At 69.3% G+C, this 113,623-nt stretch carries 106 protein-coding genes and 6 pseudogenes (2 of these 112 cut by a window edge); 71 read left to right on the forward strand and 41 right to left on the reverse strand.

Annotated features, from left to right (window positions below; translation table 11 throughout):
- The 8 genes from ATK36_RS24565 to ATK36_RS31655 form a co-directional block, all read left to right on the forward strand.
- Positions 1-901: the 3' portion of an EfeM/EfeO family lipoprotein gene (locus ATK36_RS24565; protein ID WP_245915079.1), read on the forward strand. The gene continues 275 nt to the left of window position 1, outside the view; the window shows 901 of its 1,176 coding nt (coding positions 276-1,176); the start codon falls outside the window, past its left edge; it ends in the stop codon at positions 899-901.
- On the forward strand, positions 898-2,103 hold the full coding sequence (locus ATK36_RS24570; RefSeq protein ID WP_098513651.1) for a Dyp-type peroxidase: 1,206 nt from the start codon (positions 898-900) through the stop codon (positions 2,101-2,103). The genes ATK36_RS24565 and ATK36_RS24570 overlap by 4 nt, the downstream gene beginning before the upstream one ends.
- Before the next feature lie 53 nt (positions 2,104-2,156).
- Positions 2,157-3,788: a phospholipase C gene (locus ATK36_RS24575; protein WP_211291940.1), complete on the forward strand. Its 1,632-nt coding sequence runs from the start codon at positions 2,157-2,159 to the stop codon at positions 3,786-3,788.
- A 446-nt stretch (positions 3,789-4,234) separates the two neighbouring features.
- Positions 4,235-4,639, forward strand: coding sequence for a histone-like nucleoid-structuring protein Lsr2 (locus ATK36_RS24580; RefSeq protein WP_098513652.1), 405 nt, complete (start codon positions 4,235-4,237; stop codon positions 4,637-4,639).
- Positions 4,640-5,355: 716 nt separating this feature from the next.
- Positions 5,356-5,853, forward strand: coding sequence for a methyltransferase family protein (locus tag ATK36_RS32980; RefSeq protein WP_211291941.1), 498 nt, complete (start codon positions 5,356-5,358; stop codon positions 5,851-5,853).
- The gene (locus ATK36_RS32985) at positions 5,850-6,287 is read left to right on the forward strand and encodes a methyltransferase (RefSeq protein ID WP_211291942.1); all 438 of its coding nucleotides are present in this window, start codon (positions 5,850-5,852) and stop codon (positions 6,285-6,287) included. The genes ATK36_RS32980 and ATK36_RS32985 overlap by 4 nt, the downstream gene beginning before the upstream one ends.
- A gap of 30 nt (positions 6,288-6,317) precedes the next feature.
- Positions 6,318-6,545, forward strand: a complete 228-nt coding sequence (locus ATK36_RS31650) for a hypothetical protein (protein WP_141544520.1) — start codon at positions 6,318-6,320, stop codon at positions 6,543-6,545.
- A gap of 114 nt (positions 6,546-6,659) precedes the next feature.
- On the forward strand, positions 6,660-7,364 hold the full coding sequence (locus ATK36_RS31655; protein ID WP_141544521.1) for a UbiA prenyltransferase family protein: 705 nt from the start codon (positions 6,660-6,662) through the stop codon (positions 7,362-7,364).
- 128 nt (positions 7,365-7,492) lie between these two features.
- Here ATK36_RS31655 and ATK36_RS24595 read toward each other — a convergent pair whose 3' ends face one another.
- Entirely contained in the window at positions 7,493-8,428 is a 936-nt protein-coding gene (locus ATK36_RS24595) for an MBL fold metallo-hydrolase (protein ID WP_098513654.1), read from the reverse strand.
- A 553-nt stretch (positions 8,429-8,981) separates the two neighbouring features.
- Here ATK36_RS24595 and ATK36_RS24600 point away from each other — a divergent pair.
- The 4 genes from ATK36_RS24600 to ATK36_RS24610 all read left to right on the forward strand — a co-directional run bounded on the left by ATK36_RS24600 (position 8,982) and on the right by ATK36_RS24610 (position 11,979).
- Complete coding sequence (locus ATK36_RS24600) at positions 8,982-9,431, forward strand: SRPBCC family protein (protein WP_245915081.1); 450 nt, start codon at positions 8,982-8,984, stop codon at positions 9,429-9,431.
- Positions 9,432-9,892: 461 nt separating this feature from the next.
- On the forward strand, positions 9,893-10,969 hold the full coding sequence (gene rho / locus ATK36_RS24605; protein WP_098515154.1) for a transcription termination factor Rho: 1,077 nt from the start codon (positions 9,893-9,895) through the stop codon (positions 10,967-10,969).
- Between the two features lie 288 nt (positions 10,970-11,257).
- On the forward strand, positions 11,258-11,707 hold the full coding sequence (locus ATK36_RS34830) for a GNAT family N-acetyltransferase (protein ID WP_387001492.1): 450 nt from the start codon (positions 11,258-11,260) through the stop codon (positions 11,705-11,707).
- Entirely contained in the window at positions 11,620-11,979 is a 360-nt protein-coding gene (locus tag ATK36_RS24610) for a hypothetical protein (RefSeq protein ID WP_387001485.1), read from the forward strand. The genes ATK36_RS34830 and ATK36_RS24610 overlap by 88 nt, the downstream gene beginning before the upstream one ends.
- Before the next feature lie 354 nt (positions 11,980-12,333).
- Here ATK36_RS24610 and ATK36_RS24615 read toward each other — a convergent pair whose 3' ends face one another.
- On the reverse strand, positions 12,334-13,026 hold the full coding sequence (locus ATK36_RS24615; protein ID WP_141544382.1) for a transposase family protein: 693 nt from the start codon (positions 13,024-13,026) through the stop codon (positions 12,334-12,336).
- 195 nt (positions 13,027-13,221) lie between these two features.
- Between ATK36_RS24615 and ATK36_RS24620 the strand changes: the two genes are divergently transcribed.
- The gene (locus ATK36_RS24620; RefSeq protein WP_098513656.1) at positions 13,222-14,556 is read left to right on the forward strand and encodes an ISL3 family transposase; all 1,335 of its coding nucleotides are present in this window, start codon (positions 13,222-13,224) and stop codon (positions 14,554-14,556) included.
- 1,006 nt (positions 14,557-15,562) lie between these two features.
- Here the strand turns inward: ATK36_RS24620 and ATK36_RS24625 are convergent.
- A complete protein-coding gene (locus ATK36_RS24625; RefSeq protein ID WP_245915083.1) occupies positions 15,563-17,023 on the reverse strand; it encodes an alpha/beta hydrolase in 1,461 nt (486 codons plus the stop codon).
- Positions 17,024-17,360: 337 nt separating this feature from the next.
- On the opposite strand from ATK36_RS24625, the gene ATK36_RS24630 reads away from it, so the two are divergent.
- The 4 genes from ATK36_RS24630 (at position 17,361) to ATK36_RS33810 (ending at position 20,544) form a co-directional block, all read left to right on the forward strand.
- Positions 17,361-17,843: a MarR family winged helix-turn-helix transcriptional regulator gene (locus ATK36_RS24630; protein ID WP_098513658.1), complete on the forward strand. Its 483-nt coding sequence runs from the start codon at positions 17,361-17,363 to the stop codon at positions 17,841-17,843.
- Positions 17,844-17,951: 108 nt separating this feature from the next.
- Complete coding sequence (locus tag ATK36_RS24635; protein WP_098513659.1) at positions 17,952-19,151, forward strand: FAD-dependent monooxygenase; 1,200 nt, start codon at positions 17,952-17,954, stop codon at positions 19,149-19,151.
- Positions 19,152-20,015: 864 nt separating this feature from the next.
- Positions 20,016-20,270: a hypothetical protein gene (locus tag ATK36_RS33805; protein ID WP_245915085.1), complete on the forward strand. Its 255-nt coding sequence runs from the start codon at positions 20,016-20,018 to the stop codon at positions 20,268-20,270.
- 37 nt (positions 20,271-20,307) lie between these two features.
- Positions 20,308-20,544: a hypothetical protein gene (locus tag ATK36_RS33810; RefSeq protein ID WP_245915087.1), complete on the forward strand. Its 237-nt coding sequence runs from the start codon at positions 20,308-20,310 to the stop codon at positions 20,542-20,544.
- Here ATK36_RS33810 and ATK36_RS24645 read toward each other — a convergent pair.
- Complete coding sequence (locus tag ATK36_RS24645) at positions 20,541-21,164, reverse strand: Rv1733c family protein (RefSeq protein ID WP_245915089.1); 624 nt, start codon at positions 21,162-21,164, stop codon at positions 20,541-20,543. The two genes, ATK36_RS33810 and ATK36_RS24645, sit on opposite strands and share 4 nt — an antisense overlap.
- A gap of 127 nt (positions 21,165-21,291) precedes the next feature.
- Positions 21,292-21,711, reverse strand: coding sequence for a hypothetical protein (locus ATK36_RS24650; RefSeq protein ID WP_098513661.1), 420 nt, complete (start codon positions 21,709-21,711; stop codon positions 21,292-21,294).
- Positions 21,712-22,060: 349 nt separating this feature from the next.
- Here ATK36_RS24650 and ATK36_RS33815 point away from each other — a divergent pair, with 349 nt between their 5' ends.
- Positions 22,061-22,678 (forward strand): GNAT family N-acetyltransferase, encoded by a 618-nt coding sequence (locus tag ATK36_RS33815; RefSeq protein ID WP_245915091.1) that lies wholly within the window; start codon positions 22,061-22,063, stop codon positions 22,676-22,678.
- Complete coding sequence (locus ATK36_RS24660; RefSeq protein ID WP_245915093.1) at positions 22,611-23,126, forward strand: LmrA/YxaF family transcription factor; 516 nt, start codon at positions 22,611-22,613, stop codon at positions 23,124-23,126. The genes ATK36_RS33815 and ATK36_RS24660 overlap by 68 nt, the downstream gene beginning before the upstream one ends.
- A gap of 30 nt (positions 23,127-23,156) precedes the next feature.
- Here ATK36_RS24660 and ATK36_RS24665 read toward each other — a convergent pair whose 3' ends face one another.
- Positions 23,157-24,353, reverse strand: coding sequence for a cysteine desulfurase-like protein (locus ATK36_RS24665; protein WP_098513664.1), 1,197 nt, complete (start codon positions 24,351-24,353; stop codon positions 23,157-23,159).
- 79 nt (positions 24,354-24,432) lie between these two features.
- On the opposite strand from ATK36_RS24665, the gene ATK36_RS24670 reads away from it, so the two are divergent.
- On the forward strand, positions 24,433-25,065 hold the full coding sequence (locus ATK36_RS24670; RefSeq protein WP_098513665.1) for a peptide deformylase: 633 nt from the start codon (positions 24,433-24,435) through the stop codon (positions 25,063-25,065).
- 188 nt (positions 25,066-25,253) lie between these two features.
- Here the strand turns inward: ATK36_RS24670 and ATK36_RS24675 are convergent, their stop codons facing one another.
- Genes ATK36_RS24675 through ATK36_RS24685 form a run of 3 tightly spaced genes read right to left on the reverse strand, consistent with a single transcriptional unit; the run spans position 25,254 to position 28,326 of the window.
- Positions 25,254-25,721 (reverse strand): methylated-DNA--[protein]-cysteine S-methyltransferase, encoded by a 468-nt coding sequence (locus ATK36_RS24675; RefSeq protein ID WP_098513666.1) that lies wholly within the window; start codon positions 25,719-25,721, stop codon positions 25,254-25,256.
- Positions 25,718-27,202: an AlkA N-terminal domain-containing protein gene (locus tag ATK36_RS24680; protein WP_098515155.1), complete on the reverse strand. Its 1,485-nt coding sequence runs from the start codon at positions 27,200-27,202 to the stop codon at positions 25,718-25,720. Before ATK36_RS24680 ends, ATK36_RS24675 begins: the two co-directional genes overlap by 4 nt.
- 50 nt (positions 27,203-27,252) lie before the next feature.
- The gene (locus tag ATK36_RS24685; RefSeq protein ID WP_098513667.1) at positions 27,253-28,326 is read right to left on the reverse strand and encodes a VanZ family protein; all 1,074 of its coding nucleotides are present in this window, start codon (positions 28,324-28,326) and stop codon (positions 27,253-27,255) included.
- A gap of 262 nt (positions 28,327-28,588) precedes the next feature.
- Here ATK36_RS24685 and ATK36_RS32465 point away from each other — a divergent pair, with 262 nt between their 5' ends.
- The 4 genes from ATK36_RS32465 to ATK36_RS24700 all read left to right on the forward strand — a co-directional run bounded on the left by ATK36_RS32465 (position 28,589) and on the right by ATK36_RS24700 (position 31,347).
- Complete coding sequence (locus ATK36_RS32465; protein WP_170069887.1) at positions 28,589-28,831, forward strand: hypothetical protein; 243 nt, start codon at positions 28,589-28,591, stop codon at positions 28,829-28,831.
- 40 nt (positions 28,832-28,871) lie between these two features.
- The gene (locus ATK36_RS24690; protein ID WP_170069888.1) at positions 28,872-30,038 is read left to right on the forward strand and encodes a S1C family serine protease; all 1,167 of its coding nucleotides are present in this window, start codon (positions 28,872-28,874) and stop codon (positions 30,036-30,038) included.
- Between the two features lie 80 nt (positions 30,039-30,118).
- On the forward strand, positions 30,119-30,670 hold the full coding sequence (locus ATK36_RS24695) for a sigma-70 family RNA polymerase sigma factor (RefSeq protein ID WP_098513669.1): 552 nt from the start codon (positions 30,119-30,121) through the stop codon (positions 30,668-30,670).
- Positions 30,667-31,347, forward strand: a complete 681-nt coding sequence (locus tag ATK36_RS24700; protein WP_098513670.1) for an anti-sigma factor family protein — start codon at positions 30,667-30,669, stop codon at positions 31,345-31,347. Before ATK36_RS24695 ends, ATK36_RS24700 begins: the two co-directional genes overlap by 4 nt.
- 1 nt (position 31,348) lies before the next feature.
- Here ATK36_RS24700 and ATK36_RS24705 read toward each other — a convergent pair whose 3' ends face one another.
- Positions 31,349-32,023, reverse strand: coding sequence for an alpha/beta hydrolase family protein (locus tag ATK36_RS24705; RefSeq protein WP_098513671.1), 675 nt, complete (start codon positions 32,021-32,023; stop codon positions 31,349-31,351).
- A gap of 436 nt (positions 32,024-32,459) precedes the next feature.
- On the opposite strand from ATK36_RS24705, the gene ATK36_RS24710 reads away from it, so the two are divergent.
- Positions 32,460-33,275 (forward strand): class I SAM-dependent methyltransferase, encoded by an 816-nt coding sequence (locus tag ATK36_RS24710; protein ID WP_098513672.1) that lies wholly within the window; start codon positions 32,460-32,462, stop codon positions 33,273-33,275.
- An 18-nt stretch (positions 33,276-33,293) separates the two neighbouring features.
- On the opposite strand, the gene ATK36_RS24715 is transcribed toward ATK36_RS24710, so the two are convergent.
- The 3 genes from ATK36_RS24715 to pdxR are packed head-to-tail and all read right to left on the reverse strand — an operon-like array spanning position 33,294 to position 36,899.
- On the reverse strand, positions 33,294-34,811 hold the full coding sequence (locus ATK36_RS24715; protein WP_098513673.1) for an FAD-dependent monooxygenase: 1,518 nt from the start codon (positions 34,809-34,811) through the stop codon (positions 33,294-33,296).
- Positions 34,812-34,827: 16 nt separating this feature from the next.
- A complete protein-coding gene (locus ATK36_RS24720) occupies positions 34,828-35,445 on the reverse strand; it encodes an acyl-CoA-like ligand-binding transcription factor (protein ID WP_098513674.1) in 618 nt (205 codons plus the stop codon).
- 56 nt (positions 35,446-35,501) lie between these two features.
- Positions 35,502-36,899: a MocR-like pyridoxine biosynthesis transcription factor PdxR gene (pdxR, locus tag ATK36_RS24725; protein ID WP_098513675.1), complete on the reverse strand. Its 1,398-nt coding sequence runs from the start codon at positions 36,897-36,899 to the stop codon at positions 35,502-35,504.
- A gap of 46 nt (positions 36,900-36,945) precedes the next feature.
- Between pdxR and ATK36_RS24730 the strand changes: the two genes are divergently transcribed.
- On the forward strand, positions 36,946-37,449 hold the full coding sequence (locus tag ATK36_RS24730; RefSeq protein ID WP_245915095.1) for a carboxymuconolactone decarboxylase family protein: 504 nt from the start codon (positions 36,946-36,948) through the stop codon (positions 37,447-37,449).
- A gap of 3 nt (positions 37,450-37,452) precedes the next feature.
- On the opposite strand, the gene ATK36_RS24735 is transcribed toward ATK36_RS24730, so the two are convergent.
- Genes ATK36_RS24735 through pdhA form a run of 3 tightly spaced genes read right to left on the reverse strand, consistent with a single transcriptional unit; the run spans position 37,453 to position 40,822 of the window.
- Complete coding sequence (locus tag ATK36_RS24735) at positions 37,453-38,709, reverse strand: dihydrolipoamide acetyltransferase family protein (protein ID WP_098513677.1); 1,257 nt, start codon at positions 38,707-38,709, stop codon at positions 37,453-37,455.
- On the reverse strand, positions 38,709-39,728 hold the full coding sequence (locus ATK36_RS24740) for an alpha-ketoacid dehydrogenase subunit beta (RefSeq protein ID WP_098513678.1): 1,020 nt from the start codon (positions 39,726-39,728) through the stop codon (positions 38,709-38,711). Before ATK36_RS24740 ends, ATK36_RS24735 begins: the two co-directional genes overlap by 1 nt.
- Positions 39,728-40,822, reverse strand: coding sequence for a pyruvate dehydrogenase (acetyl-transferring) E1 component subunit alpha (gene pdhA, locus ATK36_RS24745; protein WP_098515156.1), 1,095 nt, complete (start codon positions 40,820-40,822; stop codon positions 39,728-39,730). Before pdhA ends, ATK36_RS24740 begins: the two co-directional genes overlap by 1 nt.
- A 146-nt stretch (positions 40,823-40,968) precedes the next feature.
- On the opposite strand from pdhA, the gene ATK36_RS24750 reads away from it, so the two are divergent.
- A complete protein-coding gene (locus tag ATK36_RS24750) occupies positions 40,969-41,421 on the forward strand; it encodes an Lrp/AsnC family transcriptional regulator (RefSeq protein WP_245915103.1) in 453 nt (150 codons plus the stop codon).
- Here the strand turns inward: ATK36_RS24750 and ATK36_RS24755 are convergent, their stop codons facing one another.
- The 3 genes and pseudogenes from ATK36_RS24755 to ATK36_RS24765 form a co-directional block, all read right to left on the reverse strand.
- Positions 41,422-41,925 (reverse strand): GNAT family N-acetyltransferase, encoded by a 504-nt coding sequence (locus tag ATK36_RS24755; RefSeq protein ID WP_245915106.1) that lies wholly within the window; start codon positions 41,923-41,925, stop codon positions 41,422-41,424.
- Between the two features lie 260 nt (positions 41,926-42,185).
- Positions 42,186-42,405, reverse strand: a pseudogene (locus tag ATK36_RS24760) (ribonuclease J); the annotation flags it as partial.
- Between the two features lie 185 nt (positions 42,406-42,590).
- Positions 42,591-43,304 carry a VOC family protein gene (locus ATK36_RS24765; RefSeq protein WP_098513680.1) on the reverse strand — a complete coding sequence of 238 codons (714 nt, stop codon included), beginning with the start codon at positions 43,302-43,304 and terminating at the stop codon, positions 42,591-42,593.
- Positions 43,305-43,475: 171 nt separating this feature from the next.
- Here ATK36_RS24765 and ATK36_RS24770 point away from each other — a divergent pair, with 171 nt between their 5' ends.
- On the forward strand, positions 43,476-44,189 hold the full coding sequence (locus ATK36_RS24770; protein ID WP_098513681.1) for a GNAT family N-acetyltransferase: 714 nt from the start codon (positions 43,476-43,478) through the stop codon (positions 44,187-44,189).
- A 1,836-nt stretch (positions 44,190-46,025) separates the two neighbouring features.
- Here ATK36_RS24770 and ATK36_RS32470 read toward each other — a convergent pair.
- Complete coding sequence (locus ATK36_RS32470; RefSeq protein ID WP_170069889.1) at positions 46,026-46,187, reverse strand: hypothetical protein; 162 nt, start codon at positions 46,185-46,187, stop codon at positions 46,026-46,028.
- Between ATK36_RS32470 and ATK36_RS24775 the strand changes: the two genes are divergently transcribed.
- From ATK36_RS24775 to ATK36_RS33820, 7 genes are all read left to right on the forward strand, one after another.
- Positions 46,188-46,469, forward strand: a complete 282-nt coding sequence (locus tag ATK36_RS24775) for a hypothetical protein (RefSeq protein ID WP_098513682.1) — start codon at positions 46,188-46,190, stop codon at positions 46,467-46,469.
- 103 nt (positions 46,470-46,572) lie between these two features.
- Positions 46,573-47,481, forward strand: a complete 909-nt coding sequence (locus ATK36_RS24780; protein ID WP_098513683.1) for a ribonuclease Z — start codon at positions 46,573-46,575, stop codon at positions 47,479-47,481.
- Positions 47,482-47,541: 60 nt separating this feature from the next.
- Positions 47,542-50,892 carry a TM0106 family RecB-like putative nuclease gene (locus ATK36_RS24785; RefSeq protein ID WP_098513684.1) on the forward strand — a complete coding sequence of 1,117 codons (3,351 nt, stop codon included), beginning with the start codon at positions 47,542-47,544 and terminating at the stop codon, positions 50,890-50,892.
- A gap of 999 nt (positions 50,893-51,891) precedes the next feature.
- On the forward strand, positions 51,892-52,116 hold the full coding sequence (locus ATK36_RS24790; RefSeq protein WP_098513685.1) for a hypothetical protein: 225 nt from the start codon (positions 51,892-51,894) through the stop codon (positions 52,114-52,116).
- A 154-nt stretch (positions 52,117-52,270) separates the two neighbouring features.
- Positions 52,271-54,097 (forward strand): S9 family peptidase, encoded by a 1,827-nt coding sequence (locus ATK36_RS24795; protein ID WP_170069890.1) that lies wholly within the window; start codon positions 52,271-52,273, stop codon positions 54,095-54,097.
- A 15-nt stretch (positions 54,098-54,112) separates the two neighbouring features.
- Positions 54,113-56,044, forward strand: a complete 1,932-nt coding sequence (locus ATK36_RS24800) for a S9 family peptidase (RefSeq protein ID WP_098513687.1) — start codon at positions 54,113-54,115, stop codon at positions 56,042-56,044.
- A 269-nt stretch (positions 56,045-56,313) separates the two neighbouring features.
- On the forward strand, positions 56,314-56,544 hold the full coding sequence (locus ATK36_RS33820; RefSeq protein WP_245915108.1) for an alpha/beta hydrolase: 231 nt from the start codon (positions 56,314-56,316) through the stop codon (positions 56,542-56,544).
- A gap of 55 nt (positions 56,545-56,599) precedes the next feature.
- Here ATK36_RS33820 and ATK36_RS24810 read toward each other — a convergent pair whose 3' ends face one another.
- Entirely contained in the window at positions 56,600-58,096 is a 1,497-nt protein-coding gene (locus tag ATK36_RS24810) for a S10 family peptidase (protein ID WP_098513688.1), read from the reverse strand.
- A gap of 146 nt (positions 58,097-58,242) precedes the next feature.
- Here ATK36_RS24810 and ATK36_RS24815 point away from each other — a divergent pair, with 146 nt between their 5' ends.
- Positions 58,243-58,470, forward strand: coding sequence for a hypothetical protein (locus tag ATK36_RS24815; protein WP_098513689.1), 228 nt, complete (start codon positions 58,243-58,245; stop codon positions 58,468-58,470).
- A gap of 818 nt (positions 58,471-59,288) precedes the next feature.
- On the opposite strand, the gene ATK36_RS24820 is transcribed toward ATK36_RS24815, so the two are convergent.
- The 4 genes and pseudogenes from ATK36_RS24820 to ATK36_RS24835 all read right to left on the reverse strand — a co-directional run bounded on the left by ATK36_RS24820 (position 59,289) and on the right by ATK36_RS24835 (position 62,366).
- A complete protein-coding gene (locus ATK36_RS24820; RefSeq protein WP_098513690.1) occupies positions 59,289-60,128 on the reverse strand; it encodes an LLM class F420-dependent oxidoreductase in 840 nt (279 codons plus the stop codon).
- 190 nt (positions 60,129-60,318) lie between these two features.
- Positions 60,319-61,200, reverse strand: coding sequence for an alpha/beta fold hydrolase (locus tag ATK36_RS24825; protein ID WP_098513691.1), 882 nt, complete (start codon positions 61,198-61,200; stop codon positions 60,319-60,321).
- 88 nt (positions 61,201-61,288) lie between these two features.
- A pseudogene (locus ATK36_RS34835) lies at positions 61,289-61,765 on the reverse strand (TetR-like C-terminal domain-containing protein); the annotation flags it as partial.
- A 58-nt stretch (positions 61,766-61,823) separates the two neighbouring features.
- The gene (locus tag ATK36_RS24835; protein WP_098513693.1) at positions 61,824-62,366 is read right to left on the reverse strand and encodes a GNAT family N-acetyltransferase; all 543 of its coding nucleotides are present in this window, start codon (positions 62,364-62,366) and stop codon (positions 61,824-61,826) included.
- 183 nt (positions 62,367-62,549) lie between these two features.
- On the opposite strand from ATK36_RS24835, the gene ATK36_RS24840 reads away from it, so the two are divergent.
- The 11 genes and pseudogenes from ATK36_RS24840 (at position 62,550) to ATK36_RS32475 (ending at position 73,422) form a co-directional block, all read left to right on the forward strand.
- Positions 62,550-63,752: an ROK family transcriptional regulator gene (locus tag ATK36_RS24840; protein ID WP_098513694.1), complete on the forward strand. Its 1,203-nt coding sequence runs from the start codon at positions 62,550-62,552 to the stop codon at positions 63,750-63,752.
- A gap of 512 nt (positions 63,753-64,264) precedes the next feature.
- Entirely contained in the window at positions 64,265-65,488 is a 1,224-nt protein-coding gene (locus ATK36_RS24845) for an ROK family transcriptional regulator (protein ID WP_098513695.1), read from the forward strand.
- A gap of 287 nt (positions 65,489-65,775) precedes the next feature.
- Positions 65,776-65,958, forward strand: a pseudogene (locus ATK36_RS34840) (sugar ABC transporter ATP-binding protein); the annotation flags it as partial.
- A pseudogene (locus tag ATK36_RS24850) lies at positions 65,919-66,342 on the forward strand (type 1 periplasmic-binding domain-containing protein); the annotation flags it as partial. The pseudogenes ATK36_RS34840 and ATK36_RS24850, both read left to right, overlap by 40 nt.
- A 176-nt stretch (positions 66,343-66,518) precedes the next feature.
- Complete coding sequence (locus tag ATK36_RS24855) at positions 66,519-67,676, forward strand: inositol-3-phosphate synthase (RefSeq protein WP_098513696.1); 1,158 nt, start codon at positions 66,519-66,521, stop codon at positions 67,674-67,676.
- Positions 67,673-68,521, forward strand: coding sequence for an SCO3242 family prenyltransferase (locus tag ATK36_RS24860; RefSeq protein WP_098513697.1), 849 nt, complete (start codon positions 67,673-67,675; stop codon positions 68,519-68,521). The genes ATK36_RS24855 and ATK36_RS24860 overlap by 4 nt, the downstream gene beginning before the upstream one ends.
- On the forward strand, positions 68,518-69,930 hold the full coding sequence (locus tag ATK36_RS24865; RefSeq protein ID WP_098513698.1) for an EboA domain-containing protein: 1,413 nt from the start codon (positions 68,518-68,520) through the stop codon (positions 69,928-69,930). The genes ATK36_RS24860 and ATK36_RS24865 overlap by 4 nt, the downstream gene beginning before the upstream one ends.
- A gap of 2 nt (positions 69,931-69,932) precedes the next feature.
- A complete protein-coding gene (locus ATK36_RS24870; RefSeq protein WP_098513699.1) occupies positions 69,933-70,796 on the forward strand; it encodes a TatD family hydrolase in 864 nt (287 codons plus the stop codon).
- The gene (gene eboE / locus ATK36_RS24875; RefSeq protein WP_098513700.1) at positions 70,793-71,869 is read left to right on the forward strand and encodes a metabolite traffic protein EboE; all 1,077 of its coding nucleotides are present in this window, start codon (positions 70,793-70,795) and stop codon (positions 71,867-71,869) included. Before ATK36_RS24870 ends, eboE begins: the two co-directional genes overlap by 4 nt.
- Positions 71,866-73,239: an alkaline phosphatase family protein gene (locus ATK36_RS24880; RefSeq protein WP_098513701.1), complete on the forward strand. Its 1,374-nt coding sequence runs from the start codon at positions 71,866-71,868 to the stop codon at positions 73,237-73,239. Before eboE ends, ATK36_RS24880 begins: the two co-directional genes overlap by 4 nt.
- A gap of 12 nt (positions 73,240-73,251) precedes the next feature.
- The gene (locus tag ATK36_RS32475; protein ID WP_170069636.1) at positions 73,252-73,422 is read left to right on the forward strand and encodes a hypothetical protein; all 171 of its coding nucleotides are present in this window, start codon (positions 73,252-73,254) and stop codon (positions 73,420-73,422) included.
- Between the two features lie 168 nt (positions 73,423-73,590).
- Here the strand turns inward: ATK36_RS32475 and ATK36_RS24890 are convergent, their stop codons facing one another.
- Positions 73,591-74,568: a M64 family metallopeptidase gene (locus tag ATK36_RS24890; RefSeq protein ID WP_098513703.1), complete on the reverse strand. Its 978-nt coding sequence runs from the start codon at positions 74,566-74,568 to the stop codon at positions 73,591-73,593.
- 92 nt (positions 74,569-74,660) lie between these two features.
- Between ATK36_RS24890 and ATK36_RS24895 the strand changes: the two genes are divergently transcribed.
- On the forward strand, positions 74,661-75,620 hold the full coding sequence (locus ATK36_RS24895) for a LysR family transcriptional regulator (protein ID WP_098513704.1): 960 nt from the start codon (positions 74,661-74,663) through the stop codon (positions 75,618-75,620).
- Between the two features lie 90 nt (positions 75,621-75,710).
- Here ATK36_RS24895 and ATK36_RS24900 read toward each other — a convergent pair whose 3' ends face one another.
- Positions 75,711-76,214, reverse strand: a complete 504-nt coding sequence (locus ATK36_RS24900) for a winged helix-turn-helix transcriptional regulator (RefSeq protein ID WP_245915110.1) — start codon at positions 76,212-76,214, stop codon at positions 75,711-75,713.
- 110 nt (positions 76,215-76,324) lie between these two features.
- Between ATK36_RS24900 and ATK36_RS24905 the strand changes: the two genes are divergently transcribed.
- Positions 76,325-76,657 carry a VOC family protein gene (locus tag ATK36_RS24905; protein ID WP_098513706.1) on the forward strand — a complete coding sequence of 111 codons (333 nt, stop codon included), beginning with the start codon at positions 76,325-76,327 and terminating at the stop codon, positions 76,655-76,657.
- A 245-nt stretch (positions 76,658-76,902) separates the two neighbouring features.
- Here ATK36_RS24905 and ATK36_RS24910 read toward each other — a convergent pair.
- From ATK36_RS24910 to ATK36_RS24920, 3 genes and pseudogenes are all read right to left on the reverse strand, one after another.
- A pseudogene (locus ATK36_RS24910) lies at positions 76,903-77,561 on the reverse strand (fasciclin domain-containing protein).
- A 207-nt stretch (positions 77,562-77,768) separates the two neighbouring features.
- Positions 77,769-78,203 (reverse strand): VOC family protein, encoded by a 435-nt coding sequence (locus tag ATK36_RS24915; protein ID WP_098513707.1) that lies wholly within the window; start codon positions 78,201-78,203, stop codon positions 77,769-77,771.
- A 170-nt stretch (positions 78,204-78,373) separates the two neighbouring features.
- On the reverse strand, positions 78,374-78,889 hold the full coding sequence (locus tag ATK36_RS24920) for a TetR/AcrR family transcriptional regulator (RefSeq protein WP_098515158.1): 516 nt from the start codon (positions 78,887-78,889) through the stop codon (positions 78,374-78,376).
- Between ATK36_RS24920 and ATK36_RS33825 the strand changes: the two are divergent.
- Positions 78,837-78,962: pseudogene (locus ATK36_RS33825) on the forward strand (ketopantoate reductase family protein); the annotation flags it as partial. The gene ATK36_RS24920 and the pseudogene ATK36_RS33825 overlap by 53 nt on opposite strands.
- Positions 78,963-79,192: 230 nt before the next feature.
- Here the strand turns inward: ATK36_RS33825 and ATK36_RS24930 are convergent.
- The gene (locus ATK36_RS24930) at positions 79,193-81,496 is read right to left on the reverse strand and encodes a hydantoinase B/oxoprolinase family protein (protein ID WP_098513708.1); all 2,304 of its coding nucleotides are present in this window, start codon (positions 81,494-81,496) and stop codon (positions 79,193-79,195) included.
- Positions 81,493-83,592, reverse strand: a complete 2,100-nt coding sequence (locus ATK36_RS24935) for a hydantoinase/oxoprolinase family protein (RefSeq protein ID WP_098513709.1) — start codon at positions 83,590-83,592, stop codon at positions 81,493-81,495. The genes ATK36_RS24930 and ATK36_RS24935 overlap by 4 nt, the downstream gene beginning before the upstream one ends.
- 144 nt (positions 83,593-83,736) lie before the next feature.
- Between ATK36_RS24935 and ATK36_RS24940 the strand changes: the two genes are divergently transcribed.
- The 8 genes from ATK36_RS24940 to ATK36_RS24975 all read left to right on the forward strand — a co-directional run bounded on the left by ATK36_RS24940 (position 83,737) and on the right by ATK36_RS24975 (position 92,002).
- The gene (locus ATK36_RS24940) at positions 83,737-85,251 is read left to right on the forward strand and encodes an FAD-dependent monooxygenase (RefSeq protein ID WP_098513710.1); all 1,515 of its coding nucleotides are present in this window, start codon (positions 83,737-83,739) and stop codon (positions 85,249-85,251) included.
- A complete protein-coding gene (locus ATK36_RS24945) occupies positions 85,248-86,879 on the forward strand; it encodes a (2,3-dihydroxybenzoyl)adenylate synthase (RefSeq protein WP_098513711.1) in 1,632 nt (543 codons plus the stop codon). The genes ATK36_RS24940 and ATK36_RS24945 overlap by 4 nt, the downstream gene beginning before the upstream one ends.
- On the forward strand, positions 86,876-87,598 hold the full coding sequence (locus ATK36_RS24950) for a maleate cis-trans isomerase family protein (RefSeq protein ID WP_098513712.1): 723 nt from the start codon (positions 86,876-86,878) through the stop codon (positions 87,596-87,598). The genes ATK36_RS24945 and ATK36_RS24950 overlap by 4 nt, the downstream gene beginning before the upstream one ends.
- Positions 87,599-87,620: 22 nt before the next feature.
- On the forward strand, positions 87,621-88,328 hold the full coding sequence (locus tag ATK36_RS24955) for a TetR/AcrR family transcriptional regulator (protein WP_098513713.1): 708 nt from the start codon (positions 87,621-87,623) through the stop codon (positions 88,326-88,328).
- 396 nt (positions 88,329-88,724) lie between these two features.
- The gene (locus tag ATK36_RS24960) at positions 88,725-89,366 is read left to right on the forward strand and encodes a VOC family protein (protein ID WP_098513714.1); all 642 of its coding nucleotides are present in this window, start codon (positions 88,725-88,727) and stop codon (positions 89,364-89,366) included.
- On the forward strand, positions 89,363-89,611 hold the full coding sequence (locus ATK36_RS24965) for a hypothetical protein (RefSeq protein WP_098515159.1): 249 nt from the start codon (positions 89,363-89,365) through the stop codon (positions 89,609-89,611). Before ATK36_RS24960 ends, ATK36_RS24965 begins: the two co-directional genes overlap by 4 nt.
- Positions 89,608-90,858 (forward strand): alpha/beta fold hydrolase, encoded by a 1,251-nt coding sequence (locus ATK36_RS24970; RefSeq protein WP_098513715.1) that lies wholly within the window; start codon positions 89,608-89,610, stop codon positions 90,856-90,858. The genes ATK36_RS24965 and ATK36_RS24970 overlap by 4 nt, the downstream gene beginning before the upstream one ends.
- A 40-nt stretch (positions 90,859-90,898) precedes the next feature.
- Positions 90,899-92,002: a pentapeptide repeat-containing protein gene (locus ATK36_RS24975; protein WP_098513716.1), complete on the forward strand. Its 1,104-nt coding sequence runs from the start codon at positions 90,899-90,901 to the stop codon at positions 92,000-92,002.
- A 4-nt stretch (positions 92,003-92,006) separates the two neighbouring features.
- On the opposite strand, the gene ATK36_RS24980 is transcribed toward ATK36_RS24975, so the two are convergent.
- The 3 genes from ATK36_RS24980 to ATK36_RS24990 all read right to left on the reverse strand — a co-directional run bounded on the left by ATK36_RS24980 (position 92,007) and on the right by ATK36_RS24990 (position 94,437).
- Complete coding sequence (locus ATK36_RS24980) at positions 92,007-92,255, reverse strand: hypothetical protein (protein WP_098513717.1); 249 nt, start codon at positions 92,253-92,255, stop codon at positions 92,007-92,009.
- A gap of 527 nt (positions 92,256-92,782) precedes the next feature.
- Positions 92,783-93,454, reverse strand: a complete 672-nt coding sequence (locus tag ATK36_RS24985; RefSeq protein WP_098513718.1) for a GntR family transcriptional regulator — start codon at positions 93,452-93,454, stop codon at positions 92,783-92,785.
- Between the two features lie 71 nt (positions 93,455-93,525).
- Positions 93,526-94,437: a carbon-nitrogen hydrolase family protein gene (locus ATK36_RS24990; protein WP_245915112.1), complete on the reverse strand. Its 912-nt coding sequence runs from the start codon at positions 94,435-94,437 to the stop codon at positions 93,526-93,528.
- Positions 94,438-94,582: 145 nt separating this feature from the next.
- Between ATK36_RS24990 and ATK36_RS24995 the strand changes: the two genes are divergently transcribed.
- From ATK36_RS24995 to ATK36_RS25030, 8 genes are all read left to right on the forward strand, one after another.
- Positions 94,583-95,902 carry an MFS transporter gene (locus tag ATK36_RS24995; RefSeq protein ID WP_098513720.1) on the forward strand — a complete coding sequence of 440 codons (1,320 nt, stop codon included), beginning with the start codon at positions 94,583-94,585 and terminating at the stop codon, positions 95,900-95,902.
- Positions 95,903-95,954: 52 nt separating this feature from the next.
- The gene (locus ATK36_RS25000; protein ID WP_098513721.1) at positions 95,955-96,863 is read left to right on the forward strand and encodes a LysR family transcriptional regulator; all 909 of its coding nucleotides are present in this window, start codon (positions 95,955-95,957) and stop codon (positions 96,861-96,863) included.
- 158 nt (positions 96,864-97,021) lie between these two features.
- Positions 97,022-97,957, forward strand: coding sequence for a 5-dehydro-4-deoxyglucarate dehydratase (kdgD, locus tag ATK36_RS25005; protein WP_098513722.1), 936 nt, complete (start codon positions 97,022-97,024; stop codon positions 97,955-97,957).
- Between the two features lie 732 nt (positions 97,958-98,689).
- Positions 98,690-99,526 carry an ABC transporter permease gene (locus ATK36_RS25010; protein ID WP_245915113.1) on the forward strand — a complete coding sequence of 279 codons (837 nt, stop codon included), beginning with the start codon at positions 98,690-98,692 and terminating at the stop codon, positions 99,524-99,526.
- 14 nt (positions 99,527-99,540) lie between these two features.
- Positions 99,541-100,584: an ABC transporter substrate-binding protein gene (locus ATK36_RS25015; RefSeq protein WP_245915114.1), complete on the forward strand. Its 1,044-nt coding sequence runs from the start codon at positions 99,541-99,543 to the stop codon at positions 100,582-100,584.
- Between the two features lie 20 nt (positions 100,585-100,604).
- A complete protein-coding gene (locus ATK36_RS25020) occupies positions 100,605-101,384 on the forward strand; it encodes an ABC transporter ATP-binding protein (RefSeq protein ID WP_098515161.1) in 780 nt (259 codons plus the stop codon).
- A gap of 55 nt (positions 101,385-101,439) precedes the next feature.
- Positions 101,440-103,089 carry a M24 family metallopeptidase gene (locus tag ATK36_RS25025; RefSeq protein ID WP_098513724.1) on the forward strand — a complete coding sequence of 550 codons (1,650 nt, stop codon included), beginning with the start codon at positions 101,440-101,442 and terminating at the stop codon, positions 103,087-103,089.
- Positions 103,086-103,547: a RidA family protein gene (locus tag ATK36_RS25030; protein WP_098513725.1), complete on the forward strand. Its 462-nt coding sequence runs from the start codon at positions 103,086-103,088 to the stop codon at positions 103,545-103,547. The genes ATK36_RS25025 and ATK36_RS25030 overlap by 4 nt, the downstream gene beginning before the upstream one ends.
- Positions 103,548-103,552: 5 nt before the next feature.
- Here the strand turns inward: ATK36_RS25030 and ATK36_RS25035 are convergent, their stop codons facing one another.
- From ATK36_RS25035 to ATK36_RS25055, 4 genes are all read right to left on the reverse strand, one after another.
- Positions 103,553-104,140 carry a PEP-utilizing enzyme gene (locus tag ATK36_RS25035; protein WP_098513726.1) on the reverse strand — a complete coding sequence of 196 codons (588 nt, stop codon included), beginning with the start codon at positions 104,138-104,140 and terminating at the stop codon, positions 103,553-103,555.
- A gap of 21 nt (positions 104,141-104,161) precedes the next feature.
- Positions 104,162-104,914, reverse strand: a complete 753-nt coding sequence (locus ATK36_RS25040) for a transposase family protein (RefSeq protein ID WP_245914325.1) — start codon at positions 104,912-104,914, stop codon at positions 104,162-104,164.
- 48 nt (positions 104,915-104,962) lie between these two features.
- Positions 104,963-107,047, reverse strand: coding sequence for a rifamycin-inactivating phosphotransferase (gene rph, locus ATK36_RS25045; RefSeq protein WP_245915117.1), 2,085 nt, complete (start codon positions 107,045-107,047; stop codon positions 104,963-104,965).
- A gap of 458 nt (positions 107,048-107,505) precedes the next feature.
- Positions 107,506-108,996: an MFS transporter gene (locus ATK36_RS25055; protein ID WP_211291945.1), complete on the reverse strand. Its 1,491-nt coding sequence runs from the start codon at positions 108,994-108,996 to the stop codon at positions 107,506-107,508.
- 407 nt (positions 108,997-109,403) lie between these two features.
- On the opposite strand from ATK36_RS25055, the gene ATK36_RS25060 reads away from it, so the two are divergent.
- Positions 109,404-109,961 carry a hypothetical protein gene (locus ATK36_RS25060; RefSeq protein ID WP_211291946.1) on the forward strand — a complete coding sequence of 186 codons (558 nt, stop codon included), beginning with the start codon at positions 109,404-109,406 and terminating at the stop codon, positions 109,959-109,961.
- Between the two features lie 4 nt (positions 109,962-109,965).
- Positions 109,966-110,562 (forward strand): DUF3558 domain-containing protein, encoded by a 597-nt coding sequence (locus tag ATK36_RS25065; RefSeq protein ID WP_245915120.1) that lies wholly within the window; start codon positions 109,966-109,968, stop codon positions 110,560-110,562.
- On the opposite strand, the gene ATK36_RS33830 is transcribed toward ATK36_RS25065, so the two are convergent.
- On the reverse strand, positions 110,490-111,002 hold the full coding sequence (locus ATK36_RS33830; RefSeq protein WP_245915122.1) for a hypothetical protein: 513 nt from the start codon (positions 111,000-111,002) through the stop codon (positions 110,490-110,492). The two genes, ATK36_RS25065 and ATK36_RS33830, sit on opposite strands and share 73 nt — an antisense overlap.
- A 580-nt stretch (positions 111,003-111,582) precedes the next feature.
- Here ATK36_RS33830 and ATK36_RS33835 point away from each other — a divergent pair.
- From ATK36_RS33835 to ATK36_RS25075, 3 genes are read left to right on the forward strand one after another with little or no spacing between them, the layout of a single operon-like run.
- Positions 111,583-111,720: a hypothetical protein gene (locus tag ATK36_RS33835; protein WP_245915125.1), complete on the forward strand. Its 138-nt coding sequence runs from the start codon at positions 111,583-111,585 to the stop codon at positions 111,718-111,720.
- The gene (locus ATK36_RS33840; RefSeq protein ID WP_245915127.1) at positions 111,717-111,935 is read left to right on the forward strand and encodes a hypothetical protein; all 219 of its coding nucleotides are present in this window, start codon (positions 111,717-111,719) and stop codon (positions 111,933-111,935) included. The genes ATK36_RS33835 and ATK36_RS33840 overlap by 4 nt, the downstream gene beginning before the upstream one ends.
- Positions 111,936-111,940: 5 nt before the next feature.
- Positions 111,941-112,678 carry an ESX secretion-associated protein EspG gene (locus ATK36_RS25075; protein ID WP_098513729.1) on the forward strand — a complete coding sequence of 246 codons (738 nt, stop codon included), beginning with the start codon at positions 111,941-111,943 and terminating at the stop codon, positions 112,676-112,678.
- A gap of 13 nt (positions 112,679-112,691) precedes the next feature.
- Here ATK36_RS25075 and ATK36_RS25080 read toward each other — a convergent pair whose 3' ends face one another.
- Positions 112,692-113,623, reverse strand: the 3' portion of a protein-coding gene (locus ATK36_RS25080; protein WP_170069893.1) for a choline/carnitine O-acyltransferase. 835 nt of this gene lie beyond the right edge of the window; the window shows 932 of its 1,767 coding nt (coding positions 836-1,767); its start codon lies beyond the right edge, outside the window; its stop codon occupies positions 112,692-112,694.

The raw sequence follows: 113,623 nt of genomic DNA on the forward strand, positions 1-113,623 counted from the left end.
GACCGGCACCACCCGGCCGCTGCCGGTGACGCTCGGCAACGGCGGCTACGCGTTTCGCTGCCTGCCTGAGGACTCGGCCGCGATCGTCGGCCCGACGGTGACCGTGAGTGGCGGCGCGGACCGTGGCCCGGGCGTCGCGCCGGTCACCCAGAACGATCTTCTCGCACCGCTCAAGAACTATCAGGCGCACGTGACCGCCGGGCTGGACCAGCTCGTCGCCGACGTGACGAAGCTGAAGGACGCGGTGCACGGCGGCGACCGGGCGGCGAGCGAGTCCACCTGGCTGACCGCGCACCTGACCTACGAACGCCTCGGCGCCGCCTACAACGCCTTCGGCGATTCGGACGGCGCGATCAACGGCACCGCCGTCGGCCTGCCCGGCGGCGTGGCCGACCCGGGCTTCACCGGGTTCCACCGCCTCGAATACGGCCTGTGGCACAACCAGGACCTGGCCGCACTCGGCGCGGTCGCGGACCGGCTGGACAGTGCCGTGCAGAGCCTTCGGAAGTCCTTTCCGGACAGCCAGGTCGACCCCAACGACCTCGGGCTGCGCGCACACGAGATCGTGGAGAACGCCCTGCAGCTCGAACTCACCGCCCGTACCGATTACGGCAGCGGCACCAACCTCGCCACCGCGCGGGCCAATGTGGACGGCGTCCAGGCCGTGCTCGACGTGCTGCGCCCGCTACTCGCCCCGCGCTACCCCCGGCTGTCCACGGTGGACACCTGGATGAAGCGCACCGGGAAGACCCTCGACGACGCGCGCCGCGCGGACGGTTCGTGGACGCCGGTCGGCGGGCTCACCGCGCCACAGCGCCAGAAGATCAACGGCGACGTGAGCGAGCTGACCGAACAGCTCGCGCCGATCGCCGCCATCGCCGAGCCGAGGAGGATCTCGTGACCATTGAGTCCTCCCGGCGCAGCTTCCTGCGCCGCACGGTGGTCGGCGCCGGGCTGAACGCGGCCGCCGGAGTGGGGGTGGCGGCGAGCGGGGCCGCGTCCGCCGGGGAATCCGGCGCGGTGCCGTTCCACGGTCCGCGGCAGGCGGCGATCCTGCGCCGGCCACCCGCACAGTCCATTGTGGCCTCGTTCGACGTCATCGCCGAGAACCGCGCGGAGTTGACCGAACTGCTGCGCGAGATCACCGAACGTGCCCGATTCCTCACTGCGGGTGGTGCGCCGGCCGTGCTCGGGATCACCGCGCCGCCGGCGGACTCCGGGGTGCTCGGGCCGGTCGTGCCCCCCAGCGATCTCGGCGTGGTGGTCGGTGTCGGTGCCTCGCTGTTCGACGATCGCTACGGTCTTGCCGGGCGCAAGCCGAAGAAGCTCAAGCCGATGACCATGTTCCCCAACGACGCGCTCGACTCCGCGCAGTGCCACGGGGATCTCTCGCTGACCTTGTCCGCCGGCACGACCGACACGGTGCTGCACGCGCTGCGCGACCTCACCCGCGCGACCCGCGGCGGGATGCAGCTGCGCTGGAAGATCAACGGGTTCGCCTCCCCGTCGCGCCCGTCCGGCACCCCGCGCAACCTGATGGGATTCAAGGACGGCATCGCCAACCCCGCCGATGACGAACTGGATCGGCTGGTCTGGGTGTCCGGCGGCGGCGAGCCCGGCTGGACCACCGGCGGCAGTTACCAGGTGATCCGGCTGATCCGGATGCTCGTCGAGTTCTGGGACCGGGTCTCGCTGACCGAGCAGGAGAACATGTTCGGCCGCCGCCGGGACACCGGCGCCCCGCTGGACGGGACGTCCGAACAGGACACTCCGCGCTACGCCGACGATCCGATCGGCACCGTCATCCCGCTCACCAGCCACATCCGCAAGGCCAATCCCCGCACCCCGGCTACCGACGCCGGCCGGATCCTGCGGCGTTCGGTGAACTACGACCGCGGGGTGGACACCAACGGCAACCTGGACATGGGCCTGGTCTTCGCCTGCTACCAGCAGGACCTCGAGCGCCAGTTCGAGGCGACCCAGCAGCGGCTGGTGGACGAGCCGCTGGCCGATTACATCTCCCCGTTCGGCGGCGGCTATTTCTTCGCGCTGCCAGGGGTCACCGACGGCCGAGACCACTTCGGCCGGGCGCTGCTGCAGTGAGCGCGCCCACCGCGAGTTCCCACCACGAGGTAACCAACCCAGGAGGATCCCCAGTGGACACAGCAATCGGCAGACGGCGCCGCCGGACGCGGCGGCTGTTCGGGGCCGGCGCGCTGGCCTCGGCGGCGATGCTGGCCATCGCGACCGGCTCGGCCGCCACGTCGGCGGACGCCCAGCCGAGCCACCCGCTGCCCGCGTCGTGGCTGCCCACTCTCACCCCGATCAAGCACGTGGTGGTGATCTTCGGCGAGAACGTCTCCTTCGATCACTACTTCGGCACCTACCCGAACGCGACCAACGAGAACGGCACCCCGTTCCAGGCCGCGAAGCACACCCCGAAGGTCAACGGCTTGGACAAGTTGCTGCTGACCGGGAACCCGAACGCCTACGACCCGAAGCGGCTCGGCCCGGACCAGGCGCTGACCTGCGACCAGAACCACAATTACGGCGCGGAACAGGCCGCCTTCAACGGCGGCAAGATGGACAAGTTCGTGGAGAAGACCGAGACCGGCAAGTGCACCGGGCAGCCGGTGCTGTTCGGTGCACCGGGTCTGGTCATGGACTACTACGACGGCAACACCGTGACCGGAATGTGGAACTACGCGCAGCACTACGCGCTGAGCGACAATTCCTTCAACACCACCTTCGGTCCCTCCACTCCGGGTGCGATCAACCTGATCTCCGGGCAGACGCACGGGATACAGGCCGTCGATTCGGTCTCGCACGAGCCGGCCTCGGATTCGTACGTGACCCAGTCGCCCGATGTCAACGGTGTCGGCACGGTGATCAACGACCCGGACCCGGCGTGGGACGACTGCTCGGACAAGAACCACACCGCGACCGAGAACCTCGGGGCGATGCACGGGCGCAACGTCGGTGACCTGCTCAACCAGCGGCGGGTCACCTGGGGCTGGTTCCAGGGCGGCTTCCGCCCGACCGGCACCGCCAACGGCTACGCGGTCTGCGGCCAGAAGCACGCCAACGTGGGCAATCAGTCCTCGGTGGACTACAGCCCGCACCACGAGCCGTTCCAGTACTACCGGTCCACGGCGAACCCGCATCACCTGCCGCCGTCCTCGGTGCAGGCGATCGGCCAGTCCGACCAGGCCAATCACCAGTACGACATGAGCGACTTCGACGACTCGCTGCAGGCCGGTTCGATGCCCGCGGTCAGCTTCCTCAAGGCGCCGGAGTACCAGGACGCGCACGCCGGCTATTCCGATCCGCTGGACGAGCAGCAGTTCGTGGTCGGGGAGATCAACAAGATCCAGCAGTCCCCGGAATGGCGCTCCACCGCGATCGTGCTCGCCTACGACGATTCCGACGGCTGGTACGACCACCAGAGCCCGGCCGTCATCAACGGTTCCCAGGACGCGGCGCAGGACCAGGCCGTGTGCACCGGAAAGCCGGCGAGCCTGGGCGGTTACGCCGACCGCTGCGGGTACGGCCCGCGGCTGCCGCTGATCATCATCTCCCCCTACAGCAAGGTGAACTACGTCGACCACACCCGGACCGACCAGACCTCGGTGCTGCGGTTCATCGAGGACAACTGGTTCGCCGGGCGGATCGGCGATTCCTCGTTCGACAACCGGGCCGGCGGGTTGTGGAATATGTTCGGGTTCTGGCGGCCGCAGGCGGACAAGCTGCCGATGGACCCGAAGACGGGTGCGCTCGTGAACCACTGAGCGGAAACCCGGGCCCGGGATGACTCCGGGTCAACAGATCGTCACCCACCGAAGGCCGCCGGGCTCGCCCCGGCGGCCTTCGCCATTCCCGCCGCCGGTGCGCGAAACGAGCCCGCGGGCGCCGGTGTGCCGAAACGGCGTGTTGCGTCCGATCTGGACTGACCCGCCGCGCCGCACGCCGTGACGGGCGAATGTCATACGTCGGCGACTGCCTTCGGCACCGGACAGGAAATCGGTTACCGGCAGCTCCACGCGTCGCGGGGAAGGGGGACTGGAGCGTGTCCCGCCTTCCCTCCGGCGGCCGGAAAATCGGCCGAAGAGGTGTGGGAGAGCGACACGGACTGCGTACTGTCCGGACCGGAATGGGAGTCGGAGAGCGCGAGTCCTCTGTCGACACGATAGGCTTATCGAAGGCACATCCTGTAGAAGGTGAAGGAACGCGAACCATGGCGCAGAAGGTTCATGTCGAGATGGTGGACGACATCGACGGCAGCATTGCCGAACAGACGGTCCCGTTCAGTCTCGACGGCGTGAACTACGAGATCGACCTGTCCGAGGACAATGCCGCCGCATTGCGCGACGAGCTGGCCCGTTATGTTGCCGTCTCCCGCCGGATCGGCGGCCGCAAGGTCCGCATCGTCGCCGGTGCCGCACCGCGGCCGGCGTCCACAGCGGCCGACCGCGAACGCAACCGCACTATGCGGGAATGGGCTGAGGCCAACGGTTACCAGGTCTCCGACCGTGGGCGCCTGCCCGCGGAGATCGTGCGTGCTTACGAGGAGCGCGAGGAGACGGTGGAGGAACCGCCCGCCAAGCCGGCGCGCAAGCGGGGCGCTCGCAAGAAGTCCTGAAATCCCGTCCGGACCGGATGGCGCCCAGGGGTGGGGGCGCCATCCGGTCCGTTCGTGTCCCGGCTCGGTCCACTTGCGATCGACACCGGGCAGTGTGCGAAGTGGACCGCCGAAGGTCCATTCCGGACCTTGGCGGTGTCCACTGCGGACCGTCGGGTGGCCGGAGTGTTTCGCTTGTCCCCGCCGGGCCGGTGAGCCGGCGGAAGGCTGCTTCTTCCATCTCCGAAGCGTGCGCTTGATGGACCGCAGCGGACTCGGTCGAGAAGCAGGCGGCGCCGGTACTGCGGGTTCGGCAGCCGGGCTCGTTGCGTGGTGGCCGGCCGCTTCAGTGTGGTCGAGTAGTGCACCTGGCTTTCGGTGGAGCGTGCGCAGTGAATCGCCGCGCCGCGGGCGTTCGATGGTCGGGCCGGTCACTCAGCAGCCGGCTGACGTCGCCAACGGCCTCGCCCAGGCCGGGCAGACCTCGCACCGACCATTCGGTCTCTCCATCCCGGCCCAAGGGAACCGTGTTGCGGGCGGTGTGAGCAGGCCTTATTCCGCCGGAAATTCCGGTCGGCCGAAATAGCACCGGGATGCTGCCAAGCACTTTGCCGCGCTCGGGGGACATCATCGACCGCATGAGATGAACGGGATCGTGGCTCGGATAGCTGGGCCTCGCGGCTGATCTTCGCAGTGGTCAATCATCGGCACTCGGCCTCTGCGGGAAAGGAGCCATGATGACGATCAAGACTACGGATTCCGGCCCTTTGATGCCGATTTCCAGTGCGTTTTGGGCGTTCAAGACGTTCGCTGCCGCAGTGGAGATCGATCTGTTCACCCGGCTGCGAGACGGGCGGCGGGTCACCGTTTCGGAGATCGCCACCGAGCTGGGTATGCACGAGCGGCCCTCGGATGCGCTCCTGGCTGCATGCGCATCGCTGGGCCTGCTGGACAAGAACTGTGCCGATTACGGGAATTCCGCCTTGGCGGAGGAATTCCTGGTGTCCGGGCGGCCCCGGTATTTCGGGGGTTACGTACGTTTCCTGGATCACCGGGAATATCCCGCTTGGCACGGCCTGGTCCACGCGTTACGGGATAATCGTCCGCTGACCTGGGACCCCGGCGAGCAGGAGTCGATCTTCTCGGCCGAGGACCCGGTGATGATGGGAGCTGTTCTGGGTGGCGATGCGCTCACTCTCCAGCTCGACCGCCCAGGTCCCGGCCGGCGCGTATGACTGTCGACCTGCCGCACGTCTGTCCCCTCGCTGCGGGCAAAGTCGCCGAAGCCGGCCTCGACGAGGTGATCGACATCGTGCAAGGCGATTTCCTGGCCGATGAGAAATTGCCGAACGGGCATGATGTCGTGTTGCTCAGCATGATTCTGCACGACTGGGATGAGGTCACCGGACGGGCCTTTGCTCAGGAAATGCTGGGAGGCGCTGGAACCGGGCGGCGTCATTCTCATCCTCGAATGGCTGCTCAATGCGCAACGCACGGGGCCGGTCGCGGCGGCCCTGATGGGCATGAACATGATCGTCGAAACCGTGGGTGGCCGAACTATTCAGAATTGGAATACGTGACCTGGTTGCGAGAAGTCGGCCTCCAGAGTGCACGCGTGCTTCGACGCAATCGGCGCCAATGGTGTGCCGTGGTGGCCCGTAAGCAATAAGCCTCGGGTATAGAACTTCCCGTCAGGCTGATGATCGTCTCCGGGCCGGATTTGTTGTGCAATCTCACTGGAGGGGGCCACACGGTCCTGGCAAAGTTTGGTCGAGGACTCGTGATCAGCAGAGGGAGCCGTGGCTGCCGCGTCATCATCGACGGCGCCTGCCCGCTCGATCGATTGCGCCCGGCCGCGGGCGATGCGGAGGTGTTCGAGATGCGCGATCACCTCGCGCTGTGCGCCGGACCTGTCTCGGGTCTGTGAAGGGCCCCTTCACAGACCTCCGCGGGCTGCGCATGGGCGCCTCACACCGACATTGCGGACACCCTGGGGGTCTTCCTGCTGTAGAGCACCAGGGTCTGCCTGAGCGTTGTCTTCGTGCTGCAATTGTTGCGCTGCTTGATCATGAACCTGCCGGACATCCCCGGTGACCGGCGGGTCGGCAAGATCACGCCGGCCGGTGTGCTCGGCCCCGCCAGGGTGGCTCTCGTCTACGCCGGGGGACACGCCATCGTGTACGCGGCTCTGCTCGTCGGTGTCGTGACCGGCGTGCTTCCCGTGGTTCCCAGCGTGGCCCTGCTCGCGACGTTCCCGATCCCGCTGTGGGTCGCACTTCGTTTGCTCCGCGGGGACATCGACGAGCACCGGACCGCGGAGTCGGTCACGTTCTGGTCCTCGATGGCCTTGCCGACCAGTTCCTGCGCGGTGCTCATCGGTACGACCATCCCGGCTCTCGCGCAAGGGCATGTCCCGTCGTCCTGGCTGGTGGTGGCCACAGCCACGTTCGCGCTGTTTGGTCTCCATCAAACCTGGTACGGAACACTCTGCACGCTCAACCCCAGTACGGACAAGGAATGTCGGTCGTCATCAACCAGGCACTCGCCCTGCGGCAGGCATTCACCACGGATCAACCGACGTCGCACACATACTCGCGCATCCGCCGCGATCTCGCCCGCACCGTCACATCGGCCTGGACACTGTCCAGCACCGAGGACTGGCGCTTTCCCCACACTCGTGGCCGGCGTGGCTGGACAACTCGTCTCGCGCACCGAACCTTCGACCGTTTGCTCTCGGTCGCCATGACCGACCCGGTCCTGGCGCACCACGTGTCCGAGGTCTTCGCCCTCACCCGGCCACCCGGATCCCTGGCCACGCGACGCACCAACAGCGCTCATCCGAGCGGGCCCCGAACCCGCTTAGCCGGGAATGCTTCAGCGGCCGAGCCGCTCGTCGAGATTGATCTTGCCGCCCGCTTCGTCGCTGATCGCGTGCATCGCGTCATTCGGGGACAGGGGGTGGCCGTGCTGGTCGGCGTGCGCGCGCAGCAGATTGCCGAGGTGGCGTTCGGGCAGGCTCCAGGTGGGCCAGCGGCGGCGGGCGATGATGGCCAGCCTGGCGAAATCCGGTGTGCTGTTCGATGCGGTCGCGTCGAGCAGCCAGTGCAGATAAGTGCGCTGCACGGCGATCGGGAAGCTGCCCGGATGCCGTAGCTCACCGTGCCCGGGAACGAACGTGCGGACATCCGGGAACACCTTGTCCAGCCAGTCCAGCGCGGTCAGCCAGCCGGGGATCGAACCGCACGTCGCCAGCGGGGTGGCGCCGACCGACAGCAGCCCGCCGGCGAACAGCGTGCCGGTGCGTGGCTCGAACGCGACCAGATCACCGTCGGTGTGCGCGATCCCGGGGAAGGGGACGACCTCCACGACCACGCCGCCGAGATCCACCTCGACCGGCTCGATCACCGTGTGCACCACCTCCGCGGGCGGGGCTTCCAGCGCACCCCAGCGCGTGAACTGGAAGTGCACGTCGTCGACCTGCGGCCCGGTTCGCACTCGCGGAACGGCCGCGGCCGCGGCCAGCACCCGCCCGCCGTTGCGCAGCGCGACGCCGGTGCCGTTGTAGTGCGAACCGTGGGCGTGCGTGAGCACCACGGTGAGCGGCATCTCCGCCGCCGAGTACTTGCGCACGTCCGTGACCAGGTCGAGCGTGTCCTGCTCGGTCCCGCAGGTGTCCACCACCAGCACGGCTTCGCGGCCGCGGATCCAGCCGCAGTTCGACACCAGCCAGTCGCTGGGCGTGCGCACGTAGGCGACCACGCTCGGGTCGGTGTACCTGAGCGGGACGATGTTCCGCCTGATGGCGCTCATGCGTTCCCCCCTCGTGGGCTGTCGCTGCGGCGGGCCGACCGGACCAGTGCATGGTAGTGGAGTTGAATGGTATAGACCAAGAGGGTCGCGGTCAGTGGTGATGAGATCACATTTCCGGCCGGCTGTGCGGGAGACCACTGATCCGGCTGATCGGCGGGCGGGTTCGGCTGCGGCCGGCCGGGAAGCCGAACTGGGGACCGCGGATGCTTGGCGGAAAGATCATTTCACCTCGGCGGGTCCTTGCCTCTGTTGCGGGGCAGCGGTGGTATCGACCATGTGACGAGGTCCGAAGTGGACACTTCGATCCACTGGTCATATGTCCATTGTGGATTGAAGACTGGTGGTGGCGTGGGGCCACGGTCTCGCTCACTGTGGGTGGAAGATCGATTCCGGACCGTGTGGGCGATGTTGCTTGCCGCGCGGGGGCGACCCGGTCATGTCCGCTTGAGGAGGCGTTGACCAGCAACTTTTCCAGTCGATGAGCGGCGACGGGTTGACATGCAGCTATTTACCTGCGTTACGCTGTGTGGGTAACCGTCGAGCAGGGGAAGTCATGAGCCAGAAACCGAGTTTCGTCTACGTCACCTACATCGACAGCACGCCGGAGCGGGTGTGGGAGGCACTGACCGATCCGGAGATCACCGCGCAGTACTGGGCGCACCGCAACGAGTCCGACTGGCAGCCGGGCTCCCGCTGGGCGCATGTGCGGTCCGATGGATCCGGGATCACCGACGTGACGGGCGAGGTCGTGGAGGCGGAGCCGCCGCGCCGGCTCGTCACGACCTGGTACGACCCGAACGGGCCGGAAAATCAGGAGCCCTCCCGCGCCGCCTTCGACATCCAGCCGTACGAGGGGATCGTCCGGCTGACCGTGACCCACACCGATCTCGCCGACGAGCGTGCGCACCGCGACGTCTCCGGTGGCTGGGCCGCGGTGCTGTCGAACCTGAAGTCGCTGCTGGAGACGGGCAAGCCGTTGCCGATGGACCTGCGGCCGAAGTGATCGTCCCCCGGCAGGGAACAAAATGGTGACTGCGATCGTTCTGCCGGACAGGAGACGTGATAGCCGGGACGGAATCGCGCCGGACCGCCGCGGATTCGCGCAGCACCGCCGCGGATTCGGCTCGCCGAGGGCGCGCTGAATCCGCGGCAAGCGCTGAATGGTTGTGCCTGCGAGTGCCGATGCGCTACGCTACGGCTCGTATCCCGTGGAAGTCGGCCCAGCCGCCCACGAAATCTCGGCACTCTCCGCCAGTTTCGCGGTATCCGGGATACGTCGTTTCCAGGACGTGGTCCGCCTCCGGTTAGCCCGGTGCGCGGCGGAGCCGTCCCGGCCGTACCCGAGCGATCCGCGATCCGCGTCGATCGCCGCACCATTCAGGAGTATCACTCATGACAGAGACACCAACGCAGACACCAACGCAGACACAGACCACGACACGGACAAAGGCGCAGGCACAGACGCTGGCACGGCAAGGAATTCTCGATCTGCGCGGCGGCTCCGCCACCCTCGGCTACGGTCCGGGCGGCCTGGCGGTGCCTGCCGGGCTGGTCCGTGCGCACGGATTGCGCCGGGGCGACGAGCTGGTCCTCGAAGACGGCGTACTCGTCTCGGTCAACGGCGCACCACCCCCGCGGCCACAGCAGCAGCGGCCCGAGTTCGAGCGGCTCACCCCGATTCATCCGGACCAGCGGCTGGTCCTCGAAACCGGCCGGCACCAGCTGACCACCCGCGTGCTCGACCTCGTCGCGCCGCTGGGCAAAGGGCAGCGCGCCTTGATCGTCGCCCCGCCACGCACCGGGAAAACCTCGGTGCTGCAAGCGATCGCGCAGGCGATCTCGGTCAACCACCCGGAGGCGCACCTGATGGTGCTGCTCGCCGACGAGCGGCCCGAGGAGGTCACCGAGATGCGCCGCACCGTGCGCGGCGAGGTGATCGCGTCCACCTTCGATCGCAAACCCGCCGAGCACACCGCACTCGCCGAACTCGCGCTGGAACGCGCCAAACGCCTGGTGGAGACCGGCCGCGACGTCGTGCTGCTGCTCGATTCGCTGACCCGGCTCGGCCGCGCTTACAACCTCGCTGCCCGCACGTCGGGGCGAGTGCTCTCCGGCGGCGTCGACGCGAGCGCTTTGCATCCGATGAAGAAAATCCTCGGCGCCGCCCGCAACATCGAGGACGGCGGCTCCCTCACCATTGTCGCCTCCGCACTTGTCGGCACGGGGTCATTGGCCGACACGGTGTTCTTCGAAGAGCTGAAGAGCACCGGCAACTCCGAACTCCGGCTGGACCGCACACTCGCCGACCACCGCGTGTTCCCGGCCGTGGACCTCTTCGGCTCCGGCACCCGCCGCGACGAGCTGTTGGTGCCGGCAGCCGAGCTGACCGTGCTCGCCGAGGTCCGCCGTGCGCTGGCCGGGCAGGATCCGAAACGGGCCGCGGAACAGTTCCTCGATCAGGTTCGCACCACCAAATCCAATGCCGAATTCGTGGCCAGGGTGCAGGCCTCCTTGGCGATACCGGATCAGCGGGCCGCCTGAATAACCGAACAATTCCGAGACCACGACGATGCACTGAACGGTAGCCTCACCCGATGGACACCGAACGCCTGTCGCTCACGGCGATCGGCCCGGAGTCGGCCGACGAGATGTACCGCCTGCACACCGACCCCGGGATCGCGCGCTGGTTCGGCGACTGGACCCGGGCGGACGCGGCGCCGCTGGGGATCAGCCGTGACCGGTCTGTCGACAAGGTCGGCAGATTGCTTGCCCACCACCGGGAATCCGGCGAGCTGATCGGCCGGGGTGGACTGTCCTATCAGGATGTCGATGGTGCCCGCCCGCTGGATCTGGGCTGTCCGGGAAGCGCACGGGGCAAAGGGCGGCGCCATCGAGATCGGCCGCGCCGGCCTCGTGTACGCGTTCACCCGGCTCGGCGTGACCAAGGTCCTGTCCTTCGCCGAAGTGCACAACGTTCGTTCCCGCGCGGTGATGGCGCGCCTCGGGTTCACCTGTCAGCGCGAAATCCGCTATCAGGATGCCCCATGTGCGCTGTATGGGCTGATCGATTTCACCCGTCTGGACCCGGCTTGTTTCACTACGCTGATCCTGGCCGTGCGAAAGAACCGACGAGGAGGATGTGCGTGGCAGAGTGGGCCGATCTGGTCGGATTCATCAGGCAGCAGTACCGGGTGGTCCGGGACGATCCGGACGAAATCCGCATCCGCATCGTGTTCGGTGCCGACGCGTACACCGAGGGCCGGGCGCAGGTCATGGTGATCGCGCGGGAGGTGTTCGATCACCGCGAGGACTGGGTGCAGATCGCCACCCCGTTCGCCCGGGTGGAGGAGGTCAACCTCTACCACGTGCTCCGCGAGGCCGGCGCCTCGCTGGTGGTGGGTGGTGTGGTCGTGATGGGGGAGCATCTGGTGCTGCGGCACGCACTACCGCTGGTCAACCTCGACCTCAACGAGTTCGTCGATCCCCTGGAACTGGTCGCCGGTTCGGCCGAGTTGCTGGAACAGCAGTTCACCGGCCGCGACGACTACTGATCCCGCAGCGAGGCGATCCTGCGGCGACCGATCCCGCAGCGAGCGACCCCGCGCGACTGCAGACTCGCTACTGATCCCGCGGCGACTGCCGATCCGAGACGGACGGCTGATCCGCAGCGCCCGGCTCCCGCCAAGGGGAGCCGGGCGCGGGAACCCCAGAACCCCGGTGCCCGCAGGAACCTGGGTGCCGACAGAATCCAGGTGCTCGCAGAATCCAAGTGCCAGGTGCCCGCAGAATCCGAGTGTCGACCGGATCCAGGTGCCCTCAGGAACCGGGGTGCGGACAGAGCGCAGGTGCTCGCAGAATCCAAATGTTGACAGAAGCTGGGTGTGCACAGAATCCGGGAGGGTTATTCAGGCAGCCGCATAGAAGTGCAGAGCGATTACCGTTGAGATGGTTTCCGCGAAGGTCTCAATGGGCCGTCGGTAGTCGGCGTGCAGGATCCTCCAGGTTTTGACGTTGGCGATGGTCTGCTCGATGACGTAGCGAATCTTGTTGATCTGGGTGTTGAATTCCTTCTCCCAGTCCAAGAGCTTGCGGTGCTTCGGCTTCTTGATCGGGGTGAGCATATAATTTCCCACGTATCCTTTGTCGCCCATCCAGTTATCCGGATTCAGAGTCAGAAGCGCCCCGGATTCCTTCAGGCAGTACGTGTCGTGCCGGCGTCCTTCGATGGGATCGGAGATCCACGCGAGTCGTCCGTCAAGGGTGCAAGCGATCTGTACGTTCATGCCGGTCGTCTTGTGCTTGCCGGAGTACAGCTCCGGGCGATCGGCCCATGACCAGCACGGCAGCAGGGTTCCGTCCACGATGTACTGCGTCTGGTCGTCCAATTCGTCCGCCGTCGGCACGAACTTCCTGAGAACACGTTCTATCAGAGGCGTCATTCCGGTGATCGCACGACTGATTGTCGGTTGAGATACCTCGTACGCTTCCGCCAGTTCGGCCTGAACCCGATTGCATCGCATGTATGTCAGCGCGATCACCGCCGAGTTGAACAGGCCCAGAATCGGTGGCCACCTACGCTGCTCAGCTGTGGTATCCATGTCGACCAACCCGCACAGGTCGGTGATCTGCTCGATGGTAAGTGGGTCTTCGAGCTTGATCGGGGAGAGGTGTCGGCCTGCTTGATGGACTGTCGCCGTGTGTGATCGTTGTGGTGGTGGTCTGCCCTGGGTGGAGAAGACCCGCGGTCCTTGTGGATCATGTCAAGGCAATCTGATCCTCAAGAACACGCGGGCATGCTCAACGATACAGACGCGACAGTGTTGTTCGATCTCGACGGGGTGGCGGTAGCACGTGTCTACCGGGACAGCGACGGCATCCGGGTGGTGCAGGTGGTCACCGCTGATCAGGCTGCCCGTGTCTGTCCTGGCTGTGGGACAAGGGCCACTCGGGTCAAGGGGCTGGTCACGACCCGCCCGCGCGATCTGGAGCACGGTGGTGGACCGGTTCGCCTCCAGTGGCGCAAACGCCGGTGGGTCTGCGGCGCGACCAGCTGTCACCGAGGCTCATTCACCGAGCAGATCCCGCAGCTCGCTGCCGGAATGCGCACCACAGGCCGGTTGCGGCGGGCGGCGGGCGTCGCGGTGGTCGATGGCGGGCGCACCCTCACCCAGGCCGGCCGCGATCTTGGGCTGTCCTGGCCGACCGTGCACCGGGAGTTCACCGCCTACGCCCGCCAGGTGCTGCCCGGCACACCAGCGCCCACCGACGTGCTCGGGGTGGACGAGGTCCGTCGTGGCAAGCCCGTGTGGGAGCAGGATGAACAGACCGGAAAGTGGCGTCTGGCAACGGATCGCTGGCATGTCGGCTTCGTGGATGTCACTGGCAGGCAAGGGTTGTTCGGACAGGTTGAGGGGCGGGCCACGACCGTCGTCGTGGACTGGATCACCGCTCACGACAGCGACTGGCAGGCATCTATCCGGTACGTGGCCATCGATATGTGTGCGGTCTTTCGGGCCGCCGTACGCCGCGCACTGCCGCACGCCCAGGTGGTGGTGGGTTTCCACGTCGTCCAGTTGGCCAACCGCAGGCTGGCCGAGCTGCGGCGTCGCTGCACCTGGGCGCAACGACGGCGGCGTGGCCGGCGCGGCGACCCGGAGTGGGCGGTACGCGGCCTATTACGCCGCAACGCCGAAGACCTCACCGCAGAACAACGAGACACCCTGACCCGCACGCTTACCGAGATAGGCACCTACGGACGCTGGATCCTGACAGGCTGGCACGCCAAGGAAAAACTCCGAACCCTGCTACGACTGACCGCTAAACACGCCCACACCGGCCCGGACCGCCACGCGATCTCCAACGCCCGATACCAGTTCATGACCCACTGCCTGGACTCCCGCCAGCCCGAACTGATCAGCCTCGCCCAGACCATCGACGACTGGTGGGACGGCATCGAGGCCTACATCCTCACCGGCATCACCAACGCCGCCAGCGAAGGCAACAACCGGTTGATCAAGCTGGAAGCCCGTAACGCGTTCGGTTTCCGCAACCCAGCCAACCAACGCCTGCGCTCACGCTGCGCAACCACCCGACAAGCCCGACGAGACAGACTCCCCGATCAACTTTGAAGACCCCGGTAAGTCCAGTGGTATGATACATGTTAGGCGGTCCGTTTTTGTGAGTACTGAGTGTGGAAACCCAATTCTCTCAATAAACGGGCCGCCGTTCATGTTGACACGCCGGAAACGGCAATCTCAGGTGCCGTGAATAAGCCTCCGGGTACCGACATGGCCCAGATGCCGACGGTGCCCCATGTACCAACAGAATCCGGAGGCCCGCAGAATCCAGGTACCGACAGAATCCGGGTAACGACGGGACCCGGGTAACGACGGGACCCGGGTGCCGACCGGGCTCATGTGCCGACAGAATCGGGATGCCCGCGGAATCCCGGTGCGGATAGGCCCCAGATGCCGGCCGGGCCTCGGTGCCCTCCGGATGCCAGCGCCCTCAGAACCTCAGCCCTCAGCCCTCAGAACCTCAGCGCATTCAGAGCCTCAGTGCATTCAGGATGCCTAGCGCGCTCAGGATGCCCAGAGCCCTCACGGCACCGGAGTACCCAGAACCCCTGGCGTCCATGGAACCCCGGCGCCTCAGCGCCCCCGACGCGCGGAATCCCCGGCGCTCTCAGAACCCGGTGCCTTCGGGACACTGGCGCCCCGCCCGCACGTAGAACCCCGCGCTTAAAGAACCCCGGCGTTGTCAGGACACCAAACGTCCCAGGACCCATCGCCTACGGAAACCGATGTCCTGAGGAAACCAGCGCGCACGAAAGCCTCGGCGCCCACCGAACTCCGGCGCCTACGAAACTCCGGTGCCCACCGAACCCCGGTGTCCACCGGACGTCAGCGTCCTCAGGGCACCCCCGGCGTTTGCAGGACACCAGAGCCCCGAGGACACCGGAGCGCCAAGCACCTCGGTGCCCCCGGAACCCGGCGGCCTTGGAACCCGACGGCCCTCAGGACCGGTCAGCCCGGAGAACCACATCAGCCCTCAGGACTAGCCGGCCCCGAGAACTGCCGACCCTCAGGGCTGGCTGGTTCTCAGAACCCGACGACCCTCAGAAGCCGACGACCCTCAGAAGCCGACGATTCGCGGCGGCCGTGGACCATCCGTATCCGCCCTGGACTGTTCGGACGGCGGTATCGCGGCGCAATGCAGGCTCTGCTCGGGCCGGACGCCGGTCAGCAAGAAGGTGTCGGCGGTGTCGGTGACGCACTTGCTGTTCTTGAAGTAGGCGGCATGCCCCCAGCCGTCGTAGCTGACCAGTGGTGCGCCCGCCTGCTGCGCGGCGCGGACGGCCCAGGCGTAGGGCGTGACCGGGTCGTACCGGCTGTTCAGCATCAGCATCGGCACCCCGGGGCGGATCGACAGCGGGTGCTGCGGGTTGCGCACCGGGCCTGGCCAGCCCGCGCAGCCGGTCACCGAGGTCCAGCCGAGCTGGGACAGGCGCACGTCCGGCGAGACCACCGACAACGCCCGCTGGTAGGACTGCAGTTGCGGGAAGCTGGTGACCGGCAGCCGCCAGTCCGAGCAGAACACGCTGCCGAACACGCTGGGCACGCTGACCTCCGTGGTCCCGAACCCGGCGGCGGGCGGCTTCCCGTCCCGTAGCGAGACCAGGTCCTTGGCCAGCTTGTCCCAGGTCGGCCCGTAGAAGTTCCGGGAGACCATACCGGCCAGCGCGAGCGGATCGAGCCGGTCGTCCGGGGTGCCGAGGGTGCCCTGCTCGGCCCGGGAGTAGAGCTGCGTCATCAGCGCGGACAGGTCCTTGCCGTGCAGCGCGCACGAGGTGTTCCGGTCGCACCATTGGCGGAACTGGTCGAACAGCTCCTGCACGGCCCTGGTCTCGCTGTGCAGGAACTCCCAGGTGGTCCCGACGGAGTGGTCCATATTGCTGTCCAGCACGAGCGCCCGCACCCGGTCCGGGTAGGCCTCCGCGTACTGCTGGCCCATCAGGCTCCCGTAGGAAACGCCGTAGTAGGTCAGCTTCGGGTCGCCGAGCGCGGCGCGGATGGCGTCGATGTCGCGGACCACGCTCTTGGTGTCCACGTGCCCGGTCAGCGGCCCGCTGACCCGGGTGCAGCTGGTGCCGAGCGCCCGGTTGTAGGCGAGCAGTTGCCGGTACTGCGCGGCGTCCTTGGGCAGCTGGGGGTTGTCCGCGGTGATCTCGTTGAGCCCGCAGCGGACCGGGGTGCTCTGCCCGATCCCGCGCGGGTCGAACCCGACGGTGTCGAACCGCGCGGTGACCTTCGGCGAGAGCCCCCAGCCATCCTGCACTTCGCCCGCGCCCGCACCGCCGGGGCCGCCCGGGTCCATCAGGACCGAGCCGATCCGGTGTGCCGGGTCGGTCGCCTTGCGGCGGGCCAGCGCGAGCTGGATGGTGCCGTCGCCGGGGCGGTCCCAGTCGAGCGGCACGGTCACCGTCCCGCACTCGACTCCGCTCGCGGTCGGGCAGGGCTTCCAGCCGACCCCGCTCGCCGCGGCCGGTCCTGCGGCGGCCATGCCCGCAAGCGCCGTGAGCGCCGTCGTCAGCACGGCGATTTTCCTGCCCAAACCCATGTACAGCCCGCCAATCGGAAAGAACGGTGATTTCCGTGGCGTGGATCCTGCCAGAGTCCCGTCGCCGCGCCCAGCCCGGGGTTTCCGTCCATTATGGACTCATTGCGCCGTTCGAGCCGGGCGGGACCGCTTGCCACGAGGGCCAACCTGGCCACGGTTGCCCGAATGGCCTATCGCGAACACCGTCCGGGTTACCGGGCACACCAACGCGAATGGGTGATCGAAACGCTCCGTTCGCGCGGGAAATGCACGGAACGGATTCATTCTTCCGATTTCGCCCTGCCCGGCGGCGCCGGAACGTAGAATTCCCCGGATGGCGGATGGACCGTGGCTCGGTGCGGGGGAAGCCCACGTGTGGCGTTCCTATCAGCGTGTCCAGCGCGCGCTCGCCGGGGCGCTGGACCATCAGCTGGAGCGGCACGCCGGATTGTCCGGGGCCGATTTCGCCTTGCTCGGCCCGCTGGCCGAGGCCGTGGACGGGGTACTGCGGATGCGCGATCTCGCCGCGACGGTCGAATGGGACCGGAGCAGGCTTTCGCACCACATCAGCCGGATGGAGAAACGGGGGCTGGTCGTCCGGGAGCACTGCGCGGAGGACGCGCGCGGGGCGAACGTGCGGCTCACCCTGTCCGGCCGGCTGGCGGTCGAAGCGGCCCGGCGACCGCACCGCGAGACCGTGCGACGGTACTTCTTCGACCAGCTCGGGGCCGACGAGCTGGTCGTGCTGGCCGGCGCGTTCGACCGGATGCTCGCGCGGCTGATCGAGGACGATCACGAGCCGCCCTGCGCTCGCTGACCCGCGTCTGACCCCCGCCGACCGGCACCGTCAGTGCTTCGTGCGGGCGCGGTAAGCGGCCCGACGCACTCTGGGCGCATCGCACCCGAACGACCCAGAGGAGTACCGATGGCAGGCAAGACCGTCCTCGTTTCCGGCGCCAGCGTCGCCGGCCCGTCCGCCGCTTACTGGCTGCACCGCTACGGCTATTCGGTCACCGTGGTGGAGGCCGCGCTCGCGCTGCGGCCGGGTGGACAGGCCGTGGACTTCCGCGGCGAGCAGATGAAACTGCTGCGTGCCATGGGCATGCTGGAGGAACTCCGCGAGCACGAGACCGGAATGGGTGACCAGTTGCTGCTCGACCCGGCGGGCAAGCCGGTGGTGACCATCCCGAGCCGGTTCATCAGCGGTGAACTCGAACTGCTGCGCGGCGACCTCGCCCGCGTGCTGTACGACCGCACCAAGGACTACACCGAATACGTCTTCGGCGACCGGGTCACCAAGCTGACCGAGACCGCCGACGGGGTCGAGGTGACCTTCCGCCACGGTGCGCCGCGCCGGTTCGACCTCGTGGTCGGTGCGGACGGGGTGCACTCCGGCGTGCGCACCGCGGCGTTCGGCCCGGAGGCGCGGTTCCGCATCGACCTCGGTTATCACGTCGCGGGCTTCACCGCGAAGAACCATCTTGGTCTCGACCACCGCGGCCTGATCCACAACGAGCCGGGCCGCGGCATCATGATCGCCGGCCACCGTGATCCGGAGACGGTGCACGTCGGCCTCTTCTTCCGCGGTGACCCGCAGGGCTACGGACGGCCGGAGCCGGCGCGGCAGAAGGAGATCGTCACCGAGGTCTACGCCGGAGCAGGCTGGGAGGTACCGCGGTTTCTCGGTGGCCTGGCCGGGGCGGACGACCTGTATTTCGACCGGATCGGCCAGATCGAACTCGACGCGTGGTCCCACGGCCGGGTGGTGCTGCTCGGCGACGCCGCGTGGTGCGCCGGACCGGGCGGTTCCGGCACCGGGCTGGCGATGATGGGGGCACAGGTGCTCGCCGGGGAACTCGCCGCCGCGGGCGGGGACCACCGGACCGCGTTCGCCCGCTACGAGCGGCGGCTGCGCAAACCGGCCCGGGTCGGGCACCGCAACGGCGCGGGCTCGGGTGGCTTCCTGGTCCCGCCGACCGCGGAGAAGGTCCGCTCCCGCAACCGCACCTACCGGATGCTGGCCGGGCCGATCGGCGGCCGCGTCTTCGACCACCTCGGCACCCGGGCGGCGAACGCGGTGAAGTTCCGCGAGTATCCGGGCTGCGGGCGGTCGGCTGGGATGTGAGTGGGCATGCCGTGGCCTGAGGGGTCGGGCAGCCTGGGTGTGTGCGGGCTTGCCCGTGGACTCGGTGTGGGCGGGGGAGCCATCGGGGTGTCGGGCTGGCTTGGTCCTTGCTTGGGGCTTGCCGTCTCCCGCGGGGCCGTTCGGCGTCGTACCGAGGCCTCGGGACGTGCGGCACGGCGGTCGGCAGACCAGCGTACTCGTTTCTGTTTCCGGAAAATTAGCGTACGTGTACGGAAAAAACCCAAAACACAATACCTTCGTTCGGTCGTCGCGCCGATGCCTGGCAGCCGCACCGAGACGGTTGACGAGGCCGACGTCCACGGCGGTACACCGATGGTCTTGGCTTCGATGGCTGTGAAATCCGTCCTGTGGCCAAAGTGTCACAACGGATTCGTTGTCACCACAGCGATTTCGGGGTTCGACCGGGGTTACGCCGACGCTCGTCCGGTCATGGATTGGTTGCCCTGCGGTCACTTCTGCCCGGCTGCGTGCACGGGACGGGTGAGCCGACCGGGCGGGTGGTCAACACCGGGCGTGCACCGGGGACCGGTCCGGGATGCCGGATTATGGCACTGCCCAAGCCATCGAAGCCTGCTAACCAGCGCAGCCGTCGAACCCACCCAAGCCGGCTGACCCACCCAAGTCTTTCCGCAACGGCTTTCCTGATGTCGACGCCCGCACGAAGGCCAGGCTGCTCGCGAAACGCGACGACCCACTGGGCTGAGCCGGTGAGGCAGTCACCGCGCGCGTCGTTGAGCCGATAAAATGCACGACTTCGGGAGGCGGCACCGTGACCGAACTCGTGCGTTCGTACCTGTTCTCCGGCGGGCCATCGGTGTACTCGGGGTCGCGCTGCCGATCCTGGTGATCGCCGGCAAGCAACTCCTCGAAGGCGGCGACCTGCTCGGTTCGCTGAGCAGCTACTACTACGGCGATCTGCGCAACGTCTGTGTGCTGTGCGCGATCGGTGTCTTCCTGATTTCTTACCGCGGTTACGGCTTCATCGACGACATCGCGGGCAACGTCGCGGGGGTTGCGGCATCTGCGTCGCGCTGTTCCCGACGAGTCCGGCTTCGGCGACGCCGGCCGCGCATGCGATCGGCATCGTGCAGGTCGTGAGCGCCACGATCTTCTTTCCACCCTGGCGTTCTTCTGCTTGTTCCGGTTCACCAAGACCGACGCCGCCACACCGACCCGGCGCAAGACCCCGCGCAACGTCGTCTGCCGGGTCTGCGGCATCGTGCTGCTGGCCTGCCTGGTGCTGATCGTGCTCGTCGGGCAGCTCTTCGCCGCTGCCACCTGGCATCCGACGTCATGGCTGGAATCGCCGACCGTGGTCACCTTCGGTGTTGCGTGGCTGGTGAAGGGTGCGGCACAGCCGAAGGGCCGCTAACGCACTGCTTCCGGGCCGGCGAACTGGGCCCAGTCCTCCGCCCAGCGGCTCGCCCGCCGACGGTCGAGTACCCGGCGCGCCGCCCAGAACGCACCCGCCAGTACACCGGCCGTGCACAGCCAGGTGAAGGTGGCCACCAGGATCCCGTTGGTGACCGCGTCGGTGTGGGTGAGCGGGGCGGTGGTCTGCCTGCCGTTGTCGTCGAGCCAGATCCGGGTGGTCGCGCCTTCGGTGGCGGCGCCGGTGGGCACGGTGATCGCGCCGGTACGGGGTGCTCCGCCGGGCACGTGCCAAAGCGCGTTCACCCGTGCTGTGCTGGCGATCGGCGCGCTGTCGCCGATGGTCATCGGCTGCTCCGGCGCCGTCGTCAGTACGGTCGCGGTGGCCTGGTGGCGTGAGCGCAGCTGGGCGTCCGAGGTGGCCGTCTCGGATCGGATGTCCGCGCTGCCCAGCAGGACCGCGAGCGGGATCGCCAGCAGCGCGATCAGAATGGCGACTCCGGCGAGCGCGCCTTCGATCCGGTCGGAGCGGCGCAGCAGCGGGTTCCGGGCGGCGCCGAGGCGCCGCAGCAGTCGTCTACAGGGGTTTGGTGGTCTGCCTGCCCGAGTCCTGTTCCGCATGACCTCCATCGTCCTCCGCCAGGCCCGCGGGCGCTGTTATCCGCACTACGTTCTTTCCGGTTTACCATCGGATTCAGTGTGTTCCTGCGCACGCCAACCACTCGTGTGGGTTAACCGGAGCGTCCGGTCAGTCGACCATGCGCACGGTGGCCGTCCGGCTGTGCATGCGGCGGCGGAAGCCGTACTCGGCGACGATGCCGAGCTGAATGCTGCGGTCCGCGGGTGCCCAGTACCCGGTGCGCACGAAGTACCCGTCCATCGCGCAGAGCCGGTTGGCGGTCTTGCGGGAGCTGATCGGCTCCCAGCCCCACTGCCGCCCGCACTCCTCGACCCCGTTGCGCCGCACGTAAAGCCGCGGGTTGCCGATCTCGCGGCAGTAGACGCCGCCCTCGGCGATGTAGAGCACCCCGTCCACCTTGTAGAACCGCTTGCCGTCCAGCAGGCTCACCTGACCGGACAGGGTGAACCGGACGCGCCCGCCCTCGGCGCCGTTCATCGTCCAGTCGAGGCAGAACTCCTGGGTCGGGACCTCGAGCGACTGGGTCATGACCGTCCCTTCTGCTTGCCTCTCGTGTTTGCCGCCCCCGCGCGGATGTCCACCGGAAAAGATGCGGCAAAACCCCGGTGCGCGGAACCAGGTGAGAACCGTTTTCACCCGAAGAGGCCCGCAGGTCACGCTTGGTGTTCATGGGGGGATTAATCGCGCTCCGTCAGGCTTGTGGGGTATCGCGGATACGCGACGTGAGAGCGCCGGGTCGGTTTCGTCCCGTCACACCCCCGGGTTGGCGCTATCCACCGCGGAAAGTGCGGTGCCGCCGTGTCGCGAGCGTGATCAACAAAGCCTGGCGCGACTCATGACACTTGTCATAGACGGTCCGGCGTGCGACCCTCGCTTTATGACGACTGTCATGGTGCGTGCGGCCACCGCGGAGAGCGTGGCTGGAGTGGTGCGGGCGTGCTCACCCGAGTCGGTGCGGCGGCGGTTCACCGTGGGCCGTGCGCCCGATCCGGACGAGGTGCTGACGCGGTACGGGCGGTTCCTGCTCGCCGGGCTGGCGCTGGTCGCGGAGCGGGACGGGGTTTCGGCGGGCCTGCTGAACGTGGTCCCGGACGGCGAACGGCGGGCGGAACTCGGGCTGCTGGTGGCGGACCCGTGGCAGCGTCAGGGCATCGGGCGCGCGCTCGTCGGGCTGGTCATCGGCGCGTCGCGGTGGCGTGGCTGGACGGTGCACGCGACCGTGCAGTCGGGCAACGAGGCGGCCGAAGGGCTGCTGCGGGCGTGCGGATTCCGGTTGCTGCCGGAGTACGGCTGGTCGGAGCAGGAATTCGAATACGTAGTGGGACGAGCCGGAAAGGAGACCTCGGATGGCGGAGCGCCCGGCCCGGGATCGGATGGTCTACAGCGCTGCGCAACTGCTGCGTACGCAGGGTTTGCGGGGCACCGGGATGCGCGAAGTGGTGGCGCATGCCGAGGCGCCGCGCGGGTCGCTTCAGCACTACTTCCCCGGCGGTAAGGAGCAGCTGTTCGGCGAGGCGATCGGCTGGGCAGGGCGATACGCCGCGCGCCGGGCGGCGCGTGCGTTCGAGTCTCTTCCGGAGCGGACGCCGTCCGCGCTGTTCGCCGCGATGGTCGGTCAATGGCGGGCGGAGCTGATCGAACTCGGCTACTCGGGCGGCTGCCCGCTGGTGGCCACGGTCGCCGACGTCGCCGCGGAAAGCGATGCGCTGCGCGAGCGCGCGAGCGAGGCTTTCGCGGAATGGCGCCGTCGTCTCGTGACCGCGCTGGACGAGCTGGGCGTACCGCGCCCGCGTGCGGAATCGTTGGCAGTGCTGATGATCAGCGCGCTGGAAGGCGCGCTGGTGCTCGCCAGGGCCGACCGCGACCTCACCCCGCTCGACACGGTGGTGGCGGAGCTTGCCCCGGTGCTGGACGCGCCGCTCCGGCGCCGGGCACGGTCTTAGTCCACTGTGGACGCAGGGGGCCGGCCGCCCTCACAGCTCCCCGACCGCCGCCAGCAGCCGGTCCACCTCCGCTGCCGTGGTGTACGGCGCGATGCCCGCCCGGACCGCGCCGGTGTCGCCGAGGCCGAGGTGGCGGGAGCATTCGATCGCGTAGAACGTCGCCGCCGGTGCGTTGATACCGCGAGTGGCGAGGTGCTCGTACACGGCTGTTGGCGTGGTTCCGGTGACGGTGAACAGCACCGTCGGCGTGCGGGCGCGGGTCGGGGAGCCGTAACGGACGACGCGGGGCAGCTCGGCAAGACCCTTGTCCAGGCGGGTCAGCATGGCCGTTTCGTACGCTTCGAGTTCGGTCAGCGACTGCGTCAGTCGCGCGCGGCGGGAGCCGGTTCCGGGGACCAGGCCGGCGAGGAAGTCGACGGCCGCGGTAGCGCCCGCGAGCAGTTCGTACGGGAGCGTGCCCAGCTCGAACCGCTCCGGCACGGCGTCGGTGGAGGGCAACAGCTTGTCCGGGCGCAGGGTTTCCAGCAGCTCTGGCGCGGCGGCCAGCAGGCCGAGGTGCGGGCCGAGGAACTTGTAGGCCGAGCACGCGTAGAAGTCCGCGCCGAGCGCCGCGACATCGACCGGGCTGTGCGGGGTGAGGTGCACGCCGTCGACGTAGCTCAGCGCGCCTGCCTCGCGGGCGGCAGCGGTGATCGCCGGGATGTCCGGACGGGAGCCGAGCAGGTTCGACGCCGCGGTGACGGCCACCAGCCGGGTCCGGTCGCTGAGCAGCGCGCTGATCGCGGACAACGGCAGTTCCCCGGTCTCCAGGTCGAAATCCGCCCAGCGCACGGTCACTCCCCGGGCTTCGGCGGCCTGCAGCCACGGCCGGATATTCGCGTCGTGGTCGAGGCGGGTAACCACGATCTCGTCGCCGGGCTGCCAGTTCTTGGCCAGCGCGCGGGAGAAGTCGTAAGTGAGCTGGGTCATGCTGCGGCCGAACACCACCCCCTCGGGACGCGCGCCGAGCAGGTCGGCGCCCGCCTGCCGGGCTTCGTGCACCACGCCGTCGGCACGGCGTTCGGCGGCGGTGATCGTGCCGCGGTTGGCGATGGCCGCGCAGAGCGTCGCGGCAACGGCTTCGCCGACCTGGCGGGGTACTTGGGATCCGCCAGGTCCGTCGAAGTGGGCGGCGCCGCCGGCGAGGGCGGGGAAGTGCTTGCGGATCGCATTCACGTCGTAGGCCACAGCCGACAGCTTGCCCGACCGGGCGGGCTGAGGGCCAGCCGTGCGATCATCCGGGAAACCGCGTGGAAAGGGGCCACCCGTGCTCGCCGATCAGGTGGACGAACTGCTCGCCCGGCCGCTGCCCTGGCCGATCGTGCAGGCCGGTGACCCGGTGCTGCGTGCTTCGGCCCGGCCGTACGAGGGCGAGCTGACCGAGCTCGCGCTGGCCGCGCTGATCGAGGGCATGCAGGTCACTATGCGCGAAGCGCCTGGGGTGGGGCTGGCCGCGCCGCAGATCGGGCTCGGCGTGCGGATCGCGGTGGTCGAGGACGGCGCGCGTGAGCGGCCGGGCGTGCCCGCGGCCACGCTGGAGACCCGCGGGATCGCGCCGCTGCCGTTCCGGGTGCTGGTGAATCCGGTCTACCAGCGGCTCGGGGACGAGCTCGCGGCGTTCTTCGAGGGCTGCCTCAGCGTGGCCGGCTGGCAGGCGGTGGTCGCCCGGCCGCTGCGGATCCGGCTGACCGGGCAGGACGAGACCGGTGCCGCACTGGACGAGCAGCTGTCCGGCTGGCCCGCGCGCATCGTGCAGCACGAGACCGATCACCTGCACGGCATTCTCTACGTCGACCGCGCCGAGTCGCGTTCGCTGTCCACGCACGAGGCGGTGGCTCGCCGCTGGGCCCAGCCGACTCCGGCCGAGGCCGCCCGGGAGCTGGGCTTCGACCTACCCTGACTCTCGGCAGCGCGACCCCGCCGACGTACAGCGCAACAAGGGCTGTGAAGGGGCCCTTCACGGACTCAGAGTCCGTGAAGGGCCCCTTCACAGCCTTTCGGTGGACGCGGCTGCCGGAAGGCTCGCGCATGAGGTCCGAGGAGGCGCGCTTCCGGGTGGCGCTCGAATTCACCGCCTGAACCCGCCGGTCACCCGGATTCCAGCTCCAGCAAACGACGTTTGCGCGCCACCCCGCCGCCGTACCCGGTGAGATCGCCGTTGCTGCCGATCACCCGGTGACAGGGCACCACGATGCTCACCGGGTTGCGCCCGTTGGCCAGGCCGACCGCCCGGAACGCACCCGGCTTGCCGATCTGCTCGGCCAGCTCGCGGTAGGTGATCGTCTCCCCGTAGGGGATCCGGGTGAGTTCCCGCCAGACGGTCTGCTGGAAGGGGGTGCCCCGCATCGTCAGGGCCAGGTCGAACTCCGCGCGCTCGCCCGCGAAGTACTCCGACAGCTGGCGTCGGACCTCGGTGAACGCCCGGTCGTCGCGCTCGCCGAAGGTGGCCGGGTCGGGCTGGTGCCGGTGGTTTTCCAGATATAGCCCGGCAAGCCCGCCGTCTCGGCCGACCGCGGTGAGCAGGCCGACCGGGCTTTCGAAGGTGGTGTAGGTCATGCCGTTTCCTCTCCGGCGGGAATGCGGTTGATCGGGTGGTCTCCGGTGGCCCACAGATGCTGCACGGCGTACGCGCGCCAGGGCCGCCACGCGTTGGCGCGCTCGCGCAACGCGGACGGCTGGGTGGGTAGGCCGAGGGTTTCCGCGGCGATCTTCACTCCGAGATCGGTGCCGACGAACGCGTCCGGGTCGCCCAGTGCGCGCATCGCGACGCTTTCCACCGTCCACGGACCGAAACCCGGGAGCGCGGCCAGCTGGGCGCGGGCACGGTCCCAGTCGCCGCCGACGGCGAGGTCGACCTCTCCCGAGACGAGCGCGGCGACCAGGCCGAGCAGGGTGGTGCGGCGGGACTTCGGCATCGCCAGCGTTTCCGGGTCGAGTGCGGCGAGGTCGTCCGCGGCCGGGAACAGGTGCGTCAGCTCGCCTTCGCGGTCCTCGATCGGAGTGCCGTGCGCGAGGACGAGCCGGGCCGCGTGCGTGCGGGCGGCCGCGGTGGAGACCTGTTGCCCGAGAACGGCACGGACCGCGAACTCGTCCGGATCGGTTGTGCGCGGCACCCGCCTTCCCGGCGCCGCGGCCACGAGCTGCGCGAGCATCGGGTCCGTGCTCAGCTGCTCGTCGACGGCCACCGGGTCGGCGTCCAGGTCCAGCAGCCACCGGCAGCGGCTGATCGCGGCCGCCAGGTCACGCAGGTCGGTGAGGCTCAGCCGGCACGCGATGTGGTCGGCCTCGGGCCGGAGCGACACCACGCCGTGCCCGTGCGGCAGGCGGAGGGTGCGCCGGTACGCGCCGTCCCGCCATTCCTCGACGCCGGGTACGGCCGTCGCGGCGAGGTGCCCGAAGAGGTTGTCCGGACACAATGGACGGCGGAATGGCAGCCGCAACCCGAGGACGCTCGGCGACTTGTCGCGTCCACCTCCGCGGGCCCGCGACCGCAGCTCGCTCGGCGTGAGGGCGAAAACCGCACGGACGGTCTCGTTGAACGTGCGGATGCTGGAAAAGCCGGCGGCGTGCGTGATGTCGCCCATCGGCATCGCGTTGGTCTCGATCAGCAGCCGTGCGGTCTCCGCGCGCTGTGCGCGGGCCAGCGCGAGTGGTCCGGCTCCCAGCTCCGCACTGACCTGACGTTCCACCTGGCGGACGCTGTAGCCCAGCCGCGTGGCCAGGCCTTGGACGCCTTCGCGGTCGACCACCCCGTCGGCGATCAGCCGCATCGCGCGGGCCACCACGTCGGCCCGTTCGTTCCACTGCGGCGAGCCGGGAGAGGCGTCCGGGCGGCAGCGCTTGCAGGCGCGGAACCCGGCCACCTGTGCGGCGGCGGCGCTCGGGTAGAAGCGCATGTTCGCCACCTTCGGCGGGACCACCGGGCAACTCGGCCGGCAATAGATCCGCGTGGTCACCACCGCGGTGAAGAACCAGCCGTCGAACCGGTCGTCTTTCGCTTGCACCGCACGGATGCAGCGCTCGGTCTCCTCGTGCACGAGGATCAGTGTGCCGCCCCCGCCGCCGGAAACCTCGCGAAAAAACGACATCACCCTTGCGGGACCGGGACCTCCGCGGACTTACGGGCGTCGACCACGGTGAGCCCGGCGAGCCGCGCGGTCAGCCCGCGCGGGCCGGGGGTGACGAGCAGAACGACCAGGTTGGCCCCGAGCCAGAGCAGCGCCCAGCCGGAGTTGAGGCCGCTGAGCACCAAGAAGCCACCGGTCCCGAAGACGAAGCGGACAAGGCAGCGCAGGATCGAAGGTCGCTTCCCGCGGGCGTCCGCCATGGCCAGCAGAACCGCGTGCTGGCCGACGGTGCCGCCGTTGGTCACGGCCGGGAGGACGAGCAGCAGGAGCACCGCAGGCAGGCAGGTGTGGAGCAGGCCCTCCACCGTCGGGTCACCTTCGGTCACGAGCCTCCCGGTCGCGACGTACCGGACGGATACCACGATGAAGTTCACTACCACGCCGACCAGGGTGACCGTGATGAGGTCGAGCATCATGCCGAGCAGCCGCCTGCCGGTACGTACCGGCCGTGGTTCCCCGGCGGGCCGCCGGATCCGGCGGCGCAACCGGAACGCCAGCGCCGCGCCCAGCGCCGCGCCGACCGTGTTGGACAGCAGGTCACCGGTGTCGAACAGCCGGTACGGGCACTTCATCAGGAACCAGACGCCGGTCAGCTGCGTAGTCTCGATCAGCAGCGACATGGCGAATCCGCTGAGGATGGCGAATCCGATGCTGCGCCCGAACAAACGCCGTATGAACACGCCCCACGGCACGAAGAACGCGACGTTGAACAACACCTGCCGCAGCGCCGGGTTGTGCAGCAGGTCGGTGTTGAACTGGTGAATGTCCGACAGGAACTGCAGCGGGTTCAACTCGGGGTGCCGCAGCTTCCGGTGCGCGGCGCAGTACGCCGCGTCGATGCGCGGGATCGGCATCAGGGTGTAGGTGACCAGCGCGAACGCGTACACCAGGAAGGCCGGTGCCGCGATCGCGCGGAACATGCCCAATTCGCCACGCTTGCGGTAGGTCACCGCGACGTAGGGCACCACCAGCAGGATCGCCAGGCCGATGCCGGCGAAGACCGCGACGAGCGTCGGCGCGCTCCACTGTGTCATCGAACCTCACCCTCTGTTGCCTGGGGAGGGTAACGGCGGTTCTCCCCGGGCAACGCGGCGGGCGGCGGTTTCTGTTGGCCCCAGTGTGGTCCGGCCGGTCCGAGCTGTCCGATGTGGTCGCCGGCGCCGGACCGGGCGGGTGGATCGTGCCACAAGATGGCCATCCGGGCGCCCCTGTTTCCCCTCCGCACCCCTGCCCGGCGGGTCCGGCTGTCCCTGCCCGCCCGGGCGGCCCACCATAAGGTGGTGGGAAGGAGCCGCCATGGTGCTCGTCGAAGAGGACATGCGCGCGCTTGACGATGTCCGGCGTGGATTGGTCGTGGTCCGCAACGGGTTCGTCGGAGCAGAGGAGTGCTACCTGTGGTCCGGCGGCGGACGGGTACCGCCCTGGGAGGCGCAGGCGGTGGATCGGCTGCGCCGGCGCGGTCTGGTGGTGCTCACCCGGCGACCGGGTGCCCCGGCCAGCCCGCTGGTGGCGACCGACCCGCAGCCGAGTGCCGTCTGAGCGTGCGGGGACGACCGGGACTGGAGCAGGACAGCCGAGGATGAGCGAGAACCCGAACGCGCCGCTGGGCGCGCCCTGGCCCCGGCCGCAGCAGGTGGCCCCGCCCGCGCCCGCCCCCGAATCGGCACCGCAACCCACCCCGCCGCCCTCGCCGCAGCGCCGGTGGCGGATAGTGGCCCTGGTGGCCGGCCTGGTCGTGTTGCTGGGGCTGACCGGATTCACCATCACGCGTTACGTCCTGCGGCAGCCGCCGCCCCCGAAGCCGCCTTCGCAGCCGTTCGACATCGGCGGGGCGTACGCGCGCGTACGCCCCGGTGTGGCGAACGTCGAAGCGGTGCTGGCCACCGGCCAGGGGGTCGCCTCCGGCACCGGGATCGTGCTCGGCGCGGACGGGCTGGTGCTGACGAACAACCACGTGGTCGAAGGCTCCATCGTCGTCCGGGTCACGCTGGCCGGCGGCCGGGTTCACGACGCGAAGGTGCTCGGCTACGACCGTTCCCACGATCTCGCCGTGCTCAAGCTCGCCGGCGTGAGCGGGCTGCCCACCGCGACGCTCGGCGATTCCGGTCAGGTCAAGCCCGGTGACTACGTGCTCGGCGTCGGCAACGCGGGCGGGCAGGGCGGGGAGCCGGCCTCGGCCGTGGGCCGGGTGACCGCGCTCGGCCGGTCGATCGTCGCCCGCGACGCGGAGACCGGTGCCACCGAGACCCTGCACGATCTGATCCAGACCGACGCGCCCGTGCGGCAAGGGGATTCCGGCGGGCCACTCACCGACACCGCCGGCCGGGTGATCGGCGTGAACGTCGCGGGCAGCGCGGGCTACGCGGTCGAAAAGGGTGAGCACGAGAGCTACACCATCCCGATCACGCCCGCCGCGGAGATCGCCGGGCAGATCGCCGCGGGTAAGGAATCCGGCTCCATCCACATCGGACCGAGCGCGTACCTGGGCATGACCGTGAACGAGACCGCCGATGGCGCCGGGGCGATGATCCAGGCGCTGGTCCAGAAGGGCCCGGCGGACGAGGCTGGGCTCAAGGCCGGCCTGCTGGTGGTCGGCGTCGGCGATCAGCCGGTGCGCTCGGCCGCCGATCTGATCGCGCAGATGGACCGGCACCACCCCGGCGAAACGCTGAAGTTCACCATCACCGGGCAGGGCGGGCAGCAGGCCACGGTGTCCGTGCAGGCGGCCAGCGGGCCGATCGGCTGAGCGTGCCCGGCCCGTTTCCGGCAGTTCCGGCCTAGGCTTGTCCCTGGTGGCCGGGGCGCCCGGCCGGGAGGGTGCTCCGGATGGCCGGATGGCGGACCCGTCGTCGGCGGGAAGTGGCCGACGAGGCGCTCGTGCGCTCCCTGTTCGAGGAGCACGGGCGGGCGATGCTCGGCTACGCCACGCGGCTGCTCGGCGATCGCGCCGCGGCCGAGGACGTGGTGCAGGAGGCGCTCGTGCGGGCCTGGCGGAACCCGGACAGCCTGGTCAACGGCCGGGGTTCGGTACGCGGCTGGCTGCTCACCGTGGTGCGCAACCTCGTGATCGACCGGGTCCGGGCGAGTCATGCGCGGCCGGCCGAGGTCGCCGGGGTGCCCGCCGGCATCCCGGTCGAGCACGACCACGCCGACCGCGTGGTCGACTCGATGGTGGTGCTGGCCGCGCTCGACGGGCTCTCCGCCGAGCACCGCGTCGTGCTGGAGCAGATGTACCTGCACGGCCGGAGCGTGGCCGAAGCCGCCGAACTGCTGGGCATTCCGCCCGGCACCGTGAAGTCCCGTTCGTATTACGGGCTGCGGGCGCTGCGGGAGCAGTTCCGCGACGAGCGAGCAGGAGCGGAGGGGATCGCCGGATGAACCGGGATGAGCACGTGGACCTGGCCGGATACCTCACCGGCCTGTTCGGCACGGACGAGCACCGCGCGGCCGAAGCGCATCTGGAGTGCTGCCCGGCCTGCCGGTCGGAGGCGGCGTCCCTGCGCGAGGTGCGGGGAATTCTCGGCGAGCTGCCACCGGAAGCGCTGCTGGTGGGCGCCCCGGAGGACGGGGACCTGCTGCTGAAGCGCACAGTGCACCGGGTGCGGACGGAATCGCGCCGCCGGACCGGGCGAGGCACGCTCGCCGCGGCCGCCGCAGCGGTGGTCGTCGCCGCGATCGGGCTGGGCATCGGCGTGGCCGTGGGCAGTTCGAACAGTCCCACGGCGGTCTCGCCGCCGACCATCGAAGCCCCGGGCATTCGTACTGTGCACGGCGCCTCGGGCGATGCGTCGCTCACCGCGACCATCGCGCCCGCGGCCGGCTGGGTCCGGGTGAACGCCATGGTGACCGGGCTGCCCAGCGGGGAGAAGTGCTTGCTGGTCGTCGAGGACAAGAACGGTGAACGCCAGATCGCGGGCGGCTGGGTGGTCACCGCGGAGAGCGCTCGCGACGGCGCGAGCCTGTACGGCTCGGCCATCGTCGACCCGGCTCAGGTGGCGGCGATCTCCATCGAGAACACCGCGGGCCATCGGTTCGTCCGTGCGGGACTGCCGTGAGTCACCCGAACCGTGCGGCCAGCCACCGGCGGGCGTGCTGCCACGGCTCGCCGGCGGGGTCGATCAACCGGAAGTGGTCGATGTCCGGCAGCTCGACGTAGTCCACTTCGTCGCCTGCTGCGCGCGCCGCCGTCACGTACTCGCGGCTGTGCGCTACCGGTACGCGTACGTCGGCGTCGCCGTGTACGACCAGATGTGGGCAGCCGACTGGCAGCTGCCGAAGCGGTGAGGCGGCGGGATCGTCATCGCGCAGGAACAGTGAGGCCGCGCCTTCGCCGAGTTCCTCCGCCGCACAGCGGGGTACGTCGGTGATTGGGGCCAATGCGACGACGCCGGACAAGCTCTCGGCCTTCCCTGCCAGCAGCGCCAGCTGCCCGCCCGCGGAGTGGCCGATCGCGACAGACGGGGCGCCCGGGGCCGCGGTACGGATCGCGGTGCGTACATCGTCGAAGGTCAGCGGCCACCCGCCCGTGTCGCCGTCGATGCGCCGGTATTCGATGTTCACCACGCGCCAGCCCGCGTCGGTCAAATCGGCGGCCATCGCGTCGAGCTGGTGGAGATCGTGTTTGGCGCGCCACCAGCCGCCGTGCAGCAGGATCGCGGTGCCCTTCTCCGGCGCGGTTCCGTGGAGTTCGGCGAACTGGCTGGGTTCGGCGCCGTAGCGAAGGGTTTCCATCGGCCCATTATCGAGGTACGCCGCCGGTGGCGTGGTGGTTGCAGGGCTGTGAAGGGTCCCTTCACGGACTGCGTCCAGGGTGTCGGCAAAGTCGGTGTGTGGGGCCCTGCGCAGACTGCGGAGGGCTGTGAAGGTCTGTGAAGGGCCCCTTCACGGACCCGGGACAGGTCTGGCGCACAGTGCGAGGTGGTCGCGCGTCTCGAACACCTCCGCTTCGCCTGCTGCCGGGTGCAATAGATCGGGATGGCAGGTGTCGTCTATGATGACGCGACAGCCACGGCTCTCTCTGCTGATCACGGGTCCTCGACCGACTTTGCCGGGACCCTGGCTTCTGAGTCCGTGAAGGACCCCTTCACAGCCAGCGCCTCGTTTGCCTGCCGGGCCGATCTCGCGAATACCGCCTGCGGTCGGGGCGGGTCGCGCTACCGTCGCGGGCATGACCACGCCCGTCGAAGCCTTCCTCCGCGATTACCACGACCGGAATCCGGCCGCGGCGTCCGAGCTGGCGGGAGCAGGGCGGCTGGTGGGGGACGACCGCACGGTGTACGAGGCCTTCGCCGAGTACGTCGGTGAGCCGCGCCGCGTGCTCGACCTCGGCTGTGGGGACGGTTCGCTGCTGGCGGTGCTCGCCGCCCGCGGTGCGGAGACCCTGGCCGGTATCGACCTGTCGCCGGGCCACGTGCGGCGAGCGCTCGTTACCCCCGCGCTGGCGGGCGCGGACGTGCGCACCGGGCGGGCGCAGAAGCTGCCGTTCGGGGATGACGGGTTCGACGCCGTCGTGTCCTTCATGGCGCTGATGCTGATGACCGATGTCGAACAGGTCGTCGCGGAGACGGCGCGGGTGCTCGCCCCCGGCGGCACGTTCGCGATCGGGGTGGGTGGCCCGGGGGAGGGCGCGCTGGCGGTGTTCCCGAAGATCGCGCGCCCGCTGTTCGCCGTGATCCCGGAAGAACGGCGCGTGCCCTCCGGCGGCGATCCGCGTACTCGGACCCGCGAGGGCCTTGACCGGCTCCTCGGCCCGGCCGGATTCGCCCCGGTGGACTGGCACGAGCTGCTGCTCGACGTGTCCGGTCCGCCGGAGCAGGTGTGGCAGACCTGCCACGACACGTACTACCAGATCGATTCGCTTGACGAGACGCAGGTCGCGGGGTTGCGGACGGCGTTCATGGTCGCCACGCGGGACCTGCTGACCGCGGACGGGGTGCTTCCGGCGAAGGCCAGGGTGAACGTGGCGGTCACACGGTTGTCGTGACTGCGGTTGGCCGCGTACTCAGTCGACCGCCGCTCCGAACCACCGGGTCAGCGCGGATCGAAGTGCGTCGACGTCGGGTTCGGTGTCTGAGGAAGCCCAGGCGACGTAGCCATCAGGTCGGACCAGCAATGCCGTGGGCGCGTCCTCGGCGGCGTCCGTGCACACCGTCGTCACTCGGTCCTGCCACGGTTTTCCTGCCGCGGCGAGCTTCGCGCCCGGGGTCAGGTCGAGCAGGATCGGGCGGGCTGCACGCTGTGCCGCGGCGAACGGCTCCGGATCGGTCAAAGTCAGGTCCGGTGCCCAGCGGCCGGTCCACGGATCCGGCGCGTCGCCATACCGGATGTCGTTGCCGGACAACAGATCCGCGAGCTGTTTGCGGACCACGCCGTGGCCGAGCAGCTCCCCGAACAGCGCGCGCAGCTCGGTGACCTCCGGACCCGGCGCGGTCAGCGCTCCCTGCGCCTGGGTGCTCATGACCACCCGGTGGCTGACCGGGCGGCGTTCGGCGTCGTAGCTGTCGAGCAGCCCCGGCGGCGCCCAGCCGTGCACCTCGGCGGCGAGCTTCCAGGCCAGGTTGGCCGCGTCCTGCAGGCCGAGGTTCAGACCGGGGCCGCCGATCGCGGAATGCACGTGGGCCGCGTCGCCGAGCAGGAGCACCCGCCCGGCGCGGAACCGCTCGGCGATCCGGGTGTTGCCCCCGAGCAGCCTGCGCAGCTGGAACGGCCCGGCGCCGGCGGGCGGGGCGAATGGCAGATCGGTGCCCAGCACCCGGCGGATGCTTTCCCGGACCTCGTCCAGCGTCGGTGGCACCTCTTCGGGCGGGGCCGGCACGCCTCGTTCGGAAACATTCACCGACGGCGCGTTCGCATCGAAGGGTGCGTAGGTGAAGACCCCGGTTTCCGTGCGGTAGTGCAGGAACGGCGGGATCCGGTGCCCGGCCGGCCGCAGCCCGCCGGTGGCCGGGTCGATCAGCTCCGGCGGAATCCGGACCTGCGCGCTGCGTGACACCGAATCGTCCCGGGAGACGCCGGGGAACTCGATCCCGGCGAGTTTCCGTACCGTGCTGCGGCCACCGTCCGCGCCGACCAGGTATTCGGCCGTGAGCCGGTAGGGGCCGTCCGGTCCGGTCACCTGCACGGTCACCGAGTCCGCTCCGGCGGTGAATCCGGTGCACTCGTGCCCACGCCGGATTTCGGCACCCAGCTCGGCGGCGTGCCGCGCGAGGACCCGTTCCAGCTCACGCTGCGGCTTCGGCAGGACGTACACCGGGTTGTCCGCCAGGTCCGCGAGATCGAGCCGGAACCCGCCGAAAATGAATCCGGGCACCGGCTTCGGCGCGGCCTCCCCGGTGAGCTGCGCGTAGAGGCCACGGCGGTGCAGCAGCGGCACCACCTGGCCGACGAGGCCGTTCGCGCGGTGTTCCTCCTTGGCGCCGGGCAGCCGTTCGAGCACGACCGGGCGGATCCCGGCCAGGCACAGTTCGGCCGCGAGCAGCAGGCCGTTCGGCCCGCCTCCGGCGATCACGATTTCCGGCATGATTTCCCCCACGGGGTCAGGGCAGCAGCACCTCGGCCAGCTGATCGAAAGCCTGGTGCAGCGCGGTTTCGAACGGAATCGGAGGAGCGGCGCGCAGCCAGCGCAGCATGGCCGCCCGGACCGCGCCCCCGGCGGCAGCCGCGACCAGCATCGGCCGCAGGTCGTGTTCCGGGCCTTCACCGAGGCGCTCGGCGATCGCCTCGGCCAAGGCCTGCTCGGTGGCCGCGCCGGCTTTCAGGAATTCGCCCTGCAGCGCGGGTTCGGCGATCATCAGCCGGACGCCTTGTGTCCACTGTGGATCGGGTTGGCCGCTGTCCGCGGTTTCGCCGCGGTCGCACCGGTACTGGTCGAGCACGGCCTGGCGCAGCGCCGTCCACAGTGGTTCATCGGCGGGGCGGGCACGCAGGTGATCCGCGATGGCCTGCGCCCGGTCGTACTGCCGCGCGGCGATCGCCTCGGCCTTGCTGGAGAAGTAGTTGTTCACGGTGCGCGGCGAAACGCCCGCTTCACCGGCGATGTCGTCGATGGTCACGTTGCCCAGCCCGCGTTCCACGGCGAGCGTGATCGCCGCCCAGGAAATCGCCCGGCGCGTCTCCTGGCGGCGGCGTTCCCGCAGGCTGGGGCGTTCGGTCACGGCTCCGACGCTACGCCTGAATGTGCGTGCCGCGCAATCTTTGCGTGTTGCGCAAGTTAGGGCAGGACGCGGCACAGCGCGGCGAGCGTCCCGGACCAGGCGCTGGCCGAGGGTGTGCCGTAGCCGATGACCAGCGCGTCCCGGTCCGCTTCGACGTCCGGGTGGCGGAACCGGTCGAGGCCGTGCACGGCGAGGTCCTGCCACGCGGAGCCCTGGACGACCGCGCTTTCGTTGCCGGAGGGCAGTTCCACCAGCGCGTGCAGTCCCGCGGACAGGCCGGTCACGGCGGCCTCCGGGCAGTGTTCGGCCAGCGCGGCGACGAGCTGGTCGCGGCGGCGCCGGTAGTGCTGCCGCATCGTGCGGATGTGCCGGTCGTAGGCGCCGGAGGAGAGGAATTCGGCCATCGCGAGCTGGTCCACGGTGCTGCAGTGCAGGTCGTGGTCGCCCTTCGCCTTGGCGACCGCGGGCGCGAGCCGGGGCGGCAGGACGAGCCAGCCCAGCCGCAGTCCCGGGGACAGCGCTTTGCTGGACGTGCCGAGATAGACCACCTGGTCCGGGTCCAGGCCCTGCAACGCGCCGACCGGGCCGCGGTCGTAGCGGAACTCGCCGTCGTAGTCGTCCTCCAGTACCAGGCCGCCGGTGCGCCGGGCCCAGTCGAGCGCGGCCATCCGGCGGTCCGGGTGCAAGGCGACGCCGGTCGGGAACTGGTGGGAGGGCGTGAGCAGTACTGCGCCGGCGCCAGGTAGATCGTCGAGCCGGTCGGTACGCGCGCCGTCGGCGTCGATCGGTACCGGCGGCGTGTGGATCCCGGCAGTCGTGAGTCGGCGTCGGTGTGCGTACAAGCCGTAGGACTCGACGGCGATTTCCGGTGTGCCACGGTGTTTCATTACTTCGGCGAGCAGCAGCAGGCCGTGTGTCACGCCGGAGCAGATGATGACGTGGTCCGGGTGCGTACGCACGCCGCGGGTTCGTGCGAGGTAGCTGGCGAGTTCGGTCCGCAGCTCAGCTCGGCCGCGCGGGCTGGGAAAGCCGAAGGCATCGTCGGGGGCCGCGGCGAGTGCACGTCGTGTTGCTTTCGCCCATTCCACCCGCGGAAAGGTCGACGTATCCGGCAGTCCGGAGCGCAGATCGTGGACGTGCCGATGTCGGGTTGCGGGCCGTGGCGTCGCTTTCGCCGGTGCTGTGGCCGCGTGCGCGGCAACCCGGGTTGCCGCACCCTGCCGGGCAGTGAGCCAGCCTTCGGCGACCAATCCCGCATACGCTTGCGCGACGGTATTGCGGGCTATGCCGAGATCCGCGCCGAGCGTGCGGCTGGACGGCAGTTTCGCGCCCGGAGCCAGCCTCCCGGTGCGGATAGCGTCACGCAAGGCTTCCATCAGGCCTTCGCGCAGCCGGGGGCCGCGCAGGTCAAGATGCAGGTCGTCGCCGGCAGAAGTGGCCCACTGATCGTGCATGGAAATGGACCATAGCAAGAGACCAGTGTTCAGTAGTGTCGGTGCCATGACCACAGACGCCATGACCACGCCAGACGAACGGCTCGCCCCGCACAAGCCCCGCATCAACCTCGCGGAGTTCGCGCACGACGCGTACAAGGCGATGATCCGCCTCGATGCGTCTGTCAGGCGCGGAATCGACCCGACGCTGGCGGAACTGATCAAGATCCGTGCGTCGCAGATCAACCACTGCGCGTTCTGCCTAGATATGCACACCAAGGACGCGCTCGCCGCCGGGGAGACGGTGGAGCGCATCGTGCAGCTGTCCGCGTGGGAGGAGTCGAAGCACTTCTACACCGCGAAGGAGGTCGCCGCGCTGGAGCTGACCGAAGCGATCACCGTGCTCACCGACGGGTTCGTGCCGGACGAGGTCTACGGGCGGGCCGCCGAGGTGTTCGACGAGGCCGAGCTGGCCCACGTGATCGCCGCGATCACCGTGATCAACGCGTGGAACCGTTTCGGGGTCGCCAGCCGCGGCGTGCCCGGCGAGTACCAGCCCGCGCAGCGCTGAGCTTCACAGGCTCCGCAGCAGGCGCAGCGGGTTCTCCACGCAGTCCGCGACGAACCGGAGGAACCCGCCCGCCACGCCGCCGTCGCACACGCGGTGGTCGAAGGCCAGCGTCAGCTCGGTGATCTTGCGCGCGGTCACCTCGCCGTCGACGATCCACGGCCGGTCGATGATCCGGCCCACACCGAGGATCGCGACCTCCGGGTGGTTGATGATCGCGGCCGAACCGTCCACTCCGAACACCCCGTAGTTGTTCAGGGTGAAGGTGCCGCCGGTCAGGTCCACCGGGGCGAGCCCGCCCGCGCGGGCCTGGCCGGTGCGTTCGGCCAGCGCTGCGGACAGTTCTTCGACGCTGTGGGTGTGCGCGTCGCGGACCACCGGGACCACAAGCCCGCGGTCGGTTTGCGTGGCGAATCCGAGGTTGATCGCCTTCGAGAGCACGATTTCGTCACCCTCGAGACGTGAGTTCAGCTCGGGGAACTGTTGCAGGCCCGCCACCGTGAACCGCGCCAGCAGCGCCAGCAGGCTGATCTTCGGGGCCGCCGGGTCGGCGTTGAGCGCGGCGCGCAGCCGCAGGAGTTCGGTGGCGTCGACGTCCACCCACACGGTGGCTTCGGGGATCTCCCGGCGCGAGCGGGTGAGCTTGTCCGCCACCGTCTTGCGCAGGCCCCGCAACGGGATTCGCTGGTCGGCTTCGGTGTTCTGGGTGTGCTTCGGGGTGGGTTTGTCGACGGGGTTTTCGGTGGGCTTTTCGTTGGCTCTGGCGATGGCCCGCTCGACGTCGGCGCGGCTCACGATCCCGTCGGTTCCGGTGCCGGACAGCGTCCGCAGGTCCACTCCGGACTTCCGGACAAGCTGCCGTACCAGCGGTGAGATCACCCGAACACGGTCCGAAGTGGACGGTGCGGCGGGCGCCTGCCGAGCGCGGCCACGCCGGCCGCGGCGGGCCTGCGCGGCCGGCGTGCCGTAGCCGATCAGAACGTTGCCGCTGCCTTCCGGGGAGACCACGCCGGGCTCGACGAAGTTCGCCGCCTCTTCCACGGTGATCAGCGGACGGCCGACGGTGAGCACCTCCCCGGCTGCGCCATGCAGCGTCGCGACGCGGCCGGCGAACGGCACCGGTACTTCGACGCTTGCCTTGGCCGTCTCGACCTCAACCACGGTCTGGTCGACCGCGACGGTGTCACCGACTGCGACGTGCCAGGTGACGATCTCCGCCTCGGTGAGCCCTTCGCCGAGGTCGGGCAGCTTGAAGACGGCCATCACGCCTCTCCGTCGGCCAGCGGGGCGCTGTCGTCCCACTGCAGCCGGTCGATCGCGTCCAGGATCCGGTCCACATCCGGCAGATGGTGGCGTTCCAGATTCGGTGCCGGATAAGGAATGTCGAAGCCGCCGACGCGCAGTACGGGTGCTTCCAGGTAGTGGAAGCACGTCTCGGACAGCTGGGCGGCGATCTCCGCCCCGTACCCGCAGAAGCGGCTCGCTTCGTGTACGACGACCGCGCGTCCGGTGCGTCGTACGGACGCGGCGACGGTGTCCAGGTCGAACGGCGCGAGACTGCGGAGGTCGACGACCTCGGCCTGGTAGCCCTCGTCCGCCGCAGCCTCGGCAGCTTCGAGCGTGGTGCCGAGCGCGCCTCCGTACGAGATGAGCGTGACGTCGCTGCCTTCGAGCCTGACGACCGAACGGTCGAGCCCTGGTGAGCGAAGCGTCGGGTCGATGGTGCCCTTCTCCCAGTAACGTCGCTTCGGCTCCAGGAAGACGACCGGGTCCGGACAGTCGATCGCTTCGCGCAACAGCGTGTACGCATCAGCGGGCGTGGCCGGCGTGACTACGCGGAGTCCCGCAGTGTGGGTGTAGTAGACCTCGGAAGAGTCGCAGTGGTGCTCGACACCGCCGATGCCGCCGCCGTACGGCACGCGGATCACGACAGGCAGTTCGACGTGGCCCTTCGTGCGGTTACGCAGCTTGGCGAGGTGGCTGGTGATCTGTTCGAACGCGGGGTAGGCGAACGCGTCGAACTGCATCTCGACGACCGGGCGCAAGCCGTTCATCGCCATCCCGATCGCGGTACCGACGATGCCCGCTTCCGCAAGCGGTGTGTCGAACACCCTTGCTTCGCCGAAGCGGTCCGTCAGGCCGTCGGTGACGCGGAAGACGCCACCGAGCGTGCCGACGTCTTCCCCGAAGACCAGTACGCGCTCGTCCTCGGAGAGTGCGTCGGCCAACGCGCGATTGAGCGCGCCGGCAAGGGAGACCTTGGTATCCAGTGTGGCCGTCATCAGCGCTCCTCGAGTTCCGCAGCGAGTTCGGCTGCCTGCGTCCGCAATGCGGCTGTGGGCTCGGCGTAGACGTGCTGGAACAACTCCGCGGGGTCGAGCACCGTGTCGATGTTCATCCGCTCGCGCAACGACGCTGCGTCCGCTTCGGCGCGTACGTCGATCTCCTGCTGCGCCTGCTCGGTGAGAAGCCCACGGTCCGTGAGGTACTGCTTGAGCCGGGCGATCGGGTCGCGCTCAAGCCACTCCTCCACCTCCGCGCGTTCGCGATAGCGCGTCGCGTCATCGGCGTTCGTATGCGACTCGATGCGGTACGTGATGGCCTCGATCAACGTCGGCCCTTCGCCGGCCGCTGCCCGCGCGACGGCCTGCTCTGTTGCCGCGTGGACGGCAGCTGCGTCGTTACCGTCCACAAGCACTGACGGCATTCCGTAGCCGACGCCCTTGTACGCCAGCGAAGGTGCCGCAGTCTGCTTCGCCAGCGGCACGCTGATCGCGTACCCGTTGTTCTGTACCAGGAAGACCACTGGCGCCTTCCATACCGCGGCGAAGTTCAACGCTTCGTGCGTGTCGCCTTCGCTGGTGGCGCCGTCGCCGAGTAGTACCAGCGAAACGGTGTCTTCGCCCTTGACCCGCGCAGCGTGCGCGAAGCCGACAGCGTGCAAGGTGTTCGTGGCCAGCGGCGTGCACTGCGGTGCGACGTTCGCGCGGTACGGGTCGTAGCCGCAGTGCCAGTCGCCGCGCAACAGCGTCAGGACTTCGATGGGGTCGACACCACGCGCGACGATCGCCATCGAGTCGCGGTAGGTGGGGAACAACCAGTCCTGTGGCCGCAACGCGAGGACGGCGCCGATTTCGCATGCTTCCTGCCCACGCGCGGACGGATACACCGCGAGCCTGCCCTGTTTGGTGAGCGCGGTCGCCTGCGTGTCGAACCGGCGTCCGGCGACCATGCCGCTGTGCAGACGCAGCAGCACTTCGTCCGCCGGCATCGGCAGCCCGGGCTGTTCGACCCGCTTGCCGTCCGGGGAGACCAGGCCCAGTGGTTCTTCGCTGGGCAGGAAGTGCGACGCGGCAGTGCGTTCCGTGGTGGTCACCGGCAGCTCCGATCGATGCTCGGCCAAGACGAGTAGGCCTGATCCTCGCTCCCGGGCGATCAAAGGTCCATGGATCCTCTACAAGTATGGAATGATGGCTGTGTATACCTGCTCATGCTGGACCATTGGCCCCGGAAGGAACGCGGATGCCCGAGCCAGGTGGACGAATGGCGGCCGCGCTGGACGAGGTCGACCTGAAACTCATCGCCGAACTGAAGGCGGACGGCCGGGCCTCGATGCGCGCCCTGGCCGAGCGAGTCCACATCTCGCGCGCCGGCTGCTACACGCGCGTCGAACGGCTTCACCGGGAAGGCGTGATCACCGGGTATGCCGCCGTCACCGATCCTCGGCGGCTCGGCCAGGGGCTCGCCGCGTTCGTGTACCTCAAGGTCACGCAGAACAGCTGGCGGACCGTCAGCGCGGACCTCAAGCACATCCCCGAGATCGAGCACGGCGGCCTGGTCTCCGGGGACAACGACCTGATCCTGTTCGTCCGCACCCGTGACGCGGACAGCCTGCGCGACCTGGTGTTCGAGCGCCTGCAGGCGATGCCGGACGTGCTCTCGACCCACACCGTGCTGGTTTTCGACGAGCTGTGATCAGCCCGGCAAGCGATCCTTCACCAGGTAAACCGCATGCGCAATATGCCCGCCGACGTCGCCGGACTGCGGCGTGATCCGGTAACCCGCGCGCTCGTACATGGTGATGTTGCGCTTGCTCGCCGCCCCCGTGAACAAGGTGAACCGCGGCAGAGCTCCCGGCGCCTGCCCCTCCGCATACGCCAGCAAGAACCGCCCGAGCCCGCGCCCGGCGAGATCCGGCGCGACCATCAGCCTGCCGATCTCCCACCCGCCGTTCTCCACGCGGGCGCGCACGGCGCCGATCAGCCGTGGCCCCTGCCGCACCACCCAGCCGTGCCACGTCCCGATCGATGCCCGCAAGTCGGCGAGATCCTCGTGCAGCGCGGGGATTTCCGTGGTTTCGTTGAGCAACGCCTCCTGCATCCAGCAGCATCGCTGCAGGACCAGCAGTTCAGCCGCGTCGTCAAGGGTCGCCGGGCGCAGCCGCGTATCGGGCAGGCCGACCAGTTCGTCAAGCTCCACCCGACCTGTTTAACCACTCCCGGCGACCACGCGCAACGCGATTCGCCGTGGTTCGGCTGCCAGGGGCGTGATCTGGTGCGTACCGGTCTGCTGGCTGTTCGACTTGCCACTGCTCGCCGGGCCGACCAGGTGGTACACCGACTTTCGGCCTTGTGCGCTCTCCTGGCGTCGGGGTTTGCCGCAGCTACTTGCGCTGCTGTTGTGCTGGCTTGTGGCCGCTCCCGGTGTTGCTGTGCTGATTCGTGTTGCTGCGGTGTGTTTCCCGTCGTCGAGCACCGGGCCGATGTTCCTCTCCGGCGTCACGAACCCGGGCACCTCGGCGTTGGTCGTGTCCACGCATAACATGTCCACACCCTCGTCGCTGAGCCGGGAGAAGCCGGCCAGGTCGGTCAGCCAGCCGTTCAGCGGGAGCTGGTCGAGCTTGATGCCGCAGGTGTGCAGCACCACCCCGGCCGGGGTGGTGCTGCACACCGCCAGCGCTGCGGTGGCTTGCGCCGTTGTGCTGGCTTGTGCTGTCGCTCCCGGCTTCGCTGCGCTGATTCGCGCTGCCGGGGCCAGTTCTGCCGCGTCGACTCGCGCCCCGGCCCGCGTCGCCACGCACACTCCGCAGCCCGTTGCGGTGCCGCTTTGGGCGCGGAGGGCGGAACCCGCCCCGGCACCGTGGTTCACGAGCCCACCGCGAACTCCGTCCCGAACGGATCACGCACGGTGACCATCCGTCCGTAGGGAGTGTCCACAGCGGACACTGTCTCGCCACCGGCTTCGACCCCACGGGCTGCGGCCGAGTCGGCGTCGTCGGCGAGGAAGAGGGTGCCCCATGCCGAGGTCGCCTGCGGTTCGCCGGTGATTCCGCCGATCTCGTGCCCGTCCGGGCGGCGCAGGAAGGTGAAGTCGATGCCCGGCAAATCTTCGTTGCCGTCGAGGGTGAAGCCGAACACCGTGCGGTAGAACTCGCGCGCCCGTCCGGGCTCGGGGGTGACGAGGTCGTTGCGCATCAACGTGGCCGCCTCGTTGACCAGCCGGCAACCCGGCAGACTGCGCCCCTGCCACAGCCCGAACCGCGCGCCGGTGGGATCGACGGCGAGCGCCGTCCGCCCCCGGTCCTCGCGCTCATGCGGCTGCACCACGACCGTCCCGCCGGCCGCGGTGATGGCCTCGGCCGTGCCGTCGCAGTCGTCGGTCGCCAAGTAGACCGTCCAGCCCGCGTGTTCGCCCTGGGTCAACCCGGCGACCGGTAGCCCGCGGTACAAGCAGTCCCCGCCGTCGAACTCCCAGCCGAATACCGCCCGGTAGAACCTTTGCGTCCGTTCGAGATCGGGCACCGTCAGCTCGATCCAGACCGGTGTGCCGAACGGCTGGTTCTCATCGACTGAACTCATCAGATCGTCCTCCTCGCCAGGTGATGCCGGGAACGCTAACGGCCATTGCGGACAGTTGGAGTCCTCGTTCCGTGTTCACCATGTGGGAGGAGGTGGCTGCCTCCTGGATCAACGGCGCATGCTGATCTTCTTCGCCCTCGTCCCTTCCCGGCTCCGGATCGGCAGGCACGCATGACCAGCTCGCCACTCGGCAACCCCGCCTGGACCGCGCTCGACGGCCCGCACGCCGGGTTGGCGGAACGAAAAGGCCGGGTCCTGCGCTATCCGGTGGCAATCTCCCCGTTCCTCGCCGTCCCGGATGACCCGGACCCCGCGGTGTGGCAGGACATCGCGGACCTGGTGGCTCCCGCCACGACCGCCACCGTGGTCGGCGGCGTCGATCTGCCGCTACCGGGCGGTTGGGCACTTTTCGCGGAAACCCCTGCGGTACAAATGAAAGCCGAAGCCCACCCGGTTCCGGCGGAAGCTGCCTCCGGCTCGGCGGACCCGGCGAGCGAGGTCACCCGGCTGACCGTGGACGACGTACCCGAAATGCTGGACCTGGCAGCCCGCACCCGGCCGGGCCCGTTTCGGCCGCGGACCATCGAATTGGGCACCTACCTGGGCATCCGCCGCGACGGCGCACTGGTCGCGATGGCCGGGGAACGGCTCCGCCCGCCGGGATGGACCGAAATCAGCGCGGTGTGCACGGATCCCGCGTTTCAGGGACAGGGCCTGGCCGCACGGCTCGTGCGGGAGGTGATGGCGGAGATCCGGACCCGCGGTGAGCGGCCGTTCTTACACGCGGCGACGGCCAATGTCGGCGCGCTCCGGCTGTACGAGCGGCTCGGGTTCCGGTTCAGCAGAGCTGTGCGGTTCAGTACCTATCGGCTCCCGGAAGACTGAGGGCTGGAGCTCGGAGCCGATCGGACTGAGCGAGGGGATCCGGCGGGTTGCCTGGACACGGTCGTTGAGGGATGAGGTTGGGTTGCCTTGGTGCGGGCTTCGGGGGCTGCGGACTCAGGTGGCCGAGGTAGGTGCACCTGAGTCGGGTGTTGTGGCAACCTTCATTTGTTCAACGGATGCGCGTTCACTGGATCTCCTTGGGGAAGGAAGCCCTGGCCTGTTTGAGGATTTCGGTCCCATCTGCAACGCCGCCACCTCCGCCTTCTCGTCCTTTGCGGTGTGCAGGATGGGGATGTCGGCACCGGGGGTGCAAGGCTCTGCGGCTTGGATGGCGAGGTTGTGTCAGCGGGGCGGTATCGGTAGCGGTGGGGGCTTGCCGCGAGAGGGCGAGGTATGGAGTTTGGTTCTGGACATGGGTGGTGTGGGGCTTGCCGGGGTGGCGTGGCGTCGGGTGGTTTAGGGCGGCAAAGACAATGCCGCGGGCTGATGTCGGGAGAGAAGGGAACGATGAGGCTGGGCTGCCGGGTGACGGGGGAGCTTCTGTGGTGAGCGGTGCGTCGGGAGTCGTCGTGTCGGGTGGCGGTGGGGTACTGCGGAAGTAGCGGGGTGGTTCGGGGCGTGATGGTGGGTGGGGTGCCGGATCACTGTGCGGTGGATGTGGTGGCGTGTTGCGGAGGCTGTTGTGGCGGGCAGAAGCGAAGGACGCGGCGAGGCGGGGAGTCGTGGAGTGTCCCAGAAATGCGGCGGCGTCGGGGTTGGCGGTGCTGCCGGGGAAGTTGTGGCGAGCGCAGAAGCGGGCATTGCTGTGGCGAGCGGTGGCATGGCGTGCGGCGGCGATCGTTGTGGTGCGGGGCAGCGGGCGCAGAGCCATTCCCGTCGGGGGTGGAGAGGTGGGTGTCGTCGCGATGCGGGTCGGCGTGAAAGTTGCCGCGGGGTGTGGGTGTGCCGGAATCCTTGTGGCGCATGGAGGCGTGGATGTCGCTGGGGCGGCGGGGAGCGGGCGGAGGTATATGCCGTGGGCGTGGCTGCCCAGGACCGTGTCTCTGGCGGCCAGGTGGATGGGCGGTGGTGAGGTCGTGATCGGGCGGCAGCGCGGCGATGGGGATCTTCGGCGTCGGGGAGCGACGGTGATTCTTCGAGATAGAAGAGGGAAAGTCAGTAGTGGCAAAGAAAGTAGACTGTCTATAAGGGGCCAGCGTCGGACTCGGTAGAGAGGCATGACTCCAAGTTACGTTCGGAGTCGAACGCCTGCACGGTATCGATCAGGTGATTCAGGTGCGCGCGGCAGTGCGGTCCAAATAGGTCAGTACCGCGCGGATGCGGCGCCTCTCGTCCGGGCCGCGGACCCGGGGTGCCGGCCCGCGGCGCGGTCCCGGAATGGATGCTCGCCGCGGGAGTGCGCGTGCATCAGGGCGACCTCGCCGAGCCGGCCGGGTTGTGCACGGGCGTTTCGACGCTGGTGCATCTCGCGGTCCGCATCCTCGGCTCACCCGAAGAATTCGCCCGAGGTCAACGAACGCGGCCCGACTGGTCGCCGAGGCACAGCGGGCGGGCACGCGCCGCATCGTGCACCAGAGCACCTACGCGGTCTACCGCGACGGTGAGCACCGCGCCGTTCCGGAGCCGGGCCTGGAGTTACTAATCCGACCATATAGTAGGCCGACCCCCACCCGGCACGTAACCGTTGCTACGAAGCCAATAGGTCGTGACTGCGGTCGGATTAGCAATGATCGGCACAGTAGGTCTCTCTCTTCGCCGCTGAGCCGTACCCCGGCTGGCCGCGGAACGGGTTCGTGCGTGCGGTGGGGGAATCGTGCTGCGGCCGCACCTGGTCTATCAGCCGGGGGACCGGTTCGTGGCGCCCGCGCTGGTGCGGTGGCTGCGGGCGGTCCCGGCGCTGGCCGACGGCGGGCAGTCCCGTACTTCGGTGGTCTCGGTGACCGACCTCGCCTGTTCGCGCTGGACAGCGGCGCCGGGCGGCCCGGGGAGGTGTTCCACGTGGCCGATCCGCGGCCGGTCCGGATCCGGGAGTTCGCCGACGCCGTGTGCGAGCTGCTCGACCTGCCGCTCGCCGAACACCACCGGCGGACCCGGGTGGCGCTGCCCGGGCTCAGCGAGCACCAGTGGTCGCTGCTGACCCGAGACCACTGGTACGCCGACGATCGCGTCTGGGAGAGCACCGGTGTGCCGCCAGGACCTGGGCTGGCGGTACGGCTCGCCGAGGCGGCGGACTGGTACCGGGAACTGCTCCTCGGACAGGACCGAATACGCACACCGTGACCGTTCGAATTCGGTAAGCGATTTCGAGTATCGGTGGCCATCCGGAATTCATCCGGGTGGCCACCGTTGTTTTTCCGTGGACACCCGATGCGAAAATGACGGTATGTCACGACGTGAACTCGTAGTGCTCGGTTCGGCCAGCCAGACCCCGACCCGGCACCGCAACCACAACGGCTACCTCCTGCGGTTCGACGCCGACGGGGTGCTGTTCGACCCGGGCGAGGGCACCCAGCGGCAGATGACCTACGCCGGCGTGTCGGCGGGACGGCTGACGAGGCTGTGCGTCACGCACTTCCACGGTGACCACAGCCTCGGCCTCGCGGGCGTGCTCCAGCGGCTCTCGCTGGACGGCGTCACGCACCCGGTGCGCTGCCACTATCCGGCCTCCGGCCAGGTGTTCTTCGACCGCCTGAGGTATTCCACCGCCTACCACGAGGTGGCCGAGCTGGTGCTGTCGCCGGTCGAGCGGGACGGCCTGCTCGACGGCCCGTTGTCCGCTTACGCCCTAGATCACCGCATCGATTGCTTCGGCTACCGCTACGCCGAGCCCGACGGCTTTCGCATGCTGCCCGAAGTCCTCGAAGCCGCGGGCGTCCGTGGTCCCGATGTCCGGCGGTTGCAGGAAGACGGAGAGCTGACTGTCGACGGCCGCACGGTCCGGTTGTCCGAGGTGAGCGTGCCGCGCCGTGGCCAGGTCGTGGCGTTCGTGATGGACACCCGGCTTTGTGACGGTGCGTTCGCCTGCGCCCGTGACGCGGACCTGCTCGTCGCCGAGTCCACCTTCCATGCCGAGGACGCGGACCTGGCTCGCCGCTACGGCCACATGACCGCCGCCGACGCCGGACGGCTCGCTGCCGGGGCGGGGGTGCGCAAACTGGTGCTCACGCACTTCTCCCAGCGCTACCCGTACGAGGAGGCCGACCGCTTCGGCGAGGAGGCGGCGAAGGAGTTCGACGGCGAGATCCACGTGGCCCGCGACCTGGACGTGATCCCGCTGCCGCCGCGGCGCTGAGCGGCGTGTCGGGATCCTCCTCGGCAGGGCGGGGATCGGCCCGTGTCAGACTGCCGGGCGATGCACACGCCGTCTGATCTCGCCGACCTGCTCGAATGCGAGCACCGGAGCGTCCTCAAGCAGGCACTCGCCGCCGGGCTGCCGGGTGCGCCACGGCCCGGGTCAGGGCCGGACAAGCTTGCCGTGAAACATGGCCGGGCGCACGAGGCGGCCACCCTCGCCACGCTGCGCACCGAGCGGCGGCACGTGGTGGAAATCGACGAGCAGGACCCGGTCATCGCCGCGAAGGCGACCGCGGAGGCGCTGCGCGGGGGTGCACCGGTGGTGTACCAGGCGGTGTTCCACGACGGTGAGTTCTCCGGCCGGGCCGATTTCCTGTTGCGGGGCGAGGACGGCCGGTACGAGGTCTACGACACCAAGCTCGCCCGGCACGCCAAGCCTTCGGCGGTTGTGCAGCTCACCGCATACGCCGATGCGATGCGCCGCGCGGGCTGGCCGTCCGGTCCGGAGATGCATTTGCTGCTCGGCGACGGCAGCACGCACAGCCTTCGGGTCGACGACTTCCTGCCGCTGCTCGAACGCTTGCGCAGCCGTCTGCTCGCCCGGCCGGCGCAGCTGCCGGAATTGTTGTGGGCCGACGAGCGCCCGGCGTGCACCGGATGTGGGTTCGCACAACACTGCGCATCCGCGCGCGAAGCCGACCGGGACTTGTCGCTGGTCGCGGGGATGCGTGGGGAACAGCGGCGCAAACTGGTCACTGCCGGGCTCGGCACGATCGACGCGCTCGCCTCGGCGGCCCCCGAGGATCGGCCGAGGGACATGTCCGCGGGTACGTTCACCACGCTGCGCGCCCAGGCGGCGATCCAGGTCCGGCAGGACGAAACCGGTGAGCCGGCCTACGAAATCATCGATCCGGCGGCGCTCGCCGAGCTGCCAGCTGCCGACGCGGGCGACGTCTTCTTCGACATGGAGGGCGATCCGTACGCCCTGGCCGGCACCGGGCTGGAGTACCTCTTCGGCGCGGTGACCCCGGACCAGCGGTTCACGCCGTTCTGGGCGCACTCGCGTGCGCAGGAGAAGCGGGCCTTCGAGGAGTTCATCGACTTCGCCGTCGCCCGGCTCGCGGAAAGCCCTGGGGCGCATGTGTATCACTACGCGCCGTACGAGATGACGGCCATCAAGCGGCTTGCCGCGGTGCACGGTACCCGTGAGGAAGAAGTCGACGAGCTGGTCCGCAGTGGCGCGATGGTCGACCTGTACGCCGTGGTACGTAAGGCTTTGCGGGTCGGGCAACGGTCGTACTCGATCAAGTATCTCGAACCGCTGTATATGCCGGAGACGCGAAACGGCGACGTGCAGACGGCCGTCTCCAGCATCGAGGCGTACGAGGAGTATCTGACTCTCTCCGCGGCGGGGGGCACCTCGCATGCAGACGAAGTGCTGCAAGGGATCGCCGACTACAACGAGTACGACTGCGTGTCCACCTTGCGGTTGCTGGAATTCCTCCATCGCGTCCGGGTCGACGCGGGTATCGAGCTTGCCGAGCCGGAGCCTGAGTCCGATGTGGACGCACTGCTGCGGCGTACTGAAGAAGACGAAGCCGCACAACGACGTGCCGAGCGAGCGGCGGCGATGGCTGCGCTCGTCGACCCGCTCCTGGAGGGGTTGCCCGGCGATCCGGCCGACTTCACTGCCGATGACCGCGCCCGCGCGCTGCTAGCGGCCTCGGTGGGGTACCACCGGCGTGAGACGAATCCGGCGTGGTGGGAGTTCTTCCGTCAGCTCGCCGCGCCGGTCGGGGATCTCGAAGTGGACACCACTTGCGCGGTACCGGTTTCGGTCTCCGCCGGCGAGTGGGTGCCGCCGTCGGGGCGGTTGCGCACGGCCAAGCGCACGCTCGTGATCGCGTGCGACCCGGACCGGCCGCATCCGTTCGCGCCCGGTGACGATGTCCGGTTGCGCTACGGCGCGGACGCGCGTGACGCGAAGGTGGTGTCGGCGTCCGCGGTGGAGATCACCGTCGAAGAGAGCAGCGCGCCGGACCAGACTGCGAACGACCGTCCTGTCGCGGTGCTGCCAGGCAGCCCCGTGCGTCCGTCTCCAAAGGACGAAGCAGTCGCCGATTTAGCGCGGCTGGCCGGGGAAACTCTGCCCGCATTGCCCGCGCACCCCGGGGTCGACCTACTGCGCAGGACACCGCGGCTCCACAGTGGACTCCCGCCTGTTGGTGACGATGTGGTTGCCACCGTGATCGAAGCAGTCGACGCCCTGGACGGTTCGGTGCTCGCCGTGCAGGGTCCGCCAGGCGCCGGAAAGACTTACCTGGCAGGGAAACTGATTGCGCATCTAGTCCGATCCGGACGGACCGTCGGGGTCACGTCGAACAGTCACAAGGCCGTGGAGAACGTACTCTCCGCCGCGCTGGGCAACGCGCCGTCGCTGGATTGCGCCAAACGTGCCAAGCGGACGCCGGATCCGTCCGCGCCGTGGGACCAGCCGAAGACCAACACGGCGCTCGCTCGCTGGCGTGCCGAGCACAACACCGGTCACCTCGTCGGCGGCACCGCCTGGACCTTCGCGAACGCTGCCGTGCGCGAGGAACCTTTCGACGTGCTGGTGATCGACGAAGCCGGCCAGTTCGCCCTCGCGGACGCGCTGGCGGTATCCATGTGCGCGAAGAACCTCGTGCTGCTGGGCGATCCGCAACAGCTGCCGCAGGTGGTGCAGGGCACGCACCCGGCGGGCGCCGAGGCCTCCGCACTCGGGCACCTGATCGGCGAGGCCGACATCATCCCGCCGGAGCTGGGATACTTCCTGGACCAGACCCGGCGGATGCACCCCGCCGTCTGCGCGCCGGTGTCCCGGTTGTCGTACGCCGGATTGCTGCACTCACACCCGTCCGCGGACCGCTCTGTCGACGGCATCGGTTCCGGGCTCTACCTGGCTTCCGTGGCGCACCGGGGAAACACGACCCGTTCGACCGAGGAGGCCGCGGAGGTCGTTTCGGTGATCGCCGCGCTGCACGGCCGCACCTGGCAGGGCCGGCCGCTTGCGGACGCGGACTTCCTGGTCGTGGCGCCGTACAACCTGCAGGCTCGCGTCGTCACCCGGGCTTTGGCCGACGCCGGATTCGAAGGTGTCCGGGTCGGCACCGTGGATCGGTTCCAGGGTCAGGAGGCCCCGGTGGTGGTGACCACGATGACGTCGTCGTCCGCGGTCGACCTGCCGCGGGGACTGGACTTCCTGCTCTCCCGCAACCGGTTGAACGTCGCGCTGTCGCGGGCCCAGTCGGTCGCGGTCCTGGTGTGCTCCCCGTACCTGCTGGAGGCCGACATCCGCACCGTCGACCAGATGCGGCTGGTGTCCGGCATGCTCGGCTTGCTGGAGGATGCCGTTCCTTGGCCGGGGTGAGGTGCCGGGTCGGCCCGGTGGGGTGGGTTGGCTTGACGGCTGTGAAGGGGCCCTTCACGGACTCTGAGTCCGTGAAGGGCCCCTTCACAGCCTTCAGCTGGGGGCCGGCATCCGTCGGGAATTCCTGCCGAGGCCCGGGGTGTGCTCCCGCTCCCCGCCGCGCCGCTGGGGGTTCGGCCGACGGCGAGCAGGAGCACCGGGTCCCGTCCCGCGCCTGAGGGGAGGAACGCGCGCGACGGGTGGTACTCGGTGCCGATACGGGGGCCGCCTCGCGGCGAAGGGCACGACCAGGCTCCGGCCGGACCGGTATTCCTGGCAGGCAAGAGGTGAGGCCCGGGGGCACCCACGTACCGACACCCAGTACAACGATCGATCCGCCCGAATGTTCCGACTGCGGACAGTGATCTGAATCGCGACCGTTCGAGTGAGTTCCGAACCCTCGCGGGTTGTGGCGGAACAGGCGCCGAAGAACCCGGCGCAGCACCGCTGACGGAGGCAGCAGGTGGTCTGGTCCACCGGCCCGGACACCGCGCCGAAAACTGAGGTGACCATCGCGCACCGCCTTCCGGGACCTCCGGTACACGCCCGCGCCCCGTCGGGGCTCGGTGCCCGCCGAGGCCTGCCCATCGCCAAGCTCGCCCCTGTGGTCACCGGCTGAACGTCTGTGAAGGGTCCCTTCACGGACTCTGAGTCTGTGAAGGGACCCTTCACAGACCTTGGACGTGGGTGAGGGACGTGGGTGAGGGGCGCGAGGGTAAGCGGCGGACGCCCGGAGTGACCACAATGGACCGCTAACCCCCTGGTGAGTGTTGTGTTCGTCCCGTATCCGGCGCGTGGTCACGTCGGTCCGTTCCTGGCCGTGGCCGCCGAGCTGGTGCGGCTGGGCGTGTCGGTGCGAATGGTGCTGCCGGTGAACCACGCGGGTGTCGCCGCCGCGTGCGAGGTGGCTCCGTTGATCGCGGGCTCCGACCGGGGCGCCCACGTCTCCCTGGATGGGCGTTGGCCATCCGCATTGACCGTTGGCGGGAGCGGAGGCGATCCGCGACGGCGATCGAGCGAACGTTCGGTGGTGAGGTCGCGCGGCGCCCGCCGCGGCTCATCGTCGCCGGGCAGAAGATCCGCGAGATACGCGACTTTTACCGGTTCGTGTACCGGGAGCTGCCGGAGATCCTGGACCGCTACGAGAAGTGGCGGGCCGGGCAGTACCGTGAGCGGGGCGCCTGAACCGGTTGGCACCGGGGCCCCTCGGAAAATGTCCGCACCATATTGACACATGGCCGTGGAACTATCTCTGCCCACGGGTATTTGACGGTTTCGGCCCAGCTGGCTAGGTTGTAAACAGGGGCCTATCCCGCTGGTCGAGATGGAGTTACTCCGAGTGGATGAATCGACGGCCGCGGTGCCCGCGGCGGAGGTGTTCGGCGCTGCGCGGGGGTTCACCTGGCTGCGGCGCGCCGGTGACGGACTCGCCTGGATCGAGAGCAGGCCCAGTGAGGGCCGGGCGGTGCTGGTCGGCTGGCAGCCGGGTACCGAACCCGCGGACCTGACCGAGAAAGATCGGTCGTGCAGCAACGGGGTCGGCTACGGCGGGATCCCGTTCTGCGTGACGCCGGAGGGCGACGTGCTCGCCTGCGACGGCGAGGACCAGCGGGTGCGCAGCCTGCGGGACGGCACCCCGCTGACCCCCGAGGCGGCGGAAAAAGCGTTGCGGTGGGCCGATTTCGTCGCGAGCGACGAGTACTTCTACGCGGTCCGGGAGGACCACCGCCTGCCCGGCCGGATCGCGAACGAGCTGGTGCGGGTCGCGCTTGCCGCGCCGCACGAGCACGTGGTGCTCGACAGCGCCCATGACTTCGTCGGTGCGCCGCGGCTGTCGCCGGACGGCACGCGGCTGGCCTGGCTCACCTGGGACCACCCGCAGATGCCTTGGGACGGCACCACGTTGTGGGTCGCCGACGTTGTCGCCGAAGGCGTCCGCAACGTCGGGCGGGTCGCCGGGTCGGCCACCGAGTCGGTGGTCGAGCCGACCTGGACGCCGGACGGTCGGCTGCTCTACCTGAGCGACCGGCGGGGCTGGTGGAACCTGTACCGGCAGGGCGAGCCGGAGCCGCTGATCGCCATGGACGCGGAAATGGGCGAGCCGCTGTGGTTCCTCGGCCTGCGCAATTTCGACGTCTTCGACGACGGCCGCATCGTGTGCAAGTGGATCGAGCGGGGGTTCGAGCACCTCGGGATCCTCGGCGCGGACGGCACGATCGAGGAAGTACGGACGCCGTACACCCAGTTCCGGTCACCGACCGTGCTGGGCGACCGGATCGCCGTGCTCGCCGGCGGGCCGGAACATCCGCAGACGGTGGTGCTGCTGGATCCGGCCGAAGGCGGTCCCGGCACCGTGGTGCGGGCCAGCGGGGTCACCGCGCCGAGCCGGGTCTCCGTGCCGGAGCCGATCACCTACCCGACCACCGGCGGGGCCGTCGCGCACGCGTTCTGGTACCCGCCGTCCGTGCCTGCCGAGGGGCCGGCGCCGCTGATCGTGAACTGCCACGGCGGGCCGACTTCGCACGTGGTGCCGGTGCTGGATCTGCGCCAGCAGTACTGGACCAGCCGTGGTTACGGGTATCTGGAGCTGAATTTCCGTGGCAGTACCGGATACGGCCGGCCCTACCGGGACGCGCTCAAGGGCGAATGGGGCGTGGTCGACGTCGACGACGCGGTGGCCGGGGCGCAGTACCTGGTCGAGCGCGGGCTCGCCGATCCGGGCAAGCTGATCGTCCGCGGGCTCAGCGGCGGCGGCTGGCTTACGTTGTGCGCCATGGCCTTCCGGGACGTGTTCGCGGCGGGTGGCAGCATGAACGGGGTGGCGGACGCGGCGAAGATGGCCGCGGACACCCACAAATTCGAGTCCCGGTACCTGGACTCCTTGATCGGCCCGCTGCCGGAGGCACGCGCGCTCTACGACGAGCGTTCGGCGATCACCGCGGCGGAGCGGATCACCGCCCCGCTGATCCTGTTGCAGGGCGAGGTCGACGAGGTCGTGCCCGCGGACCAGGCCGAGGTGATCGCCGAAGTGCTCGCCGAACGCGGGGTCGTGCACGAGCACCATGTGTACCAAGAGGAAGGGCATCTGTTCGCCCACGCCGGGAATCTCGTCCACGCGCTCGAAGCCGAGCGCGCTTTTTACGCCAAGCACGTGCTTTCCACCTGATCGATGGGAGTGCCGATGCCCGAAAACGGAGCACCCGCCGGAAGCCTGCCCCGGCTGATCTCGGTTGAGGAGCTGTTCGCCGACCCGAAGTTCTCGTCCGCGTCGATCTCCCCGGACGGCACGAAGCTGGCCTACCTGGCGGAAAAGCACGGCCGGCTGAACGTGTGGATCCGCGGGGTCGACGAGGAGCACGAGGACGCGGTGTGCGTCACGCACACCACCGACCGCGCGGTGAACAGCTATTTCTGGACCGATGACCCGCGCTGGCTGGTGTACCGCAAGGACAGCGGCGGCAACGAGGACTGGCACCTCTATCGGGTGGACCTCGAAGCGCCGGACGAGCCCGCGCTCGACCTGACCCCGCTGGAGCCGGGCGGCCGCGCCATGAGCTTCACCCTGCTCAAGGGCCGGCCCGGCACGGTGCTGATCACGATGAACCCGCGGGTGCTCTATTTCGACCTGTTCGAGGTCGACCTGGCGACCGGGGCCCAGAAGCTGGTGTGGGAGCAGCCCCATCCGCTGGCCAACGTGATTCCCGCGGCGGACGGCACGCTGCGCTTCCGCACGCAGCTCAAGCCCGACGGCATCGTCGACTACCACGCGATCGACCCGGACGGTACCGAACGGCTGATCCTCGCCGAGGGCGGACTGGCGTACCCCGTGGGGCATTACCCGTTGCTGCCGACGCCGGACGGCAGCGGCCTGCTGGTCGGGTCCTATCAGGACGGTGACGACCTGCGCCTGGTGCGGGTGGACGCGAACACCGGGGAGCAGATGGCGGTCGCCGCGGAGCCCGGGCGGAGCGTGTGCGACATGGGCATGTTCACCGAGGACTTCGGGTACCCGCCCTCGGTGATGCTCAGCAGCCGCACGGGCGAGGTGGTCGCGGTCCGGTTCGTCGGCGACCGGCCGGCGCTGAAGGTGATCGACCCGGAGTACGCGGAGATCTTTGCCGAGCTGGCCGCATTGTCCGAGGGCGAGATCTCCTCGGTGTCCTCGGACGAGGCCGAGCAGCGGTGGGTGGTGAGCTTCATCCACGACCGTGACCCCGGCGTCACCTACTACTACGACCGGGCCACGCGCGCGAGCAAGCTGCTGTGCCGTGAACACCCCGAGCTGGATCCGGCGGAGCTGGCGCCGATGACGGCGGTCGGGTTCCCGGCGCGGGATGGCCTGCCGCTGCACGCTTTCCTGACGCTGCCGGTCGGCGTCGAGCCGAAGAACCTGCCGCTCGTGCTGTATGTCCACGGTGGACCGTGGGCGCACGATCTGTGGGGCTACCACAGCGAAGTGCAGCTGATGGCGAACCGTGGTTACGCGGTGCTGCAGGTGAACTTCCGTGGTTCCTCCGGGTATGGGAGGAAGCACATCACCTCGGCGGTCAAGGAACTCGCCGGGAAGATGCACGACGACTTGATCGACGCGGTGAACTGGGCGGTCGAGCAAGGTTACGCGGACCCGAAGCGGCTCGGTATCTACGGCGGTTCCTACGGCGGCTACGCGACTCTCGTCGGGGTGACCGTCACGCCGGACACCTTCGCGGCCGCGGTGGACTACGTCGGTGTCTCCAGCCTGGTGGGCTTCATGGGCAAGCTGCCGGATTTCGTCAAGCCGTCGCTGGTGAACAACTGGCTGGCCTACGCCGGTGACCCGGAGAACCCGGAGGAACGGGCGGACATGCTGGCCCGTTCGCCGATCACCATGGTGGACCGGATCCGCACCCCGCTGCTGGTGGTGCAGGGCGCGAACGACGCCCGGGTGGCGAAGTCCGAGTCCGACGCCATCGTCGAGGGCCTGCGCGAGCGCGGCGTGCCGGTGGAGTACCTGGTCGCCGAGGACGAGGGGCACGCTTTCATCAACCCCGAGAACCTGAACCGGATGTACTACGCCATCGAGCGGCACTTCGGCGAGCACCTCGGCGGACGGCAGTCCGGAAAGGACTCCTGATGAGCGGTCCGTTGTCCGTGAAGGGCCCCTTCACGGCTTGACATTCGGCCAGGGAAACCCGCAGGCGCCTGGGGCCGAGCCTCGCTTGAGGTCACCGGAGTTGTTCGAGTCCTTGGCCGCGTGTGCGATCTCCCCCGCCAGCCGGCACCGATGACGGCGGTCGGGTTCCCGGCGCGGGATGGCTTGCCGTTGCACGGTTTCCTGACCTTGCCGGTGGGTGTGGAGCCGAAGAACCTGCCGCTCGTGCTGAAGGTGCACGGCGGCCCGTGGTGCCACGACATGCGGGGCCACGACCGGTGGCGCAGGGCGCGAATGACGCCCGGGTGGTCCAGGCGGAGGTGGACAACATCGTGGCCTCCCTGCGGGAACGCGGGACCCCGGTGGAGTACCTGGTCGCCGAGGATGAGGGGCGCGGGTTCCGGAACCCGGAGAACCAGTGCGCCTTCTTCCGCGCGGTGGAGCGGCATTCCGCCGAGGACCTCGGCGGACGCGGCGCCTGAGCCGGGCACGGTGAAAGGGGGCGGCCGGCGCGGGCTGCTCCCTTTCACCGTGTGGTCAGCCCCGGGGAGTGGCCGTGGCCACGAACTCGGCGATCGCCGTGGTGAACGCCCGCCTGCTCTCCTGCCAGGCGTAGAACATGTGCCCGCCGTCGAAGTGCCGGACGGTCAGCCGGTCGGCCATGCCCGGGTCGAGCCGCATCAGGTTGCGCAGGCGGTCGGTCGTGTAATAGGGGGTGATCAGGTCGTAGCGTCCGTGGGTGATGAACGCGCGCATGTGCGGGTTCATCGCGAGGCCGTAGCGGAAGTCGTCGGCCGCCCCGCGGGTGGACTGGACGTAGTGGAAGGCCTCGTCGTCCTTCCAGGCCAGGGTGACCTCGCTGTTGAGCAGCCGGTACTCGCGGTCGGTCCGCACCCCGATGTTGACGCGCAGCTGCTGGTTGATCGCGGTGGTGTAGACCGCGCCCAGCCCGGTGAGGGTCGGGTCCGCGCCGTGGAAGTTCGGGCGGCCGGGGAACGGGTCGGACGAGGTGACCGCCGCGTCGTAGCGGCCGACCACTTTCTGCTCGTCGCGCAGCAGTTGCCGCATGAACTGATCGACGGTGATCCGGCCCTCGGCGCGGGCGACGAACTCCGGGTCCAGACCGATCAGGTCGGCCAGCCGGTTCAGCGTGCGTTCGCGTTCGTCCGCGGGCATCGCGGCGCCGCGGGCGAGGAAGGTGGTGTAGTCGCCGGTGGCGAACTCCTCGGCGCCCCGCTGCACTTCTTCGACCGGCGTTCCGGCGGGGAAGGCCCGCGAACGGCCGTGGAACGCGGCCGCCGCGGCCATCGTCGGCACGTAGTCGAGCCACGGCACGATGTCGTAGTCACCCGTGCCCTCGAGGGTGGCGGCGAGGTAGGCGGGTTCGAAGGCGGGGGAGATCAGGATCGTCCCGCAGAGCGCGATCCCGGACTGCTCCTGCAGGAGCCGGGTGAGACGGCCGGCGCGGTACCCGCCGTAGCTCTCGCCGGCGACGAAGATCGGCGAGCCCCAGCGCTTGTTCTCCGAGAGCCAGCGCCCGATCGCCTCGCCCATCGCCGCCAGATCGCGGGCGACGCCGTAGTACTCGTCCGATTCCACGCCCTTGCTGCGCGGTTTGCCGTCCTCGCCCTTCCCGTCGGGCTCGATCACCCGGCTGAACCCGGTGCCGACCGGATCGAGGAAGACCAGGTCGGTGAAGGCCAGCCAGGACTCCTCGTTGGGCACCAGGCGCGGCGGCGACGCCGGCATCGTGCCGTCCGGCGGGAACTCCACCCGCTGCGGGCCGACCAGGCCCAGGTGCAGATAGGCGGAGGCGGCGCCGGGACCGCCGTTGAAGACGAACGTGACCGGCCGCGCCCCGTCGCTCTCGGCCACGTAGGAGGTCGTGAAGACCTCGGCCGCCGGTTTGTCGTCCTTGTGCAGCACGAGCCATTTCGCCGTCGCCGTGTAGCCCAGCTCGCCCCAGGTGCCGGTGGTCGACGCGCCGGCCGGCGGCTCGTGCCCGCCGGTGGGCTGCTTGTCCTCGTCGGTCACGTTCGCGCTCCCTTGATCGTCCGTGATACCTGGATTAGGCCAAGATATGCCCTAGATAAATAGGACACAAGGCATCGGTGTAAACCCTGGAAGCGGACTTGAACCTAGGCTACTATGGCAAAAATTCGGCCCGGGAGGACAGTTTCATGACGGATCTGATCATCCATGGCGCGACACTGGCGGACCTGGCGACGGGCGAGTCCGTGCCGGGATCCTCGGTGCGGGTGGCCGGTGACCGGATCGTCGAGGTGGCTCCTGGACGCCGCCTCACCGGCAGTGCGCCGGCCTTCGACGCCGAGGGCCGCACGGTGCTGCCGGGCTTCATCGACGCACACGTGCACGCCACGGTGTCGACGGCGGGGTGGAGTTCGTGATGCAGGGTGGGGAGGTTGTGCATTCGCCGTCGTGACGGGGGGCGGTGTGCTGGATTCGTCGGTTGGTCGGGTCTGAGGCGGCGAGGTTGCGTGCGTGCTGTCGTGATGGGGGGGCGGGGCGTCGGCTGGTGACCTGTCCCGTCCTCGCCGGAGGTGGAGTTCGCGGGGCGGGGCGGCGAGGTTGTGGACTCGCTGTCGTGATTGGCGGGTCTGGTGGCTCGTGGCGGGCTTGTCCGTTCTCACCTGGGTTTGAGTTCGTGAGGTGGGGTGGGGAGGTTGCGGACTCGCCGTCGTCGGCCGGCGGCTTGTCCGTTCTCGCCCGGGGCGGAGTGTGGGGCGGCGAGGTCGTGCATTCGCCGTCGTGGCTGGGAGCGGGTCCGTCGGCCGGGGACCCGCCGGCGGACCTGTCCGTCCTCGCCGAGGGCGGGTCGCGTTCGTGATGCGGAGCGGGAATGTGTGCACTCGCCGTCCTGACCGGGAGTAGGTGCTCCTGGCCCGGAGCGCAGAGTGCCCGTGGTCGCCGCGCCGGGGCGTGACGTGTTCTCCGCCCCGGCGCGAGCTGGTCAGCGTCCCCGGCAACGTCGGTCGAGGACCCGTGATCAGCAGAGGGAGCCGTGGCTGCCGCGTCATCCATCGACGGCGCCTGCCCTCTTCGTCGATTGCGCCCGGCCGCGGGCGATGCGGAGGTGTTCGAGATGCGCGATCACCTCGCGCTGTGCGCCGGACCTGTCTCGGGTCTGTGAAGGGGCCCTTCACAGACTCAGAGTCCGTGAAGGGCCCCTCACACCGACTTTGCCAACACCCTGGGCGCGAGCTGGTCAGCGCAGCGGTTCGAGGGCCTTGGCGATCGGCTCCAGCACCGCCGGGGTGTGCGGCGGCGGCAGGTAGACGATCGCCAGGTCCACGCCCGCTTCGCCGAGCGCTTCGGCGTTCGCGGCGAGTTTGGCTACGCCCGCTTCGGGGGAGTAGCGCACGTGCGAGGACAGGGTGATCTCGCCCGGATCGCGGCCGACGTCCGCGCAGTGCCGGTACAGCACGTCCCGCTTGTGAGTGAACTCTTCCGGCGTACCGCCGACGAAGTTCCAGTGCTGGGCGTACTTCGCGGCGGTGCGCAGGGTGCGCTTCTCGCCGCTGCCGCCGATGCACAGCGGCGGGTGCGGGGTCTGCACCGCCTTCGGCTCGCAGCGCGCGTCGGTCAGCTGGTAGTACTCGCCGTGGAACGTGGTGGTCTCCTGGGTGAGCAGGCCGACGAGCACCTCGCAGGCCTCCTCGAACCGGTCGCTCCGCTCCTTGACCGGGCCGAGCCGCATCCCGTACGCGCCGGATTCCTCCTCGTTCCAGCCCGCGCCGACGCCGATCTCCAGCCGCCCGCCGGAGACGATGTCGAGCGTGGCGGCCATATTCGCCAGCAGCGCCGGGTGCCGGTAGTGGATGCCGCTGACCAGGGTGCCCAGCCGCAGCCGCCGGGTGGCCTGGGCGAGCGCGGTGAGCGTGACCCAGCCTTCCAGGCACGGGCCGGTCGGATCGGAGAAGATCGGGTAGAAGTGGTCGAAGGTCCAGCCGGATTCGAACAGCTCGATCTCGTCTGCGGCCTGCCAGACCGCGAGCATGTCGGCCCAGGTGGTGTCCTGCGGTGAGGTCTTGATGGCGAATCGCATGGTTCCGAGGGTAGACCTGGAGTACTGTGCCGACCATTACCAATCCGACCACAGTCACGGCCTAATGGCTTCGTAGCAACGGTTATGTGTCGGGTGGGGGTCGGCCTACTTTTGGTCGGATTAGTAACTCCGGTGCGGGTGCCGATTTTTCGGTTCGCTTGCGGGACAAGGATTCCAGCCGCGGCGAGGCTCAGCTCGCCGCGGCCAGCACCTCGAAAACGGCCTCGCGCACGGCGGCGGGCGACTCCTGCGGGATGAGGTGCCCGCAGTCCTCGACCACGACCATCCGGCCCTGCGGCGCGGCGGACATCAGCTCGCCCGCGGCGCGATTGAAGATCGGCCGGCTCTTCGTCGTGCCGCGGTCCACGCGACCGGCTTGCAGGCACACGGTCGGTACGTCGGGCGTGCCCGTGGCCTGCAGCTGCTGCAGGAGCGGCAGGGAGTCGATGATCTGCGCGGCCTCCCGCCGTGCGGCGCGCAGTGCCCGTCGGGAACTGAAATCGCGCAACATGATCGCGCCGTCTGCGGCACTGATCTCCGGGGACATGCCGTGGGGGAGGACGATTCGCCCGATCGGCCCTGTCGCGCCGACCGCGGCCAGCGCGCCGAATACGCGGAACGAGGTCGCGACGAGTCTGGCCGCGCCGGGCGACATGACCTCGGCCAGCGTCGCGTCGACGAAGACCAGCCCGGCCACCCGCGCCGGGTGCCGGTCGGCGAACAGCCGGATGATCGGCCCGCCCCAGCTGTGCCCGACGAGCACCACCGGCGCGGTTTCGCCGAGGGCGTCGAGCAGCGCTGTGAGGTCGTCCGCGAGGCGTGGCAGCGAGCGGTCGGCGTCATCGGGGTCGCTGCCGCCGTACCCGGCCCGGTCGTAGCCGAGCGTGCGGGCTCGCGTGGCCACCTCCCGCTGGGTGTGCACCCACTCGGCGGCCGGTGCGCTGATCCCGTTCTCGAAGACGACCAGCGGCTCCGGCCCGGCACCGGCCACCACCGTGCGAAGCCTGCGCCCGTCCGGGAGCGTGACGAACTCTTCGGCCAGGCCTTCGCCCGGATCCAGTTGGTGTGTCATGATTTCGGGCCTTTCCGTGTGGCCGGCGAGGCACCTGCGCCCCGGTGAGCAGCCGGTGCGCGGACAACGCGATCAGGTCGAGATCCGCGCCGGTGATCATCTGGCGGTGCATCACCGGCCCTTCAGGCAGATCGCCGGTCAGCTCCCGGCTCAGTGGTGCGGTGATCTCCGAGGACTCCGCCGCCCGCGTGATGAATGTCCACATCGGACGGAACCGGCGTTCGGTCATCGTCTGGAAGGCCTCGGTGGCCACGGGACCTCGGCGCAGATCGGCGGGCAGCCCGAAGATCCCGTCGATCAACGGCGCCGACCAGGTGGCCGCCGGCCCGCCGAGACAGGCGCGCAGATCGGTGAGCAGGGCGCCGGTGTCCGAGTCCGGAATGGACCGGAGATGTTCGGGTGAGCGCCGCGGTCGCGAGCTGTGCTTTGGCCGGCCACCGCCGGTAGACGTCGCTGCGGTGCGCCCCCGCGGCCACGGAGACCGCGTCGTAGCTCTTGCTCGCCAACCGCGCCCAGGCGGCGGCAAGCACTGCCCGAGCTCGGGATCCCGCGGACGTCCCGCCACCGGCCGCCCCCATTTCGCTACACCTCGTAGCTTTACGGTACGCGTGGACCGCCGGACGTCAAACCGGGCGAGAGGAATCCACTGTGGACGAAGCGGGCACGCGGGGAACCGGCCGTTCGAACAACGCTCCGCTGCCGCGCCCGGGTACTTCCATCGTCCGGACGTGCCGGAAGCCCTGTCCGCGGTAGTAGTCCTGCAGGCCGGGGTTGGTCTTCCACGCGTCCAGCCGCACCGAGCGCTTGCCGCGCGCGGCGGCCCGGTGCAGCGCCTGGTCGATCATCCAGGTGCCGATGCCCTGCCCGCCACGGCCGCGGTCGACCGCGAAGTGGGTGAGGTACAGCGCGGAGTGCGGGTCGTCGGCAACGGTCCAGAACTCCGGATCGGGCTCGGGGTCCAGGGTCATCGTCGCGGCCGGACCGTCGTCGTCGGTCGCGAGGTAAACGATTCCCGCGGCGACGCCGGGGGCCAGTTCCGCGGCGTGCCACGGGATTCCGTACCACTGATCCAGGCCGCGCTCGCGCAGCCAGGGGATTGTCGTGTTCAGGATGGCGATCAACGCGTCGAGATCGGCTTCGGTGGCGGGGCGGAGCCGCAGGTGCATCCGGCGAGGCTAGCCGACCGTACCGGTTCCCGGGAAGATCCGGTCCATGGTCCGGCCGGCGGGAAAATCCGTGTCATCCGGCCGGATTCGCCGGTCCCGGTGGCCGCCGGAATCGATCTGCCGCGCACGGCATAGGCTGCGGCAGGTCGAGCAGTGCGGCCGGGAGGTCGTAGGCTCGGGCGAATGAGCACGGCATCCACCGCGGAGTATCCGATGGTCGAAACCCGGCACCAGACCCGCCTGCTCACCCTGTTGCGCGACGAGGGACCGATGTCCCGGGTCGAGCTGGGGGAGCGGCTGGAGCTGCCGCGTGCGCGGGTGAGTGCCGAGGTCATCCGGCTGGCCGAGGTCGGGCTCGTCGAGACGGCAGGCCCGTCGGCCAGCCGCGGCGGACGGCGTTCCACGCTGGTGCGGCTGGGCGGCGCGCTCCGCGTGCTGTCGGTGGACGTCGGGGCCACCTCGGTCGGTGTCGCGCTCACCGACGCGTCGTGCGAGGTGCTGGCGCACACCATCGAGGACTGCGATGTCCGGCAGGGTCCGCACGGGGTGCTCAAGCGGGTGGCCGAGCTGGCCGAAGGCATCCGGCACGAGTCGCCGGGGCGGCTGATCGGGGTGGGCATCGGGCTGCCCGGACCGGTCAGCTTCGCCGAGGGCATGGCCGTCGCGCCGCCGATAATGCCCGGCTGGGACCGGTTCTCCGTGCGCGATCACCTCGGCGGGCTGCTGGGTTGTCCGGTCACTGTGGACAACGACGTGAACTCGATGGCGCTGGGCGAGCGGCACGCCGGGGTCGCCCGCTCCACCGACGACCTGGTGTTCGTCAAGATCGGCACCGGGATCGGCTGCGGGATCGTGCTCGGCGGCAAGGTCTATCGAGGGGTCGCCGGCACCGCGGGCGACATCGGGCACATCCGGCTCGACGACTACGGTCCCACCTGCTCGTGCGGCGAAGTCGGCTGCTTGGAGGCGTACTTCAGCGGCGCCGCGCTGGCCCGCGACGGCCTGACGCTGGCCCGCAGCGGCCGTTCGACCTTCCTGGCCGAGGTCGTCGCCGAACGTGGCGCGATCACCGCACAGGACGTCGGCCGGGCCGCCGCCGCGGGCGATTTCGGTGCGGTGAACCTGATCCGTGACGGCGGCCGCCGGCTGGGCCAGGTGGTCGCGTCGCTGGTCAGCTTCGTGAACCCCGGCATGGTCGTGATCGGCGGGGGCGTCGCGCAGCTCGGGCATCAGCTGCTCGCCGAGATCCGCAGTTCGGTCTACCGGCGTTCGCTGCCGCTCGCCACCGGCAACCTCCCGATCGTGCTCTCCGAACTCGGCGACACCGCTGGGGTGATCGGCGCGGCCTGGTCGGCGACCGATCGCGCCTTTACGCTCAGTAGCTGACTCCGGCGCCGGCGCGCCGGTCGTCCGGCGTGGACTCTCCCGGACGCTTCGCGCGGCAAGGGGGTCACCCGACCGTTGCCGAACGGCGTTTGCCGACTCGCTCCATCCGGTGCCCGATTGGTGACCGGGTGCCGGAAACCGTCGCGAGTGCGGCGTCGATCAGCCTCCCGTGGCGTCGGTGGCGGAGTCGTGTGGCGGGCAGTCACAGCGGGTTGCCCGACGAGTCGTGACGGCGCCGCCCCGGCGCCCCACCCGAGACTTCCGCGCCCCTCGATCAGCTTCCGGGCACGAGCTGTTCGCCACGCTCCGCGTTCACTCAAGTCCGCGGAGTAACGTCAAAACCGAGCACAGTTTTGCTATGACGGTACAAAAGTGAGCCGCAAGTCGGCCGCCTATTCGGGTGAAAACCGCGATTTCTGGCGCGTTCTCAGCTTGACGAGTGATTCGGATCTCCCTACTTTCGCTTGCTGGGTACCAAAGTTCCCCATCGTCGACCGAGGTGTGAGGGCAGTGTGGCCGCGACGCGATCCGGGTCGGTGGACCCGGGCAGAGCACGCACGGCGAACCTCGCCGCGCTCTTGCGGGCGTTGCGTGCCGGGCCGCTGTCGCGTACCCAGCTCGCGGCTCGGTGCCAGCTGACCAAGGCGACGGTCTCCGGGGCGCTCACCGAGCTGTCCGATCGCGGGCTCGTCCGTGCGGCAGGGGTGCTGAACGGGGGCAGCGGACGTCCCAGCCGTCTTGTCGAGCTCAGCAGCGACACTGCGTACGGGCTCGCCCTCTCGGTCGAGGCCGACGGATTCGCGGCGGTCGCGGCGAACCTCGCCGGAGAGGTGATTGCGGAGCGTCACGAAAACGCGGATGTCGCGTCGCTCGGGCTGGCAAGGAGCATGGACGAGCTCGCCGTCCTCGCCGGGCAGGTGCGGCGGCACGACAGTCCGGTCGGTGTCACGGTCTCGGTGCCCGGCTTGGTCGATCCGGCGGCCGCGGTGCTGCGGTTCGCTCCGGTCCTGCGTTGGCGCGACGCCGAAATCGCCGACCTGCTCGCCGCGCGGCTCGGGCTGGACGCGGAGGTGATCATCGTCGACAACGAGGCGAACCTCGGCGCGATCGGCGAAGCCGTTGCCGGGACGTGTGCCGGGGCGCGCGAGCTGTTCTATCTCAGTGGCGGCATGGGCGTCGGCGGCGGGCTCGTCGTCGGGGGCACGATCCTGCGCGGCGCCCGCGGTTTCGCCGGCGAGGTGGGGCACATCGCCGTCGACCCGTCCGGCGAGCAGTGCCCATGCGGGCGCGCTGGATGCCTGGAGATCAAAGCCGGGCTCAACGCTCTGCTGCGGGCCGCCGCACCGCCGGGAGATCCGCTGCACGACCCGGCGCTCGGCGTCGAAGGCCGGATCGGCTTGCTGCGCAACCGCGTCCAGGCGGGGGACGAGCGTGCGCTCGCGGCCGTCGCGGAGCTGGGGATCGCGCTCGGCGTCGCGGTGTCCACTGTGGTCGATGTGCTCGATCCGGACGTCGTGGTGCTCGGCGGTTCCTTCGCCGGGCTCGGGGCCTGGCTGGTCGAGCCAATCCGACGGGAACTGGCCGCCCACACGCTCGGGCCGGGCTCGATCTGCCGGGTCGAAGTGTCCACTTTGGGCATCGCGGCGCCGTTGCGCGGGGCCGCGCACCTGGCCGTCGAACGGCTCTTCGCCGATCCGGCGCTCGTCCCGCTCGCCGATGAGGAGGTGCTGGAATGACGTTGCTCGCCGTCGGCGGGATCAGGGTCCCGGCAAAGTTGGTCGAGGCCCCGTGATCAGCAGAGTGAGCCGTGGCTGCCGCGTCATCATCGACGGCGCCTGCCCTCTTCGTCGATCACGCCCGGCAACGGACGATGCGGCGGTATTCGAGGCGCGACCACCTCGCTGTGTGCGCCGGACCTGTCTCGGGTCTGTGAAGGGGCCCTTCACAGACTCAGAGTCTGTGAAGGGTCCCTTCACGGACCTTCACGGACCTTCACGGACCTTCACGGACCTCCGCGGTCGGCGCAGGGCTTCGGCTCGGTATCGGCACCAGGTATCAGGAACTCGACCTGGTGCCCGGGATTTCCGTGGCGGACAACATCTTCCTCGGCCGGGAACGGGCCAGGTCCGGGTTCACCCGGACCGCCGAGTCCCGGGCACGGGTCGCGGTTTCTCCGTCGGGCCGCGGGTTGCCGCGCAGTTCACCCCCGAATCCGGGGAACAGCAGACCGCCAACCTGCTGCAGTCCACGCAGAAATTGGACGCGCTGGGGAATCACGACGACGATCAGGGAGCCGGGGTGGTGGCGGCGATCGACAACGCCGGCCGCAAGGAATTCATGATGGTCGGCGGCGCCGGTTCGGAGAACGTGATGAACCTGATCAAGGCCGATTCGGGGCCGCTCAAGGCGACGGTACTCTACAGCCAGTCGATGGCCGCCACCGCGATCGAGCTGGCACGGCTGCTCGGTGAGGGTAAGGGGCGTCGGGGATTTCGCCGAACACGAGATCCCGGCCGAGATCACCACCTACTCCGCGGTCGTGACCAAGGAGAACGTGGGTCAATATCTGGATGTCGGTATCGATTCCTGACCGAGAATCGATACCGCGAAGAACAAGGAGGGGCATGAGCACGGCACGGGAGACCATCGGGATCGGCCTGGCGGTCCAGCGGGTGCTGGAGGCGGTCGGGCGCAGTGCGGCCGAGCAGTCCCGATGGACCACGACCGAAGGCAACTGACCGGCGAATCCGGCCGAAAGGTGGACAAATGCCTGCCCAGCAACGAACCGGCCTGTGGCTGATCGGCGCACGGGGCTCGGTCGCCACGACCGCGGCGGTCGGCCTGCTCGCCCTGCGTGCCAGGGTGGCCGGGCCGACCGGCTGTGTCACCGAGCTGCCCGCGTTCGCCGGGACACCGCTGCCCTGCTGGGACGAACTCGTCCTCGGCGGGCACGATCTGGTGCACACGCCGCTGGAGAAACGGGCCGAACAGCTCGCCCACGCCGGCATGTTCGGCCCCGCGGTGCTCGCCGCTGTCCGTTCTGGACTGTCCGAAGTGGATTCCGAGATCCGCGACGGATACCACCCGGCAACGCACACCGGCGCGCAGGCGTCCGCTGCCGAGCGGCTTTCCGTGGATCTCCGCACGTTCGCGCAGCGGCACGAGCTGGCGCGGGTGGTCGTCGTCGACGTGTCCTCCACCGAGGCGCCGTGTCCGCACCTGCCGGAGCACGACGACCTCGACGCGCTCGAAACGGCGCTGGCCGACCCCGCCCGGTCTGTCCTGCCGCCCAGCTCGCTGGCGGCATACGCGGCATTGCAGGCGGGGTGCTCGTATGTCGGGTTCACGCCGTCCGCGGGAATCACGTTGCCTGCGTTGCAGAAACTCGCCGAAGGACAAGGCCTGCCGTACGCGGGTTGCGACGGCAAGACCGGTGAGACGTTGCTGCGCACGGCACTGGCACCGATGTTCAGCGCACGGGCGTTGAAGGTTCGTTCCTGGTCGGGGACCAATCTGCTGGGCGGCGGTGACGGCGTGACGCTGGCCGATCCGGTGACCGTGGCCAGCAAACTGGAGTCGAAGGCACGGGGTCTCGCGGCCTTGCTCGGTGAGGACGTCACCGCGCCCCTGCACATCGACCACGTACCGGACCTCGGCGAAGTCAAGACGGCGTGGGACCACGTGTCTTTCGAAGGCTTTCTCGGGGCGCAGATGAATCTCCAGTTCACTTGGACCGGTTACGATTCCGCGCTCGCCGCGCCGCTGGTGCTGGACCTCGCCCGGCTGGTGGCCGCGGCCCACGCCGCCGGGCAGCGCGGCGCGCTGACCGAACTCGGCTTCTTCTTCAAAGATCCGCTGGGGAGCGACGAACATCGGTTCGCGGAGCAGACCGCCCGCCTGATCAGCTGGGCGGGGTCGCTGTGAAGGCCTATGTGGAACTGGTTCGCGCACCGGCCGCGCTGACGGTGCTGGGTGATACGGTCGCCGGGTCCGCCGCGGCGGGGCTGCGGATGACCGGACGGCGCCTGCTCCTGCCGTTGTCGTCGACGGCCTTCTACTGGGCCGGAATGGCGCTCAACGACTGGGCGGACCGGAAGCTCGACGCGGTGGAACGCCCGGAGCGGCCGATCCCGTCGGGGCGGGTGAGCGCGGACGCGGCGCTGGCCGCCGGGACCGCCCTGACCGCGGCCGGGCTGGGGCTGGCCGCGCTTGGCGGCGGCCGGACCGCGCTGCGGATGGCGGTTCCGCTGGCCGCCGCGATCTGGGCCTACGACACCGTGTTCAAACCGACCGCGGCCGGACCGGTCGCGATGGCGGTCTGCCGGGCCCTCGATGTGCTGCTCGGCGCCGGTGACGAACCGGCGAAAGCCGCCGGCGCCGCCGCGGCGGTCGGGGTGCACACGCTCGGGGTCACCGCGTTGTCGGCCGGGGAAGTCCATGGTGGCAGCGCGAATACGGCGAGTGCAGCCTTGGCTGCCAGCTGTGCGGCGACTACGTTGGCGCTGACCGGTCCGGTTCGTGGCGGCCGGTACCGGCTGGCTTCGCTGGCGGCCGCTACCGGTTACGCCGGTCTGGTCGGCCGGGCGCAGGTGGGTACGGTCCGTGATCCGTCCGCCGGCGCCGTGCGCAAAGCGACGGTGACCGGCATCCACGGCATGGTCCCATTGCAGGCAGCTCTCGCCGCGAAGCGGTCGGTCGCCGGCGCGGCACTGGTCGCGGCCGCTTTGCCGCTGGCGCGCAGGCTTTCGCGAAAGGTGAGCCCGACATGAGCTTCCATCTCGGCTACGGCACCAACGGTTTCGCCAATCACCGTCTCGAAGAAGCGCTCACGGTCATCGCCGGCCTCGGCTACACGGGGGTGGCGCTGACGCTGGACCACGATCACCTCAACCCGTTCGCGGACGGATTGGCCCGGCGCGTGGACCGGATCGCCGCCCGGCTCTCCACGCTCGGCTTGCGCCGTGTCGTGCTCGAAACCGGCGCGCGCTACCTCCTGGACCCATGGCGCAAGCACTCGCCGACGTTGCTCTCCGCCGACCCTGCGCCGCGAATCGATTTCCTGACGCGCACGGTCGACATCGCCGCGGACCTCGGCGCGGACTGCGTGTCCTTCTGGTCCGGTGTGTCCACTGTGGAGGACGGCATCGCCTGGTCCCGGTTGCGGGACGGGGTCGCCGCGGTGCTGGAGCACGCCCAGCGGCGGCAGGTCCGGCTCGCCATGGAACCCGAACCGGGGCATCTCGTCGCGCACCTGAGCCAGGTCATGGACCTGCGCAAGGAACTTGGCGAGCCGGAGCAGTTCGGGGTCACGCTCGACGTCGGGCATTGCGTTGCCGTGGAACCGTTCGATGCGGCCGAATGCGTGCGTCTCGCCGGTCCGCTGCTGTGGAACGTCCAGCTCGACGACATGCTGCCGAACGTGCACGAGCACTTGGAATTCGGTGACGGTGAGCTGGATCTTCCGGGGACCCTCGCGGCACTGGAGGAAATCGGCTACGAGGGTCTGGCCGCGGTCGAGCTGCCCCGGCACAGCCACGCCGCGCCGGACACTGCCCGTCGCGCTTTCGCGGCCCTGACCGCCGCGTTGCCGTGGCAGGCCAAGGCGGAGCGGAAGATTCGCGCGAAACCGTCCAGCATCGGCGCGCTCTTCCCCGCCGCCGGGCGCGCGGTCGGACGTGCACCGCTGCATCCGGCGGACGATCCACAGGGGCTTGTTCATGGCACTGTGGACGATCGTGCCCGGATCCGGCTGGTCTCGACGCTGGCCGAGGCCGTGGACGATGCCGCCTTGGCCACGGAGTTGAACGACCTCTACCGGTACGGCGACGATGCCGAACGACGTGGCGTGCTCCGCGCGCTCAACTCGATGGTCTCCCCAGGTGCCGAAGTCGTCCGAGCTGGCCGGGCACTGGTCGAAGACGCCTTGCGCACCAACGATATCCGGCTGGTCGCCGCCGCCATGGGCGAGTTCGCCGCGCGGTTCCTCGATGATCACGGCTGGCGGCACGGGGTCCTGAAGTGCGTATTCGTGGAGGTTCCGCTGGCGGCCGTGGCGGAGCTGAAGTCCCGGGTGGACGGTGAGCTGCTCCGAATGCTCGCCGATTTCGCCGAAGAACGCCGTGCCGCTGATCGCGCCGTCCCCGCCGACGCACTGGAGCTGCTCGAGAAAGGTATTTAGCGGTGCGCATCTTCGACCCGCATATCCACATGACCTCACGGACCACCGACGACTACGAGGCGATGTACGCGGCGGGCGTCCGCGCGCTCGTCGAGCCGGCGTTCTGGCTCGGCCAGCCGCGTACCGGGGTCGGTTCGTTCACCGACTACTTCGACGGATTGATCGGCTGGGAACGATTCCGGGCGAGCCGGTTCGGTATCCGGCACCACTGCACCATCGCGCTCAATCCCAAGGAGGCCAACGATCCGCGCTGCCGTGAGGTGCTCGGCGTGCTGCCGAGGTACCTGGCCAAGGACGGTGTGGTCGCGGTAGGCGAGGTCGGTTACGACTCGATGACCCGTGCGGAGGACGAGGTTTTCGCGCGCCAGCTGGAGCTTGCCGTCGAGCACGACCTGCCGGTGCTGGTGCACACGCCGCACCGGGACAAGCTGGAGGGTACGAAGCGGACGCTCGACGTGGTGCGCGAGTCCGGGATCGCGGCCGAACGAGTGGTGGTCGACCATCTCAACGAGGTGACCGTGGAGCTGGTCAAGGATTCCGGGTGCTGGCTGGGCTTCTCCATCTATCCGGAGACCAAAATGGACGAACACCGGATGGTCGCGCTGCTGCGCCGATACGGCCTGGATCGGATGATCGTCAACTCCGCTGCCGATTGGGGCCGTTCGGATCCGTTGAAGACCGCGAAGACCGGCCAGGCGATGCTCGACGACGGTTTCACCGAGGCCGACGTCGACCGGGTGCTGTGGCAGAACCCGGTCGAATTCTACGGTCAGAGTGGCCGCCTGACCCTCGGCCCGCTGCCCGGTTTCACCGGCGAGGCCGCCGAATTCGGGGGCAACTCGGTGCTACGGGGTGCCCGCGCATGATCTCCTACTGCACGAACGTCCACCCTGCCGAAGACGTCGGCGGCATCGTCGCCCAGCTGGAACGGTACGCGCTGCCGGTGCGGGAGCGACTCGGCGCGGACCGGCTCGGCGTCGGGTTGTGGTTGTCCGCGCCGGTGGCTCGCGGCCTCGCCGGTGACGCATCCGCGTGCAAGGCTCTTCGCGCCGAACTCGACGTGCGCGGGCTGTCGGTGTACACGCTGAATGCCTTTCCGTACGGCGGTTTCCACGACGAGGTGGTCAAACACGCGGTCTACCGTCCACGGTGGACCGACCATGATCGGGTCGCCTACACCGTCGACTGCGTGACCGTCCTGGCGGAGTTGCTCGCCGAGGATGCTTCGTACGGCAGCATCTCCACGTTGCCGCTCGGCTGGCGCGAGCCGTGGACCGACGACGACGATCGGCGCGCGGCCGAATCGTTCGGCCAGGTGGTCCAGGCGATCCGGCAGAGTGGGGACCGGCCGATCAGGGTGGCGGTCGAGCCCGAGCCGGGCTGCGTACTGGACACTGTGGACGATGCGGTGAACTGGCTGTCCCGTCGGGTCGACCCGGAGTACGTCGGGCTGTGCTTGGACACCTGCCATCTGGCCGTTTCCTTCGCCGACCCGGTGGCGACCCTGGCCACCATCGCCGAGTCCGGAGTGGACGTGGTCAAGGTGCAGGCCTCCGCGGCCTTGCACGTCGCCGATCCGGCGCAAGCCCGTGCCGAGCTGGCCGCCTTCGCCGAGCCCCGCTACCTGCACCAGGTCCGGGAACTCGGCGCAGACGGCGTGGTGCGCCGGGCCGACGACCTGCCCGAGGCGTGGGCCGAGTTGCCCGGGGAAGGACCGTGGCGGGTGCACTTCCACCTGCCGCTGCACCAAGCCCCGGCGCCGCCGCTGGCCACCACCACCGACGTGCTGCGTGCCGTAGCCGCGGGGTTGCCCGGGCAGCCGCACGTTGAGGTGGAAACCTACACCTGGAGCGTGCTACCAGACGCCGGCGATCTCGTCGGCGGGATCGCCGCGGAACTCGCCTGGGCACAAGGGAACCTGGAAAGGGTCTCGGCGTGAAGCCATTGGTCGTCATCGATGTCGTCGGGCTGACTCCGAAAGCGTTGCGGTACATGCCCGAGCTGTCCAGCATCGCCCGCGAAGGATGGCAGGCCGAGCTGGGAACCGTCCTGCCCGCGGTAACCTGCAGCGCACAGTCCACTTTCCTCACTGGGCTCTTGCCCGCACAGCACGGCATCGTCGGCAACGGCTGGTACTTCCGGGACCTTGGCGAGATCCACCTGTGGCGCCAGCACAACCGGCTCGTCCGCGGCGAGAAGCTGTGGGAGACAGCGCGTGCCGCGCACCCCGGCTACACCTCGGCGAACGTCTGCTGGTGGTACGCGATGGGGATGTCCACCGATGTCACGGTGACGCCGCGGCCGATCTACCACGCCGACGGACGCAAGTCGCCGGACGCGTACGTGCGCCCGCCGGAGCTGCACGACAGGCTCACCGGCGAGCTGGGGGAGTTCCCGCTGTTCCAGTACTGGGGTCCGACCGCTTCGCTCAAGTCCAGCAAGTGGGTGGTCGGCGCGGCCCAGCAGCTCCTCCGGGAACGCCGTCCGGACCTGCTGCTGGCCTACGTCCCGCATCTCGACTACGACCTGCAGCGGTTCGGTCCCGACGGCCCGCAGGCGGCGAAGGCGGCCCGAGAACTGGACAAAGCCCTGACACCGTTGCTCAATGACGCCCGGAACGCGGGAGCGACCGTGGTCGCGCTCAGCGAATACGGCATCACCACCGTGCACCGGCCGATCGACCTCAACCGGGCCTTGCGCCGCGAGGGCCTGCTGGAGGTCTACACCCAGGACGGGATGGAGTACCTGGACCCGTGGACGTCGCGGGCGTTCGCCGTCGCGGACCACCAGGTCGCGCACCTTTACGTGCGCGATGAGTCCGATGTGGACCGGGTTCGCGCGATCGCGGCTGGGCTGACCGGGGTGGACGAAGTCCTGGACCGGGAGGACCAGGCGAAGTACGGACTGGACCACGAGCGCGCCGGTGAGCTGGTGGCCGTCGCCCAGCCGGATTCCTGGTTCACCTACTACTACTGGCTGGACGAGGACCGCCGGCCCGATTTCGCGCGCAGCGTGGAGATCCACCGCAAGCCCGGCTACGACCCGGCCGAGCTGTTCTTCGATCCGCGGGACCGGTTCGCCAAGGCCAGGGCCGGGCTCAACCTGGCGAAGAAGTTCGCCGGGCTGCGGTACACGATGGACGTCGTGCCGACCGATCCGCGCTGGGTACGCGGCTCGCACGGCCGCCTGCCCGATTCCGCCGCGGACGGCCCGGTGCTGCTCTGCTCGGATCCGGCGGGCGCACCGTCCGGCCGCGTCGCGGCCACCGGCGTGCATCCGCTGCTGCTGTCGTTGCAAGGACTGAAGTAGGTGGAAAGCCCGATGAGCCGTCCGATCACCTTGTTCACCGGCCAGTGGGCGGATCTTCCGTTCACCGAGGTGTGCCGGCTCGCCGGCGAATGGGGCTACGACGGCGCTGGGCCTGGCACTGCCGGCCGCCGCTGCACCCGCTGCACCCGTGGCCGCGCCGGTCGGCTCGGCTGGAGTCCGTGAAGGGGCCCTTCACGGCCCCGCCACCTGTGCCGCGCCCATGCCTTCGCACCGTGCACCAGCACCCGATCGGCAGGCCCGGACTGCGGTGGCCGGGCGCGCCGGTCGGGTGTCCACTGTGTGCATCGTCCGTTCCGGAATCATTCGGTCCGGTGACCGCGGTGCGGTGGGTCAGGCGGCCGGGCGATGCAGGGCCAGGCTGGGCGCCTCCCGGTAGAACCCGGCGATCATCGCGTCGGTGCTCGGCGGGTTGAACGGCTCGCCGAGCGTGCGCATCAGCGAGTCCGCGCTGGGCCGGTACATCCCGGTCTGGCAATACCTGGAACCTTCGTAGGCGCCGACGGTGCTGCCGTCCGGCGAGGGCTCTCCGAGGTATTGGTACCACTTCGCCTGCTGACTGCGCATCTGATCCTCGGTCAGCGCGGTCGCGTTCGGCTCGGCGGGCTCACTCGGATCGCAGTCGCCGTAGTCGTACTCGTCGGCCAGACCGCCGATGGAATGACCGAGTTCGTGCGCGACGATCTGGCTCGACGAGGCATTGCCGCCGGACGACGTCGCGACTCCGCCGCCCGCCCCGCCGTACTTGGTGCTGTTCGCGAGCACGAGGACCTGATCCACGTCCGGCGCGGCGGCCGCGTATTGGTTCGCTTTGGTCTCGTTCACGCAGAGGAGCCGTTCGACGCCGTCGCACCAGAAATACGAGCCCAGTGCGGTGTTGCGCTGGATTCCCTGATCCGGATCGTTGCTCACGCCCGAATCCGGCGAAACGACGTTTACCTGCCAGATGTTGAACTGCTTGCGATAGCTCTTGTACGGCTCGACCGAGAACAATGCGTCGATGCTGGATCGGACATGCTGGGAATAGGTGCCCAGTTCGGCCGCGGTGTAGCCGTCGCCGGTCACGACGAGGTCGAAGTGGTTTTCGCTGGGGCCGTTCGTCTCGATCGGCACCACGTCCGCCGAGCGGGTGAGCCACCCGGCCGCCCGGTCGGCGACCGGGCGGGTCACCATGGCCCGGTGAATGGTGCCACCGGGGTCGAAAACCTCCATCGAAGCAGTGAAATGGTCTGCCTGGGCGGCCGGCGCGGCCGGGGCGGAGCCGAGTGCGAGCACACCGGCCAGCACGGCCACGAGAGACGCTCGTCGCATGGGTACTCCTTGCGGGGACGGAGGAAGAGACCTCTCACGATCCGACTTTCGGCGGCTTCCGGGACATCCCAACCGGTCTTAACATCGGTGTTATGGAAGTCGAGCTCCGGCATTTGCGAATCCTGTGCGACGTAGCCGACACGGGCAGCATTTCCCGGGCCGCGGCCGGAATCGGCAGCAGTCAGCCCGCGTTGACGGCTTCGGTGCAGAGAATCGAACGGGTCTTCGGCGGAAAACTGTTCGTGCGCAGCCGCAGCGGAGTCGTGCCGACCGAGTTCGGCGAATGCGTGCTCGCCCGCGCGCGGGCGGTGCTGACCGCGGCGGAGACCATGCACCGCGATGCCGCGCGGTGGCTGGTGAACGGGGCCGAACGGCCGATCGCGCTCGGCGGGATCGGGTCTTCACTGGTGGTCGAACTGGCCGATCGGATCGCGCGGCCCGAGCACGTCCCCACGGTTTCCGTGCGCACGGAATTCTCCCCGATACGGCTGCTGGAGCTGCTCTCCGCGGGCCAGTTCGACGCCGCGGTGGTGTCCGACTACCCGGGTCACGAGCTGCCGCCGGCCTCGGGCGTGCTGCGGCGGCCGCTGGGTATGCAGCCGGTGTTCGTGGCGCTCGCGGCCGATCATCCCGCGGCCGTCGCGACGGAGATCGACCTGTCCGCGCTGGCCGGGGAACGCTGGGTGCTCGGCCCTTCCGACGGCGCGGGCTGGCCGGAGTCGTTCGAAGACGCCTGTGGACGGGCCGGGTTCCGGCCGCGGGTCGCACACCGCAGCACCGAACTGCAGGCCCTGCACCGGTTGATCGCGGCCGGGCGGGCGATTTCCCCGTGCCGGGTCACTTTCCCGACGACCCCGGAGATCGCGATCCGCCCGCTGTCGGGAGATCCACTGTGGATGCGTTACCTGATCGCCTGGCGGACCGACGGGGTGTTCGGCCGCGAACCGGAGGCACTGCTCGCCGCGGCCGGGGACGCGTACCGTTGCGACACCGCCGCCAGCCCCGCCTACCGGGATTGGCGCGCGGCCCGCGGCGATCTCGTCTTGGGGTAACGTCGATTCACCGGAGATTGTCCGTCTGATGTGGGCACCGTGGGGTGCCGGATCAGGGCCGTGATCCCGGCGGCAGGATGCGCGGCGGATTCAGGCTTTCGCGGATGCGTACGCTCTTTCGAGCTGTTCGCGGACCGTCGGCCGCCCGGTGTCCGGGGCGGGGATGCCGAGGTGTTCTTCACGCAGCTCGTTCATGAAGTCCTCCCACAGCGGACGGCCGCCCGCATAGAGGACCTGCGCGCGAATTCGCAATGGTTCGGAGGTCGGCTGGTGGTTCAGGCCCCACCAGCCGAGTTCGGCGAGCACGGGGACCAGCTGGATGGCGGATTCGGTGAGACTGTAGGCGGCGCGCTTGCCGGAGCCGGCGTCTTCCCGGGTGAGCAGGCCCGCTGCGACCAGATCGCGCAGCCGGGCGGCCAGGATGTTCGAGGCGATGCCCTCCATCGACGCGCGCTGCAGCGTCCGGAAGTGCCGGTTCTCGCCGAACATGAGGTCGCGCAGCACGATCACGCTCCAGCGATCGCCGAGCACCTCGATCGCGGCGTTGATCGCGCAACCCGAGCGGGGCATGCCTGTCCGGGGTGTGCCTGTCATCGCCTTCCCTTCGCCGGTGGACCGACTGCTTGCAATTTACCACCACCCGTGGTTCCCTCAAGGTGCTTGCATTTCACCACCACTTGCCTTGACCGCGGGGAGGGCCGCTTATGATCCGCCGGATACTCGCGCAGAGCACGGTGACCGATCTGGGCCGTGCGGAGGACTGGTACACCCGGCTCTTCGGCCGGGGCCCGGACACCCGCCCGATGGCGGGCCTGCTCGAATGGCAGCTGGGGGAGACCTACGGCCTGCAGGTGTGGTCGGAACCCGGCCGGGCCGGGGCGTCGACGGTGGTGCTGGAAGAGACCGACCTCGATGCCGCTGCGGCGCACCTGCGCGCGGCGGGCCTCGGGCGCGAGGCTCCGCAGCCGGGCGGCGGCGCGCGGATCCTGCCGCTCACCGATCCGGACGGCAACCGGGTCGTGCTGACCGGGGCCTGAGCGTCTTCCGGCAGTCTCTCGTCCACTGTGGACAGAAGGGCCGGGCCGTCACCGTCGTGACGGCCCGGCGGGACGCTGCCGCTGTCGCGTCCCCCGGTGGTGGCTCCCTGGGCTCCGCCACCGGATCGGGAGGCTGCCTCGGCAGCCGAAGGCGGGCGCCGCGGTTCCGGGTGATCGCGGAACCGCGGCGCCCGCCGTGTGCCGGGCCGCCCGCAAGGGAGGGGTTGGCGGCCCGGAGCGGGAGGCTACTTGTCGGTGCCCGGGGTGAGCACCTTGTCGATCACGAAGACCGTGGCGTTCTTGGTCGGGATGTTGCCGCACAGCACCTTCGCGCCGTTCACGGTCATGCTGTCGCCCGAGCCCTCGATCTTGATCGGGCCGCCCGCGGTGTTGAGCGAGGTGACCGAACCCGCGGCGGACAGGCCTTTGGCGTCGTAGCGCTTGCCCAGGACGTGGTACTGCAGGATCGGGGTGAGCTGGCTCGGGTTCTTCGCCAGCTTGGTGAACTTCGCGTCACCGAGGGTCTGGAAGGCGCTGTCGGCCGGGGCGAACACGGTGATCGCCTGCTGGCTGTTGAGGGTGTCGACGAGGTTGGTGGCCTTGACCGCGGCGACCAGCTTGGTCAGCAGCGGGTTGGTCGAGGCGGCGCCGGCGACCGGCTGCGGGCCCATCGAGTCCAGCGAACCGGGGGCGCTGCCCTGCGGCAGCCGGCTGCAGGCGGGCCCGAACACGTCGGCGTTGGTGGTCATCCCGTCGCCCGAAGCGCTCGACGTCGGCGCGGACATCGACGACGGCGCGCTGCTGGAGGCACCACCGGACGAGGCCTGGTCGTTGCTGCTGCAGGCGACAAGGCGATCGCGGCGACTGCGGTGAAGCCGAGACCGGCGACGCGGAACCTGTTCACGGGTGTTCACTCCTCGAGAGCGGCGGAGGCAGTTCGCGGGGGAACTGCGCTGATGCCGGTGATTCGGCACCCGCGCCGGAACGGATGGGTCCCGGGGTGAATATCCCTCGGACGGGTGGACTCGACGGAAAGCTGCGCTGCGTACCAATCCGGGGCGGGCGGGGCTCCGAACCGGGGCTTGGGGACTATCTGTCCACAAGCGACACTTCAGTCGAGGCAGAACTCATTGCCCTCGACGTCTTGCATCAGCAGGCAGGACTCGTTCCCGCCGTCGGCCACGAGCAGCTGCACCCGTGTCGCGCCGTGGGGTATCAGGCGGGCGCATTCGGCTTCGAGCGCCGCGACGCGGGCCTGCCCGGTCAGGCCGGTGCCCGCCCGCACGTCCAGGTGCACCCGGTTCTTGACGACTTTTCCCTCGGGAACGCGCTGGAAGTACAGCCGCGGCCCGGCTCCAGTGGGGTCGACGCAGGCGAATGCGGCACCTCGTTTCTCCGGAGGCTGCGCGCGGTCGAAATCCGCCCAGTCGGCGAATCCGGCCGGCGGCGGTGGGACGACGTAGCCCAGCGCCGCGCACCAGAAACGGGCGACCCGCTCGGGCTCCGCGCAGTCGAAGGTGATCTGGACCTGCTTGACCGATGTCATCCGGCCACTCTAGCGCGGGCTGTTCAATTATTCGATCAACTTATCCGGCGAAATCTTCTGCCAGGGTCCGCGAATAGCTTCGAACGTGATTCTGTGTCGTGCGGAAATTGTGCGTACCGTGCTTGGTGAACTTTCCGTGGTTCGCCCTGCTCTCGAGTTCCGTCCAGCCGCTACCCCCGGTGACGAGCCGAGGGTCGGCGTAACCCGTCCAGCAGGAGGGTGATCACGCCGTCGGCTTCGGTTCGCCAGGCAGGGCGGTCGTGAGCTGCGCCGATGCCGTGCAGGGCCATCATCACGGCGCCGGCGTCCACATCGTCACGCACGGTGCCCTCCGCGATGGCGGCGGCGATCAGATCGGTGACGGCTTGCTCCAGCGCTGCACTGCTTTCGGCGCGCGCCTCCGGTGAGGTGGCCATGAGTGCGGCGAGCGTTCGGGCCAGGCCGAAGTGGGTGTCGATGTGGTCGACCATGCTGTGCAAGAAGGTCGCCAACGCCTCGTCGGCGGGCAGGGTTTCCGGCAGGCGGCGGGCGCGCTCGCACAGCGTGACGATTTCCTCGTGGTAGACGGCCTCGGCCAGGGCCTCCCGGGTGGGGAAGTGGCGATAGAGCGTGCCGACTCCGACGCCGGCTTTCGAGACGCACTCCGACGCGTCGGCGCGGGAACCGCGCGAGATCTGCCGGGACACCCTGGCGGAAGCGCGGCGGCTCGGCGTCCCGGCGCCGCACCTGGAAGCGGCGGAGCCGGACTTCGCCCGGGAAGAAGCGTGCGCGGCGATGGTGGAGATCCGCTCCGGCGCCACTCCGAGGATGAGGGCGGCCTCGGCCGTTTCGGCGCCGAACAGGTCGGCGGCCGCGGTGACCGGGCCGGCGGTCAGTGCCGCCCCTGACCACGAGCTGAGGTGAAGGCTGTGAAGGGGCCCTTCACGGACTCAGAGTCCGTGAAGGGCCCCTTCACAGCCTTTCGGGGCGGGGCGGGGCGCGGGGCGGGGTCAGCCGGTGGTGACGGTCAGGCGGCCGAGGCTGGTCGCCAGGTCGGGGTGGTCGGCCGGGACGACCCCGGACCATAGGGCGGTCCAACACGACGGGCAGCTGTACTGCCGGAACACCACTGGGGCGTCGACGTAATCGGTCGCGGTGGCGAGGATCTGCGGACCGGCTTCGGTCGGCGGGCCGTCGTAGACCGCCAGCGCCAGTGGGGTTTCGCCGGTGTCGCCGAGGATTTCGCCGCAGTGGCCGCAGGCGATGCGGTCGCCGGATTCGACGAGGTTGTCGTCGATGCGGCGGGCGGTGGACAGGTCTGCCTGACCGCTGGTCCGGCCGGTGACGCGGGAGCGAGTACGTCGCGTGTCGCGCCGGCGGGAGCGGACGGCCTCGGTCGCCGCCGAGTCCACAGTGCCCGATTCCAGCACCACGCCGTAGACCGAACGGGCGGCCTCGGCAGTGATCTTCTCCTCGCGGAGATCCCGGGCCACGGCGGAAGGGTCACGCAGGAGTGGGTCGCCGTAGCCACCGCCGCCCTGCCAGGTCATGGCGAACACCTCACCGGGCGCCAGATAACTGGAGGCATAGTTCTGGCCCGGTTCCAGGGTGTCGCTGACTTCGGACAGCTCGGCCGGCATCTCGCCCGCCGCGAAGAGTTCCTTCACGCGGCTGGTGCGGGCGACCACATCGAGGCCGCTGTTGCCGGGCAGTCCACCGGACAACCCGCTGTTCTGCGCGACCGCCTTGCCTGCCGACGCGAGCACCAGTCCCATCGGCACGCTGGTGCCGTGCGGAGTGAAGGCCATCGACGCGCCGAGCCCGCCGCGATGCCGCCCCGGGCCGCCGGAATCGGGGACCTCGCGCCGCCACAGCGTCAGCACCGGGTAGAGGAATTCGGTCATCTCGACGTCCGGGACCCGGCCCATCGGGATGCAGAACAGGCCGCCGGTGTCCACTCCGTCGGCATGCGGGCGTGCGCCGTAGCCGCCGGCCATCGGCTCCATCATGATCGACAGGAACGGCGCGGGCTGCGCGCCGCGTTCGTCCAGCCCGGCGATCACGGCGGTGTCCCAAGTGCCGCAACAGGTCGCTTGGACGTTCTTGCCGAGTTCCAGATCGCGGTCGAGCATCTGGGACAGGCAGTCCGCGACCAGGCTGCCGGTCAGCCAGGCCGGGCCGATCGGGCCGCGGCCGACCGCGGCGGGGAAGGTCGCGTTGTTGAGCGTGCCCTCCTCGGTGATCAGGTCGAAGCAGCGCATCAGCCCGCCGGCCGACCACGGGATGTCCCCGGCCAGGATCGGGAGCAGGGCGAGCATGACGCCGCCGCGCATCCCGGCGTAGGTGCAGTTGACCACGCCGGCCTGGGGATCGGTGCCGGTGAAGTCGAAGGTGAGGTGTTCGCCGGTTTTGGTGGTGGTGACCGTGATCTTGTGCAGGTTCCGGTCGCCTTCGTGGGACTGGTCCTGGTAGCCGGTCGCGGTCCAGCTGCCGTCGGGCAGGGTGGCGAGTTTCCCACGCAGCCGGGATTCGGCGTCGGACATCATCCGCTTCATCACGGCCTTGACGGTGTCCGCGCCGTACTGCCGGATCAGCGCGTGCAGCCGTTCGGCGCCGACGTTGTTCGCGCCGATCTTGGCCCGCAGGTCGAGCCCGACCAGCATCGGCACCCGCGACCGGCGCACCCACAGGTCGGCCACGTCGCGTTGCAGCCTGCCGTCGCGGACCACCTTGACCGGCGGGGTGGGCAGGGATTCGGAGAACACGTCCTGCGCGGCGGGGGAGAACGAGCCGAGCCCGACGCCGCCGAGGTCCGGCTGGTGCGCGATGGCGCTGGTCCAGGCGAACAGCTTCCCGTCGTGGAACACCGGCTGGTAGACGATCACGTCGTTCTGGTGCAGCCCGCCGCCGACCCAGGGATCGTTGCACAGGAACATGTCCCCGGCCTCGATCCCCGGATTGTCCGCGCGGTTGCGCAGGGTCCAGTAGATGGCCAGGTCGACCGCGCCGACCAGCATCGTGTTGTAGAGCCCGACCTGGACCTCCTGGCCGAGCTCGTCGGAGATGGCGAAGTCGAAGTCGTTGGCGTCCGTGACGATCGGCGAGCCGGACATCCGCTTGAGCGCCTCGCCCATCTCGTCGGTGACCGACCAGAGCCGGTGCCGGATCACCTCGTAGGTGAGCGGGTCGAGCGCGGCGACCTGTTCGTCGGTGACGGTATGCACGGGCAGCGACGCCGGCAGCGAACGCGCGAGTTCCGCCGGGTCGACGGGACGGCTGGAGAAGGCCTCCGAGCCGGGGATCGGCATGGTCATCGCGTGCTCCTCCGGATGGTCAGGTTGCCGAGGTGGTCGACGGTGCCGGTGGTGCCCGCGGGCACCACGACGGTGGTGGTCGGCACCTCGACCACGGCCGGGCCCCTCAGCACGTGCCCGGCGCGCAGTTCCTGGTAGTCGTAGATCGCGGTGTCGACGTAGCCGGTGGCGGCGTCGAGACACACCGGCCGGGTGGTGACGGGCTCCGGGTCGCGTTCGGCCGGGGGCACGCCGGGCAGCTCCGGGCTGAACGGCAGGATGCCGATGCCGCGGACCCGGAAGGTGATCGCCTGGATCCCGGCTTCGCGGAAACCGGCGCCGGCGCCGAACAATTCCGCGTAGCGCTGCTCGAATCCGGCTGCGGCGGCTTCGATCGCCGCCATGTCCAGCGGCCCGCTCACGACCGGAGTGGTGACCTCGGCCAGCTGCATGGTGTAGCGCATGTCGATCTCGCGGTACAGCTCGACGCGTTCGAACTGCACGCCTTGGCGTTGCAGGCCATCCCGGACCCGCTGTGCCAGCTCGGTGAAGTTCTGCTCGGCACGCTGGGGATCGAACGGGACCACGGTCGGGTCGGACAGCTCCGCGGCGAGCGCGATGTCCGACGAGGCCAGCCCGAACGCCGAGAACGCCGACGCGACCGGGCCGAGCGGCACGACCACTTCGTCGCACCCGACTTCCGCGGCGTAACCGGCGCAGTGCGCGGGTCCGGCCCCGCCGAAGGCGTAGAGCACGAAGGTGCGCGGGTCGTGGCCGGATTCGACCACGGTCTTGCGCAGCAGGTCGCCGGTCTGCGCGTTCTGCACGGTGTAGATCGCCGCTGCCGCCTCTTCCACCGAAAGCCCCAGCGGTTTCGCGATCCGGGTCTCGATGGCTTGGCGCGCAAGGTCTTTCGACAACGGCTTGCGCCCGCCGAGCAGCCCGCGTTCGGGCAGGATCCCGAGGACGAGGTTGGCGTCGGTGTTGGTCGGTTCGGTGCCGCCGTTGCCGTAGCAGGCCGGACCGGGCACGGCCTGCGCGCTGTGCGGCCCGATGCGGAGGTTCCCGCCGGCGTCGAGCCAGGCGATCGCGCCGCCGCCGGACCCGATCGCGTCGACCCGCAGCGTGGGCACGTTGATCGGGTGGTGGTTGATCACCGTGCCGGTGTCGCGGACCGGTTCGCCGTCCACCACGAGCCCGGCCAGGAACGTGGTGCCGCCGACGTCGGTGGAGATGATGTTGCGGTGGCCGAGCTGACGCCCGAGTGCCACCGAGCCGACCACGCCGCCGGTCAGCACCGAACCGACCGTGCTGATCGCCGCCGCGGGTGCCTCCGCGGCCGCGATCGCCCCGCCGTTGGACTGCATGACCAGCAGCGGTCCGACGAGCCCGTGCTCGCGCAGCGAGGATTCCAGCGTGCCGAGGTAGTCGCGCAGGCCGGGGCCGATCTGCGTGCTCATGATCGTGGTGGCGTTGCGGGCGAACTCGCGGATGCGCGGGCTCACCTCGGACGACAGCGCGACGAAGAGCCCCGGCGCCTCCTCGGTGATCAGCTCCCGCAGCCGATGCTCGTGCGCCGGGTTGCGGAACGACCAGAGCAGCGAGACCGCGATGGCCTGCACGCCCTCGTCGACCAGGCTGCGGATCGCCGCGCGGGCCTGCGCTTCGTCCAGCGCGACGACCACGGTGCCGTCCCGGTCGATGCGCTCGGTGATCTCCAGCGCGTGCCGTTTCGGCAGCAGTGAGTGGTCCTTGTCCTGGCCGAGGACGTGCTGCAGCTCGTGCGGGGACCGGCCGAGGTAGCGGCCCTCGACGTTCATGATGAAGATCGAATCCCGGTGGCCCTTGGTGGTGAGGAACCCGACCGGCGGCACGTTGCCCGTCACCAGCGCGTTGAGCGAGGACGTCGTCCCGTGCGCGATGTGGTGGGTCTCGGCCAGCATCTCCGGCAGGGTGCGGCCGAGCTGCTCGGCGAGCAGGGTCAGGACGTCGAGCACGCCCCGGGAGTAGTCCGGCGGGGTGGAGGGGGACTTGGCGGCGAGCACCGTCCCGGCGTCGTCGTCGAGGACGGCGTCGGTGAACGTGCCGCCCACGTCCACGCCGATGACGTAGGCCATGGCAGGCGCTCCTTTGCGCGAGGCGAGGTGTTGACGTTTGAGTAGACTATTCAACGGTAGCGACAAGAGTCAACCTTGACTCTTCGGTATCCATGACGTCAAATAGTCGACGCAACCGTCAATACAGGTCTTCGGAGGTCCGTGATGCAGCCACGACGGGTCGCGGTGCTCGGGGGTGGGCCGGGTGGGCTCTACGCCGCCCGCCTGCTCAAGCTCGCGTATCCCGCCTGCGAGGTGCAGGTTCACGAGCAGGGCGAGCCGGACGCCACGTTCGGCTTCGGGGTCGGCCTCGCCTCGGGCACCCAGCGCAACCTTGACAGCGCGGACCCGGACACCCTGCGCGAGCTGGTCGCCACGGGCATCCGGCACGACATGACGATGCAGGTCCGAGGTCATCGCGTCCGGGTGCGCAACGACCGCCTGATCGGCGTCGCCCGCACGGAGCTGCTGGCCGTATTGCAGCGGCACGCGGAGAAGGCCGGGGTGCAGCTGGAATTCGGGGTGCGGCGCTCCGCTGCCGAGCTGGACGCCGATCTCGTCGTCGCGGCCGACGGGGTGAGCAGCGCGACGCGCGAGGACGGCTCGTTCGGGGCGCACGTGGAGACCGGCGAAGGGCTCTACCTGTGGTGCGGTGCGGACTTTTCCTTGCCCGACGCCGTTTTCGCGCCGGTGGAGACCGAGTACGGCACCTTCGTCGCGCATGCTTACCCCTACTCCGGCGGCCGGTCCACCTTCCTGATCGAAACCGACGAGCGGACTTGGCGCAACGCCGGCTTCGACCGGACGACCGCCGCGCTGGAGGGCGCTCCGCCCAGCGCGTCCGACGAGGAATCGTTGCGGTACCTCGAGAAGATCTTCGCCGGACAGCTGGGCGGGCACCGGCTGATCGGCAACCGGACCCGCTGGCTGCGATTCCGGACCGTGCGCTGCGAGCGTTGGTCCGAGGGGAACGTCGTGCTGCTCGGCGATGCGGCGCACACCGCGCACTTCTCGATCGGCTCCGGCACGAAGCTGGCCATGGAGGACGCCATCGGGCTCGTCGCGGTGCTGCGGGATTCGCCGGATCTCGCCACGGCTTTCGCCCGGTACGAGGCGCTGCGCCGACCGGCGGTGGAACGCCTGCAGGAACTCGCCCGCCGCAGCCAGCTGTGGTGGGAATCGTTTCCGTCGCGGCTCGAACTGCCGGTGGAACGGCTTATGGTGGCTTACATGTCGCGGGCGGGAAACGTTTCCCTGGACCGGTTCGCGGGCAGCAGCCCGGACGCGGTGGGCGCGGCCTTGCGCCAGTACGGCGGGGCTCGGCCGGACGGGGACCTCGTCCAGTGGGTGCTCGATCGCCCGCTCACGCACGGCGGACGCACGTTCCCGGACCGGGTTACGGTGCCGGAGCTGGAACGGGTGCACGTCGATCTGCGCAATCCCTGGTCGGCCGAAGCCGATGCGCTGGTCGCGCGCGGCCGGGGGAGCGGGGGCGTGCTGGTCACCGGCCCGGCGGCGCGGTCCGATGTGCTCACCCGGCTCGACCTCGCCGAGCGCATCCGGCTCGAAACCGGGGAGCTGACCGCGGTGGAAGGCCCGGCCGCCCTGCGCGAGGATCTCGCGGCGGGGCTGGTCAGCGGCCGTACGGACCTGGTCCGGCTCAGCGAGGAGCAGGCATGAGCGTCGTTCCTTACCCGGCCGCCGACGTCCGTCGCTACCGCGAGGCGGGCCTGTGGGGGACGGCCACGATCGCCACCGAGTTCCACCGGATCGCGGTCGAGCATCCGCGCCGCGACGCGGTGGTTGCGCTGGACGGGCGGCTCGACTTCGCCGAACTCGACCGGCGCAGCGACCTCGTCGCCGCCGGGCTGGCCGGACGGGGCCTGCGGCCCGGCGAGCCGATCCTGTTCCAAGTCACCAACCGGCGCGGCGCGGTCGTCGCGTGGTACGGCGCGCTCAAGGCCGGGCTGATCCCGGTTGCCACGCTTTCCGCGCATCGCGGGCACGAGATCGGGGAGATCAGCAGGCGGGTGGGCGCGGTCGCGCACCTGGTCGAGGCCGGTACCCGCGGCTTCGACCTCGTAGAGTTCGCCGTGCAGCAGCAGGACGGGCATCCGACGCTGCGGGAGTTCTTCGTGCTGGGCGAGGATCCGCGCGGACCGTCCATTGAGGACGTCGGCGAAGGCGTGTCCCCGGCCGAGGCCCGTGCGCTGGTCGAACGCATCCAGTCCGGCCTCGATCCGGACGGCGTCGCGGTGTATCAGCTTTCCGGCGGCACCACCGGGGTGCCGAAGGTGATCCCGCGAATGCACGCCGAATACTGGTTCAACGCGGCCGAGTACGCGCGTTCCTGGGGCTGGACCGAACAGACACGGGTCGCGCATCTGATTCCGATCATCCACAACGCCGGCATCGTCTGCGGCCTGCACGCTCCGCACAGCGTCGGCGGCTGCCTGGTGCTCGGCAGCCCCGATCTCGACGAGTCGTTGCCGCTGATGGCCCGCGAAGCCGCCACGCACGTCCTTTTCGGACACGGTCACTATCGCGCGGCGGATCATCCGGAGTTCGGTGCGGCGACGAAGGCCGTCACCCAGATCGTGCTGTCCGGGGCCAAGGTGCCACCGGCGCTGTTCGACGCGCTCGAAGCACGCGGACTCTGGTCCGGTCAGCTTTTCGGGATGGGGGAAGGTCTTTTCCTCACCACCCGGCCGGGCACACCGCGTCGTGCCCGGCTTGAGACCGTCGGCACGCCACTGTCCGAATGGGACGAAGTGCGGATCCTGGAACCAGGGACGGAAAAAGAGGTCGCCCCCGGTGCGGTCGGTGAGCTGTGCGCACGCGGCCCCTACACGCTGCACGGCTACTTCGACGCCCCCGAGCACAACACCCGCGCGTTCACTTCGGACGGTTTCTACCGGACCGGCGACCTGGCCGCTCTGACGGAGATCGAAGGCGCGTACTACGTCTCGATCGAAGGGCGGCTGAAAGACCTCATCAACCGTGGCGGCGAGAAGATCAGCGCCGAAGAGGTCGAGCTGCTGCTCCTGCGGCACCCGCGGATCACCGGCGCCGCGGTCGTGCCGATGCCGGATCCGCGCCTGGGCGAACGGGCCTGCGCCTACCTCGTGGTGGACGGGCCCGAGCTGACCCTGCCGGAGATCCAGGCGCATTTCGCCGCGCTCGAAGTGGCGAAGTTCAAGTGGCCCGAGCGCATCGAGCACCTCCCCGAGATTCCCCGCACGCTCGTCGGCAAGGCGGACAAGAAGCGCCTGACCGCCGACATCGCAACGAAAGTGAGTGCGCCGTGACGCATCGGATCGGCCTGATCGTGCCCAGCTCCAACGTCACCGTGGAGACCGAGCTGCCCGCGCTGCTCGCCCGGCATCCGGAGCGGTTCTCCTTCCACTCCAGCCGGATGCGGATGCACCAGGTGTCTCCGGAAGAGCTGAAGGCGATGAACGCGCAGCGCGAACGGTGCGTCGCCGAGCTGGCCGACGCGCACGTGGATGCCCTGCTCTACGCCTGCCTGGTCGCGCTGATGGCGCAAGGCCCGGGGGAGCACCAGCGTGTCGAAGCGGAGCTTCGTACACAGCTCGCGGACACCGCGATCCTGTCCAGCGCCGGCGCGCTCGTCGCCGGTCTGCGGGCGCTCGGTGCTTCGCGGATCGCACTGGTCACGCCGTATCTGCGGCCCCTCGCCGAACAGGTCGTCGCGTACCTGGAGGCCGAAGGGTTCACCGTCCTGGACTGGGCCGCGCTGGAAGTCGGCGACAACACCGAGGTCGGCTGCATCCCGGGCGAGCGCGTGCTGGCGGCCGCGCGGGGGCTGGATCTGACATCGGCGGATGCGTTGATCATCTCCGCCTGCGTGCAGATGCCCTCGCTCGACCTGGTCGCGCCCGCGGAGGAGGAGTTCGGGATCCCGGTGCTCTCGGCCGCCACCGCGGGTGCCTACGCGCTGCTCACCGGGCTCGGTCTGGACTCGGCGATACCCGACGCCGGCCGCCTCCTCGCCGCGTCGCGGTGAGTCCCGCCCTACGATCAGCGTCATGAGTGCGAACGGGTCCGGCCGCAAGCGCGGCGCAGCCAGCACCACCCGACGGGAGCTGGTGGAGAACGAGCTGTACGAGCATGCCACCCGGTTGTTCGCCGAACGCGGTTTCGCGGGCACCAGCCTGCAGGACATCGCCGACGCCCTCGGGATCACCCGGCCCGCGCTCTACCACTACGTCAAGAGCAAGGACGAGCTGCTGGCCAAGCTGGTCACGGAGGTGACCAGCGGCCCGCTCGACGAGCTGAACGCGCTCGCCGCGCAGCACGCCGATCCGGTGGACACCCTGCGTCGCATCGTCGCGGTGCTCGTCGGGCGCCGGGCGACCCAGCCCGAACGGTTCCGGCTGCTCATCCGCTCCGAGGCCGAGCTGCCCGCGGAGCTGACCGAGGCTTACGACACCGACCGTCGCGCCGTGCTCAAGACCATCGCCGGGGTGATCGACGACGGGGTACGCGCCGGCAGCTTCCGCCCGGTGGACGCCCGGGTCGCGGCGCTCGGCGTGCTCGGCATGTGCAACTGGGTGGCGTGGTGGTTCCACCCCGGCGGCCGGGACACCGCCGAGGGCGTGACCGAGCAGCTCGCAGACATGGCCGTCGGCGCGCTGCAACGCCCCGGCGAGGCGCCCGGCGAGACCGGCCCGGCCGCCGTGATCAAGCAGCTCCGGGCCGATCTCGACCATCTGGAACGCCTGCTGGACCGCTGACCCCCCGGTCGGCCCGGCCGGTCAGCAAAGGTCCGTGAAGGGCCCCTTCACGGCTCAGTCCAGGGTCCCGGCAAAGTTGGTCGGGGATCCGGCATCGGGCGATGCGGAGGTGTGTGCGACGACCTCGTGGCGTGCGCCGGGCCGGTTTCGGGTCTGTGAAGGGCCCCTTCACGGACTCTGAGTCTGTGAAGGGCCCCTTCACAGACCTTCACACCGACTTCGCCGACACCCTGGACTCAGAGTCTGTGAAGGACCCTTCACGGATTTTTGGGTCTGGAGAGCCGAGCGGCCGGGCGCGGGACGAGGGCGGTCTGTCTCACTCGTCAAACTATTGACTCAATCGTTAAATTGCGCGTAGGGTCGGTGGTATCGCGAGACGACCCTTGGAGGCAGCAAGTGACTGAGCTCGAGCACCGCGTGCAGGGGGTCGACCACGTCGCCTTCCCGACCTTCGACCCGGCCGCGACCGTGCGCTTCTACCGGGACGTGCTGGGCTTCCCGGTGGTCCACTCGATCTGCGCGGCCGGCTGGGGGCCGGAGGACCACCCGGACTTCATCCACTTCTTCTTCGATCTGGGCAACGACGACCGGATCGCGTTCTTCTACTACTTCGGCGCCACGCCCGAGGTCGGCGGGCCGGCCGGGGCGAAGGGCGACGTCTACGGCCGGTTCGGCGCGGACGTGCCGGACTACTTCGTGCGCTCCCGGCACCTCGCCATCCACGTGGACAACGAGGAGGACCTGCTCGAATACCGCCGTCGGCTGGACGCCAGCTCGTGGCCGGTGGAAATGCAGATCCAGCACGAGACCATCGAATCGATCTACACCCACGACCCGAACGGCTACTTCTTCGAGATCACCCGCGCCATGCGGCCGGTCACGCCGCAGGAGGATCTCGACGCGAACCTGACCATCGAAGCGCTGCTGGACGTGGTCGCGGAGCCCGACCCGGACTTCGGGAAACTGCTGGCGCGCAAGGCCGAGCTGATCGTCGAGCGGGCCGCGGAGTGGACGGCGCCGTCGGAGGCGGGCCGATGACCGTGCTCTACGTCCTCGACGTACCGGAGAACACTCCGGTCGCGAAGGTCGCCGCGGAGGATCTGGCGGTGACCGTGGACCGGATCGGGCCGTACTTCGCGATCAGCGCGGACGGGCCGATCGTGATCGACCGCCGGGCCACCGGTTGCCGCCACGCCGTCTGGTACTCGTGCATTGCCGGGGTCTCCCGTGACTCCCGGATCATCCAGCACGACAAGGACGCGCTGCGCGTGGAGCGGCGGTGAGCGCCCCCGCGTCCTCGGCCCGGCTCGGAGAAGGCCGCTACCTGCAGGCCGGGCAACGGCCTTCGGCCACGGTCACTTCCGTGCACGAACTGACCACATCGGATGGTGCGACGGTCACCGGTGTGCTCGCCACGATCCCGGGCGCGCGGACCGTGGTGTGCCTGATGCATCCGCGTCAGGACTTGACGCACCATCCGCTCGTGCCGCTGCTGCTGCGGGCCGGTGCCGCGGTGTGGACGCAGCACACCCGTTCGGTCAACAACGATCTGAACCTGCTCCACGAACAAGCCCTGCTGGATCTCGCCGCGGGTCAGATCTTCTTGCGGGACAAGGGTTTCGACCATCTCGTAGGGCTGGGCCACTCCGGCGGCGGGACGCTGCTGGCCTACTACGCCGAACAGGCCGGGCTCGCCCCGGCCGAGCGGGTCGCGACCACCCCGGGCGGGCGCCCGGTGCCGCTCGCCGAGTCCGTCCTCCCATCCCCGGACGGACTGGTCTTTCTCGCCCCGCACCCCGGGCAGGGCAGGCTCTTACTGGCCTGCATCGACCCGTCGGTCGCCGACGAGGCCGATCCGCTTTCGGTGGTGCCCGAGCTGGATCCGTGGAGCCCGGCCAACGGCTTCGCGGAGCCGCCGGGCGAGACCCGGTATCCGGCGGAGTTCCTCACCCGCTACCGTGCCGCGCAGCACGCCCGCGTCGCCCGGCTCGACGCGATCGCCCGGGAAGCGCTCGCGCACACCGCGGAAGCTCGCGCGGCCTTCCGCGCGTCCGGTGCCGCGGCCGACCGAAGGCGCAGCCTTGCCCCGAAGATCATGACGGTTTTCCGCACAGACGCCGATCCCCGGTGCGTCGACCTGTCGCTCGACCCCAGCGAACGTCCCTACGGTTCGCTGTTCGGCAAACGACCGGACCTGATCGACTACGGCCAGGTCGGCTTCGGCAGGCTGAGCACCCCGGAGGCCTGGCTGTCGACCTGGTCGGGCCTCAGCTCGAACGCCGACTTCGTCCGCTGCGCGCCGGGAGTCATCGCGCCGACGCTGTTCCTGGCGCTGACCGGTGACCAAGCCGCGTTCCCCGCCGACACCCAGCGCATGACCGAGGCGCTCGGCGCCGAGGATCGCACGGTGGTGAGCGTTCGTGGCCTGCACTTCGGCGGTCCGATCGGCGACGGTGAGCCGACGGGGAACGAACTCGCCGCCGCGCAGATCGCGGACTGGCTGGGCAGCCGGTTTCCGCTCGCCCGGTAACGGGCCGCGATGGGGGTTGTGCGGTCAGTAAGATGCCCGGATGGGAACGGGGGAGTCACCTGAACACGAACGGGCGTCGGGCAGCCGGTATCCGGTGTTGTCCAACCGTACGATCGGCTGGTTCGCGGCCGGTCTGGTGACACTGGGGGTGGGACTCGCCGTCCTGCTGCTCGTGCTGTTCGGGGGCGGGCAGCACGTCGAACGGCTGGAAGCGGTCAAGACGGCGGGCACGATCGTGCTCGGGACCGGGGGCGCGGCCGCGCTCTGGCTGGCGGCCCGGCGGCAGCGCACCCAGGAGATCGCACTCAACCAGAAAGCGGTGGATCAGCAGGCGACGGACCGATCGTTCGCCTTGCAGGAGCGGCTCGCCGACGAGAACCGCCGTCATCTGGAGCGGGTCGCGGCCGCCACCGAGCACGACGCCGCGGAGCGCCGGATCACGGATCTCTACGTCAAGGCGGTCGAACAGCTCGGCGCGGACAAACCCGCTGTCCGGCACGGCGGGCTGTACGCGCTCGAACGAGTGGCGCAGGAGAATCCGGCGCAGCGGCAGACCGTCGTCAATGTGATCTGCGCGTACCTGCGGGCGCCGCTGGACGAAGAACCGGACCCGGCCGAATCCGAGGTCCGGCTGACGGCGCAACGGATCGTCTCCAAGCACCTGCGCTGGCCGAGGCCGGAGGCCGAGCCACCGGTGGCCTTCTGGGCGGACATCGACGTGGACCTGCGGTACGCCCACCTGGTGGGGCTGGATTTCCGCGACTGCCGGGTGCGGGAGCTGGACTTCACCGGGGCGTCCTTCTCCGGGCACGCGGTCTTCGAAGGCCTGCTGGTGGAAGGCCAATCGCGGTTCAACGAATCGAAATTCGAGTGGGCGTCCTTCCGCAAAGCGGTCTTCAGCCGGCGCAGCTGGTTCCACCAGAGTTCCTTCTCCACCCGGGCCGACTTCAGCCTGGCGAAGTTCAAGGGCGGCGCCTCGTTCGTCTCGGCGGTCCTGCGCCCGAAGGCGAGCTTCTACAGCGCGAAATTCGAAAAGTGGTCCACCTTCGAGGATGCCTCCATCGCGGACATCACCTTCGGCAAGGTCAACGCCACTCACATCGACGGTATCGACATCTCGCTGTTCGCGGACAAGAAGAGCTGACCGGTCACGCGCGGGCGCGCCGGACCGGGAGTTCGGTTCCGTCCGCGAGTTCGCCGACCGGATCGCCGGCGTCGAGGGCGAACCCGCCGTCGGCCAGCGCTGCCACCACGCGGTCCGCCGCATTGCGTCGCCCACCCGCGCTCGTCGCGACGGCGAGCAGCAGCGTCGGGCGATCCGGGGTGCCGCCGAGCCGGTAGACGGACGGGCGGACCCGCCGCAGGGCGCGGGTCACGAGATCGGCTTCGGAAGGCATGGCCCGATCCTGCCAGGCCCTCGCGCGGGCCTGGCAGGTGTGCGGACACGGCAAGGTCAACAGCCGAAGTTCGCCCACCGTCGCGTCGTGCATCGGCCAACCCGCACAGGTGACGGGCGACCTTGATCGCATCGGCCGTGTGGGCGATGTTGTCCACGTGCCAGCCGCTGACCCGGCGGGCCGGGGGCGGTTCGATCCCGGCCAGGAGCACTGGCCGCCCGGCACCCGGGGAGCGGTCGCGTTTTCCGGTGGCGCGCAGGGTGTTGCGGAAGCCGAGCGCCGAGTCGGCGGGCGCATCGAGGATGTGGCGCAGCGCTTCCCGGTACCGGCGATCGGGCCAGGTGATCACGCCGCGTTCGAGCTTGCCCCAGCTCGGCGCAGTGCCGGTATTCGCCCCACAGACAGGCGTTGACCCGGTCGGCGAGTTCCTCTCGCGACCGTTCGGACGCGGCCCGTGCGCTCCGCGGCAATCCGTTTTCCACCGGCATTTCCGTGCAGGTCGGCAAGTCCGGCGGGGCGGGGATCCGTCAGTCCACAGTGGACGCATGCGGGCCGGAGATCTGGGCGAGCAGAATGTCCCGTGTCTCGGTGAGATGGGCTTCGACGGCCGCGGAGGCTTCGGCCTCATTGCCGGAGCGGACCGCGTCGTGGATTCTCCGATGTACTTCCAGCACTTCGCCGAGACTGCGCGTGCGCGTGGTCGAGAGGCGCTGTACGTGCACCTGCCCCCGTGCACGGCGGACTGCGTCGGCGACCTGGGCGTTGCCCGCGGCGCGGAGCAGCGCGTCGTGGAAAGTCGTGTCGTGGTCCTGGAAGGCGGCTTCGTCGTCGGCGGCGCAGGCTGCTTCCATGGCCTGGAACGCCTGGTGCATCGTGTCGAGCTGGGCGCTGTCCTCGGACGCGGCGGCGAGCGCGGCGGACGGGACTTCGAGCAGCAGCCGGAGCCCGAAGAGATCGCGGATGTCGGTGAGCGAGGCTTCGAGGATACGCACGCCCTTGCTGCGCTCGAACGAGACGAGGCCCTCGGAAGCGAACCCGAGCAGGGCTTCGCGTACCGGCGTGCGGGACACGCCCAGCTGCCGGGAGATCTCGACGACCGAGTAGAGCTTGCCCGGTTCCAGCTCACCGCGGAGCATCGCGGCGCGCAGTTCGTCGTGCACGCGCTGCACAAGAGGAACGTCGTCGGTGAGTGGCCTCAACGGGATCCTTCACTTCTCAGGTACGGGATGAAACAGAGCGTAGCGGCAGGGCGGTTGCTTGAAGCCAGGTATCAAGGCTGCTCCCGCGATCGCGCGGGCAGGTGGGGATCGGTGAGCGCGCCGTAGGACTCGGGGCGGCGTGCGCCGAAGATGCGTACTTCGTACTCGCCGGGGACGAACGTCATGGTCTTGGTGCGGGCGCGGGTGAGGTCGAGGTCCGCGGCGAATGTGCCGGGCGTAGCACCGGCGTCCAGCACCACCTCGGCCTCCGGGCCGACGAGCTGGCTCCGGCCGAGGAACCGCATCCCCGCCTCCTCGTCCGGCCGGTCGGCGATGGCCAGGAAGACGTGGTTCTCCCAGGCCCGTACCCGGGGGACGAGGTCGGCCAGCGTGGTCGCCGTGTCCGGCCACGCGGTCGGCATGGCGATCAGATCCGCCCCGGTGAGCGCGAGTTCGCGGGCGGATTCCGGGAACCGCAGATCGAAGCAGATCATCAGGCCGATCCGGCCGGCCGGGATGTCGAACACCCGCGGCGCGCCGTCGTCGCCCGGTGCGACGAACCGGTCGGCACCCATGAACGGCAAGTGCTGTTTGCGGTAGTGGCCCAGCCGTCCACCTGGGCCGAGCGCCAGGGCGGTGTTGTAGATGCGGCCGTCGGCGCCGCGCTCCAGGAGGCCGATCACCACGCACAGCCCGGTCCGGCGGACGGCCTCGTGGAGCGGGTCGAGCACCGGGTCGTCGAGCGCCACGGCCACGCGGTGCACGTGCTCGGCCGTCTCGAACAGATAGCCGTGCAGGAAGCATTCGGGGAAGACGAGCAGCTCGATGCCCTGCGCGGCGGCGTGGTCGATTTCGCGGACCGCCACCGCGAGGTTGGCCGCCAGGTCGCCGAGCGCGCTGCCTCGCTGGACCACGGCCACCCGCGTGGTGCCCGGGTCGCCCGCTTCGGACTGGCCCGCTTCGGAGTGGGCTGGACGGCTCACCGTTACCACTCTGGAGTGCTGCATGCAACATGTCAAGGATTGACGTGCTGCATGCAGCATGTAACAGTCGCGAAGACGCCCCTTCGCGTCGCGCGGAGCGGACGCCCGAAGTTCGTCACCAGCAAGCCCATGAAAGGTAACCGAGTTGAGTACGGTCGCACGGACCGACGAGCAGCGCCGCGAGTTCTCGAAGCGCGCCTTCCGCCGGATCGTGCCCCTGCTCTGCCTGGTGTATGTGGTCAGTTTCCTGGACCGGACCAACATCGGGTTCGCGAAGGACCGTCTCCAGGCCGATCTCGGGATCTCCGCAGCCGCCTACGGACTGGGCGCCGGCCTGTTCTTCCTGACCTACGCGCTGCTCGAAGTGCCGAGCAATCTGGTGCTGCGCAAGGTGGGCGCGCGATGGTGGATCGCCCGGATCATGATCACCTGGGGCCTGCTGTCCGCGGCGACGGCCTTCGTGCGGGGCGAGGTCTCGTTCTACGTGCTGCGGCTGCTGCTCGGCGCGGCGGAGGCCGGGCTGTTCCCCGGCGTCATCCTGTACTTCACGTATTGGTTCACACGCGCTGAGCGGGCCAAGGCCAACGGGTACTTCCTGCTGGGCGCTTCGATCGCCAACATCGTCGGCTCCCCGCTCGCCGGGGCGTTGCTGAGCATCGACGGCGCGGGCGGGTTGCACGGCTGGCAGTGGCTGTTCCTCGCCGAGGGCGCGCCCGCGGTCGTGCTCGCCTTCGTGATCCTCCGGGTGCTGCCCGATTCCCCGGCGAGAGCCTCCTGGGTCAGTGCGGAGGAGGCGCGTGATCTGCAGGAGCGGCTCGACGCCGAGGCCGGTCCCGAGCCGGCGCGGCACCCGGTCCGGCAGGTGCTGCGCGACCCCCAGATCGTGCTGGCGATCGTGGTCTATTTCTGCCACCAGGTCGCGATCTACGCGGTCGCCTATTTCCTGCCCGGGATCATCGGGCGGTCCGGCTCGCTGAGCCCGCTCCAGACCGGGCTGCTCGCGATGCTGCCCTGGCTCGCCTCCGGGATCGGCGCGCTGGTGCTGCCGAGGCTGGCCACCACGGCCGCCCGCGCCCGGCTGCTGATCGCGATCGCACTGCTGGTGATGGCGGGCGGTTTCCTGGTAGGCCTCGTCGCCGGTCCGGTGCTCGGGCTGGTCGGACTGTGTGGGTCCGGCTTCGTGTTCTGGTGCGTCAACTCCACGATCTTCACCTTCCCGTCCTCCCGGCTCGCCGGTGCCGCGCTGGCGGGCGGGCTGGCGTTCGTGAACTCCTGCGGGATCCTCGGCGGCTTCGCCGGCCCCTATCTGATGGGGCTGGCCGAGAACTCCACCGGCGATCCCGCTTCGGGCCTGTGGATTGTCGTGGTGCTGCTCGTGCTCGCCGCCGCGCTCGCGATGGCGCTCCGGCAGGGCGCCGCCCGCAAAGCCGATCCGGCGCGGCGGGAAAGTGATCTACGGAAGTGATTTTCCGGCCGTCGCCGCATTGCGTGATCACGGGGGATCGGAGGATCCGGAAATGATGTCATTCGCCCAGCTGCGCTGTTTCGTCGCGGTCGCCGAGGAATTGCATTTCGGCCGCGCCGCCCATCGGCTGCAGATGACCCAGCCGCCGCTGAGCAGGCAGATCGCGTTGCTGGAACAGGAACTGAAGGTCGTCCTGTTCGACCGCTCGCGTCGCTCGGTGCGGCTGACCAGGGCGGGTGCGGCGTTCCTCGACGAGGCGCGGCAGTTGCTGCGCGGCGCGGAGCGGGCGGCCGAGACCGCCCGTCTGGTGTGCACCGGCCGGCGCGGCAGGCTCTCCATGGGCTTCACCGCGGCGAGCGCGTATCGCAACCTCGGGCAGGTCCTGCTGCCGATCCAGCAACGGCTGCCGGAGGTGGAGATCTCCTTGCGGGAGATGGTCAGCGGGGTCCAGCTGGACGCGCTCTCCAACGGGGAGCTGGACCTGGCCATGATCCGCCCGCCGGTGCGGCGCGACGACATCGAGTCGCGGATCCTGCACCGGGAGGGACTGGTCGCCGCGATTCCGCGCGGCAGCGACCTCGCGCGCAGCGGGGAACCGCTGACCCCGGCCGATTTCGACGGCCGTGATCTGATCATGTACCGGCCGCCGGAGGCGCGGTATTTCCATGATCTGATCACCCGGATCTTCCACGACGCCGGGGCCACCCCGCACTATCCGCACCACCTCGCCCAGATCCACTCGATGCTGGCGCTGGTCAACGTCGGTCTCGGCGCGGCGCTGGTGCCCGAGACCGCGGCCGAGGTGCGCTACCCGGGGGTCGAGTTCCGCCCGGTCCGGCTGCCCGACTGGGGACGCGTCGAGCTGGCGATCGCCTGGCGGCGGGACAACGGCAACCCCGCGCTGGCGGCCGCCCTGGACACGCTGCGCCCGCCCGTGCACGGTGTGCCAGTAGTCGGCTGACGTGCCCCGTCCCGGTGATTCATTCCTTGTATCGGTACCGCCGAAAATGGTGTTGGACGTCATTCGCTTCATTTATCTAGGCTCAGCCGAACACGCGGATCCGTGCCCGGTCCGGCTTCCGCGGACAATCTTGCCGATCGCAGAGGAGAGCAAAGCCGATGCCCGCGTTCACCCCGGCCGAACTGGCCGAGAAACTCGGTTCCGGGCTGTTGTCGTTCCCGGTCACCCATTTCACTCGCCAGTTGCTGTTCGATGAATCCGGTTACCGGGAGAACATCGCGCGGCTCGGCCGGTACGACGTCGCAGGCCTGTTCGCCGCGGGCGGGACGGGCGAGTTCTTCTCACTCGCCCCCGCCGAGATCGGCGCCGTGGTCCGGGCGGCGGTGGCCAGCGCCCCCTCGGGCACGCCCATCCTCGCGCCCGCCGGGTACGGCACCGCGCACGCGATCTCCCTGGTGAACGACGCCGAGGCGGCCGGTGCGGACGGTGTGCTGCTGTTCCCGCCCTACCTCACCGAGTCTTCGCAGGAGGGTTTGGCCGAGCACGTGCGCGCGGTCTGCGCGGCCACCTCGCTCGGGGTCGTCGTGTACAGCCGGGCGAACGCGATCTACGCGCCCGAGACGGTGGCCACGCTCGCCGCGGAATGCCCGAACCTGATCGGTTTCAAGGACGGCGTCGGCGATCTGGAGGCCATCACCCGGATCCACGCGCTGCTCGGCGACCGGCTGGTCTACATCGGCGGCCTGCCGACCGCGGAGACTTTCGCCCTGCCGTATCTGGAATTGGGGGTGACGACCTACAGCTCGGCGATCTTCAATTTCCTGCCCGGCTTCGCGCTCGATTTCTACGCCGCGGTGCGGACCGGCGACCGCACGCGGGTCCGGCAGCTGCTCGCCGAGGTAGTGCTGCCCTACACCGCGATCCGCGACCGCAAACCCGGCTACGCGGTGAGCATCGTCAAGGCGGGCATGGACGTCACCGGCTTCCCGGCCGGCCCGGTCCGCCCCCCGCTGACCGGCCTTGACCAGGACGAACGGACCCTCTTGGCGGCGATCGTCGAACGGGCCGGGACCTTCCTCGGCCGGGCCGCTTGAGCCGATGGCGGGGCGGTCCGGTGCTGGTGGCGTTGTGAAGGGACCCTTCACGGACTCTGGGCCGGTGGCGGGGTGGTCTGGCGTAGCTGGCGGCGCTGTGAAGGGTCCCTTCACGGACATCGAGCCCATTGCGTGGCGGTTCGAGGATGCCTGGCGTGCTGTGAAGGTGCCTTTCACGGACTTTGGGCCGGTGGCGGGGTGGTCCGGAGACGCCGACGGGTCTGTGAAGGGTCCCTTCACGGACTCTGAGTCCGTGAAGGGACCCTTCACTACCTTCAGCCGGGCCGAGAATCGCCGTCGCGCCGCACTTGCCGTCGCGCCGCACCCACCCCGGTGCTCGTCACCCCGCCGCACCCCCGATCCCGTCGCCCTCGCCGCCCCCGCCACCCCAGTGCCCCCGCCACCCCGCCGCACCCCCGATCCCGTCGCCCTCGCCGCCCCCGCCGCACCCGCCACCCCGGTGCTCGCCATCCCACCCCGTCGCCGCACTCGCCACCCCGGTGTCGCCGGCGCAGCCGTCCCCGGCCGGAGAACCCGCCCGAGGTCGTCGATCCATCCCTTGCCAGGCCGGAAAACCACCTCCCCCGGCCGCAGATCCCGCCCCCTCCGGGCCGCCGCCCGGGGCACCATCCCCCTTCCACCGTTGTGAGGACCCCATGACACCGCAAACATCGACACCGCCGGAGCAGACTCCGTCCGCGGGCCACACCCGAGGTGAGGGGAGCGTGCGCGGTGTCCACTTCTGATCTCCGCAGCACTGCTGCGCACTCCACCGTGCCCGTGGCGGAAAAGACCCGGCGGCGTGGCCCGAACCGGGACGCGGTTGTCGCGGCGGTCAAGGCCGTGGCCGGGATCATCGGCATCTTCGCGGTGTGGCAGATCGCGGTGGCCATCTTCGATCCGCCGGAATTCCTGTTGGTCGGGCCGTTTTCGGCGTTCGCCGAGCTGGCCAAGCGGCCGGAGTACTTCCTGAGCAACACTTTCGTCACGCTCCAGGAGGCGCTCGCCGGGTTCGCGCTCGGCACGGCGCTGGGCGTGCTGTGCGGGGCGGCGCTGCACTACTCGTCGACGGTGCGCAGCTTTCTTTACCCGGCGCTGATCGCGATCGACACCATCCCGAAGGTGGCGCTCGCGCCGCTGTTCATCGTGTGGTTCGGGTTCGGTTTCGAGTCGAAGGCCTTCGTGGCCATGGCGATCGCGTTCTTCCCGCTGGTGATCAACACCTACGACGGGCTCAGCTCGGTCCCGCACGAGCTGCAGGAGCTGGCCCGGATCAACAAGGCCTCGCAGTGGAAGAAGATGACGAAGATCGAGTTCATCCACGCGCTCCCGGCGGTGCTCTCCGGCGCGAAGATCTCGATCTCGCTGGCCGTCGGCGGTGCCGTGGTCGGCGAGTTCATCGCCGGTTCGAAGGGGCTGGGCTACGTGATCCTGCTCGCGAACAGCCAGGTCGACCTGGCGTCGATGTTCGCCGCGTTCATCATCCTCGCGGTGATCGCGCTGGCGTTGTTCTTCCTCGTGGATCAAGCGGGACGCAGGCTCGTCCCGTGGAAGAACCACTCGAGCTGAGCGGGGGAGTGAAGATGCGGATACGGAACTCGGCGCCGCGAACCCGCCGGTGGACGGCCGTCGCCGCGATGGCGGCGCTGCTCGCGACGCTCGCCGGCTGCGGCAGCTCGGACGGGCGCGACTCGATGACGCTGATGCTCGACGTCGGCTACCTCCCGAAGCACGCGCTGTTCGTCTCGGCGGTGGAGCGTGGTTTCTTTGCGGCAGAAGGCATCGACCTCACGGTGATGCCGGGCTCGGGCTCGACGAACACCGTCACCTCCGTCGAGACCGGCAAGGTCGACGTCGGCTGGGCGGACTTCGGCGCGACCGTCACCAGCCAGGGGCGCGGCGCCAAGGTCAAGCAGGTCGATCTGCTGCAGGCCAGGTCGGCGTACGCGGTGGTCGCGCTGGCGGGCAGCGGGATCTCCACGTGGAAGGACCTGCCGGGCAAGACGGTCGCGACCGAGGGCGCCGGTGCGATGACCGCCATGTGGCCGCTCGCGATGAACAAGCTCGGCCTGAAGCCGGGCGAGGTCAACGTGGTGCACGCTTCGAGCGCGTCGAAGATCCCGGGCCTGCTGGCCCGGCAGTGGGACGCGAACCTGGCCCTCTACGTCTCCGACGGGCCTGCCATCGACGCGCTCGGCAAGCAGGCCGTCGTGCTGAAGTGGTCCGATCTCGGCATCGACCTGTACGGCAACGGGATCATCGCCTCCGACGACAAGCTCAAGACCGATCCCGATCAGATCAAGCGGTTCAACCGCGCGATGCAGAAGGGCTACCTCTGGGCGTGCGCGCATCCGCTGGACGCCGCACACGATTTCCAGAAGGAGGTCTCCGGTTTCGAGGACCGGACGGTCACCCTCGCGATCGGTCAGCAGTGCGCGCTCAACTGGGGCAGCGGGCCCGGCGCGGACAAGTTCGGCGTGATGGACGACGCCGGCGTGCGGAAGGTGCTCGACGTGGCCCGCCGCTACCTCGGAATGAACGCCAAGGCCAAGCTCACCCCGGCCGACGTGTACCGCAACGATTATCTCGAACCGTTGCCGCGCAACGAGAAAATCCAGGCACCGTGAACGCCGGGACGGAGAAGAAGATGAACGACGACTACGCCATCTCGATCGAGAACGTCGGCAAGACCTACCGGTCCCGGGACGGGCGGGAGCATCCGGTCCTCAAAGGACTGGACTTCCGGGTGCGGCCCGGCGAGTTCGTGTCCATCGTCGGCCAGTCCGGCAGCGGGAAAACGACGCTGCTCAAGACGATCTCCGGGCTGCAGGAACCCACCGAGGGCCGGATCCTGGTCAAGGGCAGGCCGATCAGCGAGGGTGTGGAGGACATCGCGATGGTGTTCCAGGCCCCGGTGCTGCTGCCGTGGCGGAACAACCTGGACAACGTGCTGCTGCCGCTGGAATTCCGGGGCACCCGCAACGAGCAGTCCCGCGACTACGCCAGGGAACTGCTGGAGATGGTCGGCTTGGGCGACAAGGCCAAGCGGTACTCCTACGAGCTCAGCGGCGGGATGCAGCAGCGGGTGGCGATCTGCCGCGCGCTGGTTTCCCGGCCGGAGCTGCTGCTGATGGACGAGCCGTTCGGCGCGCTCGACGCGATGACCCGGGACTCGATGAACTTCGAGATCCAGCGCATCTGGCGCACCACCGGGTGCAGTGTGCTGTTCGTGACGCACAGTATTTCCGAGGCCGTCTGGCTGGGCGACCGGGTGGTGGTCGTGGGCGACAAGCCCGGCCGGATCGTCGCCGACGTCACGATCGACCTGCCCCGGCCGCGGGACACCACGCACCGGTTCTCCCCGGAGTTCTCGGGCTATGTCACGGAGATCGAAGCCCACATCGGGGTCACGGCGGGCATCAGCTGACCGCCGCAGCCCGTCGCTGCAGTCCTAAATAGACAGTTATTCGAGAGGAGTGCGAATGCTCACCCTGACCGCCGACCCCGCCGAGGTCGAGCGACGCTATGGCCTCGACGCGCGCAAGAGCCTGCTGTTCTCCGCGATCCGCCTGGACTCCCACCCGCTGGTCGCGCCGCTGATCGCGGAGCGCGGGGACGACCGGTACCTGCTGGTGCGCCAGCAGGAGCAGGGCAACGTCCTGTCCGCCGGGGTCCCGAAGGAGCAGATCCGGTTCTATGCCCCGTGGGTCACCATCGACCCGCGGATCATCGCCGACACCCCCGCGTCGGCCTCGCTCACCGCCCTGGTCGCGGAGCTGGCCGGCGATGGCCCGGTGCGCCTCGCGGCGGATGTGGTCTACAGCCACTACCGCACGCTGTCCGGCACGGTCGACCTCATCGCGGACGATCGGGCACCGGCCCCGGTCACCGCCTACGAGATCGACCCCGCGCAGGTGCTGGCGCGGTTCGCCGGATGGCGCGCCGAGGGCGTCAAGACCGCGCGGCGGCTGGTCGAGGACGTCGAGCACCTTGCCGGTCTTGCCGAGCAGTTCACTGTGGACGTTGACACCCGGTTCGAAGCGCTGCGCGAACTCGCCGAGAATCGTTCCCTCGAAGCACTGCTGCTCGCCGCCCCGCCGAACTTCAGCGAGGTGACCGGGTTCGCCGGTGCGGAGGGCGCGACCGCGCTGTGGCTGGCCGGGACGAACCGGCTGCTCGTGCTCGCCCCGGACGGCACGGCCGGGATCCCCGGGACGCCGGTCGCGCGGTTCCCCTCCACCGGTGCGGCGGTGCGGACGCTGGCTTCCGGCGCGCGGACCGGGGTGGAGGACGAGTGGATCGGCGTCGGCCTCGCCCGCGAGCTTGAACACGAGGGCGCGGAACTCGTTCCGGTGTCCACGGATCTCGCGCACTGGCGCGACATCCGTGATCACGAGGACTTGGCGTTCCAGGTGATCGCGGCCCGGACGAGCGTGTTCGCCATCGAGGAGGCGCTGGCCTGGGCGGAGGCCGGGCTGGCCGCCGGGCGCGCGTTCTCGGAGCTGGACATCAACGTGGTGTATCTCGACAAGATCGCCGAATTCCGCAAGGAGAACGGGATCGACTTCGCGGTCGAGCCGTATTTCACGAACCTGCACTCGTCCAACCGGATGCTCTTCCCCGGGCCGCCGGTGGACTTCCCGATCAACGACGAGACCACCTGCATCCAGCTGGACGCCGGGGTCCGCGTCGCCTTCGACGGGGTGACCGTGGCGACCTCGGACATGGCACGGTCGCTGCCCCGCACCGAGGCGGCCAAGACCGCCTACGCGTTCTTCTTCGACGTGGTGCGGGAAGGCATCATCGGTCAGCTGAAGCCGGGCGTGGTGTGTGAAGACGTGCACGAGGGCACGATGCGGTATCTGGAGCCGCATCTTGACCGGATGATCGAGATCGGCATGCTGGGTCCGGAGGTGGATTTCCAGGCGGAGTACCGCAAACGCAACGTCGGGCACCTGATGGGCAAGCAGGAGTCCTTCGCGAACGAACTCCGCCCGGGATACCGGCACGTGCTCACGGCCGGGTCCTTCGGCGCCGCGGAAATCCCGTGGCGGTACGACAACGCCGCGATCGGCACCGAGGATCTCTGGTACATCGGGCCAGACCGCACGTACATCGTGAGCAAGCGATGACGTCGGCTCTGGAGCGGCTTGACGCGCTGTCTCTCGAACTGCCGGTGCTCGGCGCGCCCAAGTACGCCTACGAGGCGACCACCCAGTGGGGCGAGCTGCTGTTCGTGTCCGGTCAGATCTCGCGTACCGGGGCCGGTGTGGTGCTGACCGGCCGTCTCGGCGAAACGGTGGACACGGCCGAAGGCGTGGCCGCCGCCCGGGTCGCCGCGCTGAACCTGCTGGCCCGGCTGCACGCCGCGGTCGGGCTCGACCGGGTCGAGCGCGTGCTGAAACTGACCGCGTGGGTTTCCGGGACCCCGGACTTCACCGGCCAGCCGACCATTGTGGACGGTGCCTCTCAGCTCCTGATCGACGTGCTCGCCGACGCGGGCAGGCACGCCAGGACCGCGCTCCCGGCACCAGTGCTCCCAGCCGGAGCGGTCGTCGAACTGGACGCCATCGTGGCCGTCCGCTCCTGATGGCTTCAGTCGAGGAGTTCGACGTGTCCGAGAGTGCCGTCCAGCCGGATCCGCTGGCCGTCGCGGATCCGGCGGGTGGCCTCGGGGACGCCGACGACGGCGGGGAGGCCGTATTCGCGGGCGACCACCGCGCCGTGGGTCATCAGGCCGCCGACCTCCGTGACCAGCCCGGCGATCCGGACGAACACCGGGGACCAGCTGGGGTCGGTATAGGCGGTGACGAGGATGTCGCCGGCGGCCACGTCGGCCTCGGCCAGGTCGAGGACCACGCGGGCGCGGCCTTCGACCGTCCCGGTGGATACCGGCAGGCCGGGGAGCGCGCCCTCGGGAACGTCCTCACGGTGGTGGCGGCCGGAAACGGTCTCCCCGTCGGAGGTGAGTACTCGCTGCGGGGTGAGCTTCTGGTGCGCGGCGAATTCTTCCTTGCGCTGCCGGATGAGGTCCGCGTCGGCGGCACCGGTGCGGGCGGCTTCGTGCAATTCCTCGAAACGCAGGAAGTAGCAGTCCTGTGGGGCTTCGAGCACCCCAGAGGCGACCATTCGGTCGGCCTCGGCCAGTAACGCCTTCTTGTACTGGAAATAGCGGCTGATCATGCCGTACTTCGGGAGGGTTATTCAGGCAGCCGCATAGAAGTGCAGAGCGATTACCGTTGAGATGGTTTCCGCGAAGGTCTCAATGGGCCGTCGGTAGTCGGCGTGCAGGATCCTCCAGGTTTTGACGTTGGCGATGGTCTGCTCGATGACGTAGCGAATCTTGTTGATCTGGGTGTTGAATTCCTTCTCCCAGTCCAAGAGCTTGCGGTGCTTCGGCTTCTTGATCGGGGTGAGCATATAATTTCCCACGTATCCTTTGTCGCCCATCCAGTTGTCCGGATTCAGAGTCAGAAGCGCCCCGGATTCCTTCAGGCAGTACGTGTCGTGCCGGCGTCCTTCGATGGGATCGGAGATCCACGCGAGTCGTCCGTCAAGGGTGCAAGCGATCTGTACGTTCATGCCGGTCGTCTTGTGCTTGCCGGAGTACAGCTCCGGGCGATCGGCCCATGACCAGCACGGCAGCAGGGTTCCGTCCACGATGTACTGCGTCTGGTCGTCCAATTCGTCCGCCGTCGGCACGAACTTCCTGAGAACACGTTCTATCAGAGGCGTCATTCCGGTGATCGCACGACTGATTGTCGGTTGAGATACCTCGTACGCTTCCGCCAGTTCGGCCTGAACCCGATTGCATCGCATGTATGTCAGCGCGATCACCGCCGAGTTGAACAGGCCCAGAATCGGTGGCCACCTACGCTGCTCAGCTGTGGTATCCATGTCGACCAACCCGCACAGGTCGGTGATCTGCTCGATGGTAAGTCCAGTGGTATGATACATGTTAGGCGGTCCGTTTTTGTGAGTACTGAGTGTGGAAACCCAATTCTCTCAATAAACGGGCCGCCGTTCATGTTGACACGCCGGAAACGGCAATCTCAGGTGCCGTGAATAAGCCTCCGGGTACTCGCGATAGCCGATGAAGGTGCGCAGCCGGGCGATCTCGGTCTTGGTCTCTTCGGCTTTCCGCGCGCCGTCCGGCAGGTTGCGCAAGCGTTCGAGCAGGTCTTGTTCTTTCTGGCGGGCAGTTTCCCGGCCGTGTTCGAAACGGCGCCGGGATTCGCCGGGTGCGAAGTTCTCGATGTTGCCCAGCAAGACCGGTAGCAGTGCGGTGGGTTGCTCGCTCCAGCGCGGCCGGGTGATGTCGATTTCGCCGGTGCAGCGCATGCCATAGGCATCGAGGTAAGCGACGATGGCGGTGCGTGATTCGCGACCGCCCGGAAGGGCAGGCAAGTCGTCCAGGAATCCGTCGTCGGTCACGGTGTGCAGGAATTTCACCACTTCCGGATGCGGGCGGAGGGCGTCCGCGACGTCCAGCAGGGCCAGCCCCATCTCCGACGAAACGTTGTCGGGCGCGGATTGCGAAAGGGCGTCGGCCGTGTTCTCCTCGCCGAGCCATTCGCGCATATGCTCGTTCAGCCACGTCGTGGCGCCCATCCCGGCCATGATCGCCTGATGGCTTTGCGGGTTGAACAGAAGCCGTTTCATCTCCTGCAGATCCGTCCGGATGAACTCGAACAGCGCGACGCCCCGCTTCTCCCGGATCTCGTGGGTGAGGGTGGCGACGGACTGCTGGTTCTCCGCGATCAACGCTTGCACGAACGCCGGATCGATCTCGATCGGCTCGGGCGTGACGCCGAACGGCGACAGGACCTCGCCGCCGTCCGAGGGCTCGGGCAGGAAACCGCGGTCGAGCACGGTCTGCAGGGCGTCGCGCGTCATCGGATCCGACGCGCCCACCATGTCCAGGAACCCGGCGCGGCCGACCTTCGTCGCCACGCGCGCGGTCAGGTCGACGAACAGCCGGCTGCCCGCCTCGGCCATCGGCCACGGCGTGGTCAGCTGCCACACCGACAACCCGAGCGGCCGCATCGCGTCGGTCATCATCTGCTGGTGGCCGACCGAGAGGTAGACGCGGTTGCCGTCGCTTGTGGACGGTGGGATCGGGAACAGCGTGGTGATCGGCCTGCTCTGTACGATCTGGAAGCCTTCGCCGTCCAGGCACCACTCGATGTCCTGCGGACGGCCGAAATGTGCCTCGATCCGCCGTCCCAGCCCCTCGAGCCGCAGCACTTGTTCGTCGGTGAGCGCGGGCAGTTGCCCGGCTTCGGGCGCCAGTGTGTCCTCCCGCGTGCCACCGCCGGGCATCGGGCGGATGGCCAATTGCTTGGCGGACACCGTTTTCTCGACGATCTCGTTTTCGCGCACCCGATAGCGATCCGCGTTCACGAGCCCGGAAACGAGAGCTTCCCCGAGCCCGAACCCGGCGTCGATGCTCGTGACCTTCCGGTCCGAGGTGATCGGATCGGCGGTGAACAGAATCCCGGACGCCGCCGAGTCGGCCATACGCTGCACCACCACGGCCATTTCCACCCGTCGATGGCCGAATCCGTTGCGCAGCCGGTAGGTCACCGCCCTGTCGGTGAACAGCGAGGCCCAGCAACGCCGGATGTGGTCCAGAATCGCCGCCCGCCCGGTGACGTTCAGATACGTGTCCTGCTGACCGGCGAACGAGGCCGTCGGCAGGTCCTCGGCGGTCGCACTGGAACGGACGGCGTAGGCGGCCTGCTCGTCGAGCGGTGCGAGCAACGCCGCCGCCACCTCGTCCGGAACCGGCGCGCCGGCGATGATCTCGCGCACCCGCGCGCTCCCCGCGGCGATCGCGTCCCGATCGTCCGGATCCAATTCGGACAAATGGTCGATTCCCGCCGTGAGCCCTGCCATGTCCGCCAGCACCCGCCGGAAGGCATGCGTCGTCACGCAGTACCCGGCGGGGACGCGGACTCCCTCGATCCGCGAGAGTTCCGCCAACTGCGCGCCCTTGCCGCCGACCACCGGGACCTGCTCCCGGCCGATCGCGGAGAAGTCCAGCACCAGCGGCCCGGCCGTCTCGCCGATGCCCTCGATTTCTGCCACTTTGTTCCGTCCCCCGTACTTCCGATTCCGGCCGGCGGTCCTGTTCCGGCCGGGACCGACGATTCTGCCCGGTCACCGGGGTCTTGCCGCAAGACCGGGGGTGCGCTATACGTTAAAGGGGAGGGGCTTTCTTGCCGCTCTGATCTGTCCTCGATGGACTCGGTCGCCGCGCTGACCGGCACGCTGGCCGATCCACCTGCTGGTCAACAACGCCGGGGTGATGACTCCGCCGAAACGGCTGACCACCGTCGACGGGTTCGAACTGCCGCTGCTGCGCGCGGGACGTGCCCGGGTGACCTCTCAGATCAGCATCGCGGCGAACTCGAACGCCGTCGACTGGGACGACCTTGGCTGGGAACGGTCCTATCACCCTCAGCGCGCGTACAGCCAGTCCAAGATTGCCTTGGGCCTGTTCGGACTCGAACTGGAACGGCGCAGCCAGGCGGGCGGCTGGGGGATCACCAGCAACCTCTCGCACCCCGGCGTGGCCCCGACCGGCCTGCTGAGCGCGCGCCCGGAACTCGGCCGGGAACGGGACACCCTCGCCGTGGGCGCTCTCCCGTCGCGGCATCCTGCTCGGGACGGTCGAGACTGCGCTGCTCCCCGCCCTGATGGCCGCCACTTCCCCGGATGCGTGCGGCGGGCGGTTCTACGGCCCCAGCGGTCTCGGGCACCTGTCCGGCGCGCCTGCCGAGCAGCCCTTGTATTCCCGGCTTCGCAGCGAGGGCGAGGCCGAGCGCCTGTGGGAAGTCTCGGAGAAGCTCAGCCGGGCTCCTTCCCAACCATGGTGGCCGACCGGCCGCGGCCGGGGAGCTAGTGTCCAAAGAGGACCTTAGGGAAGGCCCCGATTTCGGGAAGAACAGTAGCGTGGCGAGCACTCCGGCAGCCAGCAGCCCCACGGCCGCGGCGAGCAGCAGGGGATAGCCGAACGTGCCCGCCAGCGCGGTGCTCGCCGCGCCCACGCCGAACGAGACCGCGGTGCCGACCGTGCTCAGCGCGGTGTAGTCGCTGCCCGCGCTGTCCGGTCTGCCCAGATCCATGGAGACGGTCGACGCCGCAGTGGTCGCCGCGTAGATCAGGTGGACCAGACAGATGACGATCGTGGTGAACAGCGGTTCGGCATGGCCGTACGCCACGGCGAACAGCCCGGGCACGACGACGAGCTGCGCGATGCCGAACACCAGCAGACTGCGCCGTTGCCCGAGCCTCGCGGTGATCGGCCCCGCGGCCAGACCGCCCGCGATCGCGACCAGGCTGCCGAACACAGTGACCACGACGCCGATCTGCGACAGCGACCAGCCGGCGTCGAGCAACATCGGGTTGAGCAGGGTGAAGTAGCCCCCGATCCCCGCCCACAGCATGGGAAGCAGCACCAACGCCCACCTCGCCACCCCCGGTTGGCGCAGCAAGTCCGCCAGTGTCGCGAATCCGTTCCGCTCCGGCCGCACCGGGGCCGGTTCCCGGAAGCGCAGCATCGGCAACGCGGTCGCCACCGCGAGGATGAGCAGCGCGGCCGTCCAGCCGATCCGGTCGTAGACCAGCAGAACCGCGCCACTGCGCAGAATCGTGCCGAGAAACCCGGCCGCGGTCTGGATACCGTTCGCGACCCCGCGCCCGGACTCGTCGAGCAACCGGATGAACAAGGCGTCCGTGGCGACGTCCTGCGTGCCCATCAGCACCCACAGCACGAGCACCAGCACCGTCACGCTGCCGAGATCACCGACCGGGTCGAGCGGTATCAGCGCGGCCACCGCCACCTGCGTCACCAGCAGCCACGACCGGTAGTGCCCGAAGCGTCGGGCGCCGTACCGGTCCACCAGCGGCGCCCAGAGGAACTTTGCCAGCCCGAGGATCGTCAGCGCTTGGAACGCGCCGAGCTGCTCCAGAGAGACGCCTTGCTGGTAGAGGATCGTCGTCAGCCCGCCGAGCCCGAGGAACCCCGGCGCCATCGACTGGCCCGCCCAGCGGACGCCCAGGAGGAGGTAGACCTGCCGGGCCGGTCGTCACTTCATGATCACGAGCGTTCCGGGGGGGCGGGGCGGTGGCAGGGGGCGATGTCCGGAATCCTGCGGACTTCGCCTGCCCGGAGGTGGTGGGGTTCTTGTGGTGGTCCCTTGGCGGATTCGTGGCGGGTTGGGGTTCTTGCTGCGGAAATCGTCTTGTATCCGGGGTGGAAGTTTTGTTTCCGGAATCGTGGGATATTCTGTCCCGGGGTTGGCTGGCAGGACTTCCCTGTCTGCATGAGGTGACGCGCACACCATTAGGAATCAGGGTATTCGCTGGTCACGGTAAATGTGGCGACTATCGTGGTCACCCTTTGCTGACAGCGTGCGGTGATCATGGCTAGAGTGATGGTGTGGCCACGCGTGGTCGTGTGACAGGTGGAGGGACGACCAGGATCGCCGTGATCGAGCGGTCGGTCGAGGAGGAGGGGCATCGAGTGCCGAATGGGCAGGGGCCGAGTGGCCATGCTGGATACATCACGCCGGAGGAACTTGCTCGGCGTAAGGCTGAGCAGGCGGCTTCGGTGGTGGTGCCGAATCCGGCTGCGGTGGTGTCTGCTGCGCAGAATGCGGTCCGGGATGTGGGCGTGAATGCGGCGGTGGCGGGTGGCCGGTTCGAGATGGATCTCGACGCGATGAAGGCCCTGCTTCCGGAGTGGGAAGCGATCGCCGACAAGCTCGGCGACATGTGTCTGCAAGCGCAGCCATTGCCGGGCTTGCGACAACCTGCCGAGGACCCGGGCAGTACGGTCCAGATAAGAGCTGCGAGAAGCCATGCGCTGGCCTATCTGGCCAGTGTGCAGCAGCAATTCGTATACGCGCAGGGTTACGTGGGCAAACTGAAGACGGCGATCGACAACTATGAGAAGCAGGAGCACACGAACACCGATGCGGTACGTAAGCAAGGATGACCCGGTGACCAAGGCTCTCGCTCGCTCCGCCATGATCGCCGCCGCGCTCCTGGTGGCGACGGCATGCTCGTCCACGTCCGGAACGCCCAGTCCGGCCACGTCAGCTCCGCCTGTGTCGACCAGTACCGGTCCGGCTGTGCCACAGGTGTCCAACCCATTGAATGCAAGCAAATTCGAACAGGACCCTTGCGGGTTGCTGACACGAGCACAGGCCGGCCAGTTCATCGAAGGCGTCCGTACCAGCGGCAAGAGTAGCGGCAGAATTCCGATGTGCAACTGGCACGGCGAGAATGGCAGCGGTTTCGGTGTCAGTTTTATCGTCGGCCAAGGCGGCTTGGCGACCGTCTACAAGAATGGCCAGAATGGCGGCGCCGGGTACTTTGAGCCGGCTCCGGATGTATCTGGGTATCCTGCGGCCTTCACTGCTACTATGGATGACCGTAAAAGTGGTGGATGTCAGATCATGGTTGGCATCACGAACGACGAATTGGTCGTGGTCGGGGCGGCTCTGTGGACCAGCTCGCCAGCTTACAACGCCCCGTGTCCGGTGGTAACCAAAGCGGCGGAACTCGTGGTGGCGAAGCTCAAGGACGGTGCGTAGTGGATTCGGAGTTGTCGGCGCAGCAGATCATCGATCTGGTGCGCAAAGGGGTGGGGCCCGGCGACCTGTTCGACGGCTCGACGACCAGCGGTGATCTGGCGACGCAGCATGACGATGTCGCGGGTCAGATGCAGCGGTTGCAGGACAAGATGAGCCAGTGCTGGAAGGGCGACGCGGCGGGGCAGGCCTACAGCGGTGCGGGGCCGCTGGTGCAGGCATCGAAGGTCAGTGGTCAGCATCTCCAGCAGGCCGGGGACCTCTACAATGGCCAGGGTAATTCGTATAACACCCTGAAGAGTAAAGTTCAGTCTGCCGGAAATCTGGGTGACCGGCCGAGTGGTGACCTCGTCAGCGGGACCTGGTTCTCCTTTCTCACCAATCGGGCCGACGAGATCGAGAAGTGGGATCGGAAAGCACAAGGCGTGATCGACAGTTATCACGCTTATCATGGAGAATCCACCGACAATTCCGGCAGGTGGGCCAGTCCTTCGCAGTACGGGGATTTGTCGGTGCCGTCCGGTGGTGGCGAATTCGGTCCTGCCCAGCCGGACGGGGGTGGCCAGGAGCATCGGCCGTCGGTGTCTGCGCCGGGTGGGCACGGTAGTGCCGGTGGGGTCACTGGTGGTACGCATTCGGCGGGTGGCCATCGCGGGAACCCGGGTGGTGCGGGCGACAGTGGTGGGCATGGTGGGGCGCCGGGCGGCGGGGTACCTGTGGGGAACAGTCCGGGTGCTGCGGGATCGGGGTCCGGCATACCGTCGGTCGGCACTACCAGTGCGGGTTATGTCCTACCTGCCGGCACCACGGGGGTCGGGCCGGGTGGGTGGAATTCGGTCGGGAGTCAGTCCGGTGCCGGTGGTGGTGGGCTCGGTCTGCCTGGTGGTTTTGGGCCGGCGGGCGGGACCGGTGGGTTCGGGCCAGCGGGCGGGTTCGGGCCGTCCGGTGGGGTTGGCGGTACCGGCGGGTTCGGCCCGACCGGCGGGTTCGGTGCGGTCGGTGGGTTCGGGCCGGGTGGCGTCGGTGGTAGTAGCGGAAGTTACGGCGCGGGAAGCGGCGCGGCCGGTGGTGGCAGCGTCGGCCGTGGCGCGGGAAGCGGTGCGGGAAGTGGCGCGGGTGCGGGAAGCGGTGCGGGTGTGGGAAGCGGGGCAGGTGCGGTGAACGACGGGGTGGCCGCCCGGGCCGGGACACCGGCGTCGGGGTCCGGCGGGCGTGCGGGGGCGCCGGGAATGGGTGGCATGGGCGCCGGAGGCAAAGGTGGCAAGGGCGAGGGGGACCAGGAACACAAGACGGCGGACTACCTTCTCGAAGCCGATCCGGACGACGCGCTCGTCGGCGAGTTGCCCAGGGCGGTGCCGCCGGTGATCGGGCTCTGACGAGGATGCTCGTGCATGATCGTGCACTGGTGTTGCCGGTCGGGTGCCTGGCGCTGGCCGCCGAGCTGGCCGGGGTTTCGCTCCCGGCAGCACTGGCCGGGGCACCGGTCTGGCGGGCGCCGGAAAGGTCCCGCTCCGCGCGCGACGGTGCGGCGCAGGCGTTGTCGGAGCGAGGTATCGGGAACAGCGCAGGGCTGAGGGCTGATTTCGCGCGGACGATGATCGTGCTGTGCCGGGGTGTCCGTGAGCTGTCCGCGCTCGTGGATTCCGGGCCTGATCGTCGTTATCGCGTGCTGGCGTCCGCCGAAGGACAGGATGCCGTGCTGGCCTGTCGGGCACCGTCGTCGGATCACGTGCTGGTTCGTCCGGCTCGGGCGGACGCGCTCGCTGAAGAGCTGGCGGGTGAACTGCCGGCCAACCGGCCCGGGGTCGGACCGGCGATGTCGGTTCCGGAAGCAGACCTCCGGCGCGCGATGGACGGCGCCCCGCCTCGCCGCGACGTCCGGCGGGTCATGGACGTCGCGGGCCTCCCGCGCAGCGGTGCCGCCCAGTTCGCCGCCGCGACCCGTGACCGGATTGGCGGACGGCGCATCAGTGGCGGGAGCCTTTGTACCTACTACGACACCTCGCGCGGCCGCTATCTCTTCTCTGTCAACGGCGAACCGGGTCAAGGCCGGTACGTCAACGTCGCCCCGGCGCGTCCGGAAACGCTGATCGCACAGCTGCGTGCACTCGTGAGCTGAGCGGGTACCGACGCTAGGCCAGCAACTCCTGCAGTTCCCGGACCGCGACGCTCAGTTCCTCCGCGAAGCGGTGCATCTCGGCGGCGACGGGTTTCGGGGTGCTGAGGTAGATGTTCCAACGGTCCGGCAGCAGGACGTATGCGACGCCGATGCACTGCTGGCTGGTCGAGCCGAAGCCGAAGTACTGGATGTTGACCGACGGCGCCGAGCTGGTGCTGAGGTAGTCGTTGCGCGACTTCAGCCAGCCTGGCGACGTGTACAGGGCGGGCGGCTCCGGGTCGCCGCGGCGTTGGGCGATCAGTTGTAGCTCCCAGAGGTGTTGTTCCGGGGCGTCGCCGGCTTGGCATTGCTTCGCGCGGGTGACGTGCTGTGTGGCGGCGGCGCGGAAGGCTTCGCGCTTTTCCTCGGCTGACGCGGTGGAAGTGGTCATGACGTCGGCGAAGTGGACGACCTCGGGCGTGACAACGCGCATAGCCTCAGTGCGGCCGTTCTGGAACTGCCGAGTGGCGATGGATTCGTACGTCGCGCCGGTGAGGCCTTTCGCGCGGCGGTGGGCCAGTTGGTACGCCATCTGTGCGAAGGCGTCTGGGGACATGCCCAGCTCCTTCGCCCGGTTCGCGCCGAAGTCGAACGAGACGGTCTGCGTCGCGGTCGCGTTGGCGTACGCCGCGAAGGCGGCGCCGGCAGCAAGGGCGTCCTCGCGGAGTGCGTCGGTGAGGGTGAACTCGACGGGCTCGTAGCGGGGTACGCCGGAAGCGGGCTCGCGCGGTGCACGTGAACCGGTCAGCACGGCGTCGGTGAAGCCGAGGACAGTGGTGCCGTCGAGTTCGCAGTGTTCGACGTTGATCCCGGCGGTGCCGTCCTCGAACACAATGAGCGACACGGCCTTGTCGAACCAGCGGTTGCCACTGTCGCCGTGCAGCAGCCGATCACCGGCTTCGACAG

Origin of the sequence: Amycolatopsis sulphurea (assembly GCF_002564045.1) — a bacterium.
Lineage (GTDB): Bacteria > Actinomycetota > Actinomycetes > Mycobacteriales > Pseudonocardiaceae > Amycolatopsis > Amycolatopsis sulphurea.

Bases quoted from the DNA above. Each gene is read 5' to 3' on its own strand.
- ATK36_RS24580 (WP_098513652.1), top strand. From the start codon at position 4,235: ATGGCGCAGAAGGTTCATGTCGAGATGGTGGACGACATCGACGGCAGC.
- ATK36_RS32980 (WP_211291941.1), top strand. From the start codon at position 5,356: ATGACGATCAAGACTACGGATTCCGGCCCTTTGATGCCGATTTCCAGT.
- ATK36_RS32985 (WP_211291942.1), top strand. From the start codon at position 5,850: ATGACTGTCGACCTGCCGCACGTCTGTCCCCTCGCTGCGGGCAAAGTC.
- ATK36_RS31650 (WP_141544520.1), top strand. From the start codon at position 6,318: ATGATCGTCTCCGGGCCGGATTTGTTGTGCAATCTCACTGGAGGGGGC.
- ATK36_RS24595 (WP_098513654.1), bottom strand. From the start codon at position 8,428: ATGAGCGCCATCAGGCGGAACATCGTCCCGCTCAGGTACACCGACCCG.
- ATK36_RS24600 (WP_245915081.1), top strand. From the start codon at position 8,982: ATGAGCCAGAAACCGAGTTTCGTCTACGTCACCTACATCGACAGCACG.
- ATK36_RS34830 (WP_387001492.1), top strand. From the start codon at position 11,258: ATGGTGCCCGCCCGCTGGATCTGGGCTGTCCGGGAAGCGCACGGGGCA.
- ATK36_RS24615 (WP_141544382.1), bottom strand. From the start codon at position 13,026: ATGGATACCACAGCTGAGCAGCGTAGGTGGCCACCGATTCTGGGCCTG.
- ATK36_RS24620 (WP_098513656.1), top strand. From the start codon at position 13,222: ATGCTCAACGATACAGACGCGACAGTGTTGTTCGATCTCGACGGGGTG.
- ATK36_RS24630 (WP_098513658.1), top strand. From the start codon at position 17,361: ATGGCGGATGGACCGTGGCTCGGTGCGGGGGAAGCCCACGTGTGGCGT.
- ATK36_RS24635 (WP_098513659.1), top strand. From the start codon at position 17,952: ATGGCAGGCAAGACCGTCCTCGTTTCCGGCGCCAGCGTCGCCGGCCCG.
- ATK36_RS24645 (WP_245915089.1), bottom strand. From the start codon at position 21,164: ATGCGGAACAGGACTCGGGCAGGCAGACCACCAAACCCCTGTAGACGA.
- ATK36_RS24650 (WP_098513661.1), bottom strand. From the start codon at position 21,711: ATGACCCAGTCGCTCGAGGTCCCGACCCAGGAGTTCTGCCTCGACTGG.
- ATK36_RS33815 (WP_245915091.1), top strand. From the start codon at position 22,061: ATGACGACTGTCATGGTGCGTGCGGCCACCGCGGAGAGCGTGGCTGGA.
- ATK36_RS24660 (WP_245915093.1), top strand. From the start codon at position 22,611: ATGCGCGAAGTGGTGGCGCATGCCGAGGCGCCGCGCGGGTCGCTTCAG.
- ATK36_RS24675 (WP_098513666.1), bottom strand. From the start codon at position 25,721: ATGACCTACACCACCTTCGAAAGCCCGGTCGGCCTGCTCACCGCGGTC.
- ATK36_RS24685 (WP_098513667.1), bottom strand. From the start codon at position 28,326: ATGACACAGTGGAGCGCGCCGACGCTCGTCGCGGTCTTCGCCGGCATC.
- ATK36_RS32465 (WP_170069887.1), top strand. From the start codon at position 28,589: ATGGTGCTCGTCGAAGAGGACATGCGCGCGCTTGACGATGTCCGGCGT.
- ATK36_RS24690 (WP_170069888.1), top strand. From the start codon at position 28,872: ATGAGCGAGAACCCGAACGCGCCGCTGGGCGCGCCCTGGCCCCGGCCG.
- ATK36_RS24695 (WP_098513669.1), top strand. From the start codon at position 30,119: ATGGCCGGATGGCGGACCCGTCGTCGGCGGGAAGTGGCCGACGAGGCG.
- ATK36_RS24700 (WP_098513670.1), top strand. From the start codon at position 30,667: ATGAACCGGGATGAGCACGTGGACCTGGCCGGATACCTCACCGGCCTG.
- ATK36_RS24705 (WP_098513671.1), bottom strand. From the start codon at position 32,023: ATGGAAACCCTTCGCTACGGCGCCGAACCCAGCCAGTTCGCCGAACTC.
- ATK36_RS24710 (WP_098513672.1), top strand. From the start codon at position 32,460: ATGACCACGCCCGTCGAAGCCTTCCTCCGCGATTACCACGACCGGAAT.
- ATK36_RS24715 (WP_098513673.1), bottom strand. From the start codon at position 34,811: ATGCCGGAAATCGTGATCGCCGGAGGCGGGCCGAACGGCCTGCTGCTC.
- pdxR (WP_098513675.1), bottom strand. From the start codon at position 36,899: ATGCACGATCAGTGGGCCACTTCTGCCGGCGACGACCTGCATCTTGAC.
- ATK36_RS24730 (WP_245915095.1), top strand. From the start codon at position 36,946: ATGACCACAGACGCCATGACCACGCCAGACGAACGGCTCGCCCCGCAC.
- ATK36_RS24735 (WP_098513677.1), bottom strand. From the start codon at position 38,709: ATGGCCGTCTTCAAGCTGCCCGACCTCGGCGAAGGGCTCACCGAGGCG.
- ATK36_RS24740 (WP_098513678.1), bottom strand. From the start codon at position 39,728: ATGACGGCCACACTGGATACCAAGGTCTCCCTTGCCGGCGCGCTCAAT.
- ATK36_RS24750 (WP_245915103.1), top strand. From the start codon at position 40,969: ATGCCCGAGCCAGGTGGACGAATGGCGGCCGCGCTGGACGAGGTCGAC.
- ATK36_RS24765 (WP_098513680.1), bottom strand. From the start codon at position 43,304: ATGAGTTCAGTCGATGAGAACCAGCCGTTCGGCACACCGGTCTGGATC.
- ATK36_RS24770 (WP_098513681.1), top strand. From the start codon at position 43,476: ATGACCAGCTCGCCACTCGGCAACCCCGCCTGGACCGCGCTCGACGGC.
- ATK36_RS24780 (WP_098513683.1), top strand. From the start codon at position 46,573: ATGTCACGACGTGAACTCGTAGTGCTCGGTTCGGCCAGCCAGACCCCG.
- ATK36_RS24785 (WP_098513684.1), top strand. From the start codon at position 47,542: ATGCACACGCCGTCTGATCTCGCCGACCTGCTCGAATGCGAGCACCGG.
- ATK36_RS24800 (WP_098513687.1), top strand. From the start codon at position 54,113: ATGCCCGAAAACGGAGCACCCGCCGGAAGCCTGCCCCGGCTGATCTCG.
- ATK36_RS24815 (WP_098513689.1), top strand. From the start codon at position 58,243: ATGACGGATCTGATCATCCATGGCGCGACACTGGCGGACCTGGCGACG.
- ATK36_RS24820 (WP_098513690.1), bottom strand. From the start codon at position 60,128: ATGCGATTCGCCATCAAGACCTCACCGCAGGACACCACCTGGGCCGAC.
- ATK36_RS24825 (WP_098513691.1), bottom strand. From the start codon at position 61,200: ATGACACACCAACTGGATCCGGGCGAAGGCCTGGCCGAAGAGTTCGTC.
- ATK36_RS24835 (WP_098513693.1), bottom strand. From the start codon at position 62,366: ATGCACCTGCGGCTCCGCCCCGCCACCGAAGCCGATCTCGACGCGTTG.
- ATK36_RS24840 (WP_098513694.1), top strand. From the start codon at position 62,550: ATGAGCACGGCATCCACCGCGGAGTATCCGATGGTCGAAACCCGGCAC.
- ATK36_RS24855 (WP_098513696.1), top strand. From the start codon at position 66,519: ATGCCTGCCCAGCAACGAACCGGCCTGTGGCTGATCGGCGCACGGGGC.
- ATK36_RS24865 (WP_098513698.1), top strand. From the start codon at position 68,518: ATGAGCTTCCATCTCGGCTACGGCACCAACGGTTTCGCCAATCACCGT.
- eboE (WP_098513700.1), top strand. From the start codon at position 70,793: ATGATCTCCTACTGCACGAACGTCCACCCTGCCGAAGACGTCGGCGGC.
- ATK36_RS32475 (WP_170069636.1), top strand. From the start codon at position 73,252: ATGAGCCGTCCGATCACCTTGTTCACCGGCCAGTGGGCGGATCTTCCG.
- ATK36_RS24890 (WP_098513703.1), bottom strand. From the start codon at position 74,568: ATGCGACGAGCGTCTCTCGTGGCCGTGCTGGCCGGTGTGCTCGCACTC.
- ATK36_RS24895 (WP_098513704.1), top strand. From the start codon at position 74,661: ATGGAAGTCGAGCTCCGGCATTTGCGAATCCTGTGCGACGTAGCCGAC.
- ATK36_RS24900 (WP_245915110.1), bottom strand. From the start codon at position 76,214: ATGACAGGCACACCCCGGACAGGCATGCCCCGCTCGGGTTGCGCGATC.
- ATK36_RS24905 (WP_098513706.1), top strand. From the start codon at position 76,325: ATGATCCGCCGGATACTCGCGCAGAGCACGGTGACCGATCTGGGCCGT.
- ATK36_RS24915 (WP_098513707.1), bottom strand. From the start codon at position 78,203: ATGACATCGGTCAAGCAGGTCCAGATCACCTTCGACTGCGCGGAGCCC.
- ATK36_RS24930 (WP_098513708.1), bottom strand. From the start codon at position 81,496: ATGACCATGCCGATCCCCGGCTCGGAGGCCTTCTCCAGCCGTCCCGTC.
- ATK36_RS24935 (WP_098513709.1), bottom strand. From the start codon at position 83,592: ATGGCCTACGTCATCGGCGTGGACGTGGGCGGCACGTTCACCGACGCC.
- ATK36_RS24940 (WP_098513710.1), top strand. From the start codon at position 83,737: ATGCAGCCACGACGGGTCGCGGTGCTCGGGGGTGGGCCGGGTGGGCTC.
- ATK36_RS24945 (WP_098513711.1), top strand. From the start codon at position 85,248: ATGAGCGTCGTTCCTTACCCGGCCGCCGACGTCCGTCGCTACCGCGAG.
- ATK36_RS24955 (WP_098513713.1), top strand. From the start codon at position 87,621: ATGAGTGCGAACGGGTCCGGCCGCAAGCGCGGCGCAGCCAGCACCACC.
- ATK36_RS24965 (WP_098515159.1), top strand. From the start codon at position 89,363: ATGACCGTGCTCTACGTCCTCGACGTACCGGAGAACACTCCGGTCGCG.
- ATK36_RS24975 (WP_098513716.1), top strand. From the start codon at position 90,899: ATGGGAACGGGGGAGTCACCTGAACACGAACGGGCGTCGGGCAGCCGG.
- ATK36_RS24980 (WP_098513717.1), bottom strand. From the start codon at position 92,255: ATGCCTTCCGAAGCCGATCTCGTGACCCGCGCCCTGCGGCGGGTCCGC.
- ATK36_RS25000 (WP_098513721.1), top strand. From the start codon at position 95,955: ATGATGTCATTCGCCCAGCTGCGCTGTTTCGTCGCGGTCGCCGAGGAA.
- kdgD (WP_098513722.1), top strand. From the start codon at position 97,022: ATGCCCGCGTTCACCCCGGCCGAACTGGCCGAGAAACTCGGTTCCGGG.
- ATK36_RS25015 (WP_245915114.1), top strand. From the start codon at position 99,541: ATGCGGATACGGAACTCGGCGCCGCGAACCCGCCGGTGGACGGCCGTC.
- ATK36_RS25020 (WP_098515161.1), top strand. From the start codon at position 100,605: ATGAACGACGACTACGCCATCTCGATCGAGAACGTCGGCAAGACCTAC.
- ATK36_RS25025 (WP_098513724.1), top strand. From the start codon at position 101,440: ATGCTCACCCTGACCGCCGACCCCGCCGAGGTCGAGCGACGCTATGGC.
- ATK36_RS25030 (WP_098513725.1), top strand. From the start codon at position 103,086: ATGACGTCGGCTCTGGAGCGGCTTGACGCGCTGTCTCTCGAACTGCCG.
- ATK36_RS25035 (WP_098513726.1), bottom strand. From the start codon at position 104,140: ATGATCAGCCGCTATTTCCAGTACAAGAAGGCGTTACTGGCCGAGGCC.
- ATK36_RS25040 (WP_245914325.1), bottom strand. From the start codon at position 104,914: ATGTATCATACCACTGGACTTACCATCGAGCAGATCACCGACCTGTGC.
- ATK36_RS25055 (WP_211291945.1), bottom strand. From the start codon at position 108,996: ATGGCGCCGGGGTTCCTCGGGCTCGGCGGGCTGACGACGATCCTCTAC.
- ATK36_RS25075 (WP_098513729.1), top strand. From the start codon at position 111,941: ATGCTCGTGCATGATCGTGCACTGGTGTTGCCGGTCGGGTGCCTGGCG.